The 109,615-nt window shown below is 39.7% G+C and carries 97 protein-coding genes, 1 tRNA gene, 3 pseudogenes and 1 riboswitch; of the genes and pseudogenes, 94 read left to right on the top strand and 7 right to left on the bottom strand.

What is annotated here, in order from left to right; genetic code table 11:
- Positions 1 to 108 precede the first annotated feature (108 nt).
- The 7 genes from HMPREF9088_RS05340 (at position 109) to HMPREF9088_RS05370 (ending at position 9,560) form a co-directional block, all read left to right on the top strand.
- Positions 109 to 1,242: an LCP family glycopolymer transferase gene (locus tag HMPREF9088_RS05340; RefSeq protein WP_007208138.1), complete on the top strand. Its 1,134-nt coding sequence runs from the start codon at positions 109 to 111 to the stop codon at positions 1,240 to 1,242.
- Between the two features lie 266 nt (positions 1,243 to 1,508).
- Positions 1,509 to 3,650, top strand: coding sequence for a peptidoglycan D,D-transpeptidase FtsI family protein (locus HMPREF9088_RS05345; RefSeq protein ID WP_007208139.1), 2,142 nt, complete (start codon positions 1,509 to 1,511; stop codon positions 3,648 to 3,650).
- A gap of 145 nt (positions 3,651 to 3,795) precedes the next feature.
- Positions 3,796 to 4,089, top strand: coding sequence for a hypothetical protein (locus tag HMPREF9088_RS05350; RefSeq protein WP_007208140.1), 294 nt, complete (start codon positions 3,796 to 3,798; stop codon positions 4,087 to 4,089).
- 4 nt (positions 4,090 to 4,093) lie between these two features.
- Complete coding sequence (locus HMPREF9088_RS05355; RefSeq protein ID WP_007208141.1) at positions 4,094 to 6,118, top strand: cation:proton antiporter; 2,025 nt, start codon at positions 4,094 to 4,096, stop codon at positions 6,116 to 6,118.
- A 77-nt stretch (positions 6,119 to 6,195) separates the two neighbouring features.
- On the top strand, positions 6,196 to 8,079 hold the full coding sequence (locus tag HMPREF9088_RS05360) for an ABC-F family ATP-binding cassette domain-containing protein (RefSeq protein WP_007208142.1): 1,884 nt from the start codon (positions 6,196 to 6,198) through the stop codon (positions 8,077 to 8,079).
- A 17-nt stretch (positions 8,080 to 8,096) separates the two neighbouring features.
- Positions 8,097 to 9,044: a thymidylate synthase gene (locus HMPREF9088_RS05365; protein WP_007208143.1), complete on the top strand. Its 948-nt coding sequence runs from the start codon at positions 8,097 to 8,099 to the stop codon at positions 9,042 to 9,044.
- 15 nt (positions 9,045 to 9,059) lie between these two features.
- Positions 9,060 to 9,560, top strand: coding sequence for a dihydrofolate reductase (locus HMPREF9088_RS05370; RefSeq protein WP_007208144.1), 501 nt, complete (start codon positions 9,060 to 9,062; stop codon positions 9,558 to 9,560).
- Positions 9,561 to 9,754: 194 nt separating this feature from the next.
- Here HMPREF9088_RS05370 and trhA read toward each other — a convergent pair whose 3' ends face one another.
- Complete coding sequence (gene trhA, locus HMPREF9088_RS05375) at positions 9,755 to 10,408, bottom strand: PAQR family membrane homeostasis protein TrhA (RefSeq protein WP_007208145.1); 654 nt, start codon at positions 10,406 to 10,408, stop codon at positions 9,755 to 9,757.
- 131 nt (positions 10,409 to 10,539) lie between these two features.
- On the opposite strand from trhA, the gene HMPREF9088_RS05380 reads away from it, so the two are divergent.
- The 20 genes and pseudogenes from HMPREF9088_RS05380 (at position 10,540) to HMPREF9088_RS05475 (ending at position 29,574) form a co-directional block, all read left to right on the top strand.
- On the top strand, positions 10,540 to 11,385 hold the full coding sequence (locus HMPREF9088_RS05380) for a DegV family protein (protein WP_040366493.1): 846 nt from the start codon (positions 10,540 to 10,542) through the stop codon (positions 11,383 to 11,385).
- A 144-nt stretch (positions 11,386 to 11,529) separates the two neighbouring features.
- The gene (locus HMPREF9088_RS05385) at positions 11,530 to 12,435 is read left to right on the top strand and encodes an SGNH/GDSL hydrolase family protein (protein WP_007208147.1); all 906 of its coding nucleotides are present in this window, start codon (positions 11,530 to 11,532) and stop codon (positions 12,433 to 12,435) included.
- Positions 12,436 to 12,438: 3 nt separating this feature from the next.
- Positions 12,439 to 13,095 carry a YpmS family protein gene (locus tag HMPREF9088_RS05390; RefSeq protein ID WP_007208148.1) on the top strand — a complete coding sequence of 219 codons (657 nt, stop codon included), beginning with the start codon at positions 12,439 to 12,441 and terminating at the stop codon, positions 13,093 to 13,095.
- A 12-nt stretch (positions 13,096 to 13,107) separates the two neighbouring features.
- On the top strand, positions 13,108 to 13,623 hold the full coding sequence (gene msrA / locus HMPREF9088_RS05395; RefSeq protein WP_007208149.1) for a peptide-methionine (S)-S-oxide reductase MsrA: 516 nt from the start codon (positions 13,108 to 13,110) through the stop codon (positions 13,621 to 13,623).
- Entirely contained in the window at positions 13,616 to 13,840 is a 225-nt protein-coding gene (locus tag HMPREF9088_RS05400; RefSeq protein WP_007208150.1) for a YozE family protein, read from the top strand. Before msrA ends, HMPREF9088_RS05400 begins: the two co-directional genes overlap by 8 nt.
- Before the next feature lie 157 nt (positions 13,841 to 13,997).
- Positions 13,998 to 15,416 carry a S41 family peptidase gene (locus HMPREF9088_RS05405; protein ID WP_040366494.1) on the top strand — a complete coding sequence of 473 codons (1,419 nt, stop codon included), beginning with the start codon at positions 13,998 to 14,000 and terminating at the stop codon, positions 15,414 to 15,416.
- Between the two features lie 16 nt (positions 15,417 to 15,432).
- Positions 15,433 to 15,981 (top strand): signal peptidase I, encoded by a 549-nt coding sequence (gene lepB / locus HMPREF9088_RS05410; RefSeq protein WP_007208152.1) that lies wholly within the window; start codon positions 15,433 to 15,435, stop codon positions 15,979 to 15,981.
- Between the two features lie 11 nt (positions 15,982 to 15,992).
- Positions 15,993 to 16,865: a ribosome biogenesis GTPase YlqF gene (ylqF, locus tag HMPREF9088_RS05415; RefSeq protein ID WP_040366496.1), complete on the top strand. Its 873-nt coding sequence runs from the start codon at positions 15,993 to 15,995 to the stop codon at positions 16,863 to 16,865.
- Positions 16,849 to 17,613 carry a ribonuclease HII gene (locus HMPREF9088_RS05420; RefSeq protein WP_040367290.1) on the top strand — a complete coding sequence of 255 codons (765 nt, stop codon included), beginning with the start codon at positions 16,849 to 16,851 and terminating at the stop codon, positions 17,611 to 17,613. Before ylqF ends, HMPREF9088_RS05420 begins: the two co-directional genes overlap by 17 nt.
- A gap of 56 nt (positions 17,614 to 17,669) precedes the next feature.
- The gene (dprA, locus tag HMPREF9088_RS05425; protein ID WP_007208155.1) at positions 17,670 to 18,563 is read left to right on the top strand and encodes a DNA-processing protein DprA; all 894 of its coding nucleotides are present in this window, start codon (positions 17,670 to 17,672) and stop codon (positions 18,561 to 18,563) included.
- A gap of 129 nt (positions 18,564 to 18,692) precedes the next feature.
- Positions 18,693 to 20,771: a type I DNA topoisomerase gene (gene topA / locus HMPREF9088_RS05430; RefSeq protein ID WP_040366499.1), complete on the top strand. Its 2,079-nt coding sequence runs from the start codon at positions 18,693 to 18,695 to the stop codon at positions 20,769 to 20,771.
- A 19-nt stretch (positions 20,772 to 20,790) separates the two neighbouring features.
- A complete protein-coding gene (gene trmFO, locus HMPREF9088_RS05435; RefSeq protein WP_040366500.1) occupies positions 20,791 to 22,143 on the top strand; it encodes an FADH(2)-oxidizing methylenetetrahydrofolate--tRNA-(uracil(54)-C(5))-methyltransferase TrmFO in 1,353 nt (450 codons plus the stop codon).
- 77 nt (positions 22,144 to 22,220) lie between these two features.
- A pseudogene (locus HMPREF9088_RS05440) lies at positions 22,221 to 22,436 on the top strand (MoaF-related domain-containing protein); the annotation flags it as partial.
- Positions 22,437 to 22,610: 174 nt separating this feature from the next.
- Positions 22,611 to 23,003 carry a hypothetical protein gene (locus tag HMPREF9088_RS05445; RefSeq protein WP_007208159.1) on the top strand — a complete coding sequence of 131 codons (393 nt, stop codon included), beginning with the start codon at positions 22,611 to 22,613 and terminating at the stop codon, positions 23,001 to 23,003.
- Between the two features lie 15 nt (positions 23,004 to 23,018).
- Positions 23,019 to 24,446 carry a flotillin family protein gene (locus HMPREF9088_RS05450; protein WP_007208160.1) on the top strand — a complete coding sequence of 476 codons (1,428 nt, stop codon included), beginning with the start codon at positions 23,019 to 23,021 and terminating at the stop codon, positions 24,444 to 24,446.
- Between the two features lie 527 nt (positions 24,447 to 24,973).
- Complete coding sequence (xerC, locus tag HMPREF9088_RS05455) at positions 24,974 to 25,906, top strand: tyrosine recombinase XerC (RefSeq protein ID WP_007208161.1); 933 nt, start codon at positions 24,974 to 24,976, stop codon at positions 25,904 to 25,906.
- A 17-nt stretch (positions 25,907 to 25,923) separates the two neighbouring features.
- Positions 25,924 to 26,466 (top strand): ATP-dependent protease subunit HslV, encoded by a 543-nt coding sequence (hslV, locus tag HMPREF9088_RS05460; RefSeq protein ID WP_007208162.1) that lies wholly within the window; start codon positions 25,924 to 25,926, stop codon positions 26,464 to 26,466.
- Between the two features lies 1 nt (position 26,467).
- Positions 26,468 to 27,868 (top strand): ATP-dependent protease ATPase subunit HslU, encoded by a 1,401-nt coding sequence (gene hslU, locus HMPREF9088_RS05465; protein ID WP_007208163.1) that lies wholly within the window; start codon positions 26,468 to 26,470, stop codon positions 27,866 to 27,868.
- 11 nt (positions 27,869 to 27,879) lie between these two features.
- Complete coding sequence (codY, locus tag HMPREF9088_RS05470) at positions 27,880 to 28,665, top strand: GTP-sensing pleiotropic transcriptional regulator CodY (RefSeq protein ID WP_007208164.1); 786 nt, start codon at positions 27,880 to 27,882, stop codon at positions 28,663 to 28,665.
- Between the two features lie 33 nt (positions 28,666 to 28,698).
- On the top strand, positions 28,699 to 29,574 hold the full coding sequence (locus HMPREF9088_RS05475) for an aldose 1-epimerase family protein (RefSeq protein ID WP_040366502.1): 876 nt from the start codon (positions 28,699 to 28,701) through the stop codon (positions 29,572 to 29,574).
- A 65-nt stretch (positions 29,575 to 29,639) separates the two neighbouring features.
- On the opposite strand, the gene plsY is transcribed toward HMPREF9088_RS05475, so the two are convergent.
- Positions 29,640 to 30,281, bottom strand: coding sequence for a glycerol-3-phosphate 1-O-acyltransferase PlsY (gene plsY / locus HMPREF9088_RS05480; RefSeq protein ID WP_040366504.1), 642 nt, complete (start codon positions 30,279 to 30,281; stop codon positions 29,640 to 29,642).
- A gap of 185 nt (positions 30,282 to 30,466) precedes the next feature.
- On the opposite strand from plsY, the gene parE reads away from it, so the two are divergent.
- The 7 genes from parE to HMPREF9088_RS05515 all read left to right on the top strand — a co-directional run bounded on the left by parE (position 30,467) and on the right by HMPREF9088_RS05515 (position 41,145).
- A complete protein-coding gene (gene parE, locus HMPREF9088_RS05485; RefSeq protein ID WP_007208167.1) occupies positions 30,467 to 32,473 on the top strand; it encodes a DNA topoisomerase IV subunit B in 2,007 nt (668 codons plus the stop codon).
- An 11-nt stretch (positions 32,474 to 32,484) separates the two neighbouring features.
- On the top strand, positions 32,485 to 34,938 hold the full coding sequence (parC, locus tag HMPREF9088_RS05490) for a DNA topoisomerase IV subunit A (RefSeq protein WP_007208168.1): 2,454 nt from the start codon (positions 32,485 to 32,487) through the stop codon (positions 34,936 to 34,938).
- Positions 34,939 to 35,204: 266 nt separating this feature from the next.
- Positions 35,205 to 37,484 carry a formate C-acetyltransferase gene (pflB, locus tag HMPREF9088_RS05495; protein ID WP_007208169.1) on the top strand — a complete coding sequence of 760 codons (2,280 nt, stop codon included), beginning with the start codon at positions 35,205 to 35,207 and terminating at the stop codon, positions 37,482 to 37,484.
- A gap of 61 nt (positions 37,485 to 37,545) precedes the next feature.
- Positions 37,546 to 38,313 carry a pyruvate formate-lyase-activating protein gene (gene pflA, locus HMPREF9088_RS05500; RefSeq protein ID WP_007208170.1) on the top strand — a complete coding sequence of 256 codons (768 nt, stop codon included), beginning with the start codon at positions 37,546 to 37,548 and terminating at the stop codon, positions 38,311 to 38,313.
- Positions 38,314 to 38,398: 85 nt separating this feature from the next.
- Positions 38,399 to 39,322 (top strand): manganese-dependent inorganic pyrophosphatase, encoded by a 924-nt coding sequence (locus HMPREF9088_RS05505; RefSeq protein ID WP_040366505.1) that lies wholly within the window; start codon positions 38,399 to 38,401, stop codon positions 39,320 to 39,322.
- A gap of 114 nt (positions 39,323 to 39,436) precedes the next feature.
- Positions 39,437 to 40,279, top strand: coding sequence for a DUF1803 domain-containing protein (locus HMPREF9088_RS05510; RefSeq protein WP_007208172.1), 843 nt, complete (start codon positions 39,437 to 39,439; stop codon positions 40,277 to 40,279).
- An 80-nt stretch (positions 40,280 to 40,359) separates the two neighbouring features.
- Positions 40,360 to 41,145 carry a hypothetical protein gene (locus tag HMPREF9088_RS05515; RefSeq protein ID WP_007208173.1) on the top strand — a complete coding sequence of 262 codons (786 nt, stop codon included), beginning with the start codon at positions 40,360 to 40,362 and terminating at the stop codon, positions 41,143 to 41,145.
- Positions 41,146 to 41,322: 177 nt separating this feature from the next.
- Here HMPREF9088_RS05515 and HMPREF9088_RS05520 read toward each other — a convergent pair.
- Positions 41,323 to 41,405: transfer RNA gene (locus HMPREF9088_RS05520), tRNA-Leu, on the bottom strand.
- Between the two features lie 154 nt (positions 41,406 to 41,559).
- On the opposite strand from HMPREF9088_RS05520, the gene HMPREF9088_RS05525 reads away from it, so the two are divergent.
- Positions 41,560 to 42,777 carry a pyridoxal phosphate-dependent aminotransferase gene (locus HMPREF9088_RS05525; RefSeq protein WP_007208174.1) on the top strand — a complete coding sequence of 406 codons (1,218 nt, stop codon included), beginning with the start codon at positions 41,560 to 41,562 and terminating at the stop codon, positions 42,775 to 42,777.
- A 71-nt stretch (positions 42,778 to 42,848) separates the two neighbouring features.
- On the opposite strand, the gene HMPREF9088_RS05530 is transcribed toward HMPREF9088_RS05525, so the two are convergent.
- Entirely contained in the window at positions 42,849 to 43,028 is a 180-nt protein-coding gene (locus tag HMPREF9088_RS05530; RefSeq protein WP_007208175.1) for a hypothetical protein, read from the bottom strand.
- A gap of 112 nt (positions 43,029 to 43,140) precedes the next feature.
- Here HMPREF9088_RS05530 and HMPREF9088_RS05535 point away from each other — a divergent pair, with 112 nt between their 5' ends.
- From HMPREF9088_RS05535 to purB, 13 genes are all read left to right on the top strand, one after another.
- Positions 43,141 to 43,998: a helix-turn-helix domain-containing protein gene (locus tag HMPREF9088_RS05535; RefSeq protein ID WP_007208176.1), complete on the top strand. Its 858-nt coding sequence runs from the start codon at positions 43,141 to 43,143 to the stop codon at positions 43,996 to 43,998.
- A 57-nt stretch (positions 43,999 to 44,055) separates the two neighbouring features.
- Positions 44,056 to 45,210 carry an N-acetylglucosamine-6-phosphate deacetylase gene (gene nagA, locus HMPREF9088_RS05540; protein WP_040366507.1) on the top strand — a complete coding sequence of 385 codons (1,155 nt, stop codon included), beginning with the start codon at positions 44,056 to 44,058 and terminating at the stop codon, positions 45,208 to 45,210.
- A gap of 351 nt (positions 45,211 to 45,561) precedes the next feature.
- Positions 45,562 to 46,263 (top strand): ABC transporter ATP-binding protein, encoded by a 702-nt coding sequence (locus HMPREF9088_RS05545; protein ID WP_007208178.1) that lies wholly within the window; start codon positions 45,562 to 45,564, stop codon positions 46,261 to 46,263.
- A gap of 9 nt (positions 46,264 to 46,272) precedes the next feature.
- Positions 46,273 to 48,654: an ABC transporter permease gene (locus HMPREF9088_RS05550; RefSeq protein WP_007208179.1), complete on the top strand. Its 2,382-nt coding sequence runs from the start codon at positions 46,273 to 46,275 to the stop codon at positions 48,652 to 48,654.
- A gap of 17 nt (positions 48,655 to 48,671) precedes the next feature.
- A complete protein-coding gene (locus tag HMPREF9088_RS05555; RefSeq protein WP_007208180.1) occupies positions 48,672 to 49,643 on the top strand; it encodes an aromatic acid exporter family protein in 972 nt (323 codons plus the stop codon).
- A 15-nt stretch (positions 49,644 to 49,658) separates the two neighbouring features.
- Positions 49,659 to 50,159 carry a hypothetical protein gene (locus tag HMPREF9088_RS05560; RefSeq protein WP_007208181.1) on the top strand — a complete coding sequence of 167 codons (501 nt, stop codon included), beginning with the start codon at positions 49,659 to 49,661 and terminating at the stop codon, positions 50,157 to 50,159.
- 31 nt (positions 50,160 to 50,190) lie between these two features.
- A complete protein-coding gene (locus HMPREF9088_RS05565; RefSeq protein ID WP_007208182.1) occupies positions 50,191 to 50,799 on the top strand; it encodes a glycoside hydrolase family 73 protein in 609 nt (202 codons plus the stop codon).
- Positions 50,800 to 50,812: 13 nt separating this feature from the next.
- Positions 50,813 to 51,505: a beta/alpha barrel domain-containing protein gene (locus HMPREF9088_RS05570; protein WP_007208183.1), complete on the top strand. Its 693-nt coding sequence runs from the start codon at positions 50,813 to 50,815 to the stop codon at positions 51,503 to 51,505.
- Positions 51,506 to 51,576: 71 nt separating this feature from the next.
- Positions 51,577 to 51,673: riboswitch (purine riboswitch) on the top strand.
- A 75-nt stretch (positions 51,674 to 51,748) separates the two neighbouring features.
- The gene (locus tag HMPREF9088_RS05575) at positions 51,749 to 52,327 is read left to right on the top strand and encodes a xanthine phosphoribosyltransferase (RefSeq protein WP_007208184.1); all 579 of its coding nucleotides are present in this window, start codon (positions 51,749 to 51,751) and stop codon (positions 52,325 to 52,327) included.
- Positions 52,327 to 53,613 carry a nucleobase:cation symporter-2 family protein gene (locus HMPREF9088_RS05580; protein ID WP_143139658.1) on the top strand — a complete coding sequence of 429 codons (1,287 nt, stop codon included), beginning with the start codon at positions 52,327 to 52,329 and terminating at the stop codon, positions 53,611 to 53,613. The genes HMPREF9088_RS05575 and HMPREF9088_RS05580 overlap by 1 nt, the downstream gene beginning before the upstream one ends.
- 24 nt (positions 53,614 to 53,637) lie before the next feature.
- Positions 53,638 to 54,120, top strand: coding sequence for a 5-(carboxyamino)imidazole ribonucleotide mutase (gene purE, locus HMPREF9088_RS05585; protein ID WP_007208186.1), 483 nt, complete (start codon positions 53,638 to 53,640; stop codon positions 54,118 to 54,120).
- Entirely contained in the window at positions 54,104 to 55,231 is a 1,128-nt protein-coding gene (gene purK / locus HMPREF9088_RS05590; RefSeq protein WP_040366509.1) for a 5-(carboxyamino)imidazole ribonucleotide synthase, read from the top strand. The genes purE and purK overlap by 17 nt, the downstream gene beginning before the upstream one ends.
- Before the next feature lie 25 nt (positions 55,232 to 55,256).
- Complete coding sequence (gene purB, locus HMPREF9088_RS05595) at positions 55,257 to 56,552, top strand: adenylosuccinate lyase (RefSeq protein ID WP_007208188.1); 1,296 nt, start codon at positions 55,257 to 55,259, stop codon at positions 56,550 to 56,552.
- Positions 56,553 to 56,846: 294 nt separating this feature from the next.
- On the opposite strand, the gene HMPREF9088_RS05600 is transcribed toward purB, so the two are convergent.
- A complete protein-coding gene (locus HMPREF9088_RS05600; protein ID WP_040366511.1) occupies positions 56,847 to 57,209 on the bottom strand; it encodes a hypothetical protein in 363 nt (120 codons plus the stop codon).
- 203 nt (positions 57,210 to 57,412) lie between these two features.
- On the opposite strand from HMPREF9088_RS05600, the gene purC reads away from it, so the two are divergent.
- The 10 genes from purC (at position 57,413) to HMPREF9088_RS05650 (ending at position 68,270) form a co-directional block, all read left to right on the top strand.
- A complete protein-coding gene (gene purC, locus HMPREF9088_RS05605) occupies positions 57,413 to 58,135 on the top strand; it encodes a phosphoribosylaminoimidazolesuccinocarboxamide synthase (protein WP_007208190.1) in 723 nt (240 codons plus the stop codon).
- Positions 58,136 to 58,387, top strand: coding sequence for a phosphoribosylformylglycinamidine synthase subunit PurS (gene purS, locus HMPREF9088_RS05610; protein ID WP_007208191.1), 252 nt, complete (start codon positions 58,136 to 58,138; stop codon positions 58,385 to 58,387).
- Complete coding sequence (gene purQ / locus HMPREF9088_RS05615) at positions 58,384 to 59,067, top strand: phosphoribosylformylglycinamidine synthase subunit PurQ (RefSeq protein WP_007208192.1); 684 nt, start codon at positions 58,384 to 58,386, stop codon at positions 59,065 to 59,067. The genes purS and purQ overlap by 4 nt, the downstream gene beginning before the upstream one ends.
- Positions 59,057 to 61,279: a phosphoribosylformylglycinamidine synthase subunit PurL gene (gene purL / locus HMPREF9088_RS05620; protein WP_007208193.1), complete on the top strand. Its 2,223-nt coding sequence runs from the start codon at positions 59,057 to 59,059 to the stop codon at positions 61,277 to 61,279. The genes purQ and purL overlap by 11 nt, the downstream gene beginning before the upstream one ends.
- Positions 61,264 to 62,724 carry an amidophosphoribosyltransferase gene (gene purF, locus HMPREF9088_RS05625; RefSeq protein WP_040366512.1) on the top strand — a complete coding sequence of 487 codons (1,461 nt, stop codon included), beginning with the start codon at positions 61,264 to 61,266 and terminating at the stop codon, positions 62,722 to 62,724. The genes purL and purF overlap by 16 nt, the downstream gene beginning before the upstream one ends.
- Positions 62,721 to 63,767: a phosphoribosylformylglycinamidine cyclo-ligase gene (gene purM, locus HMPREF9088_RS05630; protein WP_007208195.1), complete on the top strand. Its 1,047-nt coding sequence runs from the start codon at positions 62,721 to 62,723 to the stop codon at positions 63,765 to 63,767. The genes purF and purM overlap by 4 nt, the downstream gene beginning before the upstream one ends.
- Positions 63,764 to 64,357, top strand: a complete 594-nt coding sequence (gene purN, locus HMPREF9088_RS05635; RefSeq protein ID WP_007208196.1) for a phosphoribosylglycinamide formyltransferase — start codon at positions 63,764 to 63,766, stop codon at positions 64,355 to 64,357. The genes purM and purN overlap by 4 nt, the downstream gene beginning before the upstream one ends.
- Entirely contained in the window at positions 64,335 to 65,882 is a 1,548-nt protein-coding gene (gene purH, locus HMPREF9088_RS05640; RefSeq protein WP_007208197.1) for a bifunctional phosphoribosylaminoimidazolecarboxamide formyltransferase/IMP cyclohydrolase, read from the top strand. The genes purN and purH overlap by 23 nt, the downstream gene beginning before the upstream one ends.
- A gap of 10 nt (positions 65,883 to 65,892) precedes the next feature.
- On the top strand, positions 65,893 to 67,149 hold the full coding sequence (gene purD / locus HMPREF9088_RS05645; RefSeq protein WP_007208198.1) for a phosphoribosylamine--glycine ligase: 1,257 nt from the start codon (positions 65,893 to 65,895) through the stop codon (positions 67,147 to 67,149).
- 143 nt (positions 67,150 to 67,292) lie between these two features.
- Entirely contained in the window at positions 67,293 to 68,270 is a 978-nt protein-coding gene (locus HMPREF9088_RS05650) for a GMP reductase (RefSeq protein ID WP_143139660.1), read from the top strand.
- Between the two features lie 138 nt (positions 68,271 to 68,408).
- On the opposite strand, the gene HMPREF9088_RS05655 is transcribed toward HMPREF9088_RS05650, so the two are convergent.
- Entirely contained in the window at positions 68,409 to 69,389 is a 981-nt protein-coding gene (locus HMPREF9088_RS05655; protein WP_007208200.1) for a hypothetical protein, read from the bottom strand.
- A 451-nt stretch (positions 69,390 to 69,840) separates the two neighbouring features.
- On the opposite strand from HMPREF9088_RS05655, the gene pdhA reads away from it, so the two are divergent.
- The 36 genes and pseudogenes from pdhA to clpB all read left to right on the top strand — a co-directional run bounded on the left by pdhA (position 69,841) and on the right by clpB (position 109,194).
- Positions 69,841 to 70,947, top strand: coding sequence for a pyruvate dehydrogenase (acetyl-transferring) E1 component subunit alpha (pdhA, locus tag HMPREF9088_RS05660; RefSeq protein ID WP_040366515.1), 1,107 nt, complete (start codon positions 69,841 to 69,843; stop codon positions 70,945 to 70,947).
- Positions 70,948 to 70,949: 2 nt separating this feature from the next.
- Complete coding sequence (locus tag HMPREF9088_RS05665) at positions 70,950 to 71,927, top strand: alpha-ketoacid dehydrogenase subunit beta (RefSeq protein WP_007208202.1); 978 nt, start codon at positions 70,950 to 70,952, stop codon at positions 71,925 to 71,927.
- Positions 71,928 to 71,951: 24 nt separating this feature from the next.
- Positions 71,952 to 73,574 carry a dihydrolipoyllysine-residue acetyltransferase gene (locus HMPREF9088_RS05670; protein WP_007208203.1) on the top strand — a complete coding sequence of 541 codons (1,623 nt, stop codon included), beginning with the start codon at positions 71,952 to 71,954 and terminating at the stop codon, positions 73,572 to 73,574.
- A 7-nt stretch (positions 73,575 to 73,581) separates the two neighbouring features.
- Entirely contained in the window at positions 73,582 to 74,988 is a 1,407-nt protein-coding gene (gene lpdA / locus HMPREF9088_RS05675; protein WP_007208204.1) for a dihydrolipoyl dehydrogenase, read from the top strand.
- 115 nt (positions 74,989 to 75,103) lie between these two features.
- On the top strand, positions 75,104 to 75,388 hold the full coding sequence (locus HMPREF9088_RS05680; protein WP_007208205.1) for a UPF0223 family protein: 285 nt from the start codon (positions 75,104 to 75,106) through the stop codon (positions 75,386 to 75,388).
- Positions 75,388 to 76,170 carry an inositol monophosphatase family protein gene (locus HMPREF9088_RS05685; RefSeq protein WP_007208206.1) on the top strand — a complete coding sequence of 261 codons (783 nt, stop codon included), beginning with the start codon at positions 75,388 to 75,390 and terminating at the stop codon, positions 76,168 to 76,170. Before HMPREF9088_RS05680 ends, HMPREF9088_RS05685 begins: the two co-directional genes overlap by 1 nt.
- Positions 76,171 to 76,254: 84 nt before the next feature.
- Entirely contained in the window at positions 76,255 to 78,081 is a 1,827-nt protein-coding gene (gene typA / locus HMPREF9088_RS05690) for a translational GTPase TypA (RefSeq protein ID WP_007208207.1), read from the top strand.
- A gap of 148 nt (positions 78,082 to 78,229) precedes the next feature.
- On the top strand, positions 78,230 to 78,526 hold the full coding sequence (locus tag HMPREF9088_RS05695) for a DUF1507 family protein (protein ID WP_007208208.1): 297 nt from the start codon (positions 78,230 to 78,232) through the stop codon (positions 78,524 to 78,526).
- Between the two features lie 3 nt (positions 78,527 to 78,529).
- A complete protein-coding gene (locus HMPREF9088_RS05700; RefSeq protein WP_007208209.1) occupies positions 78,530 to 79,693 on the top strand; it encodes an FtsW/RodA/SpoVE family cell cycle protein in 1,164 nt (387 codons plus the stop codon).
- A gap of 31 nt (positions 79,694 to 79,724) precedes the next feature.
- On the top strand, positions 79,725 to 83,153 hold the full coding sequence (locus tag HMPREF9088_RS05705; protein WP_040366516.1) for a pyruvate carboxylase: 3,429 nt from the start codon (positions 79,725 to 79,727) through the stop codon (positions 83,151 to 83,153).
- A 16-nt stretch (positions 83,154 to 83,169) separates the two neighbouring features.
- Positions 83,170 to 84,291 (top strand): CAP-associated domain-containing protein, encoded by a 1,122-nt coding sequence (locus HMPREF9088_RS05710; protein WP_007208211.1) that lies wholly within the window; start codon positions 83,170 to 83,172, stop codon positions 84,289 to 84,291.
- The gene (locus HMPREF9088_RS05715) at positions 84,288 to 84,713 is read left to right on the top strand and encodes a YlbF/YmcA family competence regulator (protein ID WP_007208212.1); all 426 of its coding nucleotides are present in this window, start codon (positions 84,288 to 84,290) and stop codon (positions 84,711 to 84,713) included. Before HMPREF9088_RS05710 ends, HMPREF9088_RS05715 begins: the two co-directional genes overlap by 4 nt.
- Complete coding sequence (locus HMPREF9088_RS05720; RefSeq protein ID WP_007208213.1) at positions 84,703 to 85,050, top strand: YlbG family protein; 348 nt, start codon at positions 84,703 to 84,705, stop codon at positions 85,048 to 85,050. Before HMPREF9088_RS05715 ends, HMPREF9088_RS05720 begins: the two co-directional genes overlap by 11 nt.
- A gap of 113 nt (positions 85,051 to 85,163) precedes the next feature.
- The gene (gene rsmD / locus HMPREF9088_RS05725; protein ID WP_007208214.1) at positions 85,164 to 85,727 is read left to right on the top strand and encodes a 16S rRNA (guanine(966)-N(2))-methyltransferase RsmD; all 564 of its coding nucleotides are present in this window, start codon (positions 85,164 to 85,166) and stop codon (positions 85,725 to 85,727) included.
- Positions 85,724 to 86,203 (top strand): pantetheine-phosphate adenylyltransferase, encoded by a 480-nt coding sequence (gene coaD / locus HMPREF9088_RS05730; protein WP_007208215.1) that lies wholly within the window; start codon positions 85,724 to 85,726, stop codon positions 86,201 to 86,203. The genes rsmD and coaD overlap by 4 nt, the downstream gene beginning before the upstream one ends.
- A 7-nt stretch (positions 86,204 to 86,210) precedes the next feature.
- Positions 86,211 to 87,260, top strand: a complete 1,050-nt coding sequence (locus tag HMPREF9088_RS05735) for a SepM family pheromone-processing serine protease (RefSeq protein ID WP_007208216.1) — start codon at positions 86,211 to 86,213, stop codon at positions 87,258 to 87,260.
- Between the two features lie 62 nt (positions 87,261 to 87,322).
- A complete protein-coding gene (locus tag HMPREF9088_RS05740; protein WP_007208217.1) occupies positions 87,323 to 87,709 on the top strand; it encodes a DUF1149 family protein in 387 nt (128 codons plus the stop codon).
- Positions 87,710 to 87,721: 12 nt separating this feature from the next.
- The gene (locus tag HMPREF9088_RS05745; protein WP_040366519.1) at positions 87,722 to 88,093 is read left to right on the top strand and encodes a VOC family protein; all 372 of its coding nucleotides are present in this window, start codon (positions 87,722 to 87,724) and stop codon (positions 88,091 to 88,093) included.
- A 253-nt stretch (positions 88,094 to 88,346) separates the two neighbouring features.
- Positions 88,347 to 90,524, top strand: a complete 2,178-nt coding sequence (locus HMPREF9088_RS05750) for a Tex family protein (protein WP_007208219.1) — start codon at positions 88,347 to 88,349, stop codon at positions 90,522 to 90,524.
- A complete protein-coding gene (locus tag HMPREF9088_RS05755) occupies positions 90,521 to 90,961 on the top strand; it encodes a SprT family protein (protein ID WP_007208220.1) in 441 nt (146 codons plus the stop codon). The genes HMPREF9088_RS05750 and HMPREF9088_RS05755 overlap by 4 nt, the downstream gene beginning before the upstream one ends.
- Positions 90,962 to 91,111: 150 nt before the next feature.
- Positions 91,112 to 92,447: pseudogene (murC, locus tag HMPREF9088_RS12530) on the top strand (UDP-N-acetylmuramate--L-alanine ligase).
- A gap of 131 nt (positions 92,448 to 92,578) precedes the next feature.
- Entirely contained in the window at positions 92,579 to 93,049 is a 471-nt protein-coding gene (locus tag HMPREF9088_RS05765; RefSeq protein ID WP_040366522.1) for a MaoC/PaaZ C-terminal domain-containing protein, read from the top strand.
- On the top strand, positions 93,042 to 93,719 hold the full coding sequence (locus HMPREF9088_RS05770; protein ID WP_007208224.1) for a Bax inhibitor-1/YccA family protein: 678 nt from the start codon (positions 93,042 to 93,044) through the stop codon (positions 93,717 to 93,719). Before HMPREF9088_RS05765 ends, HMPREF9088_RS05770 begins: the two co-directional genes overlap by 8 nt.
- 226 nt (positions 93,720 to 93,945) lie before the next feature.
- Positions 93,946 to 96,591, top strand: a complete 2,646-nt coding sequence (polA, locus tag HMPREF9088_RS05775) for a DNA polymerase I (RefSeq protein ID WP_007208225.1) — start codon at positions 93,946 to 93,948, stop codon at positions 96,589 to 96,591.
- A gap of 16 nt (positions 96,592 to 96,607) precedes the next feature.
- Positions 96,608 to 97,438, top strand: coding sequence for a DNA-formamidopyrimidine glycosylase (gene mutM / locus HMPREF9088_RS05780; protein WP_007208226.1), 831 nt, complete (start codon positions 96,608 to 96,610; stop codon positions 97,436 to 97,438).
- A 3-nt stretch (positions 97,439 to 97,441) separates the two neighbouring features.
- Positions 97,442 to 98,044 (top strand): dephospho-CoA kinase, encoded by a 603-nt coding sequence (coaE, locus tag HMPREF9088_RS05785; protein ID WP_007208227.1) that lies wholly within the window; start codon positions 97,442 to 97,444, stop codon positions 98,042 to 98,044.
- Between the two features lie 222 nt (positions 98,045 to 98,266).
- On the top strand, positions 98,267 to 98,731 hold the full coding sequence (gene nrdR, locus HMPREF9088_RS05790; RefSeq protein WP_040366524.1) for a transcriptional regulator NrdR: 465 nt from the start codon (positions 98,267 to 98,269) through the stop codon (positions 98,729 to 98,731).
- Between the two features lie 27 nt (positions 98,732 to 98,758).
- The gene (locus tag HMPREF9088_RS05795) at positions 98,759 to 100,141 is read left to right on the top strand and encodes a replication initiation and membrane attachment family protein (RefSeq protein WP_040366528.1); all 1,383 of its coding nucleotides are present in this window, start codon (positions 98,759 to 98,761) and stop codon (positions 100,139 to 100,141) included.
- Positions 100,142 to 100,143: 2 nt separating this feature from the next.
- Positions 100,144 to 101,073 (top strand): primosomal protein DnaI, encoded by a 930-nt coding sequence (gene dnaI, locus HMPREF9088_RS05800; protein ID WP_007208230.1) that lies wholly within the window; start codon positions 100,144 to 100,146, stop codon positions 101,071 to 101,073.
- Positions 101,074 to 101,108: 35 nt separating this feature from the next.
- A pseudogene (locus tag HMPREF9088_RS05805) lies at positions 101,109 to 101,811 on the top strand (tRNA (adenine(22)-N(1))-methyltransferase).
- The gene (locus HMPREF9088_RS05810; RefSeq protein WP_007208233.1) at positions 101,808 to 102,929 is read left to right on the top strand and encodes a Nif3-like dinuclear metal center hexameric protein; all 1,122 of its coding nucleotides are present in this window, start codon (positions 101,808 to 101,810) and stop codon (positions 102,927 to 102,929) included. The pseudogene HMPREF9088_RS05805 and the gene HMPREF9088_RS05810 overlap by 4 nt, the downstream one beginning before the upstream one ends.
- Before the next feature lie 12 nt (positions 102,930 to 102,941).
- Positions 102,942 to 104,186: a peptidase T gene (pepT, locus tag HMPREF9088_RS05815; RefSeq protein WP_007208234.1), complete on the top strand. Its 1,245-nt coding sequence runs from the start codon at positions 102,942 to 102,944 to the stop codon at positions 104,184 to 104,186.
- 65 nt (positions 104,187 to 104,251) lie between these two features.
- Entirely contained in the window at positions 104,252 to 105,166 is a 915-nt protein-coding gene (locus HMPREF9088_RS05820) for a diacylglycerol/lipid kinase family protein (RefSeq protein ID WP_007208235.1), read from the top strand.
- On the top strand, positions 105,163 to 105,447 hold the full coding sequence (locus HMPREF9088_RS05825; RefSeq protein ID WP_007208236.1) for a DUF1294 domain-containing protein: 285 nt from the start codon (positions 105,163 to 105,165) through the stop codon (positions 105,445 to 105,447). The genes HMPREF9088_RS05820 and HMPREF9088_RS05825 overlap by 4 nt, the downstream gene beginning before the upstream one ends.
- 12 nt (positions 105,448 to 105,459) lie before the next feature.
- The gene (locus tag HMPREF9088_RS05830) at positions 105,460 to 106,497 is read left to right on the top strand and encodes a lysylphosphatidylglycerol synthase transmembrane domain-containing protein (RefSeq protein WP_007208237.1); all 1,038 of its coding nucleotides are present in this window, start codon (positions 105,460 to 105,462) and stop codon (positions 106,495 to 106,497) included.
- A 90-nt stretch (positions 106,498 to 106,587) separates the two neighbouring features.
- Positions 106,588 to 109,194 (top strand): ATP-dependent chaperone ClpB, encoded by a 2,607-nt coding sequence (gene clpB, locus HMPREF9088_RS05835; RefSeq protein ID WP_007208238.1) that lies wholly within the window; start codon positions 106,588 to 106,590, stop codon positions 109,192 to 109,194.
- 125 nt (positions 109,195 to 109,319) lie between these two features.
- On the opposite strand, the gene HMPREF9088_RS05840 is transcribed toward clpB, so the two are convergent.
- A partial coding sequence (locus HMPREF9088_RS05840) for a DUF2238 domain-containing protein (RefSeq protein WP_007208239.1) occupies positions 109,320 to 109,615 on the bottom strand: 296 nt, incomplete at its 5' end.

Below are 109,615 nucleotides of genomic sequence, written 5' to 3' on the forward strand. Positions count from 1 at the left end.
ATATTACAAATTCATTAAATTTCTTGAAATTTTTCTGATTGAATTGCACTTGTCATTTTGTTATGGCAGAATCTTTACTGTGCGAGATAAAATGAATTGAGGTGCAAAATGCAAATCTTTCGAAAAATTTTGGTAGGTGTATTTGCTATCGGTATAGTGATTGTGACTGCAGGAACAGTATATGCTGCTCACTTATTTCAGACAACCTCAGATACTTTTGATGAAATTACATCAGGCCGTATGTCTGATATGCGAAGTGAGGATGTCAGCATTGCTGATAGTGAACCATTTTCTATTTTGCTCATGGGTATTGATACTGGAGCATTAGGTAGGACAGAGCAAGGTCGTTCCGACAGTATGATGGTTGTTACTGTGAATCCAACAACCAAGCAATCAACTATAGTGAGCCTAGATCGTGATATTTTAACAAACATGGTTGGCTATGAACCAAATGGTACTGCCTATTTTGACAAGTTAAATCACGCCTATGCCTTTGGAAGTGTAGATATGGCGATGGATACAATAGAAACTCTGCTTGACATACCATTAGATCATTATGTTTCCATAAATATGGAGGGGTTAAGTGATTTAATAGATGCTGTAGGTGGTATAGAGGTTGATAATAAAATAGACTTTTCATTAGACGGCGTTCATGTGCCAATCGGTAAACAAACATTGAACGGTGAGACTGGGCTTGCCTATGCGCGTATGCGACATGAAGATCCTGATGGAGACATTGGTCGTCAAAAGAGGCAGCGCGAAGTTGTTGAGAAAATTTTGCGAAAAGTTCTTAGTATGGATAGTGTAACAAATTACCAAAAAATACTAAAAGCGGTTAAGAGTAATGTACTCACAGATTTATCATTTAATGAAATGTTGACGATAGGAAAAAATTATACTGCTGCATTTGATTCTGTAAAGAGTTATCAGCTGCAGGGTGAAAGTCAAACAATTAATGATGTTTACTATCAAATACTTGGTGTTAATGAATTGCTTTCAATTCAAAACACATTGAAAAAGCAATTGAATTTGACTGAAAGTGCGAAGCTAGTCATCAATCAAGATTTTTACTATTCTACGAACGGACTTTTAGGCGATCAGTTCTACGATGATACTGATTATACTAGTGCCTCGGAATACCCGTATGAATTTGGAGATAAGTCTTCTAACAACTCAACGACAGCAACCTCTGATTCAACATCGCAAGATTCTGAAGAAGTAGTAGATAATACGAATCAATAATAAAAAAGTGCTTGAATTCGTTCAAGCACTTTTTACTTTTCCACATAAAAATTTGCTAAAAAAATGTTTCACAGTGGAGTGCAGATTTTTTACGAAAAAATCAATGTTTATGCTATTTTCTAAACAGGTGGAGCGTAAGGTCTATTTTCTCGTGAAACATATACAAGAAAATTCTATGAAGATTTCTTAAAAAATGCTATTTTCCCTCCATATTCTTTTTTTTCTGCTAAAATGAAAAATGACGAAAGTAAGGAAGGAATTATCGAATGAAAAAGGGCAAGAAAAAACAACAGTCATCTTCAATGAAAGAAAAATTACTCCAGGCAAAAAACGGACCATTGATACGAAAAGGTCATATTCCATTTCGCTTAAATTTCTTGTTTCTTGTTATTTTTTTGTTATTTGTAATTTTAATCATTAGATTAGGTAATCTCCAAATCGTAAACAGTGAGAAGTGGTCAGAAGAAATTACATCTGGGACTGTAACGACGATTAAACAAAGTACGCCACGGGGGTCCATTTATGATGCAAAAGGGAACTTATTAGTGGGAAATCAAGCCAATGCGGCGATTACATTTACGAGAACATCGTCTATGGGTGCTGAAGATTTATTAGCTATCGCAACAAAATTGAATAAATATATTGATGTTACGGTTGATGATAGTTTAACTGAGCGTGATTTAAAAGATTTTTATTTGGCTCATACGAAAAATCTTGAAGCAGCACAAAAAAAATTAAGTGCCAAAGAGCAATTATTATCTAGTAGTGAACAGTACAGTAAAATGATTGAAAATGTATCTGAAGATCAGTTGAATTTTAGTGAGGAGCAATTAAAAATTGCATCTATCTTTACGCGCTTAAATGCAGGACAAAACTTGAAAACAACTTTTATTAAAAACGAAAATGTGACTGATGAAGAATTAGCAACAGTTGCAGAGCATGCCTCAGAACTTGCAGGCGTCTCGACGGGTACAGACTGGTCACGTCAAGTAAACACGACTAGTGACGCGCTGAAGAGTATTATTGGAACAGTTTCTACTTCTAAACAAGGATTACCCGCGGAAGAGGCTGAAGAATATCTGAAGAAAGGCTACTTTAGCAATGATCGTGTTGGAACTAGTTATTTAGAAAAACAATATGAATCGCAATTGCAAGGGACAAAATCTGAATACAAAGTAACGATGAATAACAAAGGGACAATCGAGAGTACCAAAGAAGTATCTGCCGGAAGTAAAGGCAGCAATTTAAAATTGACGATTGATTCAGCATTCCAAGAAAAATTGGATTCAATTGTTAAAACTAACTACCAACAATTAATTAATTCAGGAGCTGCACAATACTCAGATGGAATATACGCGGTAGCTATGAATCCTAAAACGGGTTCGATTTTAGGTATATCTGGGTACTACCATCAGGCTAACTCGAAAGAAATTCAACAAAATGCTATTGGCGTATTTCAGGCTGCGGTGGTACCTGGTTCGGCTATTAAGGCAGCGACAATCACGACAGGATGGGACAATAAGGTGATTAGTGGAAATCAAGTGATTTTAGATCAGCCCATCTATTTACAAGGTTCAGCTGCAAAAGCCTCAATTTTTAACCCGACAGGATCTAATAACCGATACATTAATGCCGCTAAAGCTTTAGAAATTTCTTCAAACTCATACATGATTCAGATTGCATTGAAATTAATGGGTATCAACTATCAAGGCGGCTATATCAGTATTCCAGCAATTAGTGATCAAACAAAAGCGTATGAAGAACTACGAGCTGGTTTTGCTCAATATGGTTTGGGTGTGAAGACAGGAGTTGATATTCCGAATGAGCAGACTGGTGAAAGTCCAGCCGTATCAACCTTATCAGAATCAAATGGCGATGGCGCAAAAGTCCTCGATTTAGCGTTTGGTCAGTTCGATACGTATACACCTTTGCAAATGGTACAATATATTTCTGCTATTGCTAATGGTGGTGAGCGAGTAGAGCCTCATTTTGTAGAAGGAGTCTACAATAATGACGAAAATGGGAATTTAGGTACATTAAAAGAAAGCATCGCAACCAAAGTGTTAAACAAAATTGATATTACTTCTGATGAATTGCAAATATTAAAAGATGGATTATATGATGTCGTTCACGGGACAGATGCATATACGACAGCGAGACCTTTAGCAAGTAGCAAAATGACCGTATCGGCTAAGACTGGTACTGCCGAAACAAGTATTACGACTGAATCGGGTCAACTAGTCGAGCTAAATAATCACAATGCAGTTGTATACGGACCTACGGATGATCCAGAGATTGCCATCGCAGTAATGGTACCAAAAATCAAACAAACAGATACCACTTATCCCAACTTAGTCATTTCTAAGCAGATTATGGATGCCTATTACGATATGTATATGGCAAAATGATTTTCTAAGCCACTGATAATTGACCAGATTCAAGTAATTTGGTATATATAAATCAGTGGCTTTTTTTTGTTGCTTTTTTTCTTAATTAGGGTATACTTTTGTATTTGTGAGAACTTGAATTGTGTTTATAAGGAGTAAACGAAAAATGACAACAGAATTCGAATTGAAGCTAAAAATGCTTCATGAGCAATATGGTAATTTGACTTTAGAAGAACGTAAAGCGATGAAGGAGTGTTTGAAAAAACGTTATCCTCTAACTTTTAGAAAAACGGAAAATCTAAAGCATGATATATTACGTTTGGAAACCAAACGTTGCCAACTTGAATTAGATCCTACTCATTATCAAGAGTTAGCTGAAGTTGAGAAAAGAGTATTAGAAAAGAAAGAGGCCTTCTTCAAATTATTAAATGAAGTGAAACAAAAAGAGAGTAGGAGATGATGCAATGGAAATCATTGAGCTATTGGTCATTATTGCCATAGCCATTACTTTCTCAAATGTATTTAGTAAAGTGGTACCGACCATTCCCATCTTTATTGCCCAAATTATTTTGGGTGTCTTGTTAGGTATGACAAAATTTGCAGAACTTATTTCATTCCAGCCAGAAATTTTTTTAATTATGATTATCGCACCGCTGCTCTTTCGTGAAGGGGAAGCGGCGGATGTACCAGAAATTCTTAAAAACTTCTCAATGATTCTATTTTTAGCATTTGGCTTAGTGATTGCTACACTGGTCGGTGTTGGGTTGACCTTAAAGACCTTGATTCCATCCATTCCACTTGCTGCTTGTTTTGCTTTTGGAGCGGCGTTGGGGCCGACAGATGCAGTCGCTGTAGGGTCACTGGCTAAGCGGCTTAAAATTCCGCCACGAGTCCTTCATATCTTAGAGGGTGAAGGGTTACTAAATGATGCTTCTGGTGTAACAGCCTTCCAGTTTGCCGTTGCGGCACTGGTTACTGGCTCGTTTTCGTTGTTTCATGCATCGGTCAGTTTAGTCATCTCTAGTCTTGGGGGTGCGCTGGCAGGTTTTGTGGTCGTCTGGGTGAAGAAAAAAGTGATTCGTATGATTGAGCGTGCCTCGGCCCAGGATGTTATCGTCTATCTTTTAATTGAATTATTGTTGCCTTTTGTGGCCTATCTATTAGCCGAAGTATTCCACTGTTCAGGAATTATTGCTGCGGTGGTAGCAGGTATCTTGCAATCGATGGGTTATCGAAAAATCACTTTATTTGATGCAGAATTAGCAAATGTTTCTGAGAGTACATGGAAGACGATTAGTTTTACGTTGAATTCCCTGGTATTTCTATTTTTAGGAATTGAACTTTCAGTGGTATTTTCGCCGATCTGGCTGAGTCAAGAGTATGCAAATATGCACTTGATTTTTACCATTCTATGTATCGCAATCATTTTATTTGTTATTCGTTTAGTCGGTATTTCATTCTTCTTTGGTGTATCAAAAGGATTTAAGAAATTGCCAACTGCGTTTAAAGAAATTTTGATCTTAACGTTCGGTGGGGTCAAAGGGACCGTCAGTTTAGCTGCGATTTTTATTTTACCAGTGACGGTTAACGGTGTGGAGTTTAGTCAGCGCCCATTGTTGTTATTTTTGACAGCTTGTGTCATTATGGTGAGTTTGCTTGGTGGGATGATTGCCTTACCTTTCTTATCTGAGGGGGAAGCAGAGAAGCCCATTGACCGCACTGAGGTGGCCATTCTTAATGAAGTAATCGAAAATCTATATTTGGATATTGAGACGCAATCCATGTCTGAACAAGAGGAGATAGCCATTGAGGCTGTCATTGATCATTATCACTCACGAGTGTGGGAATTGTATACAGAGTCAATGACTGAGTCCGAGCAACAAGAAGTTCAAGAGATTCAATCACTAATTCTATCAATCGAGCAAGACGGCTTAGATGAGGCGTATCGTAAAGGTGAAATTTCGATGAATGGGTATCGTCTGTATACACGCTTTTTAAAGCGTTATGAAACATCGATTCGTCGGCAAATTTTTTCGTTCATTAGCTTTTGGTTACTTTTTTGGCGAAGAATGTTAAGAATTACGATGCATCCTAAGCGCTTTTGGCAAAGTACGCGCCAAGATAGTCGTGTGACGATTATCCGTCGAGATATACATGATGTACAAAAGGTCTTTTTGCAAAATAATATTTTGGTTCAGCAAAGTTTGAAAACTTTGGAGGATTTATATGATCCGACGATCGTGCAATATTTTTCTCGTAGACGAGAAGATATGAAAAAGCAAATTCATCACGTTGACTTGCCATTTTCATTTATGGTTCAGCAAGAGCCAGCTTATGCGAAAAAAATTTTACGAGGGTATTACCTAGAGCGTAAAATTATTGAGGAATACGAAGTTGCAGATCGGGTATCGATGTTTGCGGCCAATGAATACCGTCAAAAAGTGAATCTATTAGAATCATATGCGTTAAGACAGTTACAAGATGTGTAAAAAAATCGTTCGCTCTCTTTTGATAGTGAAACGATTTTTTTTGTGTGTTAAAATAGCCAAGATAGGGAGGGAACTCTTTGAAGGAATTAAAAGTGAGTAATTTAAACAAAACATTTGGCGAAAAGACTCTTTTTCAAGACTTATCGTTTTTGATTCATGAAAAGGATCGCGTGGGTTTGATAGGTGTCAATGGAACAGGGAAGTCCAGCTTGCTACGTATATTGGCAGGAATCGATGCGGGTGATGGCGATCAACAGACCATTTTTGCAGCAAAAGATTATCGCATTGGCTTTTTGGCGCAGGAGACAGTCATTGATCCGTCGTTGACTGTACTGGATGCAGTGTTTCATGGGGAAAGTGAATTGGTGCAGACGGTCCGTGCGTACGAACAAGCATTGCTGGCTTTAAGTGAAGAAGGCGAAAGTCCGACGATCCAGGCCAATTATGCTCGGGCGGAACAAGTCATGAATGAAAAAGATGCGTGGCTTGCCGATACGAATGCCAAGAGTATTTTGCATCAGCTAGGCTTACATGACCTACAACAACGCGTGTCTGAATTATCTGGTGGTCAAAAGAAACGGCTTGGGCTCGCACAAGTATTAATCGATGAGCCGGACTTATTGCTATTAGATGAACCGACTAACCATCTGGACTATGAAGCCATCACGTGGTTGGAAAGTTATTTGGCACAATACAAGGGAGCTTTGATGATGGTGACCCATGATCGCTATTTTCTTGATCGAGTCGCCAATCGGATGTTTGAACTTAGTAATGGTGCGTTGACGGAGTATATAGGAAATTATGAAGCCTATGTTGCACAACGAGCCGAGCGTGATCGGGTGGCTCAAGAGCAAGAGACCAAGCGTGTTCAGCTTTATAAGCAAGAACTCGCTTGGATGAGAGCGGGTGCGAAGGCGCGCTCAACTAAGCAACAAGCACGCATTCAGCGTTTTGAGAATCTAGAGGAGAATCTGCATCAAGTTCAGTCGAAGGAGTCGATCGCGATTGATCTTGAAACCAAACGATTAGGGAAAAAGGTTATAGAATTAAAAGATGTCGACTTCTCTTATGAAAACAAAGCTATTTTACATGATTTTTCACTCCTTATAAAATCGAAAGAGCGGCTAGGTATTACTGGGGAAAATGGTGCAGGTAAGTCGACATTGCTTGCCATTATGAGTGGCGCTATTGAACCGCAAAGTGGTGTCGTGTCGATTGGTGAGACTGTCCGACTAGCTTATTATCAACAACAAGGTGGCGAGATGGATCCTGATAAACGGATGATTGCCTATTTACAAGAAGTGGCCGAACAAGTACGTCGGACGGATGGCACGTCAATTAGTGTGACCGAAATTTTGGAACAATTTCTGTTTCCGCGATACATGCACGGTACGAAAATTGGCAAGTTATCTGGTGGTGAACGACGACGGCTGTATCTCTTGCGTCTATTAATTGAGCAACCAAACGTTCTTTTACTTGATGAGCCGACCAATGACTTAGACATAGATACATTGACGGTGCTTGAAGATTACTTAGCTACCTTTGCTGGGGCGGTCATTACAGTTTCTCATGATCGATACTTTCTTGATAAAGTAGCCGAAAAGCTGTTGATTTTTAATGGACAAGCAATGATTGATACGTATTATGGCTCAATCAGAGAATATATCGAAAAGCAAAAAAGTGACGCTGCAGTAGTACAAGCGACAAAAACAGTCAAAGCAGTAGCGGAACCAATAACGAAAGAAAAGAAAAAGTTAACGTATCTGGAACAAAAAGAGTGGCAGACCATCGAAGAAGATATTGCTACGCTAGAAGAGACCATTGAGCAATTAAAAGAAGAGATGTTGCATCAAGGATCAGATTTTACTAAGCTACAAACGATTCAAACGACAATTGATCAATCTTCAGAGCAGCTGGAAGAAAAATACGCTCGTTGGGAATATTTAAGTGAGTTTAGTTAACTAAAAAGGAGACCAATATGGAACAAGCATACTTAGACTTAGGTCGTAAAATTTTAACCGAGGGAAACAGCAAATCAGATCGAACTGGTACTGGTACAAAAAGTATTTTCGGTCATCAGATGCGTTTTGATTTGTCAGAAGGTTTTCCTCTATTGACAACGAAGCGAGTGCCATTTGGTTTAATCAAAAGTGAATTGCTCTGGTTTATTAAAGGGGATACCAATATCCGCTACCTATTGCAGCATAATAACCATATTTGGGACGAATGGGCATTTGAAAAATATGTAGCGAGTGATTCTTATCATGGACCTGATATGACGAATTTTGGCCGAAGAAGCTTAGAGGACGATGCCTTCAACGAAGTGTACCAAAACGAATTGGCTCAGTTTTGTGAGCGAATTGTTAACGATGAGCGATTTGCTGATGAATTTGGAGATTTGGGGCATATCTATGGGTATCAGTGGCGCCATTGGGACACAGCGCAAGGTGGCTTTATTGATCAATTGCAAGATGTGATTCACCAAATTAAGCATACACCAGACTCTAGACGCATGATTGTATCTGCTTGGAATCCAGAAGATGTCCCAAGTATGGCTCTGCCACCCTGTCACACGATGTTTCAATTTTATGTTCATGAGGGGAAATTGAGTTGTCAGTTGTATCAACGTAGCGCAGATGTCTTTTTGGGCGTGCCATTTAATATTGCTAGCTACGCATTGTTGACGCATCTTATTGCCCATGAGACAAACTTACAAGTGGGCGAATTCGTCCATACACTGGGTGATGCTCATCTGTATATGAATCACTTTGACCAAATGACAGAGCAGCTGACTCGTTCAGTCAGACCAGCACCGAAGTTAGTATTAAACCCAGAGAAGCAATCAATTTTTGATTTTGATGTTGCGGATATTACACTTGAGGGATATGACCCACATCCGACAATTAAAGCACCGATTGCAGTATAGAAAAGGAGTATTGTCATGTTAGTAGCTTTATGGGCACAAGATGCAGATGGCTTGATTGGTAACCAAGGCACGTTACCGTGGCACTTGCCAAATGATTTGAAATTTTTTAAAGAACAAACAATGAATCACACGATTGTCATGGGGAGAAAAACTTTTGAAGGAATGGATGGCAAAGTCTTGCCAAAACGAACATCGATCGTCTTGACAAGTGACAAGGCCTACCAAGCCCCGGATGGCGTCATCGTGATGCATACTCGCCAAGAGGTATTGGATTATGTAGCAAAAACGAACGAGCCAGTCTTTTTAATCGGCGGATCTGGTGTATTTGAAAGCTTGTTAAGTGAGTGTACGGATCTCTATCGAACATGGATTGACCATCGTTTCTCTGGCGATGTCTATTTTCCGGAGCATGCGATTGATTGGAATGACTGGACACGGACGAAAGTCATTGAAGGAAAAGTAGACGAAGCGAATCCCTATCCGCACCGTTTTGAATTTTATCAACGAACTAAATAAAAAAGCGGATGTGAGAATTCAAAGAGGCTGAGAAAATTTTTCAGCTTTAAAAAAAGACCCTCACATTCAGAAGTTATTTCTCAAACTTTTGGATGTGAGGGTCTTTTTGGTGTAGTGGATCAATTAATCGCGCTGCTTTTAGTCAAGCTTAACAGAAAAAAATATAAAGAAACGGAATGCTCTCAGCTTTTGAATCAAGTAAAAAATAAAATGGAAAAATAAATAAAGCCAGCACCTGTCATGACAAAGAGATGCCAAATCACGTGCATAAAGCGGATATTTTTCAGACTGTAAAAGAAAGCTCCTAACGTATACGAGACGCCACCGAAAAATAACAATAAGGTTCCCGTTGTTCCAAGTGAATGGATGAGTTGAGGTGTTGCAAACACGCACAGCCATCCCATCACAATATAAATCAGGGTCGATACTTTTGAAACGGTCTGTTGCTTATGGAGGGTGAGGGACTTATAGACGATGCCTACTATCGCCATCAACCAAATAATTGAAAAGAGCGTCCAACCACGCCAACCGCCAATACTTAATAAGCAGTAGGGAGTGTAGCTTCCGGCAATCAAGAGATAGATCGAAGCATGATCGAAAACTTGAAAAACTTTTTTGGCTTTGGTGAAAATCAAGCTATGAAAAAGCGTCGAGAACAAAAAGAGTAAAATCATCATCGCGCCATATAAGGCGTATGAAACGACATGCATAGCAGAGTGCGCATGGGCTCCTTTGATTAATAGGATCACAAGTCCGGCAATGCTCAATCCTAAGCCGATACCATGCGTGCAAGCATTCAAAACTTCATTTAAGATCAGATAAGTTCGGGAATATTTTGGTGATTGCATAAAACCATCCTCTTCGTAGATCGTAATAAAATAGGTGAAAAAACAATAGTTGTCTGTTATACTGTTTTTATATAGTGCCTATCTGTAGTGTACACGAAAATAGGCTTTTTTTAAAGAGAGAGTGAACTTAGATGCGAAAAGTTAAAATTGTAACTGATTCATCTTGCACGATGGAAAAAACGACGCGCGATGAATTAGAAATTCATGTTGTTCCGTTATCGGTAATGATTGATGGCGTATTGTATACAGATGACGATCGTTTATCTGGCGAAAAATTTATGAGCATGATGAAAGAAGCCAAAGAATTACCAAAAACGAGTCAACCGCCAATCGGAAAATTCGTTGAATTATACGATGAACTAGGTGAGGACGGTAGTGAAATCTTGTCGATTCATATGACGACAGGTCTTAGCGGTACGGTCGAAGCGGCTAGACAGGCTAGTAATCTTTCTAAAAGCAAAGTGACTGTGGTCGAAACGAATATGACTGACCAAGGCTTGTCATTTCCAGTTATCCGAGCGGCACAACTGTCTAAAGAAGGCAAATCCTTAGAAGAAGTCTATGCGGAAATGGAAAATGTCTTGAAGCATACGCATTTGTTTATTGGGCTTTCTACCCTTGAAAATCTTGTAAAAGGTGGTAGAATCAGTCGAGCAACTGGGATTTTATCGAATTTATTGAATATGCGCGTGGTGATGGAATTTCGCAATTCTGAATTGGTGCCTGTCATCAAAGGGCGAGGGGCGAAGACCTTTAGTAAATGGTTCGATGAATTAAAAGACGAGTTAAAAAGTGTGCCAAATGTGAAGCAAATCGGAATCTCCTATGCAGGCGGATATGAGCAAGTCTTGAAATTCCGCGATGAACTAAAACAAATGTTCCCAGCGATGCATATACCCTTGCTGCAAACAACGCCGATTATTGCAACCCATACTGGTGAAGGTGCGTTTGCTGTTATGTACTACAGTGGAGAGTAACAACGTGAGATTATTTTTGATGTGAAAGTAAAAAGTGTATATTCGTATACACTTTTTTTGTTGAAAATATGCATTCAGGCAGAGTAGTCACATCACTTGCAATCTCTAGCAATTTTGGTAATGTAAGGAAACAGAGGTGAACGTATGAGTAAGAAAAAATCTCTCTTTGGATGGTTGTTTTTTTTCGTCTTTGTTACAGTGGTGGCTTTTTTAGCTACGAGTTGGTTGTTACCAAAGGAAACAACGAAACTTGAACAGGCGACAGCTGAAAAAGTCCAAGCAAGCAATCAAAAGACGAGTATTCACTATGTAGCAATTGGTGATTCTTTGACGCAAGGTGTAGGTGATGAGACACAACAGGGTGGTTTTGTTTCATTAGTGGCCGATAAACTAAAGGATCAGTATGGCCTAGCGACCGTCCATGCTCAAAATGAGGGTGTTGCTGGAGAGCGTAGTGATCAAATTTTAAAGCGAATCAATCAAGATGAAGCATTGCAAAAAGAAATTAGCGAGGCTGATTTTATTACCGCGACTTTTGGCGGTAATGACTTGTTAAAAGTAATTCAAAAAAATATCCTTTCTCTTTCAGTGAAAACGATTGAAAATTCCGAGGCCAGTTATCAAAAGAATAGCCTAGCGTTACTTGAGCGCATTCGGGAATTGAATCCGACTGCACCAGTCTATGTCTTAGGTATTTACAATCCATTTTATTTGAATTTTCCGGAAATCACAGCCCTACAGACCGTCGTCGATAATTGGAACGAGGCCACAGAGGAGGTTATTGATGACCAAAGCAATATGTACTTTATTCCAATCAATGATCTTTTATATAAGGGTGTGGATAATAAAGTCGGCATTACCAAGACTAGTGAATCAGAGACTTCATCAAGTAGTGAGACGACCAGTGATGAAACGAGTGTTACAGTGGAAAACAATGCCTTATATGAAGGGGATAAGTTTCATCCGAATGCGATTGGCTATCAACTGATGGCCAAAGCTGTGAAGGATAAATTAGTGAAAACGAAGTCCCATTGGCTAATAAAGGAGTAACCGATGAAGAAAACAAGAATCAGTCAAACCAATAAGAATCAAACGACGAGTAAATCATTTTCATTTAAAAAAATCAATGGCTGGATGGTCGCTTTTTTCGTTCTTTTAGGTGTCGTAGTAGGATCAGGAATTGTGGTTGCCAACCGCGTATTAGAGCCTAGAGAGGTGCTTACGAGCAACTCAGCCAAATTAGTCGAACGCGATGGCAGTCCCGTGGTCACGATTGAAAGTACGAAACAACAAGTGAACGAACTTATCGCCTTTTACCTTCAAGATTACAGTGAAAAATCTGGTTTAGACTACACTTTCACTTTGGAAAACCAAGCGTTGCTGAATGGGCAATTCAAAGTGTTAGGGATGCCGGTGAACTTTTATTTGTATTTTGACCCTTATGTCATGGAGAATGGTAATGTCCAACTAAAGGCGAAAAGTCTATCGATTGGGACGTTAGGCGTGCCAATTAAAGAAGTCATGAAATTGGTTAAGCGTAGCTACAAATTGCCTTCATGGATTGAAATCAAGCCGTCAGATGGCACGGTATTGATTCGATTGGATCAATTTCGCATGCAAAATGGCTTGTTTATCAAAGCTGAAAAAATTGATTTAGTTGACGATGAAATAAAGGCAAGTTTATACTTACCAGCATCGGATGAAAAATAGGAGGAATGAACAATGGAACAAGCAATATTTGCGGGTGGCTGTTTTTGGTGTATGGTGAAGCCATTTGATGAACACCCAGGAATTTATTCAGTCGTATCAGGTTACACAGGAGGACACGTACCTAATCCTACCTATGAGCAAGTCTGCACACATACGACAGGTCATACAGAAGCTGTCGAGATTGTATTTGACCCAGCAGTTATTAGCTATGAGGAGCTTGTGACGATTTATTGGCAGCAAACGGATCCGACCGATGCATTCGGTCAATTTCAAGATCGTGGTGACAACTATCGCCCAGTTATTTTTTATTTAAATGAAGAACAACGAGTTATCGCTGAAAGAAGCAAACAAGAGCTACAAGCGAGTGGACGTTATAGCCAGCCAATCGTGACTACGATTGAACCAGCTGCACCTTTTTATCCAGCTGAGATGTATCATCAAGCGTATTACAAAAAAAATCCAGCGAATTTTGCACGCAACCATGCCTTACGTGCGCAGTACTTAGAAGGAATTTGGGGCCATGACTAGAAGTTTTTACCATTATATTCTTACGTTGCGTGGAAATAATCCAGACGATGCGCTCCAAGTGCTTGCCCATGACATTGCTTGTGATCAACAATTTCCCAAGCAGAGTGAGGAGTACCATGAAATTTCTAGTTACTTGGAGATGAATGCTGATTATTTGTCAACGATGACTATCTTTGATCAGGCATGGGAGCTATACCTTGATCATAATCAAACGTAAGGCTAAGAGAAATTCGTTTCGCTAAACGATGAAACAAGTCGAGAACTTTTTATCTGTTTCGTGGCAAATGACAACAGACAGATAAGAAGTTCTCTTTTTCTTTTATTTCACGCGTGGTAGTATAGTAAAGAAGTCTGGTGTTGGGAGAGTGAATGGTATGGTTAAGAAGGTATCTTATCGGGTGTTTTTAGGATCGTTGGTCGCAACGGCAGGATTGTCTGCGGGTGGGATGTATGTTTATATGGATAACCAGGCTGAGCAAACGCAAGTCACGACTGAAAGTCAAGGGGAGCTTTCAAAGGTGCAGGCACTGTATGAGTTATTGCAGACGAGCTATTATCAAAAGGTCGACACTACGGCCTTAATTGACGGTGCATTAAAAGGGATGACCGATTCATTGGATGATCCTTATACCACATATCTAGAAAAATCAGATGCTAAAGATTTATCGCGGTCTTTAGCGGATAGTTTTGAAGGAATTGGTGCGAAGTTGACATTGGTGGATGGGGTACCGCAGATTGCACAGGCACCGATTAAGGGCAGTCCAGCTGAAGAAGGCGGCCTTCAAGCCGGCGATTTCATTCTTTCAGTGGATGGCAAGTCCACCTCGGGCCAAACACTGACCGAGGTCGTTAGCAGTATACGTGGAAAAAAAGGGACCGATGTTGTTTTGGTTTTACAACGAGATACCGAGCAATATACCGCGACCTTAACCAGAGATACGATTCCGATGACGACGGTCACAAGCGCTATCGATACAAAAAACCCAACGATCGGCAAGCTGTTTGTCAGCACCTTTGCAGAAAAAACAGCCTCAGAATTCAAAGAAGCCATTATTGCGTTGAGAAAACAAGGCGCGACACAATTTGTGATTGATTTAAGACAAAATCCAGGCGGACTACTCGATCAAGTGGAACAAATGGCAAGTATGTTTTTAAAAGATCAAGCTGTCATTTTACAGCTTGAGGATCGTTCTGGAACTAGTGAAAAAGTAGTCGCTTCAAGTGAACTCGATGAAGGATTTAAAGTGACAGAGCCGTCTGTTGTGTTAGTCGACAAAGGGAGTGCTTCAGCCTCTGAGATCTTTGCCGGAGCCGTAAGTGAATCGGCGGACGTCCCACTGGTTGGAACGAAGACTTTTGGTAAAGGAACAGTCCAAACCATTAGTCAATATTCTGATGGTAGTGAAGTCAAACTAACCATCAAGAAATGGCTGACACCTAAGAAAGAATGGATTCATGAAAAAGGTATTACCCCGAACTATGAAGTCGATTATCCGGCCTATGTCTATGCTACACCATTGCCGACAGATATAGAGATGGCATTAGGGCTTGAGTCCAGCAATGTAAAAAGCTTAAATACGTATTTAGCTGGGTTGGGTTACAAAACGAGTGGCGACAAGTACACAGAGGAAACCCAAGCGGCTGTAAAAGACATTCAGAAGAAAAAGCAACTGACAGTGACCGGCATCGTGGACAAGAAAACAGCCGAAGCAATCTCACAAGCTGCAGCGGATCAATTAAAAACAAACGATGACATGATGAACAAAGCGATTGACGTATTAAAGAACGAATAGAAAGGAGAATCTGATAATGAAATGGCCAGTGAAAGTAGATCGGTTTTGGTTCTATTTTAAATTTAGTTTGTTAGCATTAGCCATTGCGCTTGTTATCAGAGGATTCTTACTCATTCCGATTCAAGTTGAAGGGAAGTCCATGCAGTTGACGCTTAAAAAAAATGACTGGGTGGTCGTAGAAAATGTTACGACGATTCACCGCTTTGATATTGTAGTCTTTCGCTTAGCTGATGGAGATACGTATATTAAGCGCGTGATAGGTTTACCGGGTGAATCGATTGCCTATGTCGATGATCAACTGTATGTCGATGGGAAAAAGATAGACGAACCTTACTTAGCAGAAAATCAAGAAAAGATTCACGATCAAAATCCTTATACGAATAACTTTTCGTTGAACGATTTATTAGATGTGAAAAAATTAGGAAAAGATAGTTATTTTGTGATGGGGGATAATCGGCGAGTTTCCAAAGACAGTCGCTCATTTGGCGCTGTGTCTGCTGACGATATTATTGGCAAGGCAGTCTTTGTCTATTATCCACTCCCTGATATAAAATGGGTACATTAGGAGGAACATACATGGCAATTCAATGGTTTCCAGGGCATATGGCCAAAGCCAGAAGAGAAGTAGGAGAAAAAATAAAGTTTGTTGATTTGGTATTTGAATTGGTGGATGCTCGTTTACCACTTTCATCTCGAAACCCAATGCTCGATCAAATTGTGCAACACAAGCCACGCGTTGTTCTATTAAATAAGGCTGACTTAGCAGATGAGAGTCAGACAAGAAAATGGCAGGCGTATTTTGAATCACTAGGGTATGAAACATTGGCTTGTAATGCCAAAGAAACCAATACCACCAAAGCAGTCTTGGCGAAAGCCAAACGGACATTAAAAGAAAAACGAGCACGTGATTTGGAGCGAGGCATCCAAGCACGCGCCATTCGAGCGATGGTATTGGGTATTCCTAACGTAGGGAAATCGACGATCATGAATCGCTTGGTAGGGAAAAAGATTGCCCAAACTGGTAACAAGCCAGGGGTCACCAAAGGGCAGCAATGGCTAAGGGTCGGTAATGAATTGGAGTTATTGGATACCCCAGGGATATTATGGCCTAAATTTGAGGACCAAGAAATCGGTAAAAAATTAGCGTTAACAGGTGCGATTAAAGATCAATTGCTCCATCTAGATGATATAGCCTTATATGGGCTGGAGTTCTTTACTACCTACTATCCTGGCCGTATTAGTCAACGCTATGGTTTGAAGATAGAGGATGAGCAATTGCCGGTACCAGACTTACTGATGAGTGTGACAAAGAAAATGGGCTTAAGAGAAGATTATGAACGGGCGAGTGAGCGCTTTTTATTAGAAGTTCGTCAAGGGAAGCTGGGTCGATTTACGCTAGATCGAGCAGATGAACAAGAAAGTGAGTCCCATGATGAAGCAATCGATTGAGCAAATCAAACAATACTTTCAAGATCATCCGTTACTTACTGATGATAAGCTAGCTGAACTCGCAAACGATGAACGCAAAGGTGTTCAAACACTTCTTTCTCGTTATAATAAAGAACAAGCTAAAAAGCAAGCACTAGTTGATCGCTTCGAGCGGATGTCGGAATTTGAAAAAATCGCTTGGAGCAAAGGTGCCCAAGCGGTGGCAGGGATTGATGAGGTAGGTCGGGGACCATTAGCTGGGCCAGTCGTCGCTGCTGCTGTGATCTTACCGCCAGCTAGGCAATTCTTAGGGCTAAATGACTCAAAGCAAGTGCCAGAAGCGCAACGTGAAGCACTCTTTCAAGCAATTAGCGAGCAAGCGATTGCGATTGGCATTGGTATTATTTCCCCACAGTGCATAGATGAAGTGAATATTTATGAAGCAAGTAAGTTAGCGATGATGGAGGCGATTGAACACTTGTCAACTCCTGCTGATTACTTGTTAATTGATGCCATGACACTGCCAATCAATCTTCCTCAAGAGAAGTTAATTAAAGGCGATGCACGCTCAAATTCAATCGCAGCAGCCAGTATCATCGCTAAAGTCACGCGTGACCGGATGATGAAGCAATACGCTATCGAGTATCCAGGCTATGACTTTGAGCATAATGCTGGCTATGGTACCGCGAAACATCTTGCAGGATTAAAAGCTAATGGGATTACGCCAATCCATCGTAAAAGCTTCGCACCAGTCAAAAATTATTGTTAACATTCTCCATTTTGCGTAGTTATTTATGAATAATTATGTGAAAAGGAGTTTTTTTGATGAAACGGACACTTTCGCTTGAAAGAAAATTATTATTTAAGTTGGCTTTGTGTGAAGGGATTGGATTAGTAGGAAAGAGTCGGATTTTTAATATAGCTCAAGAATTAGAGACGACAGAGTTTACGATACAAGAATTATGTCAAATAGCGCAACTGACAAAAAGCAAGCAAACATTCCAGGCAAGCTGGTCGCGACTAACAGATGAGTGGGTGGACGAACAAGCACGCAACCAGCCCTTTATTACTATTCTTGATAATGTGTACCCAAATCAACTGAAACAAATGGCGTATCCGCCACAAGTTTTGTTTTATGAAGGACGTTTGGACCTGTTGAATCATCAGCGTTTACTGGGATTTGTCGGTGCACGTGCAGCCACTTCCTATGCGTATAAAGTGGTCCACTCCTTATTACCGCCGTTGATTGATGCCAATAATGTCATTGTGAGTGGCTTAGCTAAAGGTGTGGATCAATGGAGCCATCAAGCGACAATTGCTGGCGGAGGACATACAATCGGCGTGATTGGTACAGGTTTAGATTACTGTTATCCTAGAGAGGCATTTCCGATCTTTTCAGAGATGAAAAAGCATCATTTAGTCATCAGTGAATACCCTGTCGGTACACCACCAAGAAAACATCATTTTCCAATGCGTAATCGGATCATTGCTGGATTAGCAGATGCCGTAGTAGTTATTGAAGCAAAAGAACGCAGTGGCGCACTTATTACTGCTCAATTGGCGATGGAATTTGGTCGTGATGTCTTTGCTGTGCCAGGAGATATTTTATCGGGCCAATCACAAGGCTGTCATCAACTAATTTTAGATGGTGCGGTTTGTATGACAGATAGTAAAATGCTGCTCGATGAAGTCCGATTTTTCCGAGAAAAAGCAGAATGAACAGAAAAAAACAATGGCGCTATTCTTGACAAACAGATTTCTAATGGATATGATAGGCTACGATTTATCGCTATGAGCAAGTGGTCCATTATATAGTAGAAATTTTTTATGGGAAGGAGCCATTTTTTTATGGCATATAAGTACTTAGTCATTGTAGAATCACCAGCTAAAGCCAAAACAATCGAAAAATATCTCGGTAGAAACTATAAAGTCGTAGCTAGTGTCGGACATATTCGTGACTTACCTAAAAGTAAAATGGGGATTGATGTGGAGAACAACTACGAGCCTCATTACATTTCGATTCGTGGTAAGGGAGATATCATCAAAAATCTGCGAAGCGCAGCTAAAAAAGCACAAAAAGTCTATCTCGCAAGTGACCCGGATAGAGAAGGGGAAGCCATTGCTTGGCATTTGGCGTTTTTGCTCGGCTTGGATTTGAATGATAAAAATCGGGTAGTATTCAATGAAATTACGAAAGATGCTGTAAAAGCAGCCTTTAAAGAGCCTCGCTCCATAAATTTAAATCTTGTTGACGCACAACAAGCGCGTCGGGTGCTGGATCGTTTGGTAGGGTATTCAATTAGCCCAATCTTATGGAAAAAAGTCAAAAAAGGCTTGAGTGCTGGTCGGGTACAGTCTGTAGCGTTAAAAATGATTATCGACCGCGAGAAAGAGATTCGGAAATTTGAACCAGAAGAATATTGGAGCATTGACGGTAATTTTAAAAAAGAAAAGAAAAAATTTAAAGCGAACTTTTGGGGTGTGGATGGCAAGAAGCGTAAACTAAGCACAGCTGCGGATGTGAAAGAAGTGACGCAAAAAATCACCTCTAAAGACTACGACGTTACCAAAGTTGAAAAACAAGAGCGCAAACGCAATCCAGCAGCACCGTTTACGACAAGTAGTATGCAACAAGAAGCAGCTCGTAAGTTGAATTTCCGGACGAGAAAGACCATGATGGTAGCACAACAACTCTATGAAGGAATTGCATTAGGAAAACAAGGGACTGTCGGCTTGATTACTTATATGCGTACCGATTCTAAGCGTATCGCGGACTCAGCGAAACAAGAAGCAGCGACTTTTATTGAAGAAACGTATGGCAGTGAATACGCAGCACACTCAAATAAGGCGATCAAAAATGCGCAAGGTGCACAAGATGCCCATGAAGCTATTCGACCAACAAGCGCACTCCGGACACCTGAGCAAATGGAAACATATTTAGACAAGGATCAAATGAAATTGTATCGGTTAATTTGGTCACGTTTTGTGGCTAGTCAAATGAAACCAGCAATTTTGGACACAATGAAGGTGACGCTTGTTCAAAATGGTGTGACGTTTATTGCCAATGGTTCTAAAATAAAATTCCACGGATTTATGAAAGTCTATGTCGAAGGACGAGACGATGGCAAAGAAGACAAAGAAAATATTTTGCCAGAGTTGCTCGAAGGAGACAAGGTTCAATCTGTTGATATCGAGCCAAAACAACACTTTACCCAACCACCGGCCCGATTTAGTGAAGCGACATTGATTCGTACATTGGAAGAAAATGGTGTCGGTCGACCATCGACCTATGCACCAACTTTGGATACCATTCAACGACGTTACTATGTCAAATTAGCTCAAAAGCGCTTTGAACCAACTGAACTTGGCGAAATTGTAAATGGGCTAATTGAGGAATTTTTCCCACGTATTGTAGACAGTCATTTTACGGCTGAGATGGAAAAAGACTTAGATAGTGTGGAAGAAGGCAAGGAGCAATGGATCAAAGTTGTAGATCGTTTCTATCGACCGTTTGAGACAGAGTTAACCAAAGCCGAAGAAGGTATTGAAAAAATTCAGATCAAGGATGAACCGGCAGGATTTGACTGTGAACTATGTGGGCATCCGATGGTCATTAAATTAGGCAAATATGGTAAATTTTACGCTTGTAGTAATTTCCCAGATTGCCGTAATACAAAACCAATCATCAAAGAGATTGGAGTGGAATGTCCAGTCTGTCACCAAGGTCAAGTAGTTGAGCGGAAATCTAAGAAGAACCGAATTTTCTATGGTTGTAGCAATTACCCGACGTGTGAATTTACGTCATGGGATAAACCAGTGGGGCGTTCTTGTCCAAAATGTGACCATTATTTAGTTGAGAAAAAAGTGAAGGGCGGCAAGCAAGTCATCTGTCCTGAAGGGGATTATGAAGAAGCAGTCCAAAAATAGAAAGTATGAGGAGTTATCTATGGAAAGTGTAAATGTTATTGGAGCCGGACTGGCTGGAAGTGAAGCTGCATGGCAAGTAGCCCAAGCAGGTGTACCTGTGCGCTTATATGAAATGCGCCCAGTGAAGTCAACAGAGGCTCATCATACAGCAAATTTTGCGGAATTGGTTTGTTCCAATTCTTTACGTGGCAATAGCCTAGCAAATGCGGTCGGTGTTTTGAAAGAAGAGATGCGTCGTTTACATTCGGTCGTAATTACTTCAGCCGATCAAACAGCTGTGCCAGCTGGCGGAGCGTTAGCTGTGGACCGCGATTCATTTTCTGAATTGATTACTAAACGCGTCAAAGATCATCCGCTAGTGACCGTCATTAGTGAGGAAATTACTGAGATTCCAGCAGGCTTAACGATTATCGCGACTGGCCCACTAACTTCAGCACCACTAGCCCAAGCAATTCGTGAGTTTAACGGATCGGATGGATTTTATTTTTATGATGCGGCGGCACCTATCATAGACAAAAACTCCATCGACATGAATAAAGTCTACTTGAAGTCAAGATATGATAAAGGGGAAGCTGCTTACTTAAATTGTCCAATGACCAAAGAAGAGTTCGAGGCTTTTCGTGAGGAACTCATTCATGCGGAAGTGGCACCTTTAAAAGAATTTGAAAAGGAAAAATATTTTGAAGGCTGTATGCCAATCGAAGTGATGGCTAACCGTGGTCCGAAAACAATGTTATTTGGACCAATGAAACCGGTTGGATTGGAAGATCCTAAGACAGGCAAACGGCCATATGCTGTCATTCAATTACGACAAGATAATGCGGTGGCTTCACTGTATAATATCGTTGGCTTCCAAACACACTTGAAATGGGGCGAACAAAAGCGGGTCTTTCGCATGATTCCGGGCTTAGAAAATGCCGAAATCGTTCGCTATGGCGTGATGCATCGCAATAGTTTTATGAATGCACCTGAATTGTTGCAACAAACGTATCAATCTCGTTTGCGGGATGACTTGTTCTTTGCTGGTCAAATGACAGGAGTCGAAGGATATGTAGAAAGTGCAGCGAGTGGACTAGTAGCTGGGATGAATGCTGCTCGTCTTGCTAAAGGGCAAGAGCCGATTATTTTTCCACAAGAGACAGCAATTGGTTCAATGGCGTATTACATTACGCATGCTTCTGGCAAACATTTCCAACCGATGAATGCCAACTTTGGTCTATTTCCTGAATTACCAGAGCGGATTCGCGACAAAAAAGGTCGTTATGAAGCATTGGCTAATCGGGCATTGACTGCATTAGAAGAAGTAACAAAAGAAATAACGGCTACAAATCCTACTTGGGCGATGCATGACGATAGGAGTGTAGAGCAATGACAAAACTTGATTTTGTCGGTCAAGATTATTTATTTGATTTTGGAGAAAACGCAAAGTATTAATTATATTTTGAGAATGAAGACGAGTTAACTGTGACAGTTGTAGAAGATGCGAATTATGCTGCACGAACGGTGAATCACTTTAAGCCACAAATCACCCATTTACAAGATACGTTGTATTTGATTACTTGGGTAGAAGAAGATACAGGCAATACAGTGACGCATATCGATGCTTTTGTTCGTGGTATTTCTTATACGAACATCACAGATTTGGCTCCAAAAAGTTTTTGGTGACTAAAAGGTTTGATCACAAAGGAAACTAGTATCGTTCATCACTACAGGAATTGTTTTAAATTCAAAAATAACCACAGGAATCGCTTCCTGTGGTTATTTTTTATTTTTTGATACTCCTTGTCATGGAACGTGGCTTAAGCTATGATGACTATATAGAGAGGACTGGGATGCACGATGATCGAACAACTAATGAATTCGCTTAACCAACTGACTGATACTGCGAGATATGGTGCGTATGCTATTTTGCTAGTGACCGCTTTGATACTTTTTTCGCTCATATTGATGCCGTTTATGTATCTTTACAATCGGCTGACCGACAAAAATCAATCGAATGTGTTGGCGCAAAAAGATTATGTTATTGGGGAATTGACGGAAAGAATTAGTGGAGATTCCTTTGGGGAAGTACGTGAAATCGGAAGTGGGGATGCATCGAGTGTCTATCCAGCACGATTCTATAGAGAAGAAGATCGACAAAAGCAACAAGGCTTGCCAGTTGGAACCAAAGTACTAATTATTGATTTTGATCAAGCTGGTGTGGCATTGGTAGTAAAAGCAACTAATTATTAAGGGAGATGAAAGTACATGGTATTTGATTTGTTAGAAAGTCCGATTTTTTGGGTAGTGTTACTTGTTTTAGCAATTGTCGCATTTTTAATGATTCGCTATCGGATTGGGAAGCCGGATGAAGCATTAATTGTGACGGGGTCATTTTTGGGGAAAGATGGCATTAAAATTTTAAAAAATAGTGGAACCTTCGTGATTCCAATCGTGCAAAAGGCTCATACACTGAGTTTATTGACTCACAAATTAGAGATTGGTACACCGGAAGTTTATACGGAACAAGGCGTACCGATTAAAGCAAGTGCTACTGTGCTAGTAAAAATTGGCAACAGTGTCGAAGCAATTAAAACGGCTGCTGAACAATACTTAGGGAAATCCACAGCCGAATTAGAAGATGAAGCCCAAGAGGTATTAGAGGGTCATTTGCGCGCGATTCTAGGGACAATGACCGTTGAAGCTATCTACAAAAACCGTGATGACTTTGCTGAACAAGTCCAAGAAGTCGCCTCTACTGACTTGAGAAAAATGGGACTTGAAATTGTCTCATTTACGATTAAAGACGTGAGTGATCCGAATGGTTACTTAGAAGCTTTAGGTCGCCCTCAGATTGCTGAAGTAAAGAAAAATGCAGAGGTAGCTGAGTCAAATGCGCTAAGAGAAACACGGATCAAACAAGCGGCAAATGAGCAGTTAGCACAACAAGAAGAAATTCGCCGTCGGACAGAAATCGCCGAAGCCAATAAAGACATGGCGCTAAAAGAAGCACAGTACAAGCAAGAGCGTGAAGTGGCCGATGCGAAAGCAGAGCAAATTGCCGTCGTCGAAAAAATGAAAGTAAACTTAATTGAACAAGATAAAAATATCGAAATTCAGTCAAAACAAGCAGAATTGACTGAAAAAGAATTGACAGCTACCGTCAGAAAACAAGCCGAAGCTGACAAATATGTCGTCGAACAACAAGCTTTGGCAAGTAAAGCACGAGAAATTGCCCAGGCCGAAGCCGAAGCAGAAAAAGTCCGCTTAGCAGCCCAAGCCGAAGCAGAGCGAATTGCCAAAATTGGGGAAGCAGAATCTGAAAAAATCATCAAGGTCGGTTTGGCCGAAGCAGAAAGCCAAGAAAAAATGGCTGTCGCCTTACAAAAACTGAACGAAGCTGGGGTATTAATTGAATTTATCAAAGTCTTACCAGCGATTGCAAAAGAAGTCAATGCACCAATTAGCAACATTGATAAGATTGTAAGTTTTGGTAATGGAGATGGCGTGCATGAAATGGGACAAGCTGGTTTGGCGCGAACGTTTGATACAATCAAAGAAACTACTGGTCTAGATTTAGTTTCATTGATTAATGATTCAATGGCCGTTAATAAGGGAAATAAAGAGTTAGTTGAAGCTGTCAAAGAGCATCAAGCAACTGGCTCTGAGGTAAAACAAGAGCAAGAAACGCGATAAAAACAGTTGAGTCCAAAAATAAGCGGTTTAACTGATTATCGAATCATTTATAGTAAGAGAGTGTGACGAACGGTTGTCACACTCTTTTTTTCATAAATCTGATAGTAAACTGGCAAATAGCAGCCGAACCCTCTGCAACGCTACGTCTTTTTATGCTGAGTGAAAGACACTCATCAAAAAAAGAGCTTATCGCTTGAGAGCTAACCGCGCTCGATCTGCTTTTATCGATGACTAGCAGCTCGAGCGAACCCTCTGCAACGCTAAGACTTTTTTATGCTGAGTGAAAGACACTCATCAAAAAAAAGAGCTTATCGCTTGAGAGCTAACCGCGCTCGATCTGCTTTTATTATTAGATTTTTTTCATGGAGTTCTTAGCGTATTTTTTTAAATTGTAAGCAAATGGTGAACAATTTATTAAATTCTGACAATTTATTTGTTTTTTTTGAAACCGTATGCTACATTCTAAACAATCGGATATCTCTCAACAAGATGTCAGAAAGAATAACAACAAGAGTGGATGAGGTGTGATGAATAAAGAGTCATTTGATGAACAAGAAAACACTCCGTCAATTCAATGGTTTGATGAATTTTCGCAATACCTAATCGTCGAGCGAGGCTATTCTGAAAAAACACAAGCCGCATATGCGGAGGATTTTTTTCAGTTTTTAGACTTTCTTGAGCAGTCAGGTAGTCGCGATTTTTTAGCGATTGATTATCGAGATGTGCGAATTTATTTAAGCTTTTTAAATGATCAAGAGTATAGTCGCAACAGCATTAGTCGCAAGGTAGCTAGCTTGCGTTCATTTTATCAATATTTATTGAAGCGGATGGTATTGACTGAAAATCCATTTGCCTATGTGCATTTAAAAAAGAAAAATCAAAAATTACCACGCTTTTTTTATGAAGACGAGTTGCAACAGCTTTTTGACAGTGTCAAAGGCACCGAGCCACTTGAGCAAAGGAATCTGGCGTTACTAGAGATTTTGTATGGGTGTGGGTTGCGGGTGAGCGAATGCGCCGCGATTACACTAACATCGATTGATTGGGAACATCAGATTTTACTTGTGTATGGGAAAGGAAGCAAAGAGCGGATTGTTCCATTTAATGAGCATGCTAATAAAGCAATGAGCCACTATATACAAAATGGTCGTAAAGAATTACTTACTCAGTTTAAAAAGGAACACGATTACTTATTTGTGAATCATTTAGGGTCACCAGTGACGGCGACAGGTATCGAATATATCTTAAACCAACTATTAAAGAGAAGTCAGTTGGATAGTGAGATTCATCCTCATAAGTTGCGCCATACATTTGCCACACATTTGTTAAATAATGGTGCAGACATGCGAACGGTGCAAGAATTATTGGGGCATGCGAATCTATCCACGACGCAAATCTATGCCCATGTGACAAAAGAATCATTACAAAAAAATTATCGAAAATTTCATCCTAGAGCATGAAAGAGGAGGATCATTAAATGGAATCAATGTTTCATTCAACAACAATCTGTGCGGTTGAAAAAGATGGCAAATTCGCAATGGCGGGGGACGGTCAGGTGACGATGGGCGAACAAATCGTCATGAAAGGGACAGCTAGAAAAGTACGCCGCATTTATAATAATCAAGTAGTTGTCGGCTTTGCCGGTAGTGTTGCGGATGCCTTTACCTTAGAGGAAAAGTTTGAAGGAAAACTCAATGAATACAACGGCAACTTAACTAGAGCAGCTGTGGAATTAGCGCAAGAATGGCGCACACAGCAATCCATGCAAAAATTAGAAGCGATGTTAATCGTGATGAATGAAAAAGAGATGTTGCTCGTCTCTGGTACGGGTGAAGTGATTGCACCTGATGATGGCATATTAGCGATTGGTTCGGGTGGAAATTATGCCCTTTCTGCGGCTAGAGCAATGAAAGCTTACAGTCCAGCACTTAGCGCGAAAGAAATTGCCGAAAATGCGCTAAACATCGCAGCGGACATCTGTGTATTTACCAATCATAATATTATCGTTGAGGAGTTTTAAGATGAATCAAGAAAAAACACCAAAAGAAATTGTGCAAGAACTAGATCAATATATTATTGGCCAAGAAAAGGCGAAAAAATCTGTTGCTGTGGCCTTGCGTAATCGTTACCGCCGTTTGCAATTAGATGAAAAGATGCAACATGAAGTAACACCCAAAAACATCCTAATGATTGGTCCAACGGGAGTCGGCAAGACTGAAATCGCACGCCGTTTGGCAAAAGTTGTCTCTGCGCCTTTTATCAAGGTCGAAGCGACAAAGTTTACTGAAGTCGGCTATGTGGGGCGGGATGTCGAATCGATGGTCCGCGATTTGGTTGAGAATGCCATTCAAATCGTTCGTAAGGAACAATACAGTAGCGTCTACCAACAAGCGGTAAAAAAGGCCAATCGCCGCTTAGTCAAAGCACTTGTTCCAGGAATCAAAAAGGAGCAAAAGCAAAGCACCAATCCTTACGAGCAAATGATGAGTATCCTTAATACGGCCAATCAGCCCGTCGAAGAACCAAAAGAAGAATTAACGGATGAAATCCGCTCGAATCGGCAAGCGATTTTTGAGCAGCTGGAACGCGGTGTCCTAGATAACCGTGAAGTAACAATTAAAATTGACGAGCCCAAAGCCCAAGCTGCTCCAATGAACAATGGACTAGAGCAAATGGGGATTGATTTAAATGAAACATTGGGTGCATTAAAACCCAAGAAAAAAATCGAACGCACAGTCACAGTCAAAGAAGCTCGTGAGCTATTGGTACAAGAAGAATCATCTAAGTTAGTGAATGATGCCGATATCCATAGCGCCGCCTTAAAACTTGCTGAAGCGAGTGGGATTATTTTTATTGATGAAATTGACAAAATCACCTCAAAATCTCAAAGTAACTCTGGTGAAGTTTCTAGAGAAGGGGTACAGCGTGATATTCTCCCAATCGTAGAAGGCTCACAAGTAAATACTAAATACGGCACGCTGCAAACGGATCACATCTTATTTGTCGCATCCGGCGCATTCCATTTATCAAAACCAAGCGATTTGATTCCTGAACTACAAGGTCGTTTTCCAATTCGCGTAGAGTTAGATGATTTGACGGCAGAGGATTTTGTTAAAATTTTGACTGAACCCAACAATGCTCTAATCAAACAATATATTGCTCTACTAGGAACAGAGCACGTCTCAGTTATTTTCACGCAAGAAGCCATTGAGCGAATTGCTCAAATCGCCTTCCAAGTGAACCAAGAAACCGATAACATCGGAGCTAGAAGACTACATACTATTTTGGAAAAATTATTGGAAGATTTATTATTTGAAGCAGCAGATATGCAAATGGCTGAAATCACCATTACGGAAGCCTATGTAAACGAAAAACTAAATGATATCGCCCAAGATGAAGATTTAAGTCGCTATATTTTATAAGGAGGAATACCATGCGTACATTATTAGAAAAAACAAGACAAATCAATGAGTTATTGCAACAAAAGAACACGTTTAATATGAAATCTGAGCTTCCTTATAATCAAATGGCTTTAATTTTAGGGGACATTTTGGATAGCAATGCGTATATTATTAGTAGTAATGGGAATTTACTTGGGCTAAATGAAAAACATGACGTCAATAATGACCGAGTGAAAAACATGCTTGTCGAAAAACAATTTCCGAAGACATACACCGATATGGTAGATCATTTAGGTAGCACATTAGCCAATATTCCAATTAGCAATGATATGACGGCCTTTCCAATTGAAAGCCGTGAACTGTATCCTAATGGCTTGACGACAGTTGTTCCAATTTATGGAGCAGGAGAACGTCTGGGTACAATTATCCTTTCACGGATTGAAGAAACATTTAGCGACGATGATCTGGTACTTGCGGAATATAGTGCGACCGTAGTTGGTATGCAATTTCTTTATCAACAGTCTCGTTCTATCGAAGAGGATGTCCGTAGTCTGACAGCTGTACAAATGGCGATTGGTACTTTATCTTATAGTGAACTAAAAGCGGTTCAAGCTATTTTTGAGGCTCTGGATGGCGATGAAGGTCGACTAACTGCCTCAAGCGTAGCAGATAAGATAGGAATTACCCGTTCAGTGATTGTCAATGCTCTACGTAAATTAGAGTCTGCCGGTATTATTGAATCACGTTCACTTGGAATGAAAGGCACCTACTTGAAAATATTAAACCAACGCTTTAAAGAGGAACTTGAAAAAGTATAGATAAGAAAATTTGAATCGTTAGGGGGAGTAGTAGTGATGATTATCTTAGAAAATGAGCAGTATCGGGCAGAATTTGCAACAAAAGGGGCAGAATTACAGCATTTTATCGCAAAGAAAACAGGGATGGAATACATTTGGCAAGCAGATCCTGATAAATGGGGGCGACATGCGCCAATCTTATTTCCGATTGTCGGAGCATTAAAAAACGATCAATATCACTATCAAGATAAGAGTTATACACTTCCTAGGCATGGCTTTGCTAGAGACAAGGAGTTTCAACTCGTTACGCAAACGCAAACGACAGCTACTTTCCGACTGACAGATGACGAAGAGACGCGCAGTGTATACCCGTTTGCTTTCCAATTGGATGTCACCTACACACTTGTGGGCAATCAGTTGACAGTACATTACCATGTTCAAAATCCAGGCGAGGACACATGCTATTTTTCAATCGGTGCGCACCCAGCATTTCGTGTGCCATTGGAGCAGGATTTGGACTTTTCGGATTACTTTTTTACTGCGTACCCCGCTAAGTCAAGAACCATGATTCCGTTAGCAGGAAATTTAGTAGATTATGCCAATCGTACACTAGGACAAACCAATGCGCCCATTGATTTGACGCATGAATTATTTAAAAATGATGCATTAATATTTGAGACAAAAGGCCACAATGAATGGACCATCGAGTCAGAAAAATTACCGCATAAAATCACCCTCTCGTATGAAGGATTTCCTTATGTGGGTTTATGGTCGGCATATCCAAAACAGGCGGAATTTGTCTGCATTGAGCCTTGGTATGGTGTAGCAGATGCTTTAACGACAACGAGTAAATTAGAAGATAAGTTGGGTATCTGTCGATTAGAACCAACTGAAGATTTCCATGCAGAATATACTATTTCCGTTGAATAAGTGGGAAGCTATTTAGAAAAAAATCCGGACCAAGCCGTGTTGTAAATAGGGATTGGTGTCCGGATTTATTCTTTCTTTTTAGCGGCTTGGAGGCCAAATGAGACTTTGCTTTCTGTACCATTTTTGATGCGGGCAATGTTTTCTTTGTGACGGTAAAAAATGAATGCTGATACCCCGATGGCAATAATTGTTAATAACCAATTATGTGTTGGCAAAATAGCAGGCACCCAATAGGGTAAAATGATGGTCGATAGCGTAATCAAGACGGCCGCAATCATGCTTGTCAGACTGACCGTGCTCGTTAGAAAAAGGAAGATAACAAAAATTGCTGACGAATAAAGAAAAAATAGCGGATTGTACGCCAGTAACATCCCTGCACTCGTCGCGACCGCTTTTCCACCTTTAAAATGAGCAAAAATAGGGAAGGTATGGCCGATAATGGCGAACACACCAAACCATAGTGGATTAATCACTGTACTATGAAACAATACCGGTAGTAAAGTGGCCAATGTTCCTTTGGAGATATCCATAATTAAGACAATAATCCCTGCTTGCTTTCCTAGCACACGGAAGGTATTTGTAGTACCAGTATTGCCGCTACCAAATTGGCGGATATCTTTTTTATAAAAAAGTTTCCCAATCCAAACACCTGATGGAATTGATCCTAATAAGTACGCACCAATAAATAATAATAGAATTTTAAACATAACTTCGCTCCTTATCTCTAAGTCAAATTTTATCATGAATTCATGTTTCTAACAATTTTTCCTACAAGCTTCTCATAAATTCATTTGAAACTCATAGGACAAGTAGGGTATGGCTTTTTTTTTTAATTTAGATAGAGTATGATAGGAGATGTTGCGAAATTTTAAACGATAAAGGAGAGCTGACTTTGGTAAAAAAATCCAATGAATATAATGATGCTTCAATCCAAGTATTAGAGGGGTTAGAAGCAGTTCGTAAAAGACCAGGTATGTATATCGGGTCGACAGATGCGCGCGGCTTACATCATTTAGTATATGAAGTCGTAGATAACGCAGTGGATGAAGCCCTCTCTGGATATGGCGATGAAATTAAAGTAATCATACATAAAGATGGTAGTATCAGTGTCCAAGATTTTGGTCGAGGGATGCCGGTCGGAATGCATACTTCAGGCATACCGACAGTCGAAGTGATTTTCACCGTCCTACATGCTGGTGGGAAATTTGGTCAAGGTGGCTACAAGACATCAGGTGGTCTGCATGGTGTGGGTGCCAGTGTCGTAAATGCCCTGTCCGAATGGCTTGAAGTGCGAATTGTCCGCGATGGAATAGAGTATCGCCAGCGCTTTGTTAATGGTGGTCATCCAGAAGGGACATTAGAAAAAATCGGTAAGACCAAAGAAAAAAATGGGACGACTGTGCGCTTTCTACCTGATAAAGGGATTTTTTCAACGACGAAATTTTCTTATGATACGCTAGCAGAGCGATTAAGAGAGTCGGCCTTTTTACTACGGGGAGTAAAAATTTCTTTTACTGATTTACGCGAAGACGATAAAGAAGATGTGTTTCATTACGAAGAAGGCATTAAAGAATTTGTCGAATATTTAAATGAAGAGAAGGATGTTTTGACGCCAATTATTTATTTTTCTGGCGAAAAAGAAATGATTGAAGTTGAAGTGGCGCTTCAGTACAACGATGGTTTTTCGGAAACGATTTTATCGTTTGTTAATAATGTCCGCACAAAAGATGGCGGAACGCATGAAGCGGGGATGAAAGCTGCGTTAACCAAAGCTTTAAATGAATATGCCAGAAAGGTCGGTCTTTTAAAGGAAAAAGACCGTAACTTAGAAGGTAGTGATTTTAGAGAAGGCTTGTCAAGTGTGTTATCGATCCGCGTTCCGGAGCATTTGTTGCAGTTTGAAGGTCAAACCAAAGAAAAATTAGGAACACCTGCTGCTAGAACAGCTGTGGACAATGCTATTAGCGAGCAGCTAGGCTTCTATTTACAAGAAAATAACGAAATTAGTCAATTATTGGTTCGTAAAGCAATCAAAGCTCGCGAGGCTCGCGAAGCAGCACGTAAGGCGCGGGAAGAAAGTCGTAATGGCAAGAAAAAGAAAAAAGGTGAATCTTTACTTTCAGGAAAATTGACGCCAGCACAGTCCAAAAATCCAAAGAAAAATGAATTGTATTTGGTCGAAGGAGACTCTGCGGGCGGATCGGCAAAACAAGGCCGTGATCGCAAGTTCCAAGCGATTCTGCCACTGCGAGGAAAAGTAATCAATACCGAAAAAGCGAAAATGCAAGATATCTTGAAAAATGAAGAAATCAATACGATGATCTATACAATTGGTGCAGGTGTCGGTCCAGAGTTCTCCATTGAGGATTGTAACTATGACAAAATTATTATCATGACGGATGCTGATACCGATGGAGCACACATTCAAGTCTTGTTATTGACGTTCTTCTATCGCTACATGAAGCCATTAATTGAAGCTGGAAAAGTCTACATCGCCTTGCCACCATTGTACAAAGTATCTAAAGGCACTGGCAAAAAAGAAGTCATTGAATACGCGTGGACGGATGAAGAATTGCAGACAGTTACAGAAAAAGTCGGTCGGGGCTATATGTTACAACGCTACAAAGGTCTTGGAGAAATGAATGCCGATCAGTTGTGGGAGACGACGATGGATCCCGAGACGCGGACGTTGGTGCAAGTCAGAATTGATGATCCGGCTCAAGCTGAACGACGCGTGACTACTTTGATGGGTGATAAGGTCGAACCACGAAGAAAATGGATCGAAAGTCATGTGCAATTTTCTTTAGAAGAGGACGGTAGTCTCCTTGACTCGGTCGAAGAAAAACCAGTGAATCGGCCAGCATATTCTGTTGAGGATATAAGTTTATTTGAAGGATAGGAGCTGATTTTTTGGAAAAAAAACACAGCATTCAAGAATTAACATTAGAAGAAGTGATGGGTGATCGTTTCGGTCGCTATTCAAAATATATTATTCAAGAGCGTGCATTACCTGATATTCGCGATGGCTTAAAACCAGTCCAACGCAGAATTTTGTTTGCGATGCATCAAGACGGCAATACCGCTGAAAAGAGCTTTCGGAAATCAGCTAAATCAGTCGGAAATATTATGGGAAATTACCATCCTCATGGTGATAGTAGTATTTATGAAGCAATGGTCCGAATGAGTCAAGATTGGAAATTGCGCAATGTGTTAATCGAAATGCATGGAAACAACGGGAGTATGGATGGTGATCCACCGGCTGCGATGAGGTACACGGAAGCACGACTATCAAAGGTAAGTAGCGAGCTATTACGAGATATTGACAAAGAAACAGTCGAATTTGTCTGGAATTTTGACGATACCGAAAAAGAGCCGACTGTTTTGCCATCAATGTTCCCTAATTTATTGGTTAATGGCTCGACAGGGATTTCTGCGGGGTATGCCACGGAAATTCCGACTCATAATCTGGGTGAAGTTATCGATGGGACGATTTACCTTATTGATCATCCCGATGCTTCATTGGAAAAACTAATGACCTTTATTCCTGGACCTGATTTTCCGACAGGTGGTATTTTACAAGGTGCCGATGAGATTAAAAAAGCGTATGAAACTGGTAAAGGGAAAGTTATTTTACGTTCTAAAACACGAATTGAAGAGCTAAAAGGCGGCAAACAACAAATCGTCATCTCTGAAATTCCTTATGAAGTGAATAAAGCCAATCTTGTCAAACGTATGGATGAAATTCGCATCAATAAAAAAATTGAAGGAATTGCCGAAGTGCGTGATGAAAGTGATCGCACCGGTCTTCAAATCGTTGTAGAACTAAAAAAAGAAGTAAATGCAGAAGGTATTTTGAATTATTTGTTTAAAAATACCGATCTACAAGTAAACTATAACTTTAATATGGTCGCGATTGATCAGATGCGGCCCAAACAAGTCGGCTTAAAGCAAATGCTAAGTAGCTACGTCGCCCATCGACAATCAGTCATCTTGCGTCGCAGTGAGTATGATTTAAAGAAAGCTCTCGCACGTCAACATATTGTCGACGGTTTGATCAAAGCGTTATCGATTTTAGACGAAGTGATTAAAACAATCCGTAAAAGTAAAGACAAACGAGATGCCAAAAACAATTTGATTTTGGCGCATGCCTTTACTCAAGAGCAGGCTGAAGCCATCGTTACTTTACAGCTCTACCGTTTAACAAATACAGATATTACACAATTGCAGCAAGAAGCAGAAGAATTATTAGCTACGATTGCTGAATTGCAAAAAATTATCCAAGATTCAACTGAATTGTTCAAAGTGATGAAAAAAGAATTACGAGAAGTGAAGAAACAATATCAGTCAGAGCGCTTGACCGTTATCGAAGCAGAAGTAACTGAACTGACGATTGATACCGAAATATTGGTCGCTCAAGAAGATGTGATGGTGGTCGTTACGCGTGAGGGCTATGTGAAACGTAGTAGTCTGCGCTCATATAGTGCATCAAACAATGAAGAAGCCGGGATGAAAGAGTCGGATGTCGTTGTCTATAAGGGGCAATTAAATACCTTAGATCACTTGTTACTTGTCACCGACAAAGGCAATATGATCTATCGGCCAGTTCATGAATTGCCTGATTTGCGATGGAAAGATGTAGGGGAGCACCTATCGCAAGCTCTAACTACATTAAAAATTGAAGAAAATATTTTGACAGTTCTACCATACAAACAATTAAGTACAACACAAGAATTACTTATTTTAACTCAAGCAGGGATGATTAAGCGCACGAAATTAAGCGAGTTCACCCCTTGGCGGACGTACAAAACACGACCACTGCCTTTTATCACCTTAAAACAAGAAGAGGATAAAGTTATTTCGGTCATGGTGATTGAACCACAAGAAATCGCTACACAAGATATCTTTATGGTATCCAATCGGGCGTATGGCTTGCGATATGCTGTAACGGATGTACCGGTAGTTGGCCCGAGAGCTGCCGGTGTGAAAGCGATGAATTTGAAAGAAGACGATGCCACTGTCGTACAAGCTATTTTAGTACATACAGACGGTGATACACCTGTCGTGATTATTACCCAAAGAGGTGCAGCGAAACGCATGTTAGCACAAGAATTGCCTCAAACATCGCGTGCGCAAAGAGGGATAATGGTTTTAAGGGAACTTAAAAATCATCCGCATCGGATTATCTATATGGGCCTTGGTGATGAAACAGAATTACTCTTGACCAATCAAAAAGGCGACAAAAAAGAAGTACAGGCCAATCAGTTCCCAATTGCTGATCGAACGTCTAATGGCTCATTCGTACTTGATGAAAAATCAGGTGGCACTATCGTTTCTGTCGATGAGCTACCAAATAAACTGTTATAAAAATAACGAAACACTAGCAAACTGTTGCAAAACAGATTGCTAGTGTTTTTCTCATATTGTGATTGATTCACGTGTATTTTTCTTGTTTTTAAATAAGTATTTCACAATCATAAACGCTGATAAATAAAGGTTTCTAAAAATAAACTATAAAAAAAGCCTTAAAATGTTAAAAAATCACGTTGAAAACACTTGCATAAAAGGGGTTATGTGTTATACTAATCACGTAAAAGCTGTTACACAAAAACAGTTATAAGGAGGACCAGAAAATGGCAGTCGAAACAACTAATGTAAAAGCAACAAACAAAGCATGGGATGGTTTTACAGGCGGACATTGGCAAAATGAAATTAACACACGGGACTTTATTCAAAAGAACTACACAGAGTACAAAGGGGATGACAGCTTCTTAGAACCTATCGCGCCAAGTACTGACAAATTATGGACGAAACTGCAAGAATTATTCGAAGTAGAACATGAACAAAATGGTGTTTATGATATGGATAACAATATCCCATCAACACTTACTTCACATGGAGCAGGCTACTTAATTAAAGAAGAAGAAAAAATTGTTGGTCTACAAACTGACAAACCTTTGAAACAAGCATTCCAACCATTTGGTGGTATTAAAATGGCAAACAATGCGTTGACTTCAAATGGTTATGAAGTTGATGAAAACATGACAAAAGTTTTCACTGAATGGCGTAAAACACATAACCAAGGTGTATTTGATGCGTACACTCCAGAAATGCGTTTAGCACGTAAAAACAAAATTATCACTGGCCTACCAGATGCATATGGCCGTGGTCGTATTATTGGTGATTATCGTCGTATCGCATTATATGGTATTGATTTCTTAATGGAACAAAAGAAAAAAGATCATGACAACTGCGGAAGCAACGTTATGCTTGACGATGTCATTCGTCTACGTGAAGAAATTTCAGAACAATATCGTGCTTTAGCTGACTTGAAGAAAATGGCAGCTTCATACGGATTTGATATTTCACGTCCAGCTGAAAATGCACAAGAAGCAATCCAATGGTTATACTTTGGTTACCTTGGTGCAATCAAAGCTCAAAACGGTGCGGCAATGTCTATCGGTCGTATCTCAGCCTTCTTAGATATTTATATTCAACGTGACTTAGAACGCGGTGACATTACTGAATTTGAAGCGCAAGAATTAGTTGACCATTTAATTATGAAATTACGTATGGTGAAATTTGCGCGTACACCAGAATACAACTCATTATTCTCTGGTTACCCAATTTGGGCTACATTATCAATCGCTGGTATGGGTATCGATGGACGTTCATTAGTGACAAAAAATGATTTCCGTATCCTTCATACATTGACAAATATGGGGCCTTCTCCAGAACCAAACTTAACAGTATTGTATTCTTCACATTTACCTGAAGGGTTCCGTACTTACGCAGCAAAAATTGCGAAAGAAAGTTCTTCAATCCAATTTGAAAATGATGATTTGCTTCGTGCAAATTGGGGATCTGATGATTGCGCCATCGCTTGTTGTGTATCTGCAACAGTGGTTGGTAAAGATATGCAATTCTTCGGTGCCCGTGCAAACTTAGTGAAAGCTGTTCTTTATGCAATTAACGGTTGCCAAGATGAAAAAACAAAAATGCAAGTTGGTCCACGTTTCCGTCGTATGGAAGGTGAAACCCTTGATTTCGATGAATTCATGGAAAACTACAAACAAACATTAGACTGGTTAGCAGAACTTTATGTGAACACATTAAATATTATTCACTACATGCATGATAAATATGCATATGAAGCTGCACAATTAGCTTTAATGGATACTGATTTGAAACGGACATTTGCTACAGGTATTGCAGGTATTTCTCATGCGACAGATAGCATCATGGCAATCAAATACGGTAACGTGAAAGTGATTCGCGACGAAGACGGCATGGCTGTTGACTATGTACCGCAAAATGAGTTCCCAACTTACGGAAATGATAATGAAGAAGCAGATGCAATGGCTAACTGGATTCTTGATTACTTCATGACTCAAATCAAACGTCAACATACTTACCGTAACTCAACACCTACAACTTCATTATTGACAATTACTTCAAATGTTGTTTATGGTAAAGCTACAGGTAATACTCCTGACGGCCGTCGTGCAGGTAAACCATTAGCACCAGGTGCAAACCCAAGTTACCAAGATGGCAAATTTTTAGGTGAAAAGAATGGTTTATTAGCATCATTAAACTCAACTGCGCGCTTAGAATATGAACACGCACGCGATGGTATCTCTAATACTCAAACAATTAATCCTAATGGTTTAGGTAAAGATGATACAACTCGTATTAATAACTTACGTAACGTTTTAGATGGCTACTTTGATAAAGGCGGTTACCATATCAACGTGAACGTATTTACAAATGAATTATTATTAGATGCACAAAAACATCCAGAAAAATATCCAAACTTGACTATTCGAGTTTCAGGATATGCTGTGAAGTTCCGTGACTTAACACCTGAACAACAAGCAGATGTTATTTCAAGAACATCTCATGATCATATGTAAGAAGAGATGGGGTGGCAGTCTTGTTGATTGTCACCTTCTTTTTTAGAGAAGAGGGATTTTTATGATTACCGAAGTGAAAGGTAGAATTCATTCAACTGAAAATTTTGGGACGGTAGATGGACCAGGAGTAAGATTTGTGATATTCTCGCAAGGTTGTCGCATGCGTTGCCAGTTTTGCCACAATCCAGACACATGGAAGATAGATGATCCAAAAGCTTCACTGCGATCTGCGGATGATGTGTTAGCTGAAGCGCTAAAGTATCAGTCCTATTGGGGTGAAAAAGGCGGCATCACAGTCAGTGGGGGTGAACCTTTGTTGCAACTGGATTTCCTCCTTGATTTATTTAAAAAGGCGAAAGCAAAGGGAATTCATACGACCATCGACACTTGCGGCAAACCGTTTACAAGGGAAGAACCATTTTTTAGTAAATTTGAAGAGCTAATGAATTATACTGACTTGCTTTTGTTTGATATTAAACATATCGATAACGAAGCGCACAAAAGATTAACTTCGCTAGGTAATGAAAATATTCTCGAAATGGCGAAATATTTATCAGAAATCAACAAACCAGTCTGGATTCGCCATGTCCTAGTTCCTTTTCGAAGTGATTACGATGAATTTTTAATTCGTTTGGATGCCTTTATTAAGACGTTGAACAATGTTGATAAGGTAGAAATTTTACCGTATCATACGATGGGAAAATTCAAGTGGGATGAAATGGGGTTAAAGTATCCATTGGAAGGAATTGAACCTCCTACTGATGATCGTGTTCAAAATGCGAAAAATTTGCTCCATGTGAATGACTATCAAGGATATTTAACAAGATAAAGTGCAACAAGATAAGAAATGCTATTTTCTTATCTTGTTTTTTTTGCTATCATTAAAAGCGATAAGAAAGAATGGAGAGATCGTCATGTCAAAAACTTTAGTCTTCGGGCACCAAAATCCAGATACCGATGCAATCGGAGCGGCAATTGCTTTTGCCCATTTACAAAATGCACTAGGAAAGGATGTTGAAGCTGTCGCATTAGGAACACCTAATGAAGAAACACAATTTGCATTATCAACATTTGGACTAGAAGCACCTCGTGTGATTACAAGTGTGAAACCAGAGGCCGATAGCGTGATGCTAGTTGACCACAATGAATTTCAACAAAGTGCAGTCGATATCGCTGATGTTGCTATTTTATCTGTTGTGGATCATCACAGAATTGCTAACTTTGAAACAGCCAATCCTTTATACTATCGTGCTGAACCAGTTGGATGCACAAGTACGATTGTCTTGAAACTATACAAAGAAGCCAATGTTTCTGTCCCTAAAGAAATCGCAGGAATCATGCTATCGGCTATCGTGTCAGATACATTATTATTTAAATCACCCACTTGTACGCCAGAAGACGTTGCTGCTGCAAAAGAATTAGCAGAAATTGCGGCTGTCAATGTAGAAAGCTATGGCTTAGACATGTTAAAAGCGGGTACGAATTTAAGTACGAAATCCGTTGATACATTATTAGAGCTTGATGCAAAAAGCTTCCCAATGGGCGATAAAAAGGTTCGTATCGCGCAGGTGAATACGGTAGACATCGCAGAAGTATTAGAGCGTCAAGCAGAATTTGAACAAGTCATGGCGGCTGAAAATGGACGTAACGGGTACGACTTGTTCTTGTTAGTCATTACCAATATTTTAGATAGCGATTCAGAATTGCTTGTTGTCGGCGAACCCAAAGCTAACGTGGAAGAAGCATTTGGTGTGACACTAAATAACAATCGGGCCTTTTTACCAGGTGTAGTTTCTCGTAAAAAACAAATCGTTCCACAATTGACTGAAACATTTTAATAGATTTAATTGAGTGAATACGATAGTTTAATCGGGTGTGATGAATCAATCTAAGCGTTTGCTTACTGGGATTGATTCTCACGCTTTTTTTATGAATGAACTGGAGGTGTCCGAATGAAATTAATAGTAGAGGATCATTGGCAAACTGATCAGAAACTTATCGATCGTCTTTTTTTTGAACAACTCGTTAACTATTTAATCAATAAAGCAGAGCAATTGCCGACATTGCGTGATATTAAACAAGCCTTTCCTACTGTGAAAGTCGATCGCGCGATGGAAAATTACATTCGTCTCGGTCTGATTGCTAGGTCAGAGCGGCGATATAAATTACTGGTACCCATATATCTGCAAGCTGAAACGGATGATGTAATCCGATCGAAATTTGAGCAAGCAAAGGTGATGATCGCTCCATGGCCGAAAGAGAAAAGAAGAGCGTGGTTTTTCTACCAAGGACAACAACTAGCGACTCATCCGCAACTATATCTGACAGACAGTAACAGCCCGCTATTCGTCTTTCGAGAGCTAATTCATGAACAGCTTAAGGTCTATGAACTATCTGATGAAGAGTATGATAAGACGATGCCAGCCTATTTTACAGCTATGAGAAGCGGGGCAGAGAATCGCTATGAGCAGTTTTCTTATCTGGGCGATGTTGATCCATCATATTACTTAGATCAAGTAGCAGTTTTATTTGAAAAATTGCGTACCAATCCCAAACGAATACGTCCGTCGATCTTTTTAAAAAGTCTAGTTGATTTCGGCTTTTTGACAGAAGACTGTCAGCTTGTTGCTAGTTCTCCAAGTAAAACAGGTGCTCCATCTCAAGAGGATGAGATACTAGCGGATTGTTCACAATTTGAACAGCGGAGCATTTTAGGTCAGCTCTGGCAATTTTTTGAGGAAGGGGCCTATTCAATCGTCGAACAAGGCGACTATCAGTATGCCACGAGACTATAATTAATAAGAAATTTTCAGCAAATTTTTGCTATTCATGCTATGATAGTGAAGAAAAATGATACTTTGGAGGGAGCAAGTCAATGGCACACTATTCTGACATTAAGCGAAAGAAAGAAAGATTTCCGGCTTTTTCTGATGAAGAAGGTGTGAAAAGACGGTCGAACGAAGACTCGTTGACACGCTTTGCATCCGATGATAGCTGGATTATTACCGAACAACAAACAGAATCGCTAGTAGAAAAACCAAAAACGATAGTTGAAGAAAAAAACTATCGTCGTCAGCCAAGCGGCGAATCTGCTCAAAGTGCGTTCCATAATCAAGAGCAAGAAACCCTTGAACGTTTCAAAAGAGCACTACCGACTTATCGTCAGCATGCAGTCAGTGAAACGAAGAAGACAGGAAAAAAAGTACTTTTCGATCACCAAAGAACAAATCATGAGCAGTCAGCCAAACAATATGTAGCACCCCGTGAAGGACAAAAGAAGCAGCCAGTTTCAACTGTTAAAAAGGAATATTCAGGTGGTCGTTCTTACTTTGTACCGAAATTTGTCCCCGCATCACTAATTCCTGATGATCCTGAGCAAAAAATTGCTCCAGCGACACTATACGCTTCGATGAAAAAAGAACAAGGGAATTATTTATTGTTTGATATAAATGCAGATTATCAAGAGAAAAAACCGGGGGATCCATCTGTTAAACGCTTCAAAAAAACGGAGCAAATCACAATGACAAGAAATGAATACAAAGCTGCAATCAAGTCTAAAGATAAAAAACGCAGTATTTTGGATCATTCATTAAATGGCTTAATTCAAGATGGAGAAAGTCAATTTAAAGAAAATGGGTATTTTAAACCAACAAAGAAGTAAAAAAATGTGAGAAAAGGGGCTATTGAGATAGTCAGAATTGCCATGATGCTGCTTTTCACAGTTTACGAGAGTGTGACGGAAATTTATTACACTCTTTTTTTATTTCAATAATAATGTTATGTAAACTTTTAGTTGTGTAAAAAAACACCACGCCTATAGGAAGCGTGGGGCTGCTAATGCGGACAATGGGACTCGAACCCACACGACCTAAGGCCATACGCCCCTCAAGCGTACGCGTCTGCCAATTCCGCCATATCCGCAAATGTTACGACTTAGAAATGGTATCGTTTTTTTTAAAGTTTGTCAATGTGAATAGGAAAGATTACTTAAAAATATTTTTCAATACAAATTGCAATTTTTAAGAAGATGCCTTAAAGTTGAAACAAACCATTAATTCTGAAAAGAGGATCTGCTATGAGAAACTTTGAAAAATCATCAAAACTAGAGGGCGTAAGCTATGATGTTCGTGGTCCAGTATTAGAAGAAGCAGAGCGAATGCAAGAAGAAGGCGTAAGCATTTTAAAATTAAACACCGGTAATCCAGCGACATTTGGCTTTGAGGCACCAAATGAAATCATTCGCGATTTAATTATGAACGTAAGAGCTTCAGAAGGGTATTCTGATTCGAAGGGAATTTTTTCTGCTCGCAAAGCCATCGAGCAATATTGTCAATTGGCTAATTTTCCAAACGTGACAATCAATGATATTTATACAGGTAATGGTGTAAGTGAATTGATCACAATGAGTATGCAAGGACTGTGCAACAATGGCGATGAGGTGTTAGTTCCGATGCCTGATTATCCGTTGTGGACAGCATCTGTTTCACTCGCTGGTGGCAAGCCTGTTCACTATATTTGCGATGAGCAAAGTGAATGGTATCCAGATATTGAGGATATTCGCTCAAAAGTAACTCCTAAGACGAAGGCGATTGTATTAATTAATCCTAACAATCCGACTGGCGCGGTCTATCCAAAAGAAATTTTATTAGCAATCGTTGAAATTGCCCGTGAGTTTGATTTAATTATTTTTTCTGATGAAATTTATGATCGCTTGTTGATGGATGGCCTTAAGCATGTACCAATCGCGACATTAGCACCTGATCGTTTTGTCGTGACATTTAGCGGATTATCAAAATCACATCGAGTTGCGGGGTTCCGTGTTGGTTGGATGGTGCTAAGCGGCAATAAAAAGAATGCGAAAGACTATATCGAAGGATTAAACATGTTGTCCTCAATGCGTCTATGCTCGAATGTCCTCTCGCAACAAATCGTTCAAACCGCATTAGGGGGCTATCAAAGTGTGGATAAGCTCTTGCTTCCTGGTGGTCGAATTTATGAGCAAAGGGAGTACATCTATAATGCGATTAATGACATACCTGGCTTAAGTGCCGTTAAGCCTAAAGCAGCCTTTTATATGTTTCCAAAGATTGATGTCAAACGATTCAATATTACCAATGACGAACAGTTCGTTCTGGATTTTCTCCACGAGCATCATATCTTATTGGTACATGGGGGAGGTTTTAACTGGCAACAACCGGACCATTTCCGTATCGTCTACTTGCCAAACTTAGAAGAGTTAAGAACGACTGCGACGTCCATGCGTCAATTTTTAGCAACGTATCGTCAAAAATAAATAGAATCCACGCTCATTCTAGCAAAACCCTTTCCCAATTGGCTTTGAAATGAATGAGCTGGATTCTTTTTTTAGTCATTAAGGTCGCTACAATTCTTTTTACTGATGACGATGCGACCATTGTATTTTTCAGTCAATTCTTGATTCGGATTACTCACACTAATCAAGTAAGAGTTTTCGTATTCTTTCTCCACGATACCATTATACACTGCATTTTCCCATGTAAAGCTAATTACTGTCTGCTGACTCATCCCAATCACTCCCTTTTTTCATCTAAAAAAAATAAATACGCTTTCTTTTTTGATAGTATGTGCTAAAATGAATAAAATAGAAAATGCGAATTCGCATATTTGGTGAGGGCTTATGACAAACGAAAAAAGTAGTCTCGGAGAAAAAATAAAAAGACTGAGGAAAACACGAAAATTGACACAAAAAATGCTGGCTGATGGTATCTGCTCACAAAGCGTACTAAGTCGAATAGAGAATGATTTAGAAATTCCCAATGTACTCGTATTGAAAAAAATCTGTGTGCGGCTGGGTATTACCATGGATCAAATGATGTTTGCTGAATTTAATGAAATTCATCGAATGCAACGATTCTTTGAAAAGGTGAATAATGCGTTGATTCATCAAGACTACGAACAAATGAATGCACTACTACGCAATGCTCAGATTGCCAATCAAATTTATTTAGATACCGATATGCAGCTGTATTTTTATTATCTGGGCACTGTCCAATTTTTTATCGATCAAAATCCTGATCGAGCGATCAATTCGTTGAAGCATAGCTTGTTGTTGACGTATACAGAGAACAAGAAAAGCAATATTTCACCGATTGAGATTCAAATTTTGGGCTGTCTTGGCCGGATTTATGCAGATACGAATCAGTTGAAAAACGCAGAACATTATTTATCGCTAAGTATTCAGTTGACCATGGATTTGCCAAAGGAGCATGCGAATTTTGAACTCTCTAAAATCTTTTATCATCATAGCCGCTTTTTATTTTTACAAGCTGATTTTTTAGGGACGATTGATAGCGCCCTGAAAGGAGTTCAATGGGCCATTAGTAAAATGAGCTATTATTATGTTGAAGAATTATTGCAAATTACGGGTGCTGCCTATGAAAAATTGCAAGAGTATGAGCGCGCACAATTTATGTATGAGAAAGCGCAGTCAGTTCAGATGTTCGCAAAGTTTGAAAATGGTGTATACCTTTCTTGATTTTCGAACCAAAAAAGAGTACGTTTATCGTATAAATTGTTTAAAGGAGCGATTATCGTGAAAGACTATATTTATGCGGACAAGTTCTTTTTCACTTCGGGAACAAAAGGGCCGGGCTATTTAGAACTTGTGGATGGCTTGTTTGGTGAGTATTCTGCAGAGTTACCTGAAAAGTTTTCTGGAGAAGTGATCGATTATACGGGAAAGTGGATTGCACCTGGCTTGGTGGATACCCACATTCACGGCTATGCCAACCATGATGTGATGGATAATGATGCGGATGGGCTAAAAATCATGTCGGAAAAATTATTGTCTTGTGGTGTTACATCCTTTTTACCAACGACACTCACTTCAAGTCAAGAACGGCTGAAAGAGGTCGCTGCGACCATTGCTAGCGTCAAAGCGGATGTTACTGGAGCCAAAATTCAAGGGATTTACTTCGAAGGGCCTTTTTTTACAGAAGAACACAAAGGAGCTCAAAATCCAAGCTATTTTGGCGATCCAGATCTTGATGTCTTTCATGATTGGCAAAAAGCAGCAGAAGGGTTAATAAAAAAAATTGCTTTGGCACCTGAACGTCAAGGGGTAAAAGAATTTGTCAAGACCGTGACGGATGAAGGGGTTGTCGTTTCACTTGGACATAGTGACGCGACATTGACGCAAGCCCAAGCCGCTGTCGAAGCGGGTGCAAGTGTCTTCGTCCATGCGTATAATGGCATGCGCGGTCTGAATCATCGTGAACCAGGCATGGTCGGTGCGCTGCTAACGTTGCAGCATGTCTATTCAGAATTAATTTGTGATGGGCATCATGTACACCCTAAAGCATGTGAGTTGCTTATTGATAAAGTCGGCGCTGACCATATAGCATTGATTACTGATTGTATGATGGCAGGTGGAATGCCAGATGGAAATTATCAATTAGGTGAATTTCCTGTTGTCGTAAAAGATGGTACGGCTCGCTTATCGGAAGGTAATTTAGCAGGTAGTATTTTAAAATTGAAAGAAGCCATTAAAAATGTCGTGGCGTGGGGATTAGCGACACCTGAGGAAGCAATTATGATGGGAAGTCTGGTTCCGGCAATGAGTTGCAAAATTGATGATGTTTGTGGTTCAATCAAAAAAGGACGCGCAGCGGACTTTATTGTTTTGACGCCGCAAATGGATCTATATGCAACCTATCTAGATGGAAGCAAGCGTTACACAGCTCAATAAGAGAATAGGCTGTGTAACAATCGCTTCGATCAACAAATATACGTAAATTTTTTCAAATATACGGAATGTTTGGCTTGTCGAGTGAGCTGTTTTGCCACACTATTTATCAAGGTTGAGACAGAATTGTAAAATTATAAAAAGACTAGAACATCTAGAGATTGTTTTTCGAACTTTTGGATGTTCTAACCTTTTGTCAATAGTAGCTAATTCGTTCGTGCCTTTTTACATATTTTTCAGAATAGGAATACTTCTTTACACCATTTTTTCGCGTTTAATCATAGGTAAGGGTCATTCCTTGAAGGTGGCCTTCTATGGTAAACTACATGTAAAGGATTGGAAGAGGGGAACGTCATGGCGTTGATTGAATTACATAATGAATCTAAGCATTACCAGATGGGTAGTACACTTGTTCAAGCGAATGAGAATGTTTCTTTTGAGATAGAATCAGGTAGTATTACGATCATCCTTGGCCCGAGTGGTGCGGGAAAATCAACTGTACTGAATATATTAGGTGGTATGGATGTCCCGACGAGTGGTCGCGTGATTGTCGACGAGACGGATATCGCTCAATTTTCGAATAAGCAACTGACACATTATCGCCGAGTGGATGTTGGGTTTATTTTTCAATTTTATAACTTGGTCCCGAATCTGACAGCTATAGAAAATGTTGAGCTTGCAAGCCAGCTCGTACCCGATGCATACGATGCCAAAGAGATGCTAGAAAAAGTTGGTCTCGGGCATCGGCTGGCTAATTTTCCCGCACAATTATCTGGTGGAGAGCAGCAGAGGGTAACGATTGCTCGCGCTTTGGCAAAAAAACCAAAGTTGTTATTAGCGGACGAACCGACTGGCGCATTGGACTATGAAACGGGTAAACAAATTTTGCAATTACTTGAGGACGCTGCTAGAAAAGATGGCACCACAGTAGTCATAATCACGCATAATAGTCAGCTGGCTCCGATGGCTAATCGTGTGATTCGTATGAATGATGGAAAAGTACAACAGATTTATGATCAGAAAAATCCTATATCCATACAGTCACTAGAATGGTAGGTGAATCGGATGAATAAGCAATTCTTTCTCTCGACATGGCGCGATATTCGTCAGACACCGGCGCGTTTTCTTGCCTTAGTCAGTATTATTTTTTTAGGCGTTGCATTTTTTGTAGGAATTAAGGCTACAGCACCAGATATGAAACAATCAGCAGACGAGTATTTTCGCCAAACTCACCTTGCCGATGTAACGCTGACAAACGCAGAAGGGGTTACGCAAAGCCAGATTGATACAATAGCGAAATTAAATGGTGTGAAAGAAATCGACACACAAATCAGTGCCGATACTACACTTACAGCCAATGGTGATGTGTTACGACTTACTGGCTATCAAGCAGCAGTCTCTTTGAATCAGTTGACACTGCTTGAAGGACGTTATCCGCAAGCAGCATCTGAGATTATTTTGGACCAATCGATAAAAAGTGAGCTAAATATTACTATTGGTGATACGATTCAACTGGATGAGAGTAATCAGTTGCGGAGACTGACCTATAAAGTGATAGGGTTTATTCAAAGTCCTGTCTATCTTGATAAAAGCAACCGTGGCACATCATTTATCGGTAGTGGGTCGGTCGCATACTATGGCTTCATAATGAAGGATAATTTTGTTCAACAACTACCTACTAGCTTAGTAATTCAGCTAGATGCTAATTATACAAACTACCAGACCTATTCCACTGCATACCAGAAGAAAGTGACACAATTTACAAGTAAATTGACGTCTATCGTTGATCAACAAACGACCGTTACGACTAGAGAAGACTTATCAGGCTATACAGAGTATAAGCAAAATGCCAATCGGATTGATTCATTAGCGACGGTCTTTCCGACCATATTCTTTTTAATTGCCTGTTTGATTAGTTTTACCACTGTCAGACGTATGGTAGACGAAAAACGATCAGAAGTCGGCTTATTCTATGCATTAGGGTATCGACCAACGGAAATCATGAGTAAATTTCTCTTGTATATTGGTTCAGCCTGTTTATTAGGTGTTGGGTTTGGTTTGGTGGTTGGCTTCACTTTATTTCCGAAAATTATCATTGAAGCTTATAATCAGGTCTATAGTATTAAAGGGTATCAATTGATTTGGCACCCCAACTTAATCGTCCTTTCGACCACTGTAGCGATTCTGTGTACAATCGGTGTCGCGGTTGGCGTTTTAATGCTCGAAGTAAGGCAACGTCCTGCTGAATTAATGCGACCAAAAGCACCTCAAGCTGGACGACGAATTTTACTTGAACGTTGGCAACCATTTTGGCGTAGACTGAATTTTCATTACAAGGTTTTGTTTCGCAATCTATTTCGTTACAAAGGGCGGATGTGGATGACAATTATCGGTATAGCTAGTTGCACGGCGATGATTTTGACAGGCTTTGGCTTGAAAGATTCGATTGGTGATATCGTTCCACTTCAATTTGATAAAATATGGAAGTATCAACTGGTAGTAATAGTAAAACAACCGGATTCCACACTGGCAGATGCTTTTTCTAAAGAGGTGGACACAGTGGTCAACGTCGCTACTAGTGAGCGAACTGCTTCAAAAGCTGGCTATCAAAACCAAAAGGTGACTGTTACGGTGCCAAAAGTAAACAAAGAATTAAGTGAAGTCCAATTATTGCAGTCGAGCACGTCAGAAAAAATAGTGGCTGTTCCTAAAAGTGGAGCTTTGGTATCTGAAAAACTTGCATCCTTGTATCATTTAAAGGTCGGTGATACATTGAGGGTACGATTAACAGATACGCATTCATCAAAAGTGAAAATTGCTGGAATCATCAAAAATTATGTCGGCCATGCCCTGTTTTTATCAAATGCCTATTATGAAGAATTGACAGGTGAGTCACCCGTTTATCGGACCTTTTTACTTTCCTTTCAAAAAGATAATCAAGCAGCTAGTGAAGCATTTGTAAAAAAATGGCAAAAAGATGACAATATTATCACTATCACGCAGCTGGATGAGACAAAAGAAAACTTGGAAACTTCTTTTGCTGTGTTAACAATTGTCGTTTGGATTCTCATCATCGCTGCTGGTATGCTGGCATTTATTGTTCTTTACAATCTAAATTCCATGAATATTGCCGAACGAATTCGAGAGCTTTCAACAATGAAGGTCCTAGGTTTTTTCTCTAAAGAAGTGACTTTGTATGTCTTTCGAGAAAATATTGTACTTTCGCTTTTTGGCATTATGTTTGGTTTATTCGCTGGCATTTTCTTGCATCATTTTGTCATTCAAACGGTCGAAATGGATACGACATTGTTTGTACAAACAATGCATTGGCAGAGCTACCTTTATGCGGGGAGCATTACGTTTCTTTTTACATTAGTTGTAGGAGTTGTAATGCACCACCAATTGCAAAAAATAAATATGTTAGATGCGTTAAAAGCAAATGAATAACTACTAGTGGAGGATTTATGCGAATTGGGTTACGTACGATAAAAACGGCTATAGCAAGCGTAATAGCTATGATGATAGCAGAATTTTTACAGTTAAATTATCCTACGGCAGCGGGTGTCATCGCGATACTAAGTTTAGGGAATACCAAAAAAGATTCTTTGTATACTGGCTTGGGGAGAATTTTTTCATTAGGATTGGCAACAGTGGTAGCATTTGTGTGCTTCCATATTATCGGGTACAATCCCTTTGCATTTGGTATCTATTTGTTACTCTTTATTCCACTTGCGGTTAAGTTAAAGGTGACAGAAGGGATTGTCGTCAATTCGGTTTTGGTGACGCACTATTTAGTTGAACAATCCTTTAGCGTACAATTGTTGATAAATGAATTTTTATTGCTGACGATTGGAGTTGGTGCAGCGCTGTTGTTAAATAGCTATATGCCCAATCGCGAAAAAATGGTCAAGGAAGAGCAAATCGTAGTGGAGGATCTTTTCCGCAAGCTTATCTGGGATCTATCAAAGTCCTTTCAGCAACTCGATAATACCCAGTTATCTGCCGATTGTGAAAAATTAATGAAAACCATTCGTTCAGCACAGACAAAAGCCAAACTACTGAGCAAAGATCGTTACTTTGATGTAAATCCGTATTTTGAAGAGTATTTTTTGATGCGTGGGTCACAAGTCAGAATATTGAAAGATATGATTGACTTACAAGCAAAAATTAGTCTAGATGCAAAGTACACCAAGCAGATGCAACTGTTGTTAGAAAAGACTGCACTGAGTTTTGATGAGGAAAATGATGGTACTCAGCTTTTGGAAGATTTAGATGCTATCTATATGTTTTATCAGGCATTACAATTACCTGACAATCGCAAAGAATTTGAGAATCGTGCAAGATTGTTTCAATTCTTGCAATCATTTCAATCGTTTATTGAATTAAAATCAGAGTTTTCAAATGTCAATCCATTTTCAAAAAATGCAAAGAATTAATGGGAGGAATGGAGTATGCATACTATCTATGTTGAGATTGTGTGTCAAGAAATTAAAGAAAAATACGGATCGGAAGCGAGCTTTGTCAGTAATACTTTAGGTATTGACTGGGCTAAATGGGAGGCGTGGAAGGAAAATCACACAGTTTTACCACCAGAAGTAAACCAAAAAATCAATCATTTATTTAGTGATTACGAATGGATGCTCGTACAAAAGGTATTAAGGCAAACAATTATTTATCCAGAAAAACGCTTGTTGGCACTAACTGAATACCGTAAAATGAAACTAGTTATCGCCAAAGATTGGATTGAACATCAATTGAGTCAAGTAGAAGTCATTCAACAAGAACAAGAACTAGACGGCAAGCAATGGATTAATTTAAAAGTAACCATTGCATACGGTGAGTGGGGCTTTGATGATGTCTTGACGTTTCGCGTACCAGCGGTCCTACAACATGCCTTATCCGGCGAAAAGCAAGCGTTACTCGAATGGATGGGTGAGTCGATCGATCAGTAAATGAAGAAAATAGCAGAAATAAAGAGGGTTTATGAAAAAAAGAAAAAGAAATCAACCAAATTGGGTACTCATTATTAGTGGTTTTTTTATTATATGTGGGTCATTTATTTTTTCTATTCGCCAGCTTTCAGATCAAATCACACCGACAACAATCAATGTTGAAAATCCTTCAAAAGTGACGAGGCAGGAATTTCTAGATACTATCGCTCCTCATGCTCAAGAATTGCAACAGGGATACGGTATTTTGCCAAGTATCATCCTCGGTCAAGCTATTCTTGAATCAAATTGGGGAACTAGCCAATTAGCAGCAGAGTATTATAATTTATTTGGGGTAAAGGCATATGGCAGTCAAAAGGCCATTCGTTTAGATACAAAAGAATTTGTTAATGAACAATGGATTACGATTAAGGGAAATTTTCGAGTGTATGAGTCGTGGGATGAGTCATTGGATGAACATACGCAATTACTAGTTAATGGTGTCTCTTGGAATCCTCAAAAGTATGAAAAGGTATTGACGGCAAATTCATATAAAGAGGCGGCTCTTGCCTTGCAAGAAGCAGGCTATGCAACAGATCCTGACTATGCGACAAAAATAGAATCGGTGATCGAGTCGTATCATTTAACAAAATACGATCAATAAGGAGCGGAAGAAAGTGGGAAATAAGTTTGTACCTGAAGTAACATCAGTTCTAAGACAAGATATCGTAAAAGTGCCGGAAGTCATCAAAGATGCGAGTGGCATTCGTGTCTTTGGGAAACGAATAAAATCAATTTTATTTTCAACGGATATTGCCATTATCTATAATACCAATGCTGATGCAGTCATCGCTGTGTACCCATTTACCCCACATCCAGGCATTACCAAAAGCATTATTGAAGCAGCAAACATCCCAGTCTTCTCAGGTGTAGGAGGTGGCTTGACACAAGGTCAGCGTTCGGTGTATATGAGTCTATTTGCAGAATCGCAAGGCTCGCTTGGAGTGGTCTTGAACGGCCCGACACCGATAGAAACAGTCCAAGCCGTCTGCAAAGTTGTCGATATTCCAGTTATTAGTACTGTCACAAGTATTTATACAGAGCTAGATGAGAAATTGGCAGCAGGGGTAAAGATGATCAATATTAGTGCCGGCAAAGAGACGGCGAATACCGTTCGTCATTTTCGGGCCAAATATCCTGATTTACCAATTATCGCTACAGGTGGACCGACTGAAGAACTCATTCGGGAGACAATCGAGGCCGGAGCCAATGCAATTACCTATACACCACCGACAAATGGCCAATTATTTAGTAAAAAGATGGAAAAGTATCGGGAAACTGAAAAAGAACGATATGAATCCGAACATTAGAGAAAAAAGAGAAAGAATGAGAATATTTCTTCTTGTATTTTTCACAACGAATCGACATAATAGTTAGTGAGTTTTTCATAATTAGAGTTACTTATATATCGTCGTAATTGGTCGACAGTTTCTACCTGATACCGCAAATATCGGACTATAAGTAAAAAAGGCTTTTTTTCGTGCGTCTTTTTTGCATTTTTTGCAGAGAAGACGCCTTTTTTATTAGAATGACTGAAAATAAGGAGTGGAACAATGAAAGAATTGACAGAACGAATCAAAAAGGACGGCCGGGTATTAAATGAGGATGTTCTAAAAGTCGATCGATTTTTAACACACCAAGTGGATCCGCATTTAATGGCCGCGATTGGCACAGAGTTTGCGACATTATTTGCCGATGAGGGCGTGACAAAAGTTGTGACATTGGAATCATCAGGGATCGCTCCCGCAATTTTTGCCGCACAAGCGATGAATGTGCCGATGATTTTTGCCCGTAAAACGAAAAGTTTGACTATGAATGAGGAATTATTGACTTCTTCTGTTTATTCTTTCACCAAACAACAAACCAATCAAATTTCGATTTCAAAAAAATTTCTAAATGAGGACGATCGCGTGCTGATTATTGATGATTTTTTAGCTAATGGTCAAGCAGCGAAAGGCTTAATTGAATTGTGCCAACAAGCAGGTGCATCTGTTGTAGGTGTCGGAATCGTGATTGAAAAGGCCTTCCAACCTGGTCATCAGTTGATTGTAGACATGGGTGTGCCAGTCTACTCATTAGCAAGAATCAAATCATTATCAGAAAATCAAGTGAACTTTGTTGAGGAGGACTAATCGTGAAGCAACCATCGAATGCTCAATCAGCAGTGATCGGCATGCAGCATTTACTTGCAATGTATGCAGGAGCTGTCGCCGTTCCTTTATTAATAGGTGCTGGATTAGGGCTGTCTAATAGTCAGTTAACATACTTGATCTCCATTGATATTTTTATGTGTGGTATCGCGACACTGCTTCAATTAACGGCGGGGAAATATTTTGGTGTTGGTCTACCAGTTGTTTTAGGCTGTGCGATTCAAGGTGTTGGTCCAGCGATTCTGATTGGAAAACAATCAGGGCTCGGCGCAATTTTTGGTTCAGTAATTTTTGCTGGTGCTTTATTACTGCTTTGTGCGGGAATCTTTTCAAAAATCAAACGGTTTTTCCCGCCGATAGTGACCGGAACAGTTATTACAACAATTGGTTTAACTTTGATCCCAGTTGCGATTGAAAAAATGGGTGGTGGCGATCAAAGTGCCACTACATTTGGTTCGACTGGATCCTTGATTCAAGCATTTGTGACGATTTTTTTAATATTATTGACCCAAGTCTACGCAAAAGGCTTTTTCCGATCGATTGCAGTGCTTGTTGGGTTAATTGGCGGTACGCTCGTCGCCGCACTGATGGGGGACGTATCAACAAAAGCCTTTGAGCAAGCCTCTTGGTTTCAACTGCCACAGCTATTTTATTTTGGTAAACCATCATTTGATCCAGTCTCAATCATCTTAATGTGCATTATTGTCATTGTCTGTATGGTTGAATCAACGGGTGTCTACTTTGCCCTAGCTGAGATTACAGACAAAACATTGACTGAAGATGATCTGAAACGTGGCTATCGAACAGAGGGTCTAGCGATTTTACTGGGTGGTTTGGTCAATACATTTCCACATACCGGCTTCTCGCAAAATGTCGGCTTGGTTCAATTATCAGGCATAAAAACAAAACGTCCACTTTATTTTTCTGCTATTTTTCTAATTATTCTAGGGCTATTTCCCAAAATTGGTGCAATGGCGCAAGTCATTCCTGATGCTGTATTAGGCGGTGGGATGCTCGTAATGTTTGGAATGGTTGCAGTAGCGGGGATGCGTATGTTGGCGAAAGTCGACTTTACGGATGATCGCAATTTGCTAACTGTTGCGTTGTCCATTGGCTTTGGTTTGGGATTTAATTTAATGCCTGGACTGTTTAGTAAGCTTCCAGCTACGATTCAAATGTTTACCGAAAACGGAATTGTTATGAGCAGTTTGACCGCTGTGTTACTAAATACATTGTTCCACCATAAACAATTATCAGACGAATCATAAATAAAATAAGATTGGAGCCGCCTTATGAAACGTGTAGCCATCGTGATGGGAAGTATTTCAGATTGGGAAACGATGAAAGAAAGCTGTTTGATTTTAGAAAAATTTAACATACCTTATACGAAACAAGTTGTCTCCGCGCATCGCAATCCAGATAAGATGTTTGAATTTGCCAAACAAGCGCGCAAAGATCATGCAGTAATTATTGCCGGTGCGGGTGGGGCTGCCCATCTACCGGGTATGATTGCCTCGCAAACGACATTACCCGTCATTGGAGTCCCTATCCAAACGAAAGCTTTACATGGGTTAGACTCGCTCTTATCGATTGTTCAAATGCCAGGTGGGATTCCTGTTGCAACGACTGCCATCGGAAAATCTGGCGCAATTAACGCGGCTTTACTTGCTACTCAAATACTTTCCATATATGATAAGGGAATAGAAGAAAAATTGGCAAGCTATCGCGAAGAAATACGCATAGTTTCTGAAGAAAGTAGTGATCAACTTGACTAGTCTTTTAATGCCTGGTTCAACGATTGGAATTGTTGGCGGTGGACAGCTTGGTAGAATGATGGCAATTAGCGCCAAATATATGGGATTCCGTGTAGGGATTTTAGACCCGACGAATGATTGCCCTGCAGCACAAGTGGCAGATTGGCACATTGTTTCGGCTTATGATGATACTCTTGCATTGATGGAGTTGGCAAAACGAAGCGATGTTATTACGTATGAATTTGAAAACGTGAGTGTTGAAGCGTTAAATAATTTATTACCCGAGGCTAATATTCCTCAAGGGACCGATTTATTGGCGATTACGCAAGACCGCTTATTAGAAAAATCATTCTTAGAGGCAAATAATATCGTGATTGCTCCTTATGCTACGATTATCAGCCCTACTGATATTCAGGATGCTATTGATAGTTTAGGCTATCCATGTGTTTTGAAAACAACGCGCGGCGGTTATGATGGTAAAGGACAGCATGTCTTGAAAAGCCGAGCGGACTTAGCAGAGGCGATGACGTTGCTTAGGGAAGGCACGTGTGAATTAGAGGCGTGGATACCATTTGAAAAAGAATTATCTGTGATTGTTGCAGGTAATGGCACAGAGTATGTAACGTTTCCTGTAGCGGAAAATATTCACCGCAACAATATTTTGTATCAAACAATTTCGCCAGCTCGAATTGCCGACGAGGTAGCTGAAGAAGCGAAGCGTGTGGCCATCGATATTGCAGAAGCATTGCAATTGCGCGGTGTATTGACTGTTGAGATGTTTCTCACTGAGTCTGGCAGTATTTATGTCAATGAACTGGCGCCAAGACCGCATAATTCCGGTCATCATACGATTGAATCTTGTTCGATGAGTCAATTTGATGCACATATTCGAGGTATTTGTGGTTGGCCACTTGCCCAAGTGGAGTCACTTAGTCCAGCGGTTATGATCAATATTTTAGGGATTGAATTGCAGCGAACGTATCGGATGATTGGACAAGAACCGAATTGGCATTTTCATTATTATGGGAAAGAAAAAGCCAAAGTCAATCGAAAAATGGGACACATTACCATCTTGACGAAAGATATTGAAAAAACACTTGAAGAAATAGCACAAACACGTATTTGGGAATAAAAATAGATTTTCAAAGGAGACAAACATGCTAGAACGCTATACACGACCAGAAATGGGAAATATTTGGACTGATGAAAACCGCTATCGAGCTTGGTTAGAAGTAGAAATCCTTGCCACCGAGGCTTGGTCTGAGCTTGGTGAAATACCGAAAGAAGATGTCAAAAAAATCCGCGAAAAAGCAGCCTTTGATACCGTACGTATTTTAGAAATTGAACAAGAAACGCGACATGACGTCGTAGCGTTTACACGAGCTGTCTCTGAAAGTTTGGGTGAGGAGCGCAAATGGGTTCATTATGGTCTTACTTCCACTGATGTCGTTGATACGGCATATGGCTATCTCTTGAAACAAGCCAATGATATCTTAAGAAAAGATATTCAACGTTTAACTGAAGTAATCGGTGAGAAAGCCAAAGCCTACAAGCATACCGTAATGATGGGACGCACGCATGGAGTTCATGCGGAGCCGACTACGTTTGGGCTGAAGCTAGCCTTATGGTACTCAGAAATGAAGCGAAATATTGAACGATTTGAACACGCTGCAGCTGGCGTTGAGGCCGGTAAAATTAGTGGCGCAGTGGGGACATTTGCCAATATCCCACCTTTTGTTGAAGCGTTTGTCTGTGACAAACTAGGTATTCGCGCCCAAGAAATTTCTACCCAGGTGCTACCAAGAGATTTGCACGCAGAATACATCGCAACCATGGCATTAATTGCGACTAGTATTGAAAAATTTGCTACTGAAATCCGTTCATTGCAAAAATCAGAAACTCGTGAGGTGGAAGAATTTTTTGCGAAAGGGCAAAAAGGCTCATCCGCAATGCCGCATAAGCGTAACCCAATCGGCTCTGAGAACATGACTGGTCTAGCGCGAGTGATTCGCGGGCATGTCGTAACAGCGTATGAAGATGTCACTTTATGGCATGAGCGAGATATTTCTCATTCTTCCGCTGAACGTATTATTTTACCTGATACAACGATTTTACTTAACTATATGTTGAATCGTTTTGCGACGATTGTTGAACAATTGACTGTCTTCCCTGAAAACATGAAGCGCAATATGGATGCGACGTTTGGTTTAATTTATAGCCAACGTGTCTTACTCAAATTGATCGATCACGGTATGACAAGAGAAGAAGCCTATGATTTGGTACAACCAAAAACTGCAATTGCTTGGGATGAACAAACACAGTTTCGACCATTGCTAGAGCAAGACGCGAAAATTATGAGTATTTTATCAAAAGAAGAATTAGATGATGCATTTGATTATCATTACCATCTAAAACAAGTGGATACGATTTTTAAAAGAGTCGGTTTAGAGTAAATCATTTACGGAGGTATGACAGTTTAAACTGTTATCCCTCCTTTTATACAGTCGTTTGACAAATAAGTTAACCTACCTTTTTGAGTTTGCTATGATTCAACCCAAAATTTCAAGAACAAGTTAGCCACTTTTTGAAAAATATTACGATACAGATGTGACACAAACAAATTAGTAAGACAAATTTGTTTCACTGATAGAGACTAGAGATTAAGACAGAATTGGTCAATAATAAGCAAAAGCCATAAAATCCAGAAGTTATTTTCCAAACTTTTGGATTTTATGGCTTTTTTGTTTTCATTGAGTCAAACTGATGCGGCTATGGCTATACTCAAGGATTTCAGACAAAAACTCTAATGAAACTTCACGAAAATTATAAAAAACTTTTAAAAGATGGTAGCTTTTAAAGAGATAAGAGGCTTCAATAGCTTGGATAATTAACTCTTGATTTTTTTGGTTTTGATATTGATAGACATTTCGATGACTAATAGTTGTCAATTTGTTCTCAAAAACCGCTTTTAAAAAAGGAGCTATTTGTGAATCTATTCCAAATTTTTCAGAATATAAAAGCTGTCGGATATCATTGAGGAGTGACTCTTGCGTTTCTACGGATAATGAATCATAGAAAATACGTGCATCATGTCTGAGTTGCTCTTTCATTTGTTCTTCCTCCAAAGTCATATTATCAATGAAACTATATCACAAACACATATTTATGTAAACGCTTATCTTTATTTTTCTATTCTTTAAATACGAACATTTATTGCTTTTTGTAATTAAATTATAAATAATTATTTGACTATCTTTTTTTGTTAGGTTTAAAATGAAAGCAAGAAATAACCAATAAATTAATGAGGTGAATCATGAATACGTGCGATGTAATCTATGAGGGAAAAGCGAAGAAAATGTATCGGACAGAAGATGAATCCATTGTTCTCGTAGAATATTTGGATCAAGTTACAGCATTAAATGGCGCAAGAAAAGATGAAATGGTTGGGAAAGCTGAGTTAAACAATACCATTTCATCTTTTATTTTCACATGGTTAAAAAAAAATGGCATTGAAAACCATTTTGTATCAAAAGAGGGAAAAACCGAACAATTAATCAAAAAGCTAGAAATGATTCCACTAGAAATTGTTTTAAGAAATGTGGCGGCTGGTAGTTTTTCCAAACGGTTTGCTGTTGCACAAGGCACAGTATTAACTAGACCGATTATTGAATTTTATTACAAAGCTGACGAATTGGATGATCCATTTATAAATGATGCTCATGTCGATTATTTTTCAATTGCGACTGAAGGTGAATTAAAGAGTATTCGTCAGCTAACATTGATGCTTAATGAAAAATTGATTGAGTTGTTTGACCAAATTGATTTGACGTTGGTTGATTTTAAAATTGAAGTGGGAAGAACCTCGGATGGGAAAATTCTTTTGGCAGATGAAATTTCACCTGATACGTGTCGCTTATGGGATAAAACAAGCAAGCAATCACTTGATAAAGATGTCTATCGTAAGAAAACAGGGGATTTACTAACGGTTTATCGTGAAGTTACCAATCGACTTGATGCACTTAAGGAGGAAAATTAGATGACACTTGCTAAAGTAATCGTAATGTACAAAGAATCGATCCTTGATCCTCAAGGTGAGGCAGTAAAAAATGCATTGCTGCGACTTGACCATAAAGAAGTAAAAGATGTCCGGATGGGTAAATACTTCGAAATTCAATTAGCAGAGTCTGTTGACCCGGAAGCTGAAATTGAAAAGATGTGTCAAGAGTTATTGGCAAATGTGACGATGGAAAGCTATCGCTATGAATTAGTAGACGAGGTGCAACAATGAAATTTGCAGTTATTGTTTTCCCAGGCTCTAATTGCGATCAAGATATGATATGGGCTGTGAATCTTTTTGATGGTATGCAAGCGACAGCAGTACGCCATGATGAACGCTCATTGGTGGGGTATGATGGCGTGTTGCTTCCGGGCGGCTTTTCTTATGGTGATTACTTACGGTGTGGAGCGATTGCCCGCTTTGCTCCAATTATGACTGAGGTGGTGCGTTTTGCACAGGAAGGTAAGCCGGTTTTTGGAACGTGCAATGGGTTTCAGATGTTGACAGAACTAGGTCTGTTACCGGGTGGTTTACGAAAAAATGAATCGTTGAAATTTATCAGTAAAGTAGTCCCAATCGTTGTTGAAACAAACAAGCATTCATTTACGAATCAGTACCAAGCAAAAGCAACTATCGAGCTACCGATTGCCCATGGCGAAGGAAATTATTACTGTGATGAGGAAACATTAGCTGAACTAGAAGCTAATAATCAAATCTTATTTCGATATGCTGACAAGGTGAACGGGAGTGTCGCAAATATCGCGGGCATTAGCAATCTAGCAGGCAATGTAGTCGGTATGATGCCGCATCCGGAACGGGCAGTCGAAGCATTATTAGGGTCAACTGATGGTCGTCCTTTTTTTGAATCAATGCTGACAAACTTTGTAAAGGAGAGCAATCATGTCAAATAAGGTGAATCTTGAGCCAACAGCGGAAACAATCCAACACGAAAAAATTTATCGACAATGGGGATTAACAGACGAAGAATATGATAAAGTAGTGGCAATTTTACATCGTCAACCCAACTATACCGAAACGGGCTTATTTGCTGTTATGTGGAGTGAGCACTGCTCTTATAAAAATTCAAAACCGATTCTTAAAAAATTCCCATCAAGCGGTTCTCACGTGTTACAAGGTCCCGGTGAAGGAGCGGGAATTGTTGATATTGGCGATGACTTGGCAGTTGTTTTTAAAGCAGAAAGCCACAATCATCCATCAGCGGTGGAGCCATATGAAGGGGCAGCGACTGGCGTAGGCGGAATTATCCGAGATATCTTTAGTATGGGCGCTCGACCGATTGCTATATTGGATTCATTGCGATTTGGTGAATTGACCAATTCAAGGACGAAGTATTTATTTGAAGAAATCGTCGCTGGCATTAGCGGATATGGTAATTGTATCGGTATCCCGACAGTGGGTGGTGAAATTTCCTTTGACGCGTGTTATGAAGGGAATCCGTTGGTCAATGCGATGTGTGTGGGTGTTATCGAGCATCGCCACATTCAAAAAGGCCAAGCGAAAGGAATCGGCAATCCAATCTTTTATGTCGGTGCAAAAACTGGTCGTGATGGAATCCATGGTGCGACATTTGCCTCAGAAGAATTTGAGGATGAAAAAGAACAAAATCGCTCGGCGGTTCAAGTGGGCGATCCATTTATGGAAAAATTATTACTTGAGGCGTGTTTAGAATTGATTCAAGAGCATCCTGAAGCAGTTGTTGGGATTCAAGATATGGGTGCAGCTGGGTTGGTTTCATCAAGTTCGGAAATGGCATCAAAAGCAGGATCTGGATTAAAGCTTAATCTAGATGATGTCCCTCAACGTGAAACCAATATGACCCCTTATGAGATGATGCTCTCTGAATCACAAGAGCGTATGTTAATCTGTGTCCAAAAAGGCCATGAACAAACCGTTTGCAACCTTTTTGCAAAATACGAGCTTGCCGCTGTTAATATCGGTTCAGTCACTAACGACGGTCAATATCGCTTGTATCACAAAGGGAAATTGGTTGCTGACTTGCCGGTCGATGCATTGGCGAGTGAAGCGCCTGTCTATTACAAAGAACAAGCTGTTCCGAAGAGACTAGAAGCATTTAAACAAATGCAACCTTTTGAACCGGTACTATACTCTGTTGAAGAAACGTTGACTGATTTACTTGCTCAACCGACAATTGCATCTAAGAAGTCGGTCTATGAGACCTATGATTCACAAGTCTTGACGAACACAGTCGTACGTCCGGGAAGTGATGCTGCTGTCGTGCGGATCAAAGGAACGAAGAAAGCTTTGGCGATGACGACGGATTGCAATGCGCGCTATTTATACCTTGATCCAGAACTTGGTGGTCAAATTGCTGTTTCCGAAGCCGCCAGAAATATTGTGGCCAGCGGTGGCCAACCATTAGCTATTACCGATTGTTTGAATTACGGCTCACCTGAGAAGCCAGAAGTCTTTTGGGAATTGGCACAGTCAGCAGATGGCATTTCTGCTGCGTGCCTAGCGTTAGGAACGCCAGTCATCTCAGGTAATGTTTCGTTGTACAACGAAACCAATGGCCAAGCGATTTATCCTACGCCAATGATTGGGATGGTTGGACTGATTGAAGATGTACAACACGTAACAACTCAGTCCTTCAAGAAAAGTGGCGACCTGATTTATGTTATTGGAGAAACGAAGGATGACTTTGCTGGGAGTGAAATTCAAAAGCAACAAACTGGTGAAATTGCGGGCACAATCAGCTTTTCATTAGAAGACGAAAAGAACAATCAAACACTGGTTTTAGCAGCGATCAAAGAAGGATTGATTCAAAGTGCGCATGATTGTGCGGAAGGTGGATTATTAGTAGCTTTAGCGGAATCAGCCTTCGATCATAATTTTGGTTTTTCAATTGATTGGCAAGGAACAAATGCACAACTCTTCTCTGAAACGCAATCACGATTTGTATTAAGTGTTTCTCTAGAAAATCAAGCGCGCTTTGAAGAACAATTTGGCGCAAACGCGACTTATCTTGGCGTGGTAACGGAAGAACCAACATATGTGATCAAATCAGAAAATGAGCAAGTGATAATTGATGGACTCAATGCGAAGCGAATATGGGAGGAAGCCATTCCATGCCTTATGAAGTAAAAAGCTTGAATGAAGAATGTGGTGTTTTCGGTGTCTGGCAATGTGAAGATGCTGCGCGCCTTACGTATTTTGGTCTGCATGCGTTGCAGCACCGAGGACAAGAAGGAGCAGGAATTGTCGCTAAAGACGAATCGGAACTTTCTGGCCATCGTGACCTGGGATTGCTTTCGGATGTTTTTTCAAATGAAGCGATTTTGGATCGACTTGAAGGTGATGCTGCGATTGGACACGTCCGGTATGCCACAGCTGGTAGAAGGAATCTTGCCAATATTCAGCCCTTTCTTTTTCAATTCGATCAGGAACAAATCGCTCTAGCGCACAATGGTAATTTGACCAATGCAAAACGTTTGCGTCGGTCGTTAGAAAAGGAAGGTGCCATTTTCCATTCTAGTTCAGATACGGAAATTTTGATGCATCTCATTCGTCGAAGTACCAAAAGTACATTGAAAGAAAAAATTATGGAATCACTGAATACAGTCAAAGGTGGCTTTGCGTATCTTTTGCTAACATCTGATGCGATGATTGCAGCTTTGGATCCAAATGGATTCCGACCGCTCGCCATTGGCAGATTGAATAATGGTGGCTATGTAGTAGCTTCGGAAACATGTGCGCTAGATACGATTGGTGCTAGCTTTGTTCGGGATGTCAATCCTGGAGAGATGGTCTGGATATCTGATAAGGGAATGGAAATTATCCCCTATACCACAGATACGCAACTTTCGATTTGCTCCATGGAATTTATATATTTTGCTCGACCTGACTCAAACATATACGGTGTTAATGTTCACACTGCACGTAAAACAATGGGTAAGCGACTAGCGCAAGAAGCACCGGTAGACGCCGATATTGTGGTGGGAGTGCCAAATTCTTCTTTGTCGGCCGCAAGTGGCTACGCAGAAGAAGCGAATATTCCGTATGAACTAGGGTTAATTAAAAATCAATACATCGCGCGGACGTTTATTCAACCTACACAAGAGCTTCGTGAGCAAGGTGTGCGGATGAAGCTTTCAGCTGTCAAAAAAGTAGTCGAAGGAAAACGTGTGATCCTGGTCGATGATTCAATCGTGCGCGGGACAACCAGTCAACGCATAGTGAGTTTGCTAAAAGAAGCGGGTGCGTCAGAAGTTCATTTGCGGATTGGCTCGCCAGCGTTGAAATATCCTTGTTTTTATGGGATTGATATCCAGACAAGAAAAGAGTTAATTGCTGCCAATCATACTAAAGAAGAGATGTGTACTATCATTGGTGCGGATTCTTTAGAATTTTTGAGTGAGCAAGGGGTGATTGATTCGATTGGTTTACCATTCGATGCACCTTATAGCGGTCTTTGTATGGCTTATTTTAATGGCGATTATCCGACGCCATTGTATGATTATGAAGAAGAATATTTGGCATCTTTACAGGGTGAAAAAGTGGTGCAAATGAACGAGGAGGTATTCAAGTGACAAATCCGTATCAAGAAGCTGGTGTGAATATCGAGGCTGGCTACGATGCAGTCGAACGAATGAAAAAGCATGTCCGTAAAACGGCAAACAGAGGTGTCATGGGAGCAATCGGTGGCTTTGGTGGCATGGTTGATTTAAGTGTGTACGAATTAGCTGAGCCAGTATTAGTGGCGGGCACAGATGGTGTCGGTACGAAGCTACTATTGGCTCAGGAAATGAACCAACATGAAACGATTGGCATTGACTGTGTGGCAATGTGTGTCAATGATGTCCTTGCCCAAGGAGCTAAACCTATCTTGTTTTTAGATTACATTGCTACTGGAAAATTAGACCCAATTGTTGTTGAACAAATCGTAGCCGGTGTTGCGGAAGGCTGTGTCCAAGCTGGTGCGGCACTGGTAGGCGGAGAGACTGCTGAAATGCCGGATTTGTATGCTGAGAACGAGTATGATCTAGCTGGTTTTACGGTCGGTGTTGCTGAGAAAAGTCAGTTAATCCAAGCTGATTCAATCCAAGAAGGCGACCTATTAATCGGGTTGCCATCGACTGGTATTCATTCCAATGGCTTTTCGTTGGTGCGTTCATTATTTTTTAAAAAATACACTTTTTCGTTAGATGCATCATTTTCAGACTATGGTATTGATCATCTTGGTACTACTTTACTGACGCCGACCAAAATTTACGTTAATGATGTCTTGCCTTTACTTGCGGATCATCTGATTCAGGGTGTTGCACATATTACTGGTGGCGGATTTTATGAAAATATCCCGAGAATGTTGCCGGAACACTTGCAAGCAGAAATCCATAACGGTACTTGGCCGGTCTTGCCGGTATTTTCTTTGATGCAAGAACTCGGAGGGTATACATCGCAACAAATGTTTGGCATTTTTAATATGGGTATTGGTCTCGTGTTGGCTATTCGCAAAGAAAACCTGGAACATGTAGAGGCATTGTTTGCGAAAGCGAACACACCATTTTATCAAATTGGCGTGGTGAAAAAACGGAATGGTGATTCGGTCGTCATGAAAGAGGAAGCTGAATGAAGATAGCTGTGTTTGCCTCAGGAACCGGATCGAATTTTACCGCACTCGTCCAAGCGATAAAGCAAGGACAATTAGCTGCGACTATCGAATTGCTCGTCTGTGACCAACCGGATGCATTGGTACTGAAGCGAGCAGAAGCGGAACGAATCCCGATTGTCTGCTTAAAACCAAGTGATTTTGCTACTAAAACGGCCTATGAAGAGCAGGTGAAAGAAGCGTTGATTCTTCATGAAATTGAATTCATCGTCTTGGCGGGGTATATGCGTTTGATAGGCCCAACACTCCTCGAACCTTACAAAAACCGAATCATTAATATTCATCCGTCACTCCTACCCGCCTTTCCTGGGCGAACCAGTATCGCCGATGCCTTTGATGCTGGCGTGTCGGAAAGTGGTATCACCATTCATTATATTGATGAAGGCATCGATACTGGCCCAATTATTTATCAAAAAGCCGTACCGATATTGAAGACAGATACGTTCGCTACCTTTACCAAGCGGATGCATGCGGTTGAACACACCATTTATCCAATGGTGCTCGAAAAAATATTTCAAGAAGGAGCTTCTAATGAAAAAAAGAGCCTTAATTAGTGTATCGGATAAAACTGGGATTGTCCCATTTGCAAAGGAATTAGTTGAGAATGGCTATGAAATTATATCGACAGGCGGCACCAGAAAAGCATTAACTGACGCAGGAGTAAAAACTCTTGCGATTGAGGAAATTACAGGATTCCCTGAAATGCTAGATGGCCGCGTGAAGACGTTGCATCCGCGGATTCACGGAGGGCTTTTAGCAAAACTTGATAACCCGGAGCATGTGGCTACATTAAACGAACACAACATCGATCCGATTTCGCTCGTGGTCGTTAATTTGTATCCTTTTAAAGAAACCATTCAAAAGACAGCAATCACTGAAGCGGAGGCCATTGAACAAATTGATATCGGTGGTCCCAGCATGTTGCGCTCTGCTGCAAAAAACTTCGCTTCGGTGACAGTGGTTGTCGACAGCCAAGATTATCCAGTCATCCTTAGTGAATTAGCAGAAAAAGGCGAAACAAAGCTAACAACTAGAAAAAAACTTGCCCTAAAAGTCTTTCAACACACAGCCGCATACGACGCATTGATCGCTAGTTATTTAGCTGAAAAAGTAGAACAAACGGTATTTCCAGATGAATTGGTGCTTCAATACGAGAAAAAACAAGTATTACGATATGGAGAAAATCCACACCAAGAAGCAGCTTTTTATGTCCAAAGTCCAGCGCCAAGTGGTACGATTGCTAGCGCTAACCAGCTACACGGCAAAGAGTTATCTTACAACAATATTCGTGATACAGATGCGGCGCTTGGTATTTTAGCTGAATATACAAAACCAACAATTGTAGCAGTCAAACACATGAATCCGTGTGGAATTGGTTCAGGCATATCGATTGAACAAGCTTTTGACGCGGCGTATGCTGCCGATCCGGTTTCGATTTTTGGAGGGATTATTGCCAGTAACCAAAAAATCAGCTTAGCTGTTGCTGAAAAAATGAGTTCAATGTTTTTAGAAGTTATTATCGCACCAGCGTATGATCAAGATGCACTGCAACTGTTGATGAAAAAGAAGAACATTCGTCTGCTTACCGTTTCGGAATCGTTAGAGAAGCAACCCAAAGCCTGGACGTCCATCTCGGTCGGAGGTGGCTTGTTAATTCAAAGTAAAGATGACCTGCTTGAAGATGAAACGACATGGCAAGTGGTGACCAAAAGAAAACCAACTACCGATGAAATTGAAGCGCTAGCCTTTGCTTGGAAGGCGGTAAAACATGTCAAATCAAACGCGATTGTACTAGCTAATAAACAACAAACAGTTGGCATTGGTGCTGGTCAAATGAATCGTGTGGGATCAGTAGCAATTGCCCTTGAGCAAGCTAAAGCAAATAATGCAATAACCGATGCGGTATTGGCAAGTGATGCCTTCTTTCCAATGTCTGATAGCGTTGAACTCGCAGCCAAAAACGGCATTAAAGCGATTATTCAGCCGGGGGGAAGTATCAAAGACCAAGAATCGATTGATATGGCAGATCAATACGATGTAACGATGATTTTCACGAATATAAGACATTTTCGTCATTAAGGAGAAGCGCATGAATATTCTAGTGATTGGTAGTGGTGGCAGAGAGCACGCGATAGCCAAAAAGATAAAACAAGATACTCCTGAAGATGCAGTGTACTGTTGTCCGGGAAATCCTGGGATGGAAGTCGACGGCATTCAAGTTTGTTCATTGGATGCTTCTGATTTTTCAGCGTTAGTCACGTTTGCCAAGGAAAAAGAAATTGATTTGAGCATAGTAGGGCCTGAACAACCATTGCTCGAGGGTATCGTCAATCACTTTCAAGCAGCTGGTTTAAAAATTTTTGGGCCAACGCAGGAAGCTGCCTTGCTTGAAGGATCCAAATCATTTGCAAAAGAAGTGATGCTATCAGCCAATGTACCCACAGCATCTTATCAAGCCTTTGATAAATTTGAAGATGCAATTTTATTTTTGGCTGAACAAGAAAAATATCCAATTGTCATTAAGGCTGATGGATTAGCCGCTGGTAAGGGAGTAATTATTGCACAGACAAAAGATGAGGCACTAACAACTGTCGAGCAGCTAATGAAAGAGCAAATTTTTGGAGAAAGTGGCTCGAAAATCATTATTGAAGAATTTTTAGAGGGCGAAGAGTTTACATTGATGGCGTTTGTGGATGGCGATGCAGTCTATCCGATGATTCCAGCGCAAGATCATAAACGAGTATTCGCTGGCGATAAAGGTCCCAATACTGGCGGTATGGGCGCGTATGCCCCAGTCCCACAAATTAGTCCGCAAATAATTGAAGCGAGTATAAAAAATGTTCTTCAACCAGTAGCATCCTACATGAAACAACAAGGTACGCCATACACCGGTATTTTATACGCTGGTCTAATCGTTACAGCAGAGGGCCCGAAAGTCATTGAATTTAATGCCCGATTTGGTGATCCGGAAGCGCAAGTTGTTTTACCACTACTGTCTTCTAAGCTAGTGAATATTATGGATCAGCTATTGCGTCACGAACCACTTGAGATTGTTTGGCTAAACCAAGTTAGCTTGGGTGTTGTCGTTGCCAGAGAAGGGTATCCGATTGCAGCGAAAGAACCAAGACCGTTACCTGACTTGTCGGATATCAAAGATGTAGATGTGTACTATAGTGGTGTATCGAAACGTGAAAACCGATTTGTCTCCAATGGTGGCCGCGTATTTTTAGTACAAAAAACTGCCAATACTTTCGATGAAGCGAAAGAAACACTTTATCATGAACTGGCTCAAATTTCATCCGATGATTGGCATTTTAGAGCAGATATCGGGTATAGAATTAAGTGAAATACGAACATTGAAAATGTTTTTTAAAAATAAAGATTGTATTCACTTGAATATCTGTCGGAAATCTTATAAGTTATTATGGGCATTACATTTTGAGCAGATTCCATTTGCTCTATAATAAGTGAGGGATTTCGATGTTTGATATGAAAGTTTTTGACTATGAAGATGTACAATTGGTTCCAAATAAATGTGTTGTAAATAGTCGTTCAGAGTGTGATACGACGGTAACACTGGGTAAGCATTCATTTAAAATGCCGGTCGTGCCAGCTAATATGCAGACCATTATTGACGAATTCATTGCAGAATTTTTAGCAGCAAATGGCTACTTTTACATTATGCATCGCTTCGATGAAGAAGGCAGAATTGCTTTTGTTAAACGGATGCAGTCTTTAGGGTACATCGCATCAATCAGTGTGGGTGTCAAACAAGACGAGTATGTATTTATTGATGAATTAGCTAAACAAACATTAACGCCTGACTATATTACAATTGATATTGCACACGGTCATTCAAATTCCGTTATTCAAATGATTCAATATATTAAAGAAAAATTACCCGAGGCATTTGTTATTGCGGGGAATGTCGGCACACCCGAGGCCGTAAGAGAATTAGAAAATGCAGGTGCTGATGCAACAAAAGTCGGCATTGGACCAGGGAAAGTGTGTATCACAAAAATCAAAACCGGTTTTGGGACGGGTGGTTGGCAGCTAGCTGCTGTTCGTTGGTGTGCAAAGGCTGCTCGGAAACCCATCATTGCAGATGGTGGCATTCGAACACATGGTGACATCGCTAAGTCACTTCGCTTCGGTGCGACAATGGTGATGATCGGGTCACTATTCGCTGGTCATGAAGAATCTCCAGGTGAGACAAAAGTGGAAAATGGTGTTGTCTACAAAGAATACTTTGGATCAGCATCAGAGTTTCAAAAAGGCGAAAAGAAAAATGTTGAAGGCAAAAAAATCTGGATCCAACACAAAGGATCATTAAAAGATACCTTAGTAGAAATGCAACAAGATTTACAATCATCGATCTCTTATGCTGGTGGCACCGATATTGAAGCCATTCGTAAAGTCGACTATGTCATTGTAAAAAATTCCATCTTTAATGGTGATACAATCTAACTTAACATCGAGATAGCCATCATTGTGCTAGCCAATTCAAAAATAAACAGAATTAAAAAAAAGACCATACGAACCGAAAGTTGTTTCTCAAGCTTCTAGTTCGTATGGTCTATTTGGTCGTAGCTCCTCACTCTGTTGTTATTTCGCCAAAATTTGTTGTTCAAACTGATAGCGTTGAATGAGAGATACGAATAAGTTTTGATAATACTCATCATTTGGTAAAGATAGGTTTTGTTGTAATAACTGTACTTTCATACGATTTATTTTGGTGTCAGAGGAACAAAATTCTGGATTTTGCGCAAAGTTAACTAATTGGTAGGGTGGAAGATGGTGGTACCAAAGTAGCAAATTATAGACACAATATAATGCAAAAGATCTTTCGTGGGGGCTATTTATCTGATTCGTGTTTAAAAAAGTCTGAAAATAAAAATTAAAGGGTGTACAATCAAATGGATGCTCGCTACATAATTCAGACAGAAGCGAGAGTGGATTGGTATATTGATTTTTTTTGAAGCGATAAGTTGGATAACATGCTAAAAATGGTTCTTTCTTAGTCGTAATTTCTATTGCGTTTGTAAAAAAGATAGGATAGCTGAGTGTCCACATGACTTCTAGTCTCTCTCGATACAACTTGACTAGTGTACGTTCCAGACAAATACTAAAATAAAAGAGAAGGTTCTTTTTTATTGTACAAACAGGTCTATTGTCGGAAATTAGCTGGTCCTTTTGAAATGAGAGGATCTTGTGTTTTGCTTTTGATAGAGTGGATGGAGCGAAAGGCTGATCTTGAGAAATGGTTAGTAAAGTCCGTTTCCTTTGGAAAAGAACTTCATCTAAAATAATTAACTCAGGGATTTCTTTAAATATCTGTTCGTATAGATCGAATATTAACCTAGGATTACTGCGATTCAAGGTGATGGAAGTGGGAGATAAATAAAAAAGAGGGGGAGTACTTAATGCGTTCATTGTAGCGAGTCGTTTTCTTAACAATTCACCGCTAATACTAATGTGGTTTGCTAGTTGGGAGATTGAATAGACTGAAGGTTCAAATTGAATCTGGTTTAAAATAGCTAGATAATCGGATATAGCGTGTGTCAAAATAGAAGAAATCGGTTTCATTTAAATCAACTCCTAAATCTGTTATATAATAGTGATCTGATTGTGACAGTACAAAATAAATGATAACATACGTTACGCATTCAATCAATAATGAATTGTAACAATAGTTCGAAAAATAGATAGATTTTTTTTTGAATTAAAAATCGGATGAAATTGAAATCTTTTAAATGGATTTTACTCACATACCAACAAAATGATTCTGTTATGAAAAGATAATTTCGTTGTTATATAGCTATAAATTAAAATGTGAAATAGTTCACCATTTTCAAAAAGAATCTCGCGGATATTTCAATTAAAAGATTATGAATGCGAAAACATTTTGCTTGTTTTTCTCTCTCAAAAGTGATAGGTTATACCTGTGAGTCAGAAATGTAGTAATACAGTATCGATTTCTGTTATACATACTGATAGAGAATCGCAAAAAGAATTTCAGAGAGGAAAGTGTGACAAGATGGCAAAGAAAAAAACAATTGACTTTGAAGCTTTGTTAAAAGATATCAATGCTGATTTTCCAACTTATCAAGCTTTGGATAAAGATGGAAATGTTGTAAATGAAGCGTTAGTACCCGATTTAAGTGATGAGGAATTAGTTGAGTTGATGACTCAAATGGTCTGGTCTCGGGTCCTTAATGAACGTTCAACCGCATTGAATCGTCAAGGACGTCTTGGTTTCTTCGCTCCAACAGCTGGACAAGAAGCGAGCCAATTAGCTAGTCATTTTGCATTTGAAAAAGAAGATGTTCTTTTACCAGGATATCGTGATGTACCTCAATTAATCCGTCATGGATTACCATTAAAAGAAGCATTTTTATGGTCAAGAGGACACGTAGCAGGGAACTTTTACCCTGAAGAACTGAAAGCTCTACCACCACAAATTATTATCGGAGCACAGTATGTCCAAGCTGCTGGTGTGGCATTAGGTTTGAAAAAACGCAACAAGAAAAATGTTGTATTTACTTATACAGGTGATGGCGGTTCATCACAAGGTGACTTCTATGAAGCAATTAACTTCGCAGGAGCATACAAAGCAAATGGAGTATTCTACATCCAAAATAACGGCTTTGCTATTTCAACACCTCGTGAACAACAATCTGCCGCTGCTACACTTGCTCAAAAAGCAGTAGCTGCCGGAATTCCTGGTATCCAAGTAGATGGTATGGATCCATTAGCAGTTTACACTGTATCTAAATTGGCTCGTGAATGGTCAATTGCTGGAAATGGTCCAGTTTTAATTGAAACATTAACTTACCGTTATGGTCCACATACACTATCTGGTGATGATCCAACTCGTTACCGTTCGAAAGATATGGATGACGAGTGGCTACAAAAAGATCCATTGATTCGGTTCCGTAAATACCTTGAAGCAAAAGGCTTATGGTCAGAAGAAAAAGAAGAACAAGTGATTGAACAAACAAAAGAAGAAATTAAAGCAGCAATCGCTGAAGCAGATAAAGTTCCAAAACAAAAAGTATCTGATTTCTTGAAAAATATGTTTGAAGTTCAACCTCAATCAATTAAAGAACAAATTGCATTCTATGAAGCGAAGGAGTCGAAATAAAGATGGCACAAAAAACAATGATTCAAGCAATCACAGATGCCCTTGCTCTTGAGTTAGCCAACGATGAAAACGTCCTAGTTTTTGGTGAAGATGTTGGTAAAAACGGTGGGGTATTCCGTGCAACTGAAGGATTACAAGAAAAATTTGGTGAAGATCGAGTATTCGATACACCATTAGCGGAATCCGGAATTGCTGGTTTAGCGTTTGGTTTAGCTTTAGAAGGCTTCCGTCCGGTTCCAGAATTACAATTCTTTGGTTTCGTATTTGAAGCAATGGACGAAGTTGTTGCTCAAATGGCTCGTACGCGCTACCGCATGGGTGGCACTCGTAACTTGCCAATCGTTGTTCGTTCACCATTTGGTGGTGGCGTTCATACACCAGAATTACACTCAGATAACTTAGAAGGACTAATTGCGCAATCACCAGGTATTCGTGTAGTTATCCCTTCAAATCCTTACGATGCAAAAGGACTATTAATTTCATCAATCCGTAGCAACGATCCAGTTGTTTTCTTAGAACACATGAAATTATACCGTTCTTTCCGTGAAGAAGTTCCAGAAGAAGCCTATGAAGTACCTTTAGATAAAGCAGCTGTTACTCGTGAAGGAAAAGATGTTTCTATCATTACTTACGGTGCAATGGTTCGTGAAGCAATAAAAGCTGCTGATAATTTAGCTAAAGAAAATGTTTCAGTTGAAATCATTGACTTACGTACTGTTGCTCCTTTGGATATCGAAACAATTATTACTTCTGTTGAAAAAACAGGTCGTGTTGTAGTTGTTCAAGAAGCACAAAAACAAGCAGGCGTTGGTGCGCAAATTGCTTCTGAAATTGCTGAAAGAGCTATTCTTTCATTAGAAGCACCAATCGGACGTGTATCAGCTCCTGATACTGTATTCCCATTTGGTCAAGCTGAAAATGTGTGGTTGCCAAACGCAGCAGACATTGAAGAAAAAGTGAAAGAAATCGTAAACTTCTAACGTAGTCAGAAAGGACGAAAAAAAATGGCATTTCAATTTAAATTACCAGATATCGGCGAAGGTATCGCAGAAGGCGAAATCGTTAAATGGTTTGTAAAACCAGGCGACACAATTAACGAAGACGATACATTATTAGAAGTACAAAATGATAAGTCAGTGGAAGAAATTCCATCACCAGTTACTGGTACTGTAAAAAATATCATTGTCCCAGAAGGAACAGTAGCAAACGTTGGTGATGTTTTAGTTGAGATTGATGCACCTGGTCATGAGGACGAAGGATCAACCGAAGCACCTGCTCAAGAACAAACTCCAGCTGCACCAGCTGCTTTACCTGAAGCTGATGCAAGTGAAGGTGTATTCCAATTCAAATTACCAGATATCGGTGAAGGGATTGCAGAAGGCGAGATCGTTAAATGGTTCGTTAAAGCTGGCGATACAATTAATGAAGACGATACTTTATTAGAAGTACAAAATGATAAGTCAGTGGAAGAAATTCCTTCACCAGTTACTGGTACTGTAAAAAATATCATTGTCCCAGAAGGAACAGTAGCCAATGTTGGTGACGTTTTAGTTGAGATTGATGCACCTGGTCATAACTCAGCACCTTCAGCAGCTCCTGCAACTGGCGCAGCAGCTGCAACTGCGGAACCTGCTAAAGCTGGTAGCACAACTGTCGTAGAAGCAGCAGATCCAAACAAACGTGTATTAGCTATGCCATCGGTACGCCAATTTGCACGTGAAAAAGATGTTGATATTACTCAAGTTCCTGCCACAGGCAAAGGTGGACGTACTACCAAAGCTGACGTTGAAGCATTCTTGGCTGGTGGATCAACAGTAACTGAAGCAAAAGCACAGGCGAAAGCTCCAGAAGCATCAGCAAGTGCAGCAGCACCAGCTGAAGCAAAAGCTGCTCCAGCAAAACCATTCTCTTCTAACTTAGCAGAAGCTGAAACACGTGAAAAAATGACACCTACACGTCGCGCAATTGCAAAAGCTATGGTCAATAGCAAACATACAGCGCCACACGTGACCTTACACGATGAAGTTGAAGTATCAAAACTTTGGGATCAACGTAAGAAATTTAAAGAAGTCGCTGCAGCAAATGGCACGAAATTAACATTCTTACCATATGTTGTTAAAGCATTGACTGCTACAGTGAAAAAATACCCAATTCTTAATGCGTCAATCGATGATGCATCACAAGAAATTGTTTACAAACATTACTACAATATTGGTATCGCAACAGATACAGATCATGGATTGTATGTACCTAACGTGAAAGATGCAGACCGTAAAGGCTTGTTTGCTATCGCTGATGAAATCAATAGCAAAGCTGCTCTAGCACACGAAGGCAAACTTTCAGCTGATGACATGCGCAATGGATCAATTACAATTAGTAATATCGGTTCTGTGGGTGGTATGTGGTTTACTCCGGTTATTAATTACCCTGAAGTAGCTATTTTAGGTGTTGGAACAATCGTTCAACAACCAATCGTGAACGCTGAAGGTGAAATTGTTGTTGGTCGTATGATGAAATTATCATTCAGCTTTGACCACCGTATTGTTGATGGAGCGACTGCTCAAAAAGCAATGAATAACATTAAACGTCTGTTAGCTGATCCAGAATTGCTATTAATGGAAGGATGATAAACAAATGGTAGTTGGAGATTTTGCAATTGAGTTAGACACAGTTGTTATTGGTGCGGGACCTGGTGGCTATGTAGCTGCCATCCGTGCTGCGCAATTGGGACAAAAAGTAGCGATAGTAGAGCGTGAATACATCGGAGGCGTTTGTTTAAACGTTGGTTGTATCCCTTCTAAAGCATTGATTTCTGCTGGACACCACTTCCAAGAATCATTAGATTCTACTATGTTTGGTGTGACTGCTGAGAATGTTTCTCTAGATTTCACGAAAACACAAGAATGGAAAGACAATGGTGTTGTTAACAAATTAACATCAGGAATCTCAATGTTATTGAAAAAGAATAAAGTTGAAGTTTTAGAAGGGGAAGCATTCTTCGTTGATGATCATACTCTTCGCGTAATGCATCCAGATTCTGCTCAAACTTACTCTTTTAACAATGCAATCATTGCTACTGGTTCTCGTCCAATTGAAATCAAAGGTTTCAAATTTGGTGGCCGTGTATTAGATTCTACTGGCGGATTAAACTTGAAAGAAGTTCCGAAAAAATTCGTTATCATTGGTGGCGGAGTCATCGGTGCTGAATTAGGTGGCGCATATGCGAACTTAGGATCTGAAGTAACTATTTTAGAAGGTTCTCCACAAATCTTACCTACTTATGAAAAAGATATGGTTAAGCTTGTTGAAACTGAATTTAAAAATAAAGGCATCCAAGTTGTCACAAAAGCAATGGCTAAAGAAGCAGTGGATAATGGCGACAGCGTAACAGTAAAATACGAAGTTGATGGTAAGGAAGAGTCTGTCACAGCTGACTATGTAATGGTTACTGTTGGTCGTCGTCCAAACACAAACGATATGGGATTAGAGCAAGCGGGAGTTGAAATCGGCGAACGCGGCTTAATCACAGTCGACAAACAAGGTCGTACGAATGTGAAAAATATTTTTGCAATTGGCGATATCGTTCCTGGCGCAGCTTTAGCTCATAAAGCTAGCTACGAAGCAAAAATTGCTGCTGAAGCTATTTCTGGCAAAAAAGTAGCGGTTGACTACAAAGCAATGCCAGCAGTTGCCTTCACAGATCCTGAATTGGCAACTGTCGGTATGACAATTGCAGAAGCAAAAGATGCTGGCCTTGAAGCGAAAGCATTCAAATTCCCATTTGCTGGGAATGGTCGTGCCCTTTCATTAGGTAAAACTGAAGGCTTTATTCGTTTAGTAACAACGGTTGAAGACAATGTTTTAATCGGTGCTCAAATTGCCGGTGTTAGCGCATCTGATATCGTATCTGAATTAGCTTTAGCTATTGAGTCAGGTATGAATGCAGAGGATATTTCATTAACAATCCATCCACATCCATCTTTAGGTGAAATCGTGATGGACGCTTCCGAATTAGCTTTAGGACTACCAATTCACGCGTAATAAATCGATAGAAATACTAAAAGTACCAGTTTGCGTAAAAGTTAACTGGTATTTTTTTGCATTTTTGCTCTAAAAAATTTATAGTTAAATAAAAAAGAAAGAACAGAGGAACTTTATGAATCAAAATTATGAATACCCATTAAATTTGGATTGGAATACCGAGGAGATGGTTGCAGTCATTGCTATGTGGAATGCTGTCGAAAAGGCGTATGAAAAAGGGGTTCAGATTAGCGATCTTCTTACGGCCTACCAAGACTTTAAAAAGGTTGTTCCTTCGATTGGTGAAGAAAAACAACTTGGTAAGCAGTTTGAAAGCAGTAGTTCCTATTCACTTTATCGGACAATCAAGAATGCAAAAGAAAAACAAAAGGGTGTTCTCAAAATGAGGAGTGACGACTAATGCAAGAAATTGTTCATGAAATCAAGAGCTGGATATATGAAGCATCCGAACGAATTAGAGCATCCATTGCAAGCAATCAACTGACGGTGTGCACAAAATCTGATCGAACTGATTTAGTTACCAATATTGATAAAGAGACACAAGACTTTTTGATGACCAAAATCAAAAATTTTGATCCAACTGCAAAAGTTTTGGGTGAAGAAAACAATCAAAACCATTTGACAGATTTTTCAGGAACAGTATTTATTGTCGATCCGATCGATGGGACTATGAATTTTGTTTTAGAACAAGAAAATTTTTGCTTAATGATTGCTGTGTATGAAGAGGCGAAACCGAGCTTAGGTTTTATTTACGATGTCGTAAAAGATGTTCTATTATGGGGAGGCCCTTCAATTGGTGTCTATCGTAATGATGAGCGCATTGATGCGCCTGCCAACAAAGGGGTAGCAGAAGGATTGCTAGGCGTGAATGCTGGCATGTATGGGACAAATTTTGCACATGTACGCGAAATTGGTAATATGGCTCTTGGTGTGCGAATGTCAGGCTGTGCTGGAGTAGAGCTGATTGCCTTAATTTTAGGAAAAAGAATTGGCTATATATCAAACCTTTCTCCTTGGGATTATGCAGCAGGAGGCGTTTTACTTCAAACATTAGGCTTAAAGATGAGCAACATTAGTGGTGATGCCTTGAATTTAAGCGATCGTGAGTTTTTTGTTGCTGGAACGCCAAAAGCATATGAAGAAATGACGAGATTGTTGCAAAAAGATGAAAAAGTAAGTTAATTGAAAACTTTCTACTATGTTTCACCTTTTTTTTCTGGTATAATAACTCGTTGAGTCAAAGCCAAAATTAAAGGAGCAATTACATTGAAGTATAGAAATGATATTCGAAATGTTGCGATTATTGCCCATGTCGACCACGGGAAAACAACTCTAGTTGATGAACTATTAAAACAATCGCATACGTTAAACGCAAGAACGCAATTACAAGAACGTGCGATGGATTCAAATGCCATTGAAAAAGAACGTGGAATTACGATTCTAGCAAAGAACACTGCTGTTGAATACAACGGTACGAAAATTAACATCTTAGATACACCGGGTCATGCGGATTTTGGTGGAGAAGTTGAACGTATCATGAAAATGGTAGATGGTGTTGTCCTAGTCGTAGATGCGTATGAAGGAACAATGCCTCAAACTCGTTTTGTATTAAAGAAAGCTTTAGAACAAAACGTTACGCCAATCGTTGTTGTAAATAAAATCGACAAACCTTCTGCACGTCCCGAGCACGTAGTAGATGAAGTATTAGAATTATTTATCGAATTAGGCGCAGACGACGAACAATTGGATTTCCCAGTTATTTATGCATCTGCTTTAAATGGAACTTCTAGCTTATCTGACAATCCTGCTGATCAAGAAAAGACAATGGCACCTATCTTTGATACGATCATTGAGCATATTCCAGCACCAGTTGACAATAGCGAAGAACCATTACAATTCCAAGTATCCTTACTTGATTACAATGACTATGTTGGACGTATCGGAATTGGTCGCGTATTCCGCGGAACGATTCGCGTAGGAGACCAAGTGGCATTGATGAAATTAGACGGCGAAGTTAAAAAATTCCGTGTAACCAAAATTTTTGGATTCTTTGGTTTACAAAGAGAAGAAATTCAAGAAGCCAAAGCTGGTGACTTAATTGCTGTATCTGGGATGGAAGATATCTTCGTAGGTGAAACAGTGACACCTTCTGATCATCAAGAAGCACTACCAATTTTACACATTGACGAACCAACACTACAAATGACGTTCCTAGTGAACAACTCACCATTTGCTGGTCGTGAAGGAAAATGGGTAACTGCACGTAAGATTGAAGAACGCCTAATGGCCGAATTACAAACGGACGTATCGTTAAGAGTTGATCCAATTGGTCCTGACTCTTGGATCGTTTCAGGTCGTGGTGAATTGCATTTGTCTATCTTAATTGAAAACATGCGTCGTGAAGGCTTTGAATTACAAGTATCACGTCCAGAAGTTATTGAACGTGAAGTAGATGGTGTGAAATGTGAACCATTTGAGCGTGTTCAAATTGATACTCCTGAAGAATATATGGGATCAATCATTGAATCATTGGGCATGCGTAAAGCTGAAATGCAAGACATGATCCATACAGGTAACGGACAAGTACGTATAATCTTCTTAGCACCTGCTCGTGGATTGATTGGATATACAACAGAGTTCTTATCAATGACTCGTGGATATGGTATTATGCACCACACATTCGATCAATACTTACCGATGATTTCTGGACAAATTGGTGGCCGTCATCATGGTGCGTTGGTATCAATTGATACAGGGAAAGCTACAACTTACTCAATCATGAACATTGAAGAACGTGGAACAGTCTTTGTTGAACCAACGACTGAAGTATACGAAGGTATGATTATTGGTGAAAACTCTCGTGATAATGACCTTACTGTTAATATTACGAAAGCAAAACAAATGACTAACGTTCGTTCTGCAACAAAAGACCAAACTTCTGTGATTAAAAAACCAAGAATTTTGACACTTGAAGAATCTTTGGAATTCTTAAATGATGATGAATTCTGCGAAGTAACACCAGAAAATATTCGTTTAAGAAAACAAATTCTTAATAAAAATGAACGCGAAAAATCACAAAAGAAGAAAAAATAATCGTTAATAGATAGTTAAAGAAACCTTATTTCATCTGAAATAAGGTTTCTTTGTTTTAAAAACAATAATCCTTTTGAAAATTGAAAAGACAAGTCTTTCTTTTTAAAAAAATATGCTATAATATTGGAATTAGATAGGAGGAGATACCATGGAAACAGTGACTCCGGAAATGGCGAATTCATTGCTACTGAATGAAGCAAATCGTATTCGTTTATTAATTAAAAATCAAAAAAATAGCCAATGTATTTCACAATGTAAAGCATTTGAAGAGGTAGTCGATACGCAAATGTATGGCTTGTCTCGCCAGGTGGCATTCGCCATTCAACTTGGTATTATTCAACCCGAAGTGGGTCATCAAATTTTGAGTAGCTTAGAGCGGGATTTGAATCATTTGTATACCGAAGTATATGAAGACCAAAAGATTACTGAGGGCAAGGAGGTTTAAATTTTGCCTAAAAAAATCTTAAAAAGGCATTTGCTCGACTTACATATTTTTTTACCTTATATAACGTTATGTGTCATTGGATTAATGATGGTTTACAGTACAACGTCTTATGATCTATTAGAAGAAAATCAAAACCCAGCGAGACAGGCGATTTTGCAGTTTATCTTTTGGGTGATTAGCCTGATTTTGATGGCAGTTATCTATCGGGTTAAAACAATTGTTTTAAAAAACAAATATGCGACGTATGGTGCGTTGGCAGTCATTATACCGGCAATGTTTCTAGTATTTGCTTTTAAACCAGTCAATGGTTCCTATGGCTGGATTCAAATCCCTGGAGTGGGAACGTTGCAACCTGCTGAATTTTTGAAATTTATTGTCATTTGGTACCTAGCGATTCAGATTACCAATCGGAAAGATGATATCTTACAGTTTGAAAAGCAACCAATTGCGACTGTGGTTCGAATAACGTGGATGACTTTAATCCCTACCAGTTTATTATTGTTTTACCCTGACTGGGGAAATATGATTGTTATTTGTTTAGTAATTCTTGTATTGTTACTAGCTAGTGGTATTAATTATCTCTATACATTTGTAGCAGGAGCTGGATTGATGGCACTAGCGGCTTTAGCAATCAAATTAGTCCCTACAGTTGGAAGTAAGTTTTTGCCAGCCCATGTCGTTTCTCGATTTAAAATCTTTCAAAATCCATTTTTGGATGAATATGGCACTGGTCACCAAGCAATTCATGGCTATTACGCGATGTTTAATGGTGGATGGTTTGGTAGAGGATTGGGTAACAGTATTCAAAAGAAAGGCTTCTTAAGTGAAGCGCAAACCGACTATGCATTTGCAATTGTCGTTGAAGAACTGGGATTACTCATGGCACTTGCAATTCTTACACTATTATTGTATATGGCTGCTCGGGTTATTTTAGTAGGTATTCGATCGACGGATACATTTAACTCGTTGATGTGTATCGGTATTGGTTCTCTGTTCTTGATTTCAATATTTGTCAATCTAGGTGGAATTACAGGCTTAATACCTCTAACTGGAATTACATTTCCATTCATCAGTCAAGGTGGTTCGAGTTTGTTGGTATTTTCCGTAGCAATAGCATTTGCATTAAATATAAGTGCAGATGAGAAAAAGAAAAAACTTCAGCTATAAAAGAATTGGTTATTCAAAAGGAGAGGTTTTCATGAAAAAGGTTCTAGTGGCAAATCGAGGAGAAATTGCAGTGCGGGTCTTTCGCGCATGTGCTGAATTAGGCATTCAGACAGTCGGAATCTACGCGACTGAAGATGAGTTTTCTATGCATCGCTTTAAAGCGGATGAAGCATATGTGGTTGGTGTCGGAAAAAAACCGATTGACGCCTATTTAGACATTGAAGGAATTATCCAAATTGCAAAAGATGCTGGAGCAGAAGCAATCCATCCAGGCTATGGATTTTTATCTGAAAATTTAGCCTTTGCGAAACGCTGTGAAGAAGAAGGTATCATTTTTATTGGCCCGTCTGTTCACCATTTAGATATCTTTGGTGATAAGATAAAGGCCAAAGAAGCAGCGATTGATGCGGGTATTCAGTCTATTCCGGGTACGGATGGACCAGTAGAATCAGTCGATGATGTGCAAGCATTTGGCGAACAATATGGTTATCCAATTATGATTAAAGCTGCCCTAGGTGGTGGTGGACGTGGAATGCGCGTTGCCCATAATGCTAAAGAAGCAGTTGAAGGGTATCAACGGGCGAAAAGTGAAGCCAAAGCCGCTTTTGGAAACGATGAGATTTATGTTGAAAAGTATATCCAAGATCCAAAACACATTGAAGTTCAAATTTTAGGTGACCAATATGGCAATGTTATTCATTTATTTGAACGAGATTGCTCGGTGCAAAGACGTCATCAAAAAGTTGTCGAAGTAGCTCCTTGCGTCTCGATGAATGACGAACAAAGGGAGAAAATTTGCTCTGCAGCCGTACAATTAATGAAGCATGTAGGCTATATTAATGCCGGGACGGTTGAATTTTTAGTTGAGGGCGACGATTTTTATTTTATTGAAGTAAATCCTCGTGTTCAAGTAGAGCATACAATTACTGAGTTAATTACAGATGTAGATATTGTAACGACTCAGCTATTGATTGCGCAAGGCAAGGATCTTCATAAAGAAATCGGTATTCCGAAGCAAGAAGCAATCACCTACCGTGGGGCGGCAATTCAATGTCGGATTACTACTGAGGATCCATTGCATGATTTTTTACCTGATACTGGTAAAATTGACACGTATCGATCCCCAGGTGGGTCAGGTGTACGATTGGATACAGGAAATGCCTATGCTGGTGCTGTCGTAACACCTTACTTTGATTCACTTTTGGTTAAAGTTTGTACCCACGCAAGTACCTTTGAGGCTGCGATTCACAAAATGGAGCGTTGCCTTCGTGAGTTTCGGATCCGTGGGGTAAAAACAAATATTCCATTTATGATTAATGTCATTAAACACCCAGCTTTTCGTTCCGGTAAACTAAAAACGACCTTTATCGATACAACACCAGAGTTATTTTTATTTTCAGACGTACGCGATCGTGGAAATAAAACAATGAAATACATTGGTGAAATTACAGTGAATGGCTATCCAGGAATTGAGCGCCAAGAAAAACGATACTACCCAGATCCACGAAAACCAAAGAAAATTTTACCATCTCTACCTGAAGTCACACCAAAAAGCATATTAGATCAACAAGGTGCTGATGCTGTCAGTCGTTGGGTTAGTGGTCAGAAAGCTGTACTTTTGACAGATACTACGTTTAGAGATGCGCATCAAAGTTTGCTTGCCACGCGTGTACGGACTAGAGATATTGTAAGTATTGCCAAGCAAACGGAAGAAAGTATCCCTCAATTATTCTCAAGCGAAATGTGGGGAGGAGCGACCTTTGACGTAGCCTATCGTTTCTTAAATGAAGACCCTTGGGAAAGACTACGTTTGATTCGTAAAACCATGCCCAATACACTATTGCAGATGCTATTTAGAGGATCTAATGCTGTCGGCTATAGTAACTATCCTGATAATGTGATTCGTGAATTTATCAAAGAGTCTGCAAGACAAGGCATTGATGTGTTTCGTATTTTTGATAGCCTTAATTGGGTTCCTCAAATGGAGCAAAGTATTTTGGCTGTCCGAGATGCAGGGAAAATTGCAGAAGCGACGATTTGTTATACAGGTGACATTAATGATGCAAAACGCGCGAAATACAGTGTGGCATACTATAAAGAGCTTGCAAAAGAGCTTGAACAACTAGGTGCGCACATCATAGCAATTAAGGATATGGCAGGGTTACTAAAACCTAAAGCTGCCTATCGCTTAATTAGTGAGTTAAAAGATGCTGTTTCTATCCCAATTCATTTGCATACTCATGATACAAGTGGTAATGGCATCATGACGTATTCAGAGGCAGTGAATGCGGGCGTAGACATTGTTGATGTGGCAATGAGTGCTATGAGTAGCAGTACGAGTCAACCAAGCATGAGTAGCTTGTATTATGCATTAGTCGATGATCAACGTGTCCCTGACGTAAAAATCGAAAATATTCAGCAAGTAAACCACTATTGGGAAGATGTGCGCACTTACTACCATGCTTTCGAAAATGGTGTGAGCGCACCTCAAACAGAAGTATACATGCATGAAATGCCGGGCGGACAATACTCAAATCTGCAACAACAAGCGAAAGCAGTTGGTTTAGGCGATCGTTGGGATGATATCAAAGAAATGTACCATCATGTAAATCTGATGTTTGGAGATATCGTCAAAGTAACACCATCGTCAAAAGTAGTTGGAGATATGGCTCTGTTCATGGTTCAAAATAACTATACAGAAGATGATATTTATGAAAAAGGGGACGAGCTAAGTTTCCCTGATTCCGTTATCCAATTTTTCCTAGGTGATTTGGGGCAACCGGTTGGAGGGTTTCCAAAACGATTGCAAAAAATTATTTTAAAAAATCGAGAACCACTCACTGAGCGACCAGGGAAATTAGCACCGTCTGTTGACTTTAATGAAGTAAAAGTAAGCTTGGCTGAAAAAATTGGTTATGAACCTTCACAAGAAGAAGTGTTGAGCTATATCATGTATCCGCAAGTCTTTTTAGATTATCGTAAGGCTTACGAACAATTTGCAGATATTAAAGTCTTAGATACGCCTACATTCTTTGAAGGAATGCGCTTAGGCGAACGGATCAATGTTCAAATTGAAAAAGGCAAAGTATTAATTATACGTTTGGACGAAATTGGTGAGCCGGATATTGAAGGAAATAGAACCCTCTTCTTTAACTTAAATGGACAACGACGAGAAGTAGTGGTTCATGATGCATCTATTCTTAGTGCTGTGAAAAAACGTAGAAAAGTTGAACCAACGAACAAAGAACAAATCGGTGCAACAATGTCTGGTTCAGTCTTACAAGTATTAGTGAAAAAAGGGGACCGAGTGAAAAAAGGAGATAGCTTGATTGTGACCGAAGCGATGAAAATGGAAACGTCGATTGAAGCGAGATTTGATGGTACCGTGGAACATATTTATGTCGATGCGGGTGACACGATTGTTTCGGGAGATTTACTCATCGAGGTATCGGAAAAATAAAGTAGGAGGAAATGGGATGAAATACCAAAAATTCATTTTTTTAGGGATATTCATTGTAGCCTTTGTCATTGTATACGGGCAACCAATTGCTTATCCAATGTATTCATCCCCGCTTAAAGCTCCTGCAACTCAATCTATTAAATCAACGAACCTCACATATGAAACAATCCCAACTTCAGGCTTTGCAAATTATATTGGCAAAAAGCTTGAAGCAATCCAAGCAGTGTATGGAGAGCCAGTAGAAACAATTTCTACTGGCTACTCGTATACCATCTCAATTTTTCGAGCAACTGAGTCATCCAGTTACATGGAAGTGAGTACGATAGATCAAAAAATAGTCGGAATAAAAGTAATTGATCCTAAAAATGATGCAGTGGCGCCTTTTTCAAATGGTATGACAATGAGTCAATTAACAAAAATCACGATGATATATCCTAATTTTCAATTGAAATATGAAAATCAATATGTAGATATTGAACTTTCGGAAGAAGATATGAACTATCGACCGTTAATTGGTTTTGAAAACGGGACCTTCTTAATCTTATTTTTCGACCAAAGTTCGAGTAAATTATATAGTATGATGTATCTATCAGAAGAACTCCTTTTAAAATTGGTACCATATACAATGACAGGTGAAGTGTTGCCCGATTTTGTTGAGCAACATAATGTGGACTGGACAACAATTGACCATCAAAAAGTAGACCTCGCTAGTAATACGCTAAAAATTTTAAGGAAAAGAGAAAAACTAACCGTTTACCAGCCAAATACGACATTGCAAGCGAAAGCGAATCATATCTTAGCAGAATTTTTGACCCATCCCGAAGACACATTGACGACGCAACGTGTTCAGCTTATGCAGCGAAGTATTGCGGGACAAGAGTCTGATCACTTTATTTTGACGGATGAGGAGATTTCAGGCCTTCTTCAAGCGAACGCTCTTACGCAATCAAGTGGTTACCTAGAAATTCCAGTAATTGACCCGACTTTTACCATTTTATCTTGGTACAGTAATTCTTTTTTACACCAAAAATATATGCAAGAGAAAGAAGAATCATTAGGCGTTGCATTTTCAAAAGAAACTATGTTAGTCTTATTACAAGAAAAACAAACTACATCAAAGGAAAGTAATGAGCCATGATTTATAACCAATCATTTTACCAAATTGAAACGCAAATAGAGCACTTAACTTCTGACCTTATCAATAGTCCACTTTTTCTTAATTATTTGCAATCTAAACGAAGAGTTCAGGATTCGAAAGAAGTTAAGCAGCTTCAATTAACCTTCCTACAATCGAAGGAATCTTATGAGCAAATTGAGCAATACGGAAAATATGCGCCCGATTTTAATAAAAAACGACGAGAATTACGTCTTGCAAAGCGGACGCTTGATTTGCAAGAAGATGTGAGTGAATTTCGCTATCAAGAAACGCAACTTCAAACTGTTTTGGATGAAATCTGTCTAGCGATAGCGGAAACAATTTCAGATGATATCAAAGTTGATGCTGGTAATCCGTTTTTTAGTAGTCACTCAGGATGTGGAGGAAGCTGTCATGCAAGTTGAAGTACATCATGAATTGGAAGTACCAACAAGAAGAAGTCTCGTCGTTTGGATGTATTCTTTGCGCCAAATCCGTAATTTACGTCGGTATGGTTCGGTTCTATATATTTCAAAACGGATGAAGTATGCGCTTGTGTACCTCAATGAGGAAGACTTTGACGCAAGCAGTGAAAAGATCGAACGGTTGCATTTTGTGCGAAAAATAGAACGTTCTTATCGACCAGATATCGAAATGAATTTTGCTGACAAAATCGGCACTAAACGAGCATTTCAACCTGTAGATGATGGGTATGAGGTGGAAGAGAAGAGTACCAAAATTCGTTTAGCCGAAAATGTTTAAATAGACAAGCCATCAGTCAAATAGTAGCAGCACAAGTTTTGAAAGAAGGCAATTTTGCTGTAAAACTGCTATTCTTGACTAATGGCTTTTTCATGTAAAAGGGAGGATACATAGTGCGAATTATTGCAGGAACGTATGGAGGTAGGAAGCTAAAAAGCCTTCCTGGTACGAATACACGACCAACTACTGATAAAGTAAAGGGTGCCATCTATAATATGCTTGGGCCTTATTTTGATGGTGGGAAAGTACTTGATTTATTCTCTGGTAGTGGTGGGCTGGCTATCGAGGCGATCTCAAGAGGAATGGACAAAGCGGTCTGTGTGGACAAAAATTACCAAGCTATCTCAATTATTAAGGAAAATATTCAAATAACGAAGGAACCTGAAAAATTTGTCGTGTTAAAAATGGATGCCAATGCTGCCCTAAAAAAATTATCTGGCGAAGAAATGAAGTTTGATTTGATTCTTTTTGATCCTCCGTATGCAAAGCAAGAAATCGTGGACCAAATCGAGCAGATGTCTCAGCTCAATCTTACAGCTGAATATGCCAAAATTGTTTGTGAAACGGATAAGGCGATTGATTTACCCGAAAAAATTGCGGGATTTAGCGCAATTAGACAACAAACATACGGCGCTAGTAAAGTGACCATATATCGAAAGGATGAGGCAGAAAGATGAACAAAAAAATTGCCCTATTTCCTGGAAGCTTTGATCCGATTACGCTTGGCCATATTGATTTGATTGAGCGGGCGTCACAGTTATTCGATCATTTATATGTGGGCGTTTTTCAAAATACAACGAAGAAGTCACTGTTTACTAAAGAGGAAAAAATGCTTCTAGTAAAAAAAAGTCTAGAACAATATGAAAATGTTAGCGTTGTTTCCCAAGAAGAGGAACTGACAGTGACCTATGCCAAAAAAATTGGCGCCGATTTTTTGATCCGTGGTATTCGTAATAGTAAAGACTTTGAATATGAGAAAGATATATATGCACTAAATCAACACTTGGACGATTCAATTGAAACAGTTTTTCTTATAGCGAACCCTAAATATGAACATGTTAGCTCTAGCATGTTAAAAGAGATTTTGACTTTTGGTGGCGATGTTACAGCCTTTTTGCCAGATGTTGTGAATCAATACATTGAAAAGAAGTGAATGAGAAGTGAAAAAGAAAACTTGGTTAAAAGTTAGTCTATTTTTTGCAACATTACTCGTTGTTTTAGGTATCGTTGTCGTACCAATCCCGTATTACATAGAACAACCTGGCTCGACAATCAATCTAAAAGATTTAATTACGGTCAATAATAAAGAGGACACACAAGCAGGTTCGTTTTCGTTAACTTCTGTTGGAATACGTCGTGCGACTGTCGCCACGGCACTAATCTCCAAATTCTCTGCCTTTGACGAACTTCTTTCAGAAAAAGATCTGATGGGTTCGGCCTCAAGTGAAGAATACAATCAAATTCAACAATATTATATGCAATCAGCTCAAAATAATGCAGCCGAACAAGCACTTAAATTAGCCGGTATGGATTATTCGATGAAGTATAAAGGTGTCTATGTCATGTCAGTTGAAAAGAATTCCAGTTTTTATGGTGTCATTCAAATTGGTGATACGGTGACAGGCGTCGATGGCAAGAGCTTTGAAAGTAGCCAAGCATTTATGTCCTACGTACAGTCGCAAAAAGTTGGTCAAACGATGACGGTCTCTTATACGCATAATAATGAAACAAAAACGGCATCAGGCAAGCTGATTGAGCTATCGACAACAAAAAAAGCTGGCATTGGTATCTCACTAGTGGATCATACTGAAATTGAATCCGACCAAGCCATTGATTTTCATGTAGAAAATATTGGTGGCCCTTCTGCTGGATTAATGTTTACCTTAGAAATTTACCAACAATTGACTGGGAAAGACTTGCGTCATGGCAAAGTGATTGCCGGCACTGGTACGATTGACGAAACAGGTACAGTCGGCCGAATTGGTGGTATTGATAAAAAAGTAGCGAGCGCAAGCAACGAGGGAGTAGAAATCTTTTTTGCTCCAGATGATGAAATCACGGATGCAGAGAAAAAAGCAGATCCAACTATTCAAACGAATTACGAAGAAGCTAAGGCTGCTGCTAAGAAACTAAATACAACTATGAAAATTGTACCAGTCAAAACATTGAAAGATGCTATCGATTATCTAAATGGCTTACAAGATTCTTAATTTACTTTCTTTGCACAAATCGTATGGTAAAATAGGTAAATAAGGCAGAAGGAGTGAGTTAATTGGAAATACGCAGACAAAAACCAATCGTAGAAAATTATCATTTTGATATGAAAAAACCAGAAGAACAAGTTGAGACAAAGTTAAATGTAGGGTTTATGCCTCTCACCCCTCCTGATAAAGACTATCCAAAAGAGAATAGTATCATTGGAGCTCGCTTGGAGTTTACAATTGCTTTTCCTGAGTATGTCCTATCTGGAGCAGTGGGACAAATAAATCATATCGTGAATCAATCAGTCACGAAAACAGAAGATATTTCACGTGCAGAAGCAGATGAGTTAGTAGCACCTTTATTTGATATTGTTAAAAGATTGAGCTACGAGGTTACAGAAATCGTCACGGATGAACCCGGCGTCGACTTAAACTTTAATTCTCAAGATAATGAGTAAGGAGAAAAAATGATGATTTCAAATCAGATGGAAATTATGTTATATGTTGACGATGTTGCTCGTGCCCAAGAGTTTTGGGAATCTCTGGGCTTCCAAACAATTACTGTTCAGAATCTAGAGGAAACAAAAATCGTTGAGATGGCCCCTAATGAAACGGCTGAAATTCACTTTGTTTTATATGATCGTACATTTATCGAAACCTATTCACCAGAAGTGGCGACCAACTCCCCATCGATCATGTTCCAAACAAAGGACATCGAAGGTTTTTATAATAAATTATTAACCTTAAATACAACTGTTGGCGAACTCATTCAGCTTGAAGATAGTAAGATTTTAAATTTTGCTGATCCAGATGGTAACTATTACGCAATCAAAAGTATATAGCACAAGAAATGAGCAATAAATCGAATCTGATTTATTGCTTTTTACATTTATACACTTATGAAAATAAAGAAATGTATAAAAACTTTTAAAAAACTTTATATATTCCATTTAAAGAGTTCTGCCAAAAGTGTTTTTTAAAAGATTTTTAAAAGAACCTTATCCGTCTGTTCTTTACTGGAGAAGGAAAGAATGGTTGATTCATATTGGGAAGACTTGCTATGATTGTGTGAACACGTGCGAAGGAAGGAAATGAATGACTATGACGAATCACGAAGAAGTAATAATCAAAGCGTTAGGGCAGTACAAGCCAAAACAAATCCGAGCGGTGTTAAATCTACTAGCGGACGGCAATACAGTGCCATTTATTGCACGATATCGTAAAGAGATAACTGGTTCTCTTAACGAAGTGCAAATCAAAGAAATTGAAGATCGTGCAACCTATATTGACAACTTAGAAAAAAGAAGACAAGAAATTTTGACGAAAATTGAGAGCTTGGATCAGTTGTCACCATCATTGAAACAGGCGATTGAGCAAGCTGATACATTGCAATTATTGGAAGACTACTACCGACCATTCAAGCAAAAACGGCGGACAAAAGCTACAATTGCCAAAGAAAATGGCTTAGAACCATTTGCAAAGTGGTTAAAGACATTTCCAAACAAGCCGTCACTTGAGGAAAAAGCAAGTCAGTTTTTAAATGATGCCATCCTATCGATAGAAGATGCTCTTAGCGGTGCTCATGAAATTTTAGCGGAAGAAATAGGCGACAACGCAGAAATTAGAAAATGGATTCGTTCCTATACAATGAAGCATGGTCAGTTTTATAGCCGCGTAAAAGATGAAGAGGCCGATGAAAAACGAATTTATGAGATGTACTATAATTTTTCAGAGCCGTATCTTAAAATGGTTTCACATCGAATATTAGCGGCCAATCGTGGTGAAAAAGAAGGTGTGTTAAAAGCCGGTATCACAGTGGATGAGGGGGCTATTTTTTCATATTTGGAAAGAACTGTTCTCAAGGGGAAACAATCGAATAACAATCAAGTACTGATCGACGCTGCTATTGATGCATACAAACGATTTATTCAACCTGCGATTGAAAGGGATTTGCGTAGTGAATTAACAACAAAAGCTGATGAGCAAGCGATCCAGGTTTTTGGCGAGAATCTTAGAAATCTTTTATTACAAGCGCCATTGAAAGGGAAAGTCGTCATGGGATTTGACCCTGCGTATCGAACAGGGTGTAAATTAGCGATTATTGATGCCACAGGTGCGTTACTGGCCATCGATGTCATCTATCCGCATGCCCCCGCTCCTGCAGCAAAAAGACAAGCAAGTGGTCAGCAGTTCAGGCAATTAATTCAAGACTACCAAGTAGAAATGGTTGCAATCGGTAATGGAACGGCAAGTAGGGAATCGGAACAATTTGTAGCAAAGCAGTTGAAGCTAGTGGATAATGAAGTATATTATGTCATTGTCAGCGAGGCTGGTGCATCGGTCTATTCAGCCAGTCCAGTCGCTCGTGAGGAATTTCCAAAATTACAAGTAGAACAGCGTAGTGCCATTAGTATCGGTCGTAGATTGCAAGATCCATTAGCAGAGCTAGTTAAAATTGAACCAAAAGCTGTGGGTGTTGGCCAATATCAACATGATGTTTCACAAAAAAGACTAGCTGATGAATTGTCCTTTGTTGTTGAAACGGCTGTGAACCAAGTGGGTGTGGATGTCAATACGGCGAGTGCACAACTCTTAGGATACGTGTCCGGTATTAATAAAACGACGGCGCAAAATATTGTGACACTTCGTCAAGAAGTAGGAAGCTTTACCGAACGGAAAGAATTAAAAAAAGTCCCACGCCTAGGGCCAAAAGCGTATGAACAAGCAATCGGATTTCTACGGATTCCAAAAGGAAAATCGATCTTTGATTCAACCAGCATCCATCCAGAAAGCTATCCACTTGCCAAAAAAATATTAGAATACATTCACATGCCTGAATCTTCTGTCGGGTCTGAAGAGACAACTGCTTTGTTAAAGCAAGTCAGTCAAGAAAAGTTGGCTGATCAATGGGGAATCGCAGTCGTGACACTACAAGATATCATTCAAGGGCTTGTTCAACCAGGCAGAGACATGCGCGATGCGATGCCGGCGCCACTTTTGCGTAAAGATGTCTTAACAATCACTGACTTATCAGCAGGTATGGAGCTGAAGGGGACGGTAAGAAACGTTGTCGATTTTGGTGCATTTGTCGATATCGGCGTCAAACATGATGGACTAGTCCATGTCTCAAAATTAAGTGAAAAGTTTGTCAAAAAAGCAAGTGAAATCGTCGCAGTGGGAGACATTGTTTCAGTGTGGGTGGAACAAGTCGACTTAGCCAGAGAACGTGTCAGTCTAACCATGATTCAACCACGACAAGCGGCTAAAGTATGACCAATGAGCAACTACAAGCGCTCATCGAACAAGTGTCGCTTGACCATTTCAATAAAGCGTTTCGCCACCATGCGTGTTTTAATGCGCGCCTTAAGACAACGGGTGGTCGTTATCATTTGGCTGACCATCACATTGATGTTAATCCCAAGTTAATGGAACCTGAGTACCAGCAATATTTAATAGGTGTAATCAAGCATGAATTGTGTCATTACCATTTGCATTTAGTGGGTGGCGGCTATCGTCATCGCGACCAAGATTTTAAGCAATTACTTCATTCAGTTGAGGGATTACGCTACTCGCCACTGACTTTTGCCCCAAAAAAGAGGATAGTCTATGAATGCTTGAATTGCCATCAAATATACCTGCGTCAAAAGGCTATCAATACGCAGCGGTTTTGCTGCGGCAAGTGTCGCGGAAAACTGGTAGAGCAAGTTTAAACATACATGTTGTTTTATAATTCATGAGGAAAACTCGTTGCTATTTTTTTTAATCTGTTAGATAATAAGCAACGGTTGCACCATATACGTAGTTTTCATTTGACGCATTTGGTGATTGAAAGGATTTTCTTAAAGAGAGGATATTTTAGCATGAAAGATCAAGAAACATTGTATCATTTTGTCGGAATCAAAGGGTCAGGAATGAGTTCATTGGCGCTCGTTTTATACGAAAAAGGCTATCACGTGCAAGGGTCAGATGTACCAACTTACTTCTTTACACAGCGAGACCTAGAAAAAGCAGGTATCCCAATTTTTAACTTTGACGCAAATAATATTAAAGAAGGTATGACGGTTATTGCAGGGAATGCATTTCCTGATAGCCATGAAGAAATTGTTCGAGCAAAAGAACTAGGTTTAGAAGTGATTCGTTACCATGATTTTATTGGCCAATTCATTCAAAACTTTACGAGCATCGCAGTGACTGGTTCGCACGGTAAGACTAGTACGACTGGGATGTTGGCTCATGTTTTGTGTGGCATTCGTCCAACAAGCTACTTAATCGGCGATGGTACTGGACATGGCGACCCTCAAGCTGAGTTTTTTGCATTTGAAGCATGTGAATACCGACGTCATTTCTTAGCATATTCTCCTGACTATGCCATTATGACGAATATTGACTTTGATCATCCTGACTACTATAAGAGTATCGAAGACGTTTATGATGCCTTCCAAACGATGGCTCATCAAGTGAAAAAAAGCAATCTTTGCATTTGGTGATGACGACTATTTGCGAAAATTAGAGGCCGATGTACCAATCTACTACTATGGTATTAATGAAAATGATGACGTGCAAGCACGCAATATCGAACGCACGACGACTGGTTCAGCATTTGATGTTTATTTCCATGGCAAGCTTGTTGGTCACTTTGTTCTGCCAGCATTTGGTCAGCACAATATTAACAATGCACTAGGAGTTATTGCGACAGCATACTTAGAAGACTTCGATATGGAAGAAGTTGCCAGAGAAATGCAAACATTCGCTGGTGTGAAGCGTCGTTTCACTGAAAAGAAAGTTGCTGATATGATTATTGTAGACGACTATGCGCATCATCCTGCTGAAATTCGTGCGACGATTGATGGCGCAAGACAAAAATACCCAAATCAAAAAATCATTGCCGTTTTCCAACCACACACGTTTACAAGAACCATTGCGTTATTAGATGATTTTGCCCAAGCATTAGACTTAGCAGATGAAGTCTATCTGTGTGATATCTTTGGTTCGGCTCGTGAAACAAAAGGAAATGTAAAAATTGAAGATTTAGGGGCGAAAATCCATAAAGGTGGGACAGTCCTTTCTGAGGATAATGTTTCGCCATTGCTTGATTACAAAGATGCTGTAGTCATCTTCATGGGAGCGGGCGATGTACAAAAATTTGAACGTGCATACGAAGAACTCTTAAGCAAAACAACAAAAAGCGATCGTTAGTGATTGGTGCTGTAGACTGTTTTTCCTTTCAATTTCTATTGAGAGGGAAAACAGTTTTTTTCGATGAGCCGAACTTGCACTTTTTCAGCTTTTTGATAGAATAGAATAAATAAGAATTGGAGGAATTTATTTTGAATATTGGCAAACCGAGAAAACTTGGGAAAACGATTGATCAAATCGAGGAAGGTGACTCGCTTTCGTTAACAGAATCAATAGAGGATAATCAATTATTGCTTTATTTAGGTTTAACGAATGATGCAAATCCGCTGTACATCCAGCATGATTATGCACAGAAGACGAGTTATGAGCGTCCGATTGTACCATCGATTATGTTAATGGGTATTGTTACAAGCGCGATATCTAAGCACTTACCAGGTCCAGGTTCCCATGTGGTGAATTTTTCGGTTAACTTTGTTGCACCCGTTTTTCATTACGAAACACTCACATTTGATTTTGAAGTGATTAAAGTTGATAATCGAAAAGATGTGGTGACCATATCAGTCGAAGCAGTCAACAATGAAAAACAACGTGTCTTAGATGCCGTAGTCATGGTTCAGCCGCCAGTCATTACAAAATTAGAAAGTGAGGAAATTCATGAATAATACGTATACGGAAACAACTAGTTTAAATCGTTTTTATGGCAAGGTTTATGGCTTTTTTGCCATGGGGCTTGCAATTAGTGCCATCGCGGCATATCTGTCCATTAATATGTTTCGTGAACAAGTCTTTGGCTTTTTGCAAAACTTTCCACTGGGAATTACCGGTGTATGGATCGTTGAATTTATTTTAGTCATTGTCGTTAGTGCAAAAGCACAAAAAAATCCTTCGTTAACCATCGCTGGCTTTATCGTCTATGCCTTGTTAAATGGCTTTACGTTATCGGTTACGTTGATGCTGTATTCACAAGCAAGTATCGCTTTAGCGTTTGCTACTGCGACGTTAACCTTCATTGGTATGTCCCTATATGGTATGTTTACAAAGCGTGATCTAAGTAGAGTCGGTCAATTGGCCATTGGATTGTTATGGGGGGTAATTATTGCGACGCTGTTAAATTTCTTTTTAGCAAGCTCGGCCGTTAACTATTTCCTTTCTTATGTGACAGTCTTAATTTTTATCGGATTGACTGCTTATGATAATCAACAAATTCGCAAACTTTATGCTGCTTCGCAAGGTCAAAATCAAACAGGGTTAGCTGCTTTTATGGCATTGCAGCTGTACCTTGATTTTATTAACCTTTTCTTAGCATTACTGCGCATTTTCTCCAGAGATTAAACTATTTTTATACTGCTAAAGCGAAATTCGAGGAAATAAATACTTGAAAAAATCATCCAATCCAAAGGTTTTAAAAATAACTTTGGGGTTGGCTGATTTTTTTTGTTGTAATTGAACCGTTCTGTCTTCGAATTTTTATGACGAAACTAATCTTTCAAATCAATCGCTTTACTAGTATATCTTTGTTAAAATGAGGAGAATAGGATAATGGCTGGAGGAATGAAACATGCCGAAAAATAAATTATTATTGGTTGATGGAAATAGTGTCGCTTTTCGCGCCTTTTTTGCGTTGCATCAATCGTTAGACCGTTTCAAAAATGCAAATGGCTTACATACCAATGCGTTATATGCGTTTCATAATATGTTTACAAAAGTTATGGAAAAAGAAAAACCTACCCATATCTTGGTGGCATTTGATGCAGGTAAAACAACCTTTCGGACACAGATGTACGCAGAGTATAAAGGTGGGCGGGCGAAAACACCAACTGAGTTTAAGGAACAATTACCTTACTTAAGAGAGTTATTAGATGCGTTTGGTGTTAAGCATTATGAACTACCCAATTACGAAGCAGATGATATTATTGGAACGTTTGCGCAACGTGCAGACAAGGAATCATTTGATGTTGTGATTTTAACAGGTGACCGAGATTTGACGCAATTAGCAGATGAGCATATAAAAGTGGATATTACTGTCAAAGGTGTGAGTGAAATTGAGGCGTATACACCTGAATCAATCGCCGAAAAATACCAAGGACTTGTACCAAAGCAAATTATTGACATGAAAGGCTTAGCTGGTGATTCTTCAGATAATATTCCTGGTGTGACAAAAATTGGTGAGAAAACTGCCATCAAATTACTAAATCAATTTGGAAGTGTTGAAGGGATTTACGAACACCTAGATGAATTAAAACCAAGTAAGATGAAAGAAAATCTGATTAATGATAAAGATCAGGCCTTTTTATCTAAGACCTTAGCCACCATCAATACGGATGCGCCGGTCGATTTGACTATCGAGCAGTTGGTTTATAAAGGACAACATACTGAGAAGTTGGTCGCTTTTTATCAAGAAATGAATTTCCAATCGTTTTTATCGAAACTAAGCGTATCAGATGCGGATAAAAATTTGGCTGATATTTCGTTTGACTATGTGACAGAAGTCCAACCAGCTATGTTTGGTGGTTCGGGACATCTCTATGTGGAAATGCTTGATGATAATTATCATATTAGTGAGATTGTTGGCTTTGCTTGGTCAAATGGCAATCGTATTTATGTGACAGACAATCTTTCGCTTTTAGAAGATAACGCATTGCAGGATTGGTTGTTTGATGCCAAACGAACCAAATCGGTCTTTGATGCCAAACGGACGACGGTCGCGCTTCATCGCTATGTTGGTAGCCCAAATGGTATCCAGTTTGATAGCTTACTGGCTTGTTATCTGTTGGATACAAATGATTCATCAAATGACTTAGCACTTGTTGCTCATCGCTACGGCCTAACAGAAATCGAAACAGACGAAGCAGTGTATGGAAAAGGGGCTAAAAAAGGGCTTCCTGAAGATAACGAACGATTTTATAGTCATTTGGCACGTAAAGTTGCGACTATGCAAAAATTGGACACAAAATTATCGGATGAGTTAGTCGAAAAAGGACAATGGACACTATACAAAGAGATGGAACTACCGTTGTCATTTATCCTAGCTGAGATGGAAATTACAGGTATTCATGTCGATGCCCAACGCTTGATTGCTATGAAAAGTGAGTTTGCGACCAAGCTTCATGACATTGAAGAAAAAATATACGCGCAAGCAAATGAGCGCTTTAATTTGAATTCACCCAAGCAGCTAGGAGTAATTTTATTTGAAAAGATGGGTCTCCCTGTGATTAAGAAAACCAAAACTGGTTATTCAACAGCTGTCGATGTATTGGAGCAACTAAAAGTGCAAGCGCCGATTGTCGAAGATATTTTGACGTATCGTCAAATTGCAAAAATTCAGTCGACCTATGTCGAAGGGTTGCTTAGAATGATCCAATCAGATGGTAAGGTACACACCCGATATGTCCAAACCTTGACACAAACCGGTCGCCTAAGCTCGGTTGATCCGAATCTACAAAATATCCCAATTCGCTTAGAAGAAGGGCGAAAAATTCGTCAAGCTTTTGTTCCAAGAAACAAAAATTGGGTAATTTATTCATCAGATTACTCGCAAATTGAGTTGCGTGTTTTGGCCCATATCTCAAAAGATGAACACTTACAGGCAGCATTCATAGAAGGGCAAGATATCCATACAAGTACGGCGATGCGTGTCTTTGGCTTGGAGAGTGCTGAAGATGTGACCCCGAATATGCGCCGGCAAGCAAAGGCAGTGAACTTTGGGATTGTTTATGGTATTTCGGATTATGGCCTTTCGCAAAATCTAGGTATTACCAGAAAGCAAGCTCAACAATACATAGACACGTACTTTGAACGGTATCCAGGGGTCAAAGCCTATATGGAAAATGTCGTAGAGCAAGCGAAAAAAGATGGCTATGTTGAAACGTTGTATCATCGGAGAAGATACTTACCTGACCTTTATGCTAAAAACTATAATATTCGTTCTTTTGCCGAGCGAACAGCGATTAACTCACCTATCCAAGGGAGTGCGGCAGATATATTAAAAATTGCCATGATTGAAATGAACAAGCGTCTAAAAGAAGAAAAACTAGCAGCTACAATGCTCTTACAAGTTCATGATGAGCTAGTCTTTGAAGTTCCTGAAGAAGAATTAGCTCATGTCGATCAGCTTGTAAAAGAAGTGATGGAGCATGCGGTTACTTTAGCGATTCCACTCGTTACAGATAGTAATTGGGGGGAAACGTGGTACGATGCGAAGTAGATAAGGAAGTGAAGAAATGCCAGAATTACCAGAAGTTGAGACTGTTCGCCGAGGTTTAGAGCAATTAGTTATCGGTAAAACTATCCAATCGGTAAGTGTCTATTGGGATCGAATGATTGAAGGTGGTGATAAAGAGAAAGTGGCCTTTGAATTAGTAGGTCAGACTGTTGAAGCGATTCAACGTCGAGGAAAGTTTTTAATTTTCCGCTACACTGCAAATGACTTGATTTCTCATTTACGAATGGAAGGGAAATATGAATTTTTCCCTCAAGAGACACCACCGAGTAAGCATACCCATGTCATTTTTCACTTTACTGATGGCTCGGAGTTGCATTATCAGGATGTGCGTAAGTTTGGTCGGTTTGCGTTAGTGGCTAAAGGAAAGAGCGCAGAATACGCCGGTATTGCCAAATTGGGACCGGAGCCTACGAATGATCAGTTTTTACTAGGTGCTTTCCAGCAAGGATTGGCAAAATCAAAAAAAGCCGTTAAGCCATTGTTATTGGAACAAAAACTTGTGACTGGACTAGGGAATATCTATGTTGACGAGGCACTCTGGCAAGCTAAAATCCATCCAGAAAGACTTGCTTGTACCTTAACAACTGACGAAAGTATTGCGCTGCATCAAGCTATAATTGACGTCTTGGGCAAAGCTGTCATCGCCGGGGGGACAACGATTCGCACCTATCATAATGCACTGGGTGAGGCTGGCACGTTCCAAGTTGCTTTGCATGCGTATGGTCAGCAAGGAAAACCTTGCAGCCGTTGTGGCACACTGATTGTCAAAACGAAAGTTGCACAACGTGGTACGCATTTTTGTCCCAATTGTCAGAAAGTAGAAGGTTAATAGATGACGTATGTATTAGGAATTACAGGTGGGATTGCTTCTGGGAAGTCTACAGTCACGAACTACTTAAAAAGAAAGCAAATACCTGTTGTCGATGGGGACGTAATTGCTAGACAGATTGTTGAAAAAGGGCAACCTGCATTAGAGGAAATTATCCAAGAGTTTGGACCAGAGATGGTGGATGCTAACGGTCAGCTTATCCGAAAAAAATTAGGTGCACTTATTTTTTCAGATGCGACAAAGAGGCAAAAATTAGATGCTTTATTGGATCCTTTTTTGCGTGAAGCAATTTCTTGCGCTATCACGCACTTTGCGCAACAAGGCAATGCGTTAATTGTCGTGGATTTACCGTTGCTATTTGAAGCGGGCTATCAAAATTTGATGGATGGTGTTGCGGTCGTGGATGTAGATGAGCAGCAACAGGTACACCGACTAATGAACCGTGATCAGCTGACCGAAGAAATGGCGCGCCAACGCATTGAAAGCCAAATGCCTTTAGAACAAAAGCGCAAACTAGCTGATTTTATTTTTGATAATTCTCAGTCAAAAGCCCATACACAAGAGCAAGTGGCTAGCTGGCTAGAACAGCACTTCAAGAATTTATAGCATTTTAAAGAAAACGTAGTGGATTGTTTTGGTACAGTTCATTGCGTTTTCTTTATTGTGTTTCAGTCTGAATGGATGTTTTGGTTGATTTGAGTGAGGATTCACTTAGAAATTTGGTTATTGTAGTATTAGCAAAAAGAACTTTCGTGTTATAATATATGAAATAAAAGATTGGTGTAGAAAACATCAAACTTGAGAATAGATTGAAATGAGGTGAGTGTTGTGCATTGTCCAAAGTGCCATTATAATAGTTCCCGTGTTATTGATAGTCGTCAAGCTGATGACGGGCGTGCCATCCGTCGTCGTCGTGAGTGTGAAAATTGTGGTTTTCGTTTTACGACGTTTGAGAGGCTTGAAGAAACACCCCTACTTGTCGTGAAAAAAAATGGTGATCGAGAAGAATTTAGTCGAGAGAAAATTTTACGGGGCTTGATCCGTTCGGCAGAAAAACGTCCAGTCGCGATGGAACAGATGGAAAGTGTCGTTGACCATGTAGAGGCTCGCGTACGCGAAATGGGAGATAAAGAAGTATCAACCAACCAAATTGGTGAATTTGTGATGGAAGAACTCGTAAATTTGGATGAAATTTCCTACATACGCTTTGCAAGTGTCTATCGTCAATTCAAGGATATGTCAGTCTTTTTAAAAGAATTGCAAGATATCGTAGACAAAGCCAATAAAAAATAAATGCAAACTATAAAGGGGACAGAATACATGTCAGAAATACAACCAAATAGCCTGTATCAAGCATACAAAGCTGTCCCATTATCCGATGATGGCGTACAGGCACTAACAGCACTCTATCAGCCCATTATCGGATCTGATGCACTGACGCTATATTTCGCTTTAGCAAATGATGCCAGCACCGCTGAGTATACGCATTTGGATTTATTAAATCAATTAAATTTTGGTATGCAGCGCTTCTTAGATGCACGGTACCATTTAGAAGGAATCGGATTACTTACGAGCTACCAAAAAAATTTAAGTGAGTTCGGCTTATTGTATGCGTATGAATTGCAAGAACCTTTGTCACCGGTACGCTTTTTTGCTGATTCGACTTATTCTTTTTTATTGAAGAATATGGTAGGCGAGCGACGATTCCAGTTACTAGCCAAACGTTACATGATTCCTCGCTACACATGGTCAGCTTACACAAATATCACAAAAAACTTTACAGATGTCTATTCATTTCAACTAGCTGATTACCAGCGAGACCAAGCCAAATTAGAACAGATCGCTAGCCATTTTTCAAAGGAATCAAAACCAAAAATAGCGATTAACGATCAGCTAGATTGGTCATTTTTGAAGTTTCATGCGCAGAAAAAACAAATTTCAGCGAAAAACTTCACGGATGAATTCTCCAAAAAATTGTCATTATACCATCAGTATTATGGCTTAGATGAAATGGATCTGGTGCAATATATGGCTGATGTTGTTAATATTGCGACTGGCATGGTAGAAATTGATGAGCTAGAAAAACGGATTGTCGCTAGCCGAAGAACGACACGTGTCAAAGAATCTTCCGTCAATAAAGAGACAGAGGATGCAGAGATTCGCCGTTTTAATACCTTAAAACTGACAGGTTTTTCTGATTTGGATATCCAGATTATTAAAGAAAGTGAGCAAATATCACCCGCTGATTACTTGGCAGCAATTAAATTGGAGAAAAATAGTTATCCGACGAAGTTAGAAGAATGGATTGTCCGCGACTTAGTAGAACGTAGCCCATTACCGAAAAGTGTCATCAATGTATTGTTACATTATGCTTTAGTTGTGAAAAATAACAGTGTATTGCCACAAAAACTCGTCGACAAAATCTCGGCAGATTGGTCTGAGAAAAAAGTCGGGACACCCGAGGCCGCTATCCAGCTCGTTCGAACGTTAGCCAAAGAAGCTCAGACAGCCAAACAACAACGAACTAATCAATCCCGCTATACTCCAAATAAAGTGACCAGAAAAGAGCAACTACCCAAATGGTTAGTCGAGCAAGAAGCCAAAAAAGTAAGCAATGAACAAGTAGAAGATTCCGAAGTTACTTTGACGGATGAAATGAATGAACGCTTCCAAGCATACTTAAAGCGAAAAGAAGGTGAATAGTGATGGAGGATGTAGGAAAAAATTTAGACCAACTGATGAACAAAAAAAATTATCGTATGCGCTACGAGGAAATGAAACAAGAAATTTTACAAAATGAAGAAGTCAAACAATTTCTAGTTGAGCACCAGTCTGCTATTACCCAACAAGACATCGAGAAGAGTTTTGCAAAACTGTATGAGTTTGTACAAGAGAAGCGAAAATTTATTCAAAATGATCCAGCTATGATTGCACCTGGCTATGAGCCTACGCTGACACTGAATTATCATTTTATCGATGTCGCCTATGTCCCGACAAAAGCATTGCTAGAGAAGGAACACCGGCAAGAAGTAGCGAGTCGCATTCAAACGATTAGTATGCCAAAAGACATCCAAAACGCATCCTTAAAAGAGTATGAACGCACATCGGGTCGAGGAGATGCATGGATCAGTGCATTTGAATTTGTCGATGCCTATACGGCTGCACCCAAGGATTTTCATAAAGGAATATACTTTGTGGGGAGTTTTGGTGTGGGTAAGACGTATTTACTTGGCGCGATCGCACGTGATTTGGCTGAAGCTGGCTACATGACGACTCTCCTTCACTTTCCGACGTTTGCCGTTGAAATGAAACAAGCAATTGGCAAAGAAACTGTCGGCCCCGAGCTGACTAGAGTGAAGCAAGCACCAATCTTAATGATTGATGACATTGGGGCAGATTCTTTGAGTAGTTGGATTAGGGATGAAGTATTAGGCGTCATTTTGCAGTACCGAATGCAAGAGCATTTGCCGACTTTTTTCTCATCTAATTTTTCAATGGATGAATTAGAAGAACACCTAAGCGTTACCCAAAGAGGAGAAATAGAGCCATTAAAGGCAAAACGAATTATGGAACGAATCCGTTATTTATCACAGGAAGTGAGTATGTCTGGTCGAAACAGACGAGAACGTCCTTAAAAAATGACTATGAGATAAGAAAGGAATGAAAGAAAGTGAATGAGCATCTCCTTTCAAAAAGATTAGCTTGCGTGGGTAGCTATGTCCCTAATCAGGCTCGAATTGCCGATATTGGATCAGATCATGCCTATCTGCCAGTATATCTGATGTTAAATGAGAAAATATCCTATGCGATTGCCGGAGAGGTAGTCCCTGGACCGTATCAATCTGCAAAAAAATCAAGTACAACGCCAAGGGCTTGCTGATCGGATCGATGTCCGCCTAGCGAATGGCTTACAAGCAATTACACCAGAAGATGGAATTCAAGTAATCACAATCGCCGGAATGGGTGGCTCGTTAATCGCATCCATCTTAGAAGAAGGGCGTACGACTGGCAAACTAGTTGGTGTTAGTCGACTTGTACTGCAACCCAATATCGGCGAAGAGGGGTTACGCAGCTGGTTAATGGCGCACCATTATCAGCTTATTGCCGAAGAAATAATTGAAGAACAAGGAAAAATCTATGAAATAATGGTCGCTCAGCCTACAGCATCTCCAGTCCGTTACACCAAAAAAGAACGCTTATTCGGGCCATTTTTGATGCAACAGCCTACACCGGTATTTTTAAAGAAATGGCAACACGAACAAACACAAAAAGAGCGTGTATTGGCGAACTTGCAACAGGCGCAAACCGTACCTACTGAAAAGCTTGCTCAAATTCAAGAAGAGCTGGCACTAATTAAGGAGTTGTTTGTATGAGTATCGATGGGCAAACATTTATTCAGAAGTTTGAAACGTACTGTCCACTTTGGCTGGCGGATGAAGGTGATCCAGTTGGCTTACATATTGGTACGTTAGCCAAGCCGATTCAGCGCATTATGATGACATTGGATGTACGACCAGAAGTCGTTGAAGAAGCCATTGAGAAGGGTGTCGATTTGATTGTTGCCAAGCATCCGCCTATTTTCAGACCGATTCAACGACTTGTACCGAGCGATTTGCAGACCAAGATGTATATAGACTTAGTGAAACACGATATTGCGGTCTATGCTGCCCACACTAATATGGATATTATTTGGGACGGCTTAAATGATTGGTTTTGTGAGCAGCTCGATATTGAGGTTCAAGATTATTTAAAAGAGACGCACCGAGTACAATGGAAAAAATTAGTAGTCTATGTCCCGACAGATGCTGCTGCGGATGTGCGAAAAGCCTTGGCAAAAGCTGGTGCAGGGCAGCAAGGAAATTATCAAGCGACGAGTTTTTCTTCAGTGGGTGTCGGACGCTTTACACCACTTGATGGCGCGAATCCTGCGATTGGTGAACGAAACCAAGCACAAGAAGTCAAAGAAGAGCGCGTGGAAGTCTTATATTTAGAGACGCTAGAAGCAGACATTCTTTTGGCAATGAAAGAAGCCCACCCATATGAAAAAGTGGCATATGATATTCTTTCTTTAGGAAATCCACCTAAGACTTATGGTATCGGGCGAGTAGGTCAGCTGAAAAAACCAATGAAAACAGAAGAGTTTGTCCAAAAGGTCAAGCAAACGTTTCAATTAGATGGCTTACGGCTAATCCAACCAACCCCTGCGAAAGAAGTCATTCAGACAGTGGCAATCTGTGGAGGAACAGGTGGCAATCTTTATACCGATGCTTTACGGAAACATGCGGATGTCTACATTACGGGTGATGTCTATTATCATACAGCCCACGATATGCAAACCAATGGCTTAACAGCGATCGATCCAGGTCATCATATAGAAGTCCTTTGTATCTCAAAATTTGTAGAAAAAATGCTACAATGGAAAAAAGAATTAGATTGGGACGTGGATATTATTCCATCAGAAGTCAATACCAATCCATTTGAATTTAGATAGGAGTTTATTGAAATGTCAAAATATGAAAATTTAGTCCCACGTTTTTTACGCTATGTCAAAACAGAAACACGCTCAAATCCAGAAAGTCAAACCACTCCTTCAACAGAAACGCAAATCGCTTTTGCTCACGAACTAGCAAAAGAACTGACAGCAATCGGCATGAGCGATGTACAATATTACGCTAAGAATGGCTTTGTGCTTGCTACCTTACCAGCTAATACGACTAAAAATGTCCGCTCAATCGGCTTCATCTCACATATGGATACGGCTGACTTCTCTGCGGACAATGTCCAACCGCAAATTGTCGAAAACTATGACGGTGAATCAACAATCACTCTAGATGCAGAAGGAAAATATACTTTAAATACAACAGACTTTCCATTCTTAAAAAATTATCAAGGCCAAACCCTCATCACAACGGATGGCTCAACTTTACTAGGGGCTGATGACAAATCAGGAATCGCTGAAATTATGAGTGCCATGGAATTTTTATTGGCACATCCTGAGATTGAGCACGGTGAAGTGAGAGTTGCCTTTGGTCCAGATGAAGAAATTGGAGTTGGCGCAGATAAATTTGATGTCAATGATTTTAACGTTGATTTTGCTTATACAATGGATGGCGGACCAGTTGGTGAATTGCAATATGAAACTTTCAATGCTGCACAAGCTACTATCCAATTTCTAGGTAAGAATGTCCATCCAGGGACCGCAAAAAATACGATGATCAATGCGTTGCAACTGGCAATTGACTTTCATAATCAATTACCGGGCGAAGAAGTTCCTGAGAAAACAGACGGCACACAAGGTTTTTATCACTTGATGGGCTTTTCAGGTACACCGGAAGAAGCTAGTATGAGTTACATCATCCGTGACCATGACCGCGAATCCTTTGAAAACCGCAAAAAAAATCTTTTAGCGATTCAAGAAAAAATGAATGCGGCATTTGATCAAGAGCGTGTGGTCATTGATATGTACGACCAATACTACAATATGAAAGAAGTCATCGAAAAGGACCTTTCAATTATTGAGTTAGCCAAAGGTGCTATGGAACAACTAGCAATCGAGCCGATTATTGAGCCTGTCCGTGGAGGAACAGATGGCTCAAAAATTTCATTTATGGGTATTCCAACACCAAATATTTTTGCTGGTGGTGAAAATATGCATGGTCGTTATGAATTTGTTGCAGTTGAAAGCATGGAAAAAGCGACTGATGTCATTGTGAAAATTATTGAGCTAAACGCAAACGAAACAAAATAAGCAAAAGGAAGGACGGACGGGTATGTGACAATGCTACTCGTCTGTTTTTTTAGGAGAGGACACAGATGGAACGAGTCTTACTACTTTATAATGAGTCTTCAGGGAAAAATGCAGGCAAAAAAATTGCGTTGCAGCTAAAATCGTTTATTGCCACAAAAAAAGAGAACTGGTTGGTAGAGCTACAACAATCAAATACCGACATTTCTGCAGCTACCATTCGTCAAAAGGCAGAAGACTTTCAAGCAAGTCGCTTAGTCTTTATCGGTGGGGATGGGACCATCCATCATTTAGTAAAGACCTTTAAAGATCAATTGGATCAATATACTATCGGTATCATTCCAGGAGGAACCGTGAATAACTTTGCTCGGTCTTTGGAAATTCCATTGATCAATGAAGAATCCTTTGCGCTAATTACCGATGGGCAACCTAAAGAAGTAGACTATTCCTTAAGCAATCAAGAAGACGTCATCATCTCCACCTTGACGATCGGTATTCTAGCGGACACAGCTGCTCGGGTCAGCCAGAAAGAAAAACAAACTTTCGGACCATTTGCCTTTATGAAGCGATTTTTAAAATTGTGGATCAAAAAGAAACGCTACCATCTAACCATTCAAACAGATGATAAAGTATGGCAAGGCAAAGTAGCATTGTTGACTATCACGATGACCAATTCAGCAGGTGGCTATGTTCACTTTGATGAAAATGCAACGCCTGATGATGGTCAAATGCACGTCACGATTTTAGAAACGCTATCACTTTGGAAAACATTTCGATTATTGCCTTATATCATTTTAGGGCATGTCGATAAAATCCGTGATATCGTCTATTTTTCAAGTCAAAAACTCACCATTCGTGCCAAAGAGCATAAAGTACAAACACGAACAGACGGTGACCCGACTGCCTATCTACCAGTCGAATTAGAAGTTGTACCAAAAGGGATGACCGTCCTAGTACCAAAAAAGGAGGAGCAGATTGAGTGAAGTATCTATGGAATGAATTTGTTCGTAATCCTATTTGGTTTTATTTACTCATTGTCAACCTCTACACTTTTGGATTAATGGGGTATGACAAGCGACAAGCAATTCGACACAAGTGGCGTGTTCCAGAAGCAAATCTTCTATTTATAAGTGGCATCGGTGGTGGTGCGGGAGGTTTGCTAGCTAGCCGTCTATTTCATCATAAGACGAGAAAGCAAAAATTTCTTATTGCATTTGTGATTGGGATTGTGGTGGATTGCTTGTTGATTCTTTTTTATCATTAAGAGGAGGACCATATGAATCAAAAAGCAACCTATCGTATTATTGGCAATTGTCTCATACTGGCACTCTTAATTGGGGTTGCTTATTATTTATTAAGCCATTCGCTAAAAGATATTCTCAGTCAAATGCTTGCTACGAGCCCCTTATTATTAGCCGCTACATTTATATGTGGAAGTAGCTATCAAGTGCTTGAAGGTAAATTGATTCGCACACTCATTGCGCCGATTCAGCCAAACTTTTCTTTTCGTGATGGGTTTTGGTTGAGTGGGTATACTGCTTTTTTCCGCTTAGTCACATTTGGGGTTGGGACGTTGCTTTCGGAGGTTTCGTTTTACCATCAGCGTGATATTAGTTATTCAGAAAGTATGGGTATTGCAAGTTTACGAATTATTTTGTATAAGCTAACCGCCTTTTTCTACGCCTTCAGCTGCTTGCTCTTTCAAGCAACCTATTTATGGCAGGAACAGCAATCCTTGTTTTGGCTCATTGTCAGTGGATGTACGGCTACGTTGGCGATTGTAGTAACGCTGCTTTGTTTTGTGATGAATCATCGATTACAAGAATGGCTACTAAACGTTGCCAAACGGCATATCCGACGTGAAAAATGGCGTGACCAGATTGATTCATTTTCTGAGTCAATCGATGCCTTACGTCTGACGATGAGTCGAGTTCTATCGAGTCCTTTGCTGGCAGTACAATTGTTAGGAATTAGTTTGTTAAAATTTTTGTGTTGGTATTCACTGCCATACATTCTTTTTAATGGGTTTGGCGTAGACATTACGTGGTTTCAGTCATTTTCTCTTATTAGTTTCTCAACTGTTTTAGCAGGTGTGCTACCAGCACCAGCTGGCGTTGGCTCATTTGAATTTGTTTTTTCGTATCTCTTTCAACCAGTTGCTGGGACCGTCGTAGCTGTATCAACGCTGTTATTGTATCGTTTGGCGACATATCTGCTCCCATTTTTATTAGGATTTTTTTATGTATTAGTCGAAAAAAGACGTCAAATCCAACAGGAAATTCATCTATTGAAAAGTGAGGAAAAAGATTCATAATCGTTGAGGCGTTTCTTTTGACCTTTACTGACTAAATAGATATAATAGGGTTTGTAAGAAAATATTCTTACCTGATGGGAGGAATAGCAAATGGAAATGGAAAAAATGACGACCACGATGCAAAGTTCTCTGGCCGAAGCACAACAAGTGGCGATAACTCGCCATCATCAAGAGATTGATATTGTTCATCTTTGGAAGATTTTTTTGCAACCGAACCATTTTGCACGTAATCTTTACAAAGATGCCGGCCTTGATGTGGATGCATTTGAACAAGAAGTGGATCGTTTATTAGACGAATTACCAGTTGTCGAAGGTAGTCAAGTAAATTATGGTCAAACAATGAGCCAAAATCTTTTTCACTTATTGACTGAAGCAGATAAATTAAGAGTAGAATTTCAAGATGACTATTTAGCAACTGAAATGGTTGTCCTGGCGCTTATGAAACTAAAAAATCATGTACTCACACGATATCTAACAAACCAACAGTTGACTGAAAAGCAATTAAAAACAACGATTGAAGAAATGCGAGGTGGGGATCGAGTGACTTCACAAAATCAAGAAGAAACATACAAAGCACTGGAAAAGTATGGTGTAGACTTAATCCAACAAGTAAAAAATGGCAAAATGGACCCAATTATCGGACGAGATGAAGAAATTCGTGACGTTGTGCGTATTTTGTCTCGGAAAACCAAAAATAATCCCGTATTAATTGGAGAACCTGGTGTCGGTAAAACGGCTATTGTCGAAGGATTAGCACAACGAATTGTTCGCAAAGATGTCCCAGAAAATTTAAAAGATAAAACCATCTTTTCATTGGATATGGGGGCATTAATCGCTGGAGCCAAGTTCCGAGGCGAATTTGAGGAACGGTTAAAAGCCGTTTTACAAGAAGTTAAAAAGTCAGATGGCCATATTATTTTATTCATCGATGAAATTCATAATATTGTCGGTGCAGGTAAAACAGAAGGTAGTATGGACGCAGGCAATCTGCTTAAACCTATGCTTGCACGTGGTGAGCTGCACACAATTGGTGCGACAACACTAGATGAATACCGTCAATACATGGAAAAAGATAAAGCCTTAGAGCGTCGTTTCCAAAAGGTACTAGTCAAAGAACCGACAGTCGAAGATACAATCTCTATTTTAAGGGGCTTAAAAGAACGTTTTGAAATTCACCATGGCGTGAATATTCATGACAATGCACTAGTCGCAGCGGCTACACTGTCTGACCGCTATATCACTGATCGCTTCTTGCCGGATAAAGCGATTGACTTAGTAGATGAAGCTTGTGCAACTATCCGTGTCGAAATGAATTCAATGCCGACTGAGCTTGACCAAGTAACGAGACGGCTTATGCAATTAGAAATCGAAGAAGCGGCATTGAAAAAAGAAAATGACGATGCCTCGAAAAAACGCCTAGCAAACTTGCAAGAAGAATTAGCAGATTTGCGTGAAGAGGCCAATGCGATGAAGATGCAATGGGAGACAGAAAAAGAAGAAGTCAACGCGGTTTCGACTAAGCGAGCTGAAATCGATCAAGCCAAGCATGAACTAGAAGATGCTGAAAACAATTATGACTTAGAGCGAGCTGCTGTGTTGCGTCATGGCACGATTCCACAATTAACGAAGGAATTACAAGAATTAGAAGAAAAAAACAGTACTGAATTAGGCCGGATGGTACAAGAATCGGTGACAGAAAATGAAATTGCCACGGTTGTTGGACGTCTGACAGGCATTCCTGTTACGAAGTTGGTCGAAGGTGAACGTGAAAAACTCATGAAGCTCAATGAAACCTTACATCAACGAGTGATTGGCCAAGATGAAGCTGTAGATGCTGTTAGTGATGCGGTTCTCCGCTCAAGAGCTGGACTGCAAGATCCACATCGACCATTAGGATCATTTCTATTTTTAGGTCCGACAGGTGTGGGGAAGACCGAATTAGCGAAAGCACTCGCTGAAAATCTCTTTGATTCTGAAGATCATATGGTTCGGATTGATATGAGTGAATATATGGAAAAACATTCTGTTTCACGATTAGTCGGAGCGCCTCCTGGCTATGTCGGCTATGAAGAAGGTGGACAATTGACAGAAGCTGTCCGTAGAAATCCTTATACCATTGTCTTATTAGATGAAATTGAAAAAGCTCATCCGGATGTCTTTAATATTTTGTTGCAAGTATTGGATGATGGACGTCTGACAGATTCGAAAGGTCGCGTCGTTGATTTTAAAAATACAGTGATGATTATGACGAGTAACATCGGATCAAACTTGTTGCTAGAAGGGGTTACCCAAGATGGCACGATTCCTGAAGCGGTCAAAGAACAAGTATTAGGATTGTTAAGAGGAAGCTTTAAGCCAGAATTTTTAAATCGGATTGATGACACCATTTTATTTACCCCACTAAGTCTAGATAATGTCAAAGGTATCGTTGATAAGATTGTTGCACAAGTTGCACGGCGCTTAGACGCACAAGAAATCTATCTTGAACTATCAGACGAAGCAAAAGATTGGATTGCTGAAAATGGGTATGAGCCTGCATATGGTGCACGACCATTGAAACGATTTGTGACCCGAGAAGTCGAAACACCATTAGCCAAAGAAATTATCTCAGGTAGGGTGATGCCTAAGACTCGAGTTATTATTTCTTTGCTAGACGATCACTTAGTTTTTCAAAATGAACCAATCATAGAAGAGTAAATGGACAATTTAGAACACCTTTTAAGAACATGAGGCAGCATTGTTCATCAAAAAGACCAGCAAACCCAGAAGTTTAAAAAATAACTTTTGGATTTGCTGGTCTTTTTTTAATGTCACAGTTCATTCTACAGAGCGAGATAATCATCATTTTCGGGTTTACCATGTTTGCTTTTAATGATGCGATAGATGATAAAATAATCACCCGAACCATGAGCTTGAATGTAAGAATAGATTGCGATCAGTATGGCACCAATGGTATTGACAGCTAAGTCACCCAATGTATCCATTAGTGCTGCTCGGCCGACATAGGGGACACCAGCAAGTGTTTGATACCGTTGGAGATTCAAATTGGCGAAAGTATCGCAAGTGAATTCCCAAAACTCCCAAAATACACCACAAATACCTGCAAAGCCAAAACCGG

The organism is Enterococcus italicus DSM 15952, assembly GCF_000185365.1.
In the GTDB taxonomy this organism is placed as follows: domain Bacteria; phylum Bacillota; class Bacilli; order Lactobacillales; family Enterococcaceae; genus Enterococcus_G; species Enterococcus_G italicus.

Coding starts and splice junctions, on each gene's coding strand:
- HMPREF9088_RS05655 (WP_007208200.1), bottom strand. CDS start 69,389: ATGAAACCGATTTCTTCTATTTTGACACACGCTATATCCGATTATCTA.
- HMPREF9088_RS05695 (WP_007208208.1), top strand. CDS start 78,230: ATGGAAACAGTGACTCCGGAAATGGCGAATTCATTGCTACTGAATGAA.
- HMPREF9088_RS05340 (WP_007208138.1), top strand. CDS start 109: ATGCAAATCTTTCGAAAAATTTTGGTAGGTGTATTTGCTATCGGTATA.
- HMPREF9088_RS05550 (WP_007208179.1), top strand. CDS start 46,273: ATGAATAAGCAATTCTTTCTCTCGACATGGCGCGATATTCGTCAGACA.
- HMPREF9088_RS05720 (WP_007208213.1), top strand. CDS start 84,703: ATGCAAGTTGAAGTACATCATGAATTGGAAGTACCAACAAGAAGAAGT.
- HMPREF9088_RS05420 (WP_040367290.1), top strand. CDS start 16,849: ATGAAGCAATCGATTGAGCAAATCAAACAATACTTTCAAGATCATCCG.
- purF (WP_040366512.1), top strand. CDS start 61,264: ATGCCTTATGAAGTAAAAAGCTTGAATGAAGAATGTGGTGTTTTCGGT.
- HMPREF9088_RS05565 (WP_007208182.1), top strand. CDS start 50,191: ATGAAAAAAAGAAAAAGAAATCAACCAAATTGGGTACTCATTATTAGT.
- HMPREF9088_RS05685 (WP_007208206.1), top strand. CDS start 75,388: ATGCAAGAAATTGTTCATGAAATCAAGAGCTGGATATATGAAGCATCC.
- dnaI (WP_007208230.1), top strand. CDS start 100,144: ATGGAGGATGTAGGAAAAAATTTAGACCAACTGATGAACAAAAAAAAT.
- lepB (WP_007208152.1), top strand. CDS start 15,433: ATGAAATGGCCAGTGAAAGTAGATCGGTTTTGGTTCTATTTTAAATTT.
- HMPREF9088_RS05370 (WP_007208144.1), top strand. CDS start 9,060: ATGTTAGTAGCTTTATGGGCACAAGATGCAGATGGCTTGATTGGTAAC.
- pdhA (WP_040366515.1), top strand. CDS start 69,841: ATGGCAAAGAAAAAAACAATTGACTTTGAAGCTTTGTTAAAAGATATC.
- topA (WP_040366499.1), top strand. CDS start 18,693: ATGGCATATAAGTACTTAGTCATTGTAGAATCACCAGCTAAAGCCAAA.
- xerC (WP_007208161.1), top strand. CDS start 24,974: ATGAATAAAGAGTCATTTGATGAACAAGAAAACACTCCGTCAATTCAA.
- HMPREF9088_RS05670 (WP_007208203.1), top strand. CDS start 71,952: ATGGCATTTCAATTTAAATTACCAGATATCGGCGAAGGTATCGCAGAA.
- HMPREF9088_RS05365 (WP_007208143.1), top strand. CDS start 8,097: ATGGAACAAGCATACTTAGACTTAGGTCGTAAAATTTTAACCGAGGGA.
- HMPREF9088_RS05535 (WP_007208176.1), top strand. CDS start 43,141: ATGACAAACGAAAAAAGTAGTCTCGGAGAAAAAATAAAAAGACTGAGG.
- mutM (WP_007208226.1), top strand. CDS start 96,608: ATGCCAGAATTACCAGAAGTTGAGACTGTTCGCCGAGGTTTAGAGCAA.
- polA (WP_007208225.1), top strand. CDS start 93,946: ATGCCGAAAAATAAATTATTATTGGTTGATGGAAATAGTGTCGCTTTT.
- HMPREF9088_RS05510 (WP_007208172.1), top strand. CDS start 39,437: ATGAAATTAATAGTAGAGGATCATTGGCAAACTGATCAGAAACTTATC.
- HMPREF9088_RS05575 (WP_007208184.1), top strand. CDS start 51,749: ATGAAAGAATTGACAGAACGAATCAAAAAGGACGGCCGGGTATTAAAT.
- HMPREF9088_RS05750 (WP_007208219.1), top strand. CDS start 88,347: ATGACTATGACGAATCACGAAGAAGTAATAATCAAAGCGTTAGGGCAG.
- HMPREF9088_RS05405 (WP_040366494.1), top strand. CDS start 13,998: ATGGTTAAGAAGGTATCTTATCGGGTGTTTTTAGGATCGTTGGTCGCA.
- HMPREF9088_RS05350 (WP_007208140.1), top strand. CDS start 3,796: ATGACAACAGAATTCGAATTGAAGCTAAAAATGCTTCATGAGCAATAT.
- hslU (WP_007208163.1), top strand. CDS start 26,468: ATGAATCAAGAAAAAACACCAAAAGAAATTGTGCAAGAACTAGATCAA.
- HMPREF9088_RS05515 (WP_007208173.1), top strand. CDS start 40,360: ATGGCACACTATTCTGACATTAAGCGAAAGAAAGAAAGATTTCCGGCT.
- plsY (WP_040366504.1), bottom strand. CDS start 30,281: ATGTTTAAAATTCTATTATTATTTATTGGTGCGTACTTATTAGGATCA.
- purD (WP_007208198.1), top strand. CDS start 65,893: ATGAATATTCTAGTGATTGGTAGTGGTGGCAGAGAGCACGCGATAGCC.
- HMPREF9088_RS05665 (WP_007208202.1), top strand. CDS start 70,950: ATGGCACAAAAAACAATGATTCAAGCAATCACAGATGCCCTTGCTCTT.
- HMPREF9088_RS05600 (WP_040366511.1), bottom strand. CDS start 57,209: ATGAAAGAGCAACTCAGACATGATGCACGTATTTTCTATGATTCATTA.
- msrA (WP_007208149.1), top strand. CDS start 13,108: ATGGAACAAGCAATATTTGCGGGTGGCTGTTTTTGGTGTATGGTGAAG.
- HMPREF9088_RS05355 (WP_007208141.1), top strand. CDS start 4,094: ATGGAAATCATTGAGCTATTGGTCATTATTGCCATAGCCATTACTTTC.
- HMPREF9088_RS05710 (WP_007208211.1), top strand. CDS start 83,170: ATGAAATACCAAAAATTCATTTTTTTAGGGATATTCATTGTAGCCTTT.
- hslV (WP_007208162.1), top strand. CDS start 25,924: ATGGAATCAATGTTTCATTCAACAACAATCTGTGCGGTTGAAAAAGAT.
- HMPREF9088_RS05745 (WP_040366519.1), top strand. CDS start 87,722: ATGATTTCAAATCAGATGGAAATTATGTTATATGTTGACGATGTTGCT.
- purS (WP_007208191.1), top strand. CDS start 58,136: ATGACACTTGCTAAAGTAATCGTAATGTACAAAGAATCGATCCTTGAT.
- HMPREF9088_RS05530 (WP_007208175.1), bottom strand. CDS start 43,028: ATGAGTCAGCAGACAGTAATTAGCTTTACATGGGAAAATGCAGTGTAT.
- clpB (WP_007208238.1), top strand. CDS start 106,588: ATGGAAATGGAAAAAATGACGACCACGATGCAAAGTTCTCTGGCCGAA.
- dprA (WP_007208155.1), top strand. CDS start 17,670: ATGAAACGGACACTTTCGCTTGAAAGAAAATTATTATTTAAGTTGGCT.
- purE (WP_007208186.1), top strand. CDS start 53,638: ATGAAACGTGTAGCCATCGTGATGGGAAGTATTTCAGATTGGGAAACG.
- HMPREF9088_RS05770 (WP_007208224.1), top strand. CDS start 93,042: ATGAATAATACGTATACGGAAACAACTAGTTTAAATCGTTTTTATGGC.
- purB (WP_007208188.1), top strand. CDS start 55,257: ATGCTAGAACGCTATACACGACCAGAAATGGGAAATATTTGGACTGAT.
- coaE (WP_007208227.1), top strand. CDS start 97,442: ATGACGTATGTATTAGGAATTACAGGTGGGATTGCTTCTGGGAAGTCT.
- purC (WP_007208190.1), top strand. CDS start 57,413: ATGAATACGTGCGATGTAATCTATGAGGGAAAAGCGAAGAAAATGTAT.
- purL (WP_007208193.1), top strand. CDS start 59,057: ATGTCAAATAAGGTGAATCTTGAGCCAACAGCGGAAACAATCCAACAC.
- HMPREF9088_RS05400 (WP_007208150.1), top strand. CDS start 13,616: ATGACTAGAAGTTTTTACCATTATATTCTTACGTTGCGTGGAAATAAT.
- HMPREF9088_RS05345 (WP_007208139.1), top strand. CDS start 1,509: ATGAAAAAGGGCAAGAAAAAACAACAGTCATCTTCAATGAAAGAAAAA.
- HMPREF9088_RS05380 (WP_040366493.1), top strand. CDS start 10,540: ATGCGAAAAGTTAAAATTGTAACTGATTCATCTTGCACGATGGAAAAA.
- HMPREF9088_RS05795 (WP_040366528.1), top strand. CDS start 98,759: ATGTCAGAAATACAACCAAATAGCCTGTATCAAGCATACAAAGCTGTC.
- HMPREF9088_RS05830 (WP_007208237.1), top strand. CDS start 105,460: ATGAATCAAAAAGCAACCTATCGTATTATTGGCAATTGTCTCATACTG.
- HMPREF9088_RS05705 (WP_040366516.1), top strand. CDS start 79,725: ATGAAAAAGGTTCTAGTGGCAAATCGAGGAGAAATTGCAGTGCGGGTC.
- purH (WP_007208197.1), top strand. CDS start 64,335: ATGAAAAAAAGAGCCTTAATTAGTGTATCGGATAAAACTGGGATTGTC.
- pepT (WP_007208234.1), top strand. CDS start 102,942: ATGTCAAAATATGAAAATTTAGTCCCACGTTTTTTACGCTATGTCAAA.
- HMPREF9088_RS05390 (WP_007208148.1), top strand. CDS start 12,439: ATGAAGAAAACAAGAATCAGTCAAACCAATAAGAATCAAACGACGAGT.
- codY (WP_007208164.1), top strand. CDS start 27,880: ATGCGTACATTATTAGAAAAAACAAGACAAATCAATGAGTTATTGCAA.
- HMPREF9088_RS05715 (WP_007208212.1), top strand. CDS start 84,288: ATGATTTATAACCAATCATTTTACCAAATTGAAACGCAAATAGAGCAC.
- purN (WP_007208196.1), top strand. CDS start 63,764: ATGAAGATAGCTGTGTTTGCCTCAGGAACCGGATCGAATTTTACCGCA.
- HMPREF9088_RS05525 (WP_007208174.1), top strand. CDS start 41,560: ATGAGAAACTTTGAAAAATCATCAAAACTAGAGGGCGTAAGCTATGAT.
- HMPREF9088_RS05650 (WP_143139660.1), top strand. CDS start 67,293: ATGAAAGTTTTTGACTATGAAGATGTACAATTGGTTCCAAATAAATGT.
- coaD (WP_007208215.1), top strand. CDS start 85,724: ATGAACAAAAAAATTGCCCTATTTCCTGGAAGCTTTGATCCGATTACG.
- trmFO (WP_040366500.1), top strand. CDS start 20,791: ATGGAAAGTGTAAATGTTATTGGAGCCGGACTGGCTGGAAGTGAAGCT.
- pflA (WP_007208170.1), top strand. CDS start 37,546: ATGATTACCGAAGTGAAAGGTAGAATTCATTCAACTGAAAATTTTGGG.
- HMPREF9088_RS05505 (WP_040366505.1), top strand. CDS start 38,399: ATGTCAAAAACTTTAGTCTTCGGGCACCAAAATCCAGATACCGATGCA.
- HMPREF9088_RS05555 (WP_007208180.1), top strand. CDS start 48,672: ATGCGAATTGGGTTACGTACGATAAAAACGGCTATAGCAAGCGTAATA.
- HMPREF9088_RS05755 (WP_007208220.1), top strand. CDS start 90,521: ATGACCAATGAGCAACTACAAGCGCTCATCGAACAAGTGTCGCTTGAC.
- HMPREF9088_RS05820 (WP_007208235.1), top strand. CDS start 104,252: ATGGAACGAGTCTTACTACTTTATAATGAGTCTTCAGGGAAAAATGCA.
- trhA (WP_007208145.1), bottom strand. CDS start 10,408: ATGCAATCACCAAAATATTCCCGAACTTATCTGATCTTAAATGAAGTT.
- HMPREF9088_RS05560 (WP_007208181.1), top strand. CDS start 49,659: ATGCATACTATCTATGTTGAGATTGTGTGTCAAGAAATTAAAGAAAAA.
- HMPREF9088_RS05810 (WP_007208233.1), top strand. CDS start 101,808: ATGAGTATCGATGGGCAAACATTTATTCAGAAGTTTGAAACGTACTGT.
- HMPREF9088_RS05545 (WP_007208178.1), top strand. CDS start 45,562: ATGGCGTTGATTGAATTACATAATGAATCTAAGCATTACCAGATGGGT.
- HMPREF9088_RS05680 (WP_007208205.1), top strand. CDS start 75,104: ATGAATCAAAATTATGAATACCCATTAAATTTGGATTGGAATACCGAG.
- ylqF (WP_040366496.1), top strand. CDS start 15,993: ATGGCAATTCAATGGTTTCCAGGGCATATGGCCAAAGCCAGAAGAGAA.
- pflB (WP_007208169.1), top strand. CDS start 35,205: ATGGCAGTCGAAACAACTAATGTAAAAGCAACAAACAAAGCATGGGAT.
- lpdA (WP_007208204.1), top strand. CDS start 73,582: ATGGTAGTTGGAGATTTTGCAATTGAGTTAGACACAGTTGTTATTGGT.
- HMPREF9088_RS05445 (WP_007208159.1), top strand. CDS start 22,611: ATGATCGAACAACTAATGAATTCGCTTAACCAACTGACTGATACTGCG.
- HMPREF9088_RS05450 (WP_007208160.1), top strand. CDS start 23,019: ATGGTATTTGATTTGTTAGAAAGTCCGATTTTTTGGGTAGTGTTACTT.
- HMPREF9088_RS05385 (WP_007208147.1), top strand. CDS start 11,530: ATGAGTAAGAAAAAATCTCTCTTTGGATGGTTGTTTTTTTTCGTCTTT.
- purQ (WP_007208192.1), top strand. CDS start 58,384: ATGAAATTTGCAGTTATTGTTTTCCCAGGCTCTAATTGCGATCAAGAT.